109 protein-coding genes and 5 pseudogenes (2 of these 114 running past the window's edge) are annotated in these 111,575 nt (G+C 71.0%); 67 read left to right on the top strand and 47 right to left on the bottom strand.

Features of this window, described 5'->3' with window-relative positions:
* Positions 1-294 carry the start of a quinone oxidoreductase family protein gene (locus ACSHWO_RS00840; RefSeq protein WP_438309604.1) on the bottom strand. It extends 630 nt beyond the left edge of the window, so the window shows 294 of its 924 coding nt (coding positions 1-294); its start codon is at positions 292-294; its stop codon lies off the left edge, out of view.
* An 88-nt stretch (positions 295-382) separates the two neighbouring features.
* On the opposite strand from ACSHWO_RS00840, the gene ACSHWO_RS00835 reads away from it, so the two are divergent.
* The 4 genes from ACSHWO_RS00835 to ACSHWO_RS00820 all read left to right on the top strand — a co-directional run bounded on the left by ACSHWO_RS00835 (position 383) and on the right by ACSHWO_RS00820 (position 2,949).
* Positions 383-826, top strand: coding sequence for a MarR family winged helix-turn-helix transcriptional regulator (locus tag ACSHWO_RS00835; RefSeq protein ID WP_385805169.1), 444 nt, complete (start codon positions 383-385; stop codon positions 824-826).
* 982 nt (positions 827-1,808) lie between these two features.
* Positions 1,809-2,225: a phage holin family protein gene (locus ACSHWO_RS00830; protein WP_438309603.1), complete on the top strand. Its 417-nt coding sequence runs from the start codon at positions 1,809-1,811 to the stop codon at positions 2,223-2,225.
* Positions 2,222-2,686, top strand: a complete 465-nt coding sequence (locus ACSHWO_RS00825; RefSeq protein WP_385805167.1) for a DUF3618 domain-containing protein — start codon at positions 2,222-2,224, stop codon at positions 2,684-2,686. The genes ACSHWO_RS00830 and ACSHWO_RS00825 overlap by 4 nt, the downstream gene beginning before the upstream one ends.
* Complete coding sequence (locus ACSHWO_RS00820) at positions 2,683-2,949, top strand: DUF4235 domain-containing protein (RefSeq protein ID WP_438309602.1); 267 nt, start codon at positions 2,683-2,685, stop codon at positions 2,947-2,949. Before ACSHWO_RS00825 ends, ACSHWO_RS00820 begins: the two co-directional genes overlap by 4 nt.
* A 328-nt stretch (positions 2,950-3,277) precedes the next feature.
* Here ACSHWO_RS00820 and ACSHWO_RS00815 read toward each other — a convergent pair whose 3' ends face one another.
* Together ACSHWO_RS00815 and ACSHWO_RS00810 are read right to left on the bottom strand one after the other, a co-directional pair.
* Positions 3,278-4,024 (bottom strand): ZIP family metal transporter, encoded by a 747-nt coding sequence (locus ACSHWO_RS00815; RefSeq protein ID WP_438309600.1) that lies wholly within the window; start codon positions 4,022-4,024, stop codon positions 3,278-3,280.
* Between the two features lie 142 nt (positions 4,025-4,166).
* Positions 4,167-4,421 (bottom strand): annotated as a pseudogene (locus ACSHWO_RS00810) (helix-turn-helix domain-containing protein); the annotation flags it as partial.
* 486 nt (positions 4,422-4,907) lie between these two features.
* On the opposite strand from ACSHWO_RS00810, the gene ACSHWO_RS00805 reads away from it, so the two are divergent.
* Complete coding sequence (locus tag ACSHWO_RS00805) at positions 4,908-5,132, top strand: hypothetical protein (protein WP_385805164.1); 225 nt, start codon at positions 4,908-4,910, stop codon at positions 5,130-5,132.
* 83 nt (positions 5,133-5,215) lie between these two features.
* Here the strand turns inward: ACSHWO_RS00805 and ACSHWO_RS00800 are convergent, their stop codons facing one another.
* Positions 5,216-5,425, bottom strand: coding sequence for a hypothetical protein (locus ACSHWO_RS00800; RefSeq protein WP_385805163.1), 210 nt, complete (start codon positions 5,423-5,425; stop codon positions 5,216-5,218).
* Between the two features lie 189 nt (positions 5,426-5,614).
* On the opposite strand from ACSHWO_RS00800, the gene ACSHWO_RS00795 reads away from it, so the two are divergent.
* The 6 genes from ACSHWO_RS00795 (at position 5,615) to ACSHWO_RS00770 (ending at position 10,816) form a co-directional block, all read left to right on the top strand.
* Positions 5,615-5,821 carry a hypothetical protein gene (locus ACSHWO_RS00795; RefSeq protein WP_385805162.1) on the top strand — a complete coding sequence of 69 codons (207 nt, stop codon included), beginning with the start codon at positions 5,615-5,617 and terminating at the stop codon, positions 5,819-5,821.
* A 980-nt stretch (positions 5,822-6,801) separates the two neighbouring features.
* Positions 6,802-7,512, top strand: a complete 711-nt coding sequence (locus tag ACSHWO_RS00790; RefSeq protein WP_438309599.1) for a MarR family winged helix-turn-helix transcriptional regulator — start codon at positions 6,802-6,804, stop codon at positions 7,510-7,512.
* Positions 7,513-7,719: 207 nt separating this feature from the next.
* Positions 7,720-7,923 (top strand): hypothetical protein, encoded by a 204-nt coding sequence (locus ACSHWO_RS00785; RefSeq protein WP_438309598.1) that lies wholly within the window; start codon positions 7,720-7,722, stop codon positions 7,921-7,923.
* Positions 7,924-8,520: 597 nt separating this feature from the next.
* Positions 8,521-9,114 carry a TetR/AcrR family transcriptional regulator gene (locus ACSHWO_RS00780; RefSeq protein ID WP_438309596.1) on the top strand — a complete coding sequence of 198 codons (594 nt, stop codon included), beginning with the start codon at positions 8,521-8,523 and terminating at the stop codon, positions 9,112-9,114.
* Entirely contained in the window at positions 9,111-9,947 is an 837-nt protein-coding gene (locus ACSHWO_RS00775) for an alpha/beta fold hydrolase (protein ID WP_438309595.1), read from the top strand. The genes ACSHWO_RS00780 and ACSHWO_RS00775 overlap by 4 nt, the downstream gene beginning before the upstream one ends.
* A gap of 551 nt (positions 9,948-10,498) precedes the next feature.
* On the top strand, positions 10,499-10,816 hold the full coding sequence (locus ACSHWO_RS00770; RefSeq protein ID WP_438309594.1) for a hypothetical protein: 318 nt from the start codon (positions 10,499-10,501) through the stop codon (positions 10,814-10,816).
* A gap of 103 nt (positions 10,817-10,919) precedes the next feature.
* Here the strand turns inward: ACSHWO_RS00770 and ACSHWO_RS00765 are convergent, their stop codons facing one another.
* Positions 10,920-11,261, bottom strand: a complete 342-nt coding sequence (locus tag ACSHWO_RS00765; protein ID WP_438309593.1) for a darcynin family protein — start codon at positions 11,259-11,261, stop codon at positions 10,920-10,922.
* Positions 11,262-11,355: 94 nt separating this feature from the next.
* Between ACSHWO_RS00765 and ACSHWO_RS00760 the strand changes: the two genes are divergently transcribed.
* Together ACSHWO_RS00760 and ACSHWO_RS00755 are read left to right on the top strand one after the other, a co-directional pair.
* Positions 11,356-12,075, top strand: coding sequence for a TetR/AcrR family transcriptional regulator (locus ACSHWO_RS00760; RefSeq protein WP_438309592.1), 720 nt, complete (start codon positions 11,356-11,358; stop codon positions 12,073-12,075).
* Between the two features lie 398 nt (positions 12,076-12,473).
* The gene (locus tag ACSHWO_RS00755; protein ID WP_438309591.1) at positions 12,474-12,941 is read left to right on the top strand and encodes a DUF3592 domain-containing protein; all 468 of its coding nucleotides are present in this window, start codon (positions 12,474-12,476) and stop codon (positions 12,939-12,941) included.
* A 596-nt stretch (positions 12,942-13,537) separates the two neighbouring features.
* Here the strand turns inward: ACSHWO_RS00755 and ACSHWO_RS00750 are convergent.
* From ACSHWO_RS00750 to ACSHWO_RS00710, 9 genes and pseudogenes are all read right to left on the bottom strand, one after another.
* Positions 13,538-13,934 (bottom strand): annotated as a pseudogene (locus tag ACSHWO_RS00750) (dienelactone hydrolase family protein); the annotation flags it as partial.
* A 175-nt stretch (positions 13,935-14,109) separates the two neighbouring features.
* A complete protein-coding gene (araD, locus tag ACSHWO_RS00745; protein WP_385805151.1) occupies positions 14,110-14,823 on the bottom strand; it encodes an L-ribulose-5-phosphate 4-epimerase AraD in 714 nt (237 codons plus the stop codon).
* A 71-nt stretch (positions 14,824-14,894) separates the two neighbouring features.
* Entirely contained in the window at positions 14,895-16,403 is a 1,509-nt protein-coding gene (gene araA, locus ACSHWO_RS00740; protein WP_438309590.1) for an L-arabinose isomerase, read from the bottom strand.
* A 74-nt stretch (positions 16,404-16,477) separates the two neighbouring features.
* A complete protein-coding gene (gene araB, locus ACSHWO_RS00735; protein WP_438309589.1) occupies positions 16,478-18,190 on the bottom strand; it encodes a ribulokinase in 1,713 nt (570 codons plus the stop codon).
* 312 nt (positions 18,191-18,502) lie between these two features.
* Positions 18,503-19,549, bottom strand: coding sequence for a LacI family DNA-binding transcriptional regulator (locus ACSHWO_RS00730; RefSeq protein ID WP_438309588.1), 1,047 nt, complete (start codon positions 19,547-19,549; stop codon positions 18,503-18,505).
* Between the two features lie 218 nt (positions 19,550-19,767).
* Positions 19,768-20,775: a galactofuranose ABC transporter, permease protein YjfF gene (gene yjfF, locus ACSHWO_RS00725; RefSeq protein WP_438309587.1), complete on the bottom strand. Its 1,008-nt coding sequence runs from the start codon at positions 20,773-20,775 to the stop codon at positions 19,768-19,770.
* Positions 20,772-21,881, bottom strand: a complete 1,110-nt coding sequence (locus tag ACSHWO_RS00720; RefSeq protein ID WP_438309586.1) for an ABC transporter permease — start codon at positions 21,879-21,881, stop codon at positions 20,772-20,774. The genes yjfF and ACSHWO_RS00720 overlap by 4 nt, the downstream gene beginning before the upstream one ends.
* Positions 21,878-23,437 carry a sugar ABC transporter ATP-binding protein gene (locus ACSHWO_RS00715; RefSeq protein WP_438309585.1) on the bottom strand — a complete coding sequence of 520 codons (1,560 nt, stop codon included), beginning with the start codon at positions 23,435-23,437 and terminating at the stop codon, positions 21,878-21,880. The genes ACSHWO_RS00720 and ACSHWO_RS00715 overlap by 4 nt, the downstream gene beginning before the upstream one ends.
* 67 nt (positions 23,438-23,504) lie before the next feature.
* A complete protein-coding gene (locus tag ACSHWO_RS00710) occupies positions 23,505-24,506 on the bottom strand; it encodes an ABC transporter substrate-binding protein (protein WP_438309584.1) in 1,002 nt (333 codons plus the stop codon).
* Positions 24,507-25,091: 585 nt separating this feature from the next.
* On the opposite strand from ACSHWO_RS00710, the gene ACSHWO_RS00705 reads away from it, so the two are divergent.
* From ACSHWO_RS00705 to ACSHWO_RS00680, 6 genes are all read left to right on the top strand, one after another.
* Positions 25,092-26,639 (top strand): sigma-70 family RNA polymerase sigma factor, encoded by a 1,548-nt coding sequence (locus tag ACSHWO_RS00705; RefSeq protein WP_438309583.1) that lies wholly within the window; start codon positions 25,092-25,094, stop codon positions 26,637-26,639.
* A gap of 599 nt (positions 26,640-27,238) precedes the next feature.
* Entirely contained in the window at positions 27,239-29,617 is a 2,379-nt protein-coding gene (locus ACSHWO_RS00700) for a non-reducing end alpha-L-arabinofuranosidase family hydrolase (protein ID WP_438309582.1), read from the top strand.
* Positions 29,618-29,658: 41 nt separating this feature from the next.
* Positions 29,659-32,283, top strand: coding sequence for an RICIN domain-containing protein (locus tag ACSHWO_RS00695; RefSeq protein ID WP_438309581.1), 2,625 nt, complete (start codon positions 29,659-29,661; stop codon positions 32,281-32,283).
* Between the two features lie 58 nt (positions 32,284-32,341).
* Entirely contained in the window at positions 32,342-32,635 is a 294-nt protein-coding gene (locus ACSHWO_RS00690; RefSeq protein ID WP_438318832.1) for a BTAD domain-containing putative transcriptional regulator, read from the top strand.
* 27 nt (positions 32,636-32,662) lie between these two features.
* Positions 32,663-33,403, top strand: coding sequence for a macro domain-containing protein (locus ACSHWO_RS00685; protein ID WP_438318829.1), 741 nt, complete (start codon positions 32,663-32,665; stop codon positions 33,401-33,403).
* Positions 33,404-33,535: 132 nt separating this feature from the next.
* Entirely contained in the window at positions 33,536-34,117 is a 582-nt protein-coding gene (locus ACSHWO_RS00680) for a CHAT domain-containing protein (protein ID WP_438309580.1), read from the top strand.
* 20 nt (positions 34,118-34,137) lie between these two features.
* On the opposite strand, the gene ACSHWO_RS00675 is transcribed toward ACSHWO_RS00680, so the two are convergent.
* Both ACSHWO_RS00675 and ACSHWO_RS00670 read right to left on the bottom strand, forming a co-directional pair.
* Positions 34,138-34,767, bottom strand: a complete 630-nt coding sequence (locus ACSHWO_RS00675) for a hypothetical protein (protein ID WP_438309579.1) — start codon at positions 34,765-34,767, stop codon at positions 34,138-34,140.
* Positions 34,764-35,138 carry a hypothetical protein gene (locus ACSHWO_RS00670; protein WP_438309578.1) on the bottom strand — a complete coding sequence of 125 codons (375 nt, stop codon included), beginning with the start codon at positions 35,136-35,138 and terminating at the stop codon, positions 34,764-34,766. The genes ACSHWO_RS00675 and ACSHWO_RS00670 overlap by 4 nt, the downstream gene beginning before the upstream one ends.
* Before the next feature lie 379 nt (positions 35,139-35,517).
* Here ACSHWO_RS00670 and ACSHWO_RS00665 point away from each other — a divergent pair, with 379 nt between their 5' ends.
* From ACSHWO_RS00665 to ACSHWO_RS00650, 4 genes are all read left to right on the top strand, one after another.
* On the top strand, positions 35,518-35,946 hold the full coding sequence (locus ACSHWO_RS00665; RefSeq protein ID WP_438309577.1) for an Hsp20/alpha crystallin family protein: 429 nt from the start codon (positions 35,518-35,520) through the stop codon (positions 35,944-35,946).
* Positions 35,947-36,275: 329 nt separating this feature from the next.
* Positions 36,276-38,138 (top strand): molecular chaperone DnaK, encoded by a 1,863-nt coding sequence (gene dnaK, locus ACSHWO_RS00660; protein ID WP_438309576.1) that lies wholly within the window; start codon positions 36,276-36,278, stop codon positions 38,136-38,138.
* A gap of 47 nt (positions 38,139-38,185) precedes the next feature.
* Complete coding sequence (gene grpE / locus ACSHWO_RS00655; protein ID WP_438309575.1) at positions 38,186-38,755, top strand: nucleotide exchange factor GrpE; 570 nt, start codon at positions 38,186-38,188, stop codon at positions 38,753-38,755.
* 434 nt (positions 38,756-39,189) lie between these two features.
* Complete coding sequence (locus ACSHWO_RS00650) at positions 39,190-39,609, top strand: J domain-containing protein (protein WP_438309574.1); 420 nt, start codon at positions 39,190-39,192, stop codon at positions 39,607-39,609.
* Between the two features lie 624 nt (positions 39,610-40,233).
* Here the strand turns inward: ACSHWO_RS00650 and ACSHWO_RS00645 are convergent.
* Both ACSHWO_RS00645 and ACSHWO_RS00640 read right to left on the bottom strand, forming a co-directional pair.
* A complete protein-coding gene (locus tag ACSHWO_RS00645; protein ID WP_438309573.1) occupies positions 40,234-41,409 on the bottom strand; it encodes a glutathione-independent formaldehyde dehydrogenase in 1,176 nt (391 codons plus the stop codon).
* 297 nt (positions 41,410-41,706) lie between these two features.
* A complete protein-coding gene (locus ACSHWO_RS00640) occupies positions 41,707-42,756 on the bottom strand; it encodes an MFS transporter (protein ID WP_438318826.1) in 1,050 nt (349 codons plus the stop codon).
* Between the two features lie 299 nt (positions 42,757-43,055).
* Here ACSHWO_RS00640 and ACSHWO_RS00635 point away from each other — a divergent pair.
* A pseudogene (locus tag ACSHWO_RS00635) lies at positions 43,056-43,229 on the top strand (three-helix bundle dimerization domain-containing protein); the annotation flags it as partial.
* A gap of 126 nt (positions 43,230-43,355) precedes the next feature.
* Here ACSHWO_RS00635 and ACSHWO_RS00630 read toward each other — a convergent pair.
* Positions 43,356-44,336: a GlxA family transcriptional regulator gene (locus tag ACSHWO_RS00630; protein ID WP_438309572.1), complete on the bottom strand. Its 981-nt coding sequence runs from the start codon at positions 44,334-44,336 to the stop codon at positions 43,356-43,358.
* Between the two features lie 100 nt (positions 44,337-44,436).
* Here ACSHWO_RS00630 and ACSHWO_RS00625 point away from each other — a divergent pair, with 100 nt between their 5' ends.
* From ACSHWO_RS00625 to ACSHWO_RS00615, 3 genes are all read left to right on the top strand, one after another.
* Complete coding sequence (locus tag ACSHWO_RS00625; RefSeq protein WP_438309571.1) at positions 44,437-44,913, top strand: hypothetical protein; 477 nt, start codon at positions 44,437-44,439, stop codon at positions 44,911-44,913.
* A 392-nt stretch (positions 44,914-45,305) separates the two neighbouring features.
* Positions 45,306-46,427, top strand: coding sequence for a tyrosine-type recombinase/integrase (locus ACSHWO_RS00620; protein WP_438309570.1), 1,122 nt, complete (start codon positions 45,306-45,308; stop codon positions 46,425-46,427).
* Complete coding sequence (locus tag ACSHWO_RS00615; protein ID WP_179175689.1) at positions 46,424-46,762, top strand: helix-turn-helix domain-containing protein; 339 nt, start codon at positions 46,424-46,426, stop codon at positions 46,760-46,762. Before ACSHWO_RS00620 ends, ACSHWO_RS00615 begins: the two co-directional genes overlap by 4 nt.
* Positions 46,763-46,947: 185 nt before the next feature.
* Here ACSHWO_RS00615 and ACSHWO_RS00610 read toward each other — a convergent pair whose 3' ends face one another.
* Together ACSHWO_RS00610 and ACSHWO_RS00605 are read right to left on the bottom strand one after the other, a co-directional pair.
* Positions 46,948-47,421 (bottom strand): hypothetical protein, encoded by a 474-nt coding sequence (locus tag ACSHWO_RS00610; RefSeq protein WP_438309569.1) that lies wholly within the window; start codon positions 47,419-47,421, stop codon positions 46,948-46,950.
* 441 nt (positions 47,422-47,862) lie between these two features.
* The gene (locus ACSHWO_RS00605) at positions 47,863-48,429 is read right to left on the bottom strand and encodes a class I SAM-dependent methyltransferase (protein ID WP_438318823.1); all 567 of its coding nucleotides are present in this window, start codon (positions 48,427-48,429) and stop codon (positions 47,863-47,865) included.
* Positions 48,430-50,712: 2,283 nt separating this feature from the next.
* Here ACSHWO_RS00605 and ACSHWO_RS00600 point away from each other — a divergent pair.
* Complete coding sequence (locus ACSHWO_RS00600; protein ID WP_438309568.1) at positions 50,713-51,972, top strand: HEAT repeat domain-containing protein; 1,260 nt, start codon at positions 50,713-50,715, stop codon at positions 51,970-51,972.
* Between the two features lie 701 nt (positions 51,973-52,673).
* On the top strand, positions 52,674-53,888 hold the full coding sequence (locus ACSHWO_RS00595) for an IS110 family transposase (RefSeq protein ID WP_438309567.1): 1,215 nt from the start codon (positions 52,674-52,676) through the stop codon (positions 53,886-53,888).
* 223 nt (positions 53,889-54,111) lie between these two features.
* Here the strand turns inward: ACSHWO_RS00595 and ACSHWO_RS00590 are convergent, their stop codons facing one another.
* Positions 54,112-54,435 (bottom strand): hypothetical protein, encoded by a 324-nt coding sequence (locus ACSHWO_RS00590; protein ID WP_438309566.1) that lies wholly within the window; start codon positions 54,433-54,435, stop codon positions 54,112-54,114.
* 87 nt (positions 54,436-54,522) lie between these two features.
* On the opposite strand from ACSHWO_RS00590, the gene ACSHWO_RS00585 reads away from it, so the two are divergent.
* Positions 54,523-54,678, top strand: coding sequence for a hypothetical protein (locus ACSHWO_RS00585; RefSeq protein WP_438309564.1), 156 nt, complete (start codon positions 54,523-54,525; stop codon positions 54,676-54,678).
* A 134-nt stretch (positions 54,679-54,812) separates the two neighbouring features.
* Positions 54,813-55,073, top strand: a complete 261-nt coding sequence (locus ACSHWO_RS00580; protein ID WP_438309563.1) for a hypothetical protein — start codon at positions 54,813-54,815, stop codon at positions 55,071-55,073.
* Positions 55,074-55,258: 185 nt separating this feature from the next.
* Here the strand turns inward: ACSHWO_RS00580 and ACSHWO_RS00575 are convergent, their stop codons facing one another.
* Positions 55,259-56,533 (bottom strand): MFS transporter, encoded by a 1,275-nt coding sequence (locus ACSHWO_RS00575; RefSeq protein ID WP_438309562.1) that lies wholly within the window; start codon positions 56,531-56,533, stop codon positions 55,259-55,261.
* A 747-nt stretch (positions 56,534-57,280) separates the two neighbouring features.
* On the opposite strand from ACSHWO_RS00575, the gene ACSHWO_RS00570 reads away from it, so the two are divergent.
* From ACSHWO_RS00570 to ACSHWO_RS00540, 7 genes are all read left to right on the top strand, one after another.
* A complete protein-coding gene (locus ACSHWO_RS00570) occupies positions 57,281-57,622 on the top strand; it encodes an ArsR/SmtB family transcription factor (RefSeq protein ID WP_438309561.1) in 342 nt (113 codons plus the stop codon).
* A 68-nt stretch (positions 57,623-57,690) separates the two neighbouring features.
* Positions 57,691-59,352: a SulP family inorganic anion transporter gene (locus ACSHWO_RS00565; RefSeq protein WP_438318820.1), complete on the top strand. Its 1,662-nt coding sequence runs from the start codon at positions 57,691-57,693 to the stop codon at positions 59,350-59,352.
* Positions 59,349-59,771: a pyridoxamine 5'-phosphate oxidase family protein gene (locus tag ACSHWO_RS00560; RefSeq protein ID WP_438309560.1), complete on the top strand. Its 423-nt coding sequence runs from the start codon at positions 59,349-59,351 to the stop codon at positions 59,769-59,771. The genes ACSHWO_RS00565 and ACSHWO_RS00560 overlap by 4 nt, the downstream gene beginning before the upstream one ends.
* The gene (locus tag ACSHWO_RS00555) at positions 59,768-60,193 is read left to right on the top strand and encodes an ATP-binding protein (RefSeq protein ID WP_438309559.1); all 426 of its coding nucleotides are present in this window, start codon (positions 59,768-59,770) and stop codon (positions 60,191-60,193) included. The genes ACSHWO_RS00560 and ACSHWO_RS00555 overlap by 4 nt, the downstream gene beginning before the upstream one ends.
* A gap of 17 nt (positions 60,194-60,210) precedes the next feature.
* Positions 60,211-60,612: an STAS domain-containing protein gene (locus ACSHWO_RS00550; RefSeq protein WP_438309558.1), complete on the top strand. Its 402-nt coding sequence runs from the start codon at positions 60,211-60,213 to the stop codon at positions 60,610-60,612.
* A 40-nt stretch (positions 60,613-60,652) separates the two neighbouring features.
* A complete protein-coding gene (locus ACSHWO_RS00545) occupies positions 60,653-60,916 on the top strand; it encodes a PhnA domain-containing protein (protein WP_438309557.1) in 264 nt (87 codons plus the stop codon).
* Between the two features lie 180 nt (positions 60,917-61,096).
* Entirely contained in the window at positions 61,097-61,447 is a 351-nt protein-coding gene (locus tag ACSHWO_RS00540) for an ArsR/SmtB family transcription factor (RefSeq protein WP_438318817.1), read from the top strand.
* Between the two features lie 460 nt (positions 61,448-61,907).
* On the opposite strand, the gene ACSHWO_RS00535 is transcribed toward ACSHWO_RS00540, so the two are convergent.
* From ACSHWO_RS00535 to ACSHWO_RS00520, 4 genes are read right to left on the bottom strand one after another with little or no spacing between them, the layout of a single operon-like run.
* Positions 61,908-62,147 (bottom strand): transposase, encoded by a 240-nt coding sequence (locus tag ACSHWO_RS00535; protein WP_438309556.1) that lies wholly within the window; start codon positions 62,145-62,147, stop codon positions 61,908-61,910.
* Positions 62,144-62,302 carry a DUF6126 family protein gene (locus ACSHWO_RS00530; protein ID WP_438309555.1) on the bottom strand — a complete coding sequence of 53 codons (159 nt, stop codon included), beginning with the start codon at positions 62,300-62,302 and terminating at the stop codon, positions 62,144-62,146. The genes ACSHWO_RS00535 and ACSHWO_RS00530 overlap by 4 nt, the downstream gene beginning before the upstream one ends.
* Positions 62,299-62,514, bottom strand: coding sequence for a hypothetical protein (locus tag ACSHWO_RS00525; RefSeq protein WP_438309554.1), 216 nt, complete (start codon positions 62,512-62,514; stop codon positions 62,299-62,301). Before ACSHWO_RS00525 ends, ACSHWO_RS00530 begins: the two co-directional genes overlap by 4 nt.
* Positions 62,511-62,951 carry an ATP-binding protein gene (locus ACSHWO_RS00520; RefSeq protein WP_438309553.1) on the bottom strand — a complete coding sequence of 147 codons (441 nt, stop codon included), beginning with the start codon at positions 62,949-62,951 and terminating at the stop codon, positions 62,511-62,513. The genes ACSHWO_RS00525 and ACSHWO_RS00520 overlap by 4 nt, the downstream gene beginning before the upstream one ends.
* A gap of 70 nt (positions 62,952-63,021) precedes the next feature.
* Here ACSHWO_RS00520 and ACSHWO_RS00515 point away from each other — a divergent pair, with 70 nt between their 5' ends.
* The 10 genes and pseudogenes from ACSHWO_RS00515 to ACSHWO_RS00470 all read left to right on the top strand — a co-directional run bounded on the left by ACSHWO_RS00515 (position 63,022) and on the right by ACSHWO_RS00470 (position 70,690).
* A complete protein-coding gene (locus ACSHWO_RS00515; protein ID WP_438309551.1) occupies positions 63,022-63,192 on the top strand; it encodes a hypothetical protein in 171 nt (56 codons plus the stop codon).
* Positions 63,193-63,253: 61 nt separating this feature from the next.
* Positions 63,254-63,543 (top strand): annotated as a pseudogene (locus ACSHWO_RS00510) (helix-turn-helix domain-containing protein); the annotation flags it as partial.
* A complete protein-coding gene (locus tag ACSHWO_RS00505) occupies positions 63,441-64,301 on the top strand; it encodes a hydrogenase maturation protease (RefSeq protein WP_438309550.1) in 861 nt (286 codons plus the stop codon). The pseudogene ACSHWO_RS00510 and the gene ACSHWO_RS00505, both read left to right, overlap by 103 nt.
* Positions 64,302-64,404: 103 nt before the next feature.
* Positions 64,405-65,574 carry a 4Fe-4S dicluster domain-containing protein gene (locus ACSHWO_RS00500; RefSeq protein ID WP_438309549.1) on the top strand — a complete coding sequence of 390 codons (1,170 nt, stop codon included), beginning with the start codon at positions 64,405-64,407 and terminating at the stop codon, positions 65,572-65,574.
* Positions 65,571-66,053, top strand: coding sequence for a cyclic nucleotide-binding domain-containing protein (locus ACSHWO_RS00495; RefSeq protein ID WP_438309548.1), 483 nt, complete (start codon positions 65,571-65,573; stop codon positions 66,051-66,053). The genes ACSHWO_RS00500 and ACSHWO_RS00495 overlap by 4 nt, the downstream gene beginning before the upstream one ends.
* The gene (locus ACSHWO_RS00490) at positions 66,044-66,850 is read left to right on the top strand and encodes an FAD/NAD(P)-binding protein (RefSeq protein ID WP_385805109.1); all 807 of its coding nucleotides are present in this window, start codon (positions 66,044-66,046) and stop codon (positions 66,848-66,850) included. Before ACSHWO_RS00495 ends, ACSHWO_RS00490 begins: the two co-directional genes overlap by 10 nt.
* A 1-nt stretch (position 66,851) precedes the next feature.
* Positions 66,852-67,667: an oxidoreductase gene (locus ACSHWO_RS00485; RefSeq protein WP_438309547.1), complete on the top strand. Its 816-nt coding sequence runs from the start codon at positions 66,852-66,854 to the stop codon at positions 67,665-67,667.
* Positions 67,664-69,061 carry a Ni/Fe hydrogenase subunit alpha gene (locus ACSHWO_RS00480; RefSeq protein WP_438309546.1) on the top strand — a complete coding sequence of 466 codons (1,398 nt, stop codon included), beginning with the start codon at positions 67,664-67,666 and terminating at the stop codon, positions 69,059-69,061. Before ACSHWO_RS00485 ends, ACSHWO_RS00480 begins: the two co-directional genes overlap by 4 nt.
* A 451-nt stretch (positions 69,062-69,512) precedes the next feature.
* Positions 69,513-70,181: an OsmC family protein gene (locus ACSHWO_RS00475; protein ID WP_438309545.1), complete on the top strand. Its 669-nt coding sequence runs from the start codon at positions 69,513-69,515 to the stop codon at positions 70,179-70,181.
* Between the two features lie 50 nt (positions 70,182-70,231).
* Positions 70,232-70,690 (top strand): hypothetical protein, encoded by a 459-nt coding sequence (locus ACSHWO_RS00470; RefSeq protein WP_438309544.1) that lies wholly within the window; start codon positions 70,232-70,234, stop codon positions 70,688-70,690.
* Here ACSHWO_RS00470 and ACSHWO_RS00465 read toward each other — a convergent pair.
* From ACSHWO_RS00465 to ACSHWO_RS00455, 3 genes are all read right to left on the bottom strand, one after another.
* On the bottom strand, positions 70,668-71,033 hold the full coding sequence (locus ACSHWO_RS00465; RefSeq protein ID WP_438309543.1) for a universal stress protein: 366 nt from the start codon (positions 71,031-71,033) through the stop codon (positions 70,668-70,670). The two genes, ACSHWO_RS00470 and ACSHWO_RS00465, sit on opposite strands and share 23 nt — an antisense overlap.
* Before the next feature lie 838 nt (positions 71,034-71,871).
* The gene (locus tag ACSHWO_RS00460) at positions 71,872-72,525 is read right to left on the bottom strand and encodes a CBS domain-containing protein (protein ID WP_438309542.1); all 654 of its coding nucleotides are present in this window, start codon (positions 72,523-72,525) and stop codon (positions 71,872-71,874) included.
* Between the two features lie 178 nt (positions 72,526-72,703).
* On the bottom strand, positions 72,704-74,116 hold the full coding sequence (locus tag ACSHWO_RS00455; RefSeq protein WP_438309541.1) for an MBL fold metallo-hydrolase RNA specificity domain-containing protein: 1,413 nt from the start codon (positions 74,114-74,116) through the stop codon (positions 72,704-72,706).
* Between the two features lie 395 nt (positions 74,117-74,511).
* On the opposite strand from ACSHWO_RS00455, the gene ACSHWO_RS00450 reads away from it, so the two are divergent.
* The 9 genes from ACSHWO_RS00450 to ACSHWO_RS00410 all read left to right on the top strand — a co-directional run bounded on the left by ACSHWO_RS00450 (position 74,512) and on the right by ACSHWO_RS00410 (position 85,656).
* A complete protein-coding gene (locus tag ACSHWO_RS00450; protein ID WP_438309540.1) occupies positions 74,512-74,937 on the top strand; it encodes a hypothetical protein in 426 nt (141 codons plus the stop codon).
* Positions 74,937-75,695: an HAD family hydrolase gene (locus tag ACSHWO_RS00445; protein WP_438309539.1), complete on the top strand. Its 759-nt coding sequence runs from the start codon at positions 74,937-74,939 to the stop codon at positions 75,693-75,695. The genes ACSHWO_RS00450 and ACSHWO_RS00445 overlap by 1 nt, the downstream gene beginning before the upstream one ends.
* A complete protein-coding gene (locus ACSHWO_RS00440) occupies positions 75,692-78,091 on the top strand; it encodes a glycoside hydrolase family 65 protein (protein ID WP_438309538.1) in 2,400 nt (799 codons plus the stop codon). The genes ACSHWO_RS00445 and ACSHWO_RS00440 overlap by 4 nt, the downstream gene beginning before the upstream one ends.
* 83 nt (positions 78,092-78,174) lie before the next feature.
* Positions 78,175-78,624: a universal stress protein gene (locus ACSHWO_RS00435; protein WP_404235538.1), complete on the top strand. Its 450-nt coding sequence runs from the start codon at positions 78,175-78,177 to the stop codon at positions 78,622-78,624.
* A gap of 476 nt (positions 78,625-79,100) precedes the next feature.
* Positions 79,101-81,476, top strand: a complete 2,376-nt coding sequence (gene ppsA / locus ACSHWO_RS00430; protein ID WP_438309537.1) for a phosphoenolpyruvate synthase — start codon at positions 79,101-79,103, stop codon at positions 81,474-81,476.
* A gap of 107 nt (positions 81,477-81,583) precedes the next feature.
* A complete protein-coding gene (locus ACSHWO_RS00425; RefSeq protein ID WP_438309536.1) occupies positions 81,584-82,084 on the top strand; it encodes a flavodoxin domain-containing protein in 501 nt (166 codons plus the stop codon).
* Positions 82,085-82,128: 44 nt separating this feature from the next.
* Positions 82,129-82,725: an Rv1733c family protein gene (locus tag ACSHWO_RS00420; protein ID WP_438309535.1), complete on the top strand. Its 597-nt coding sequence runs from the start codon at positions 82,129-82,131 to the stop codon at positions 82,723-82,725.
* Positions 82,726-82,786: 61 nt separating this feature from the next.
* Positions 82,787-85,384 carry a cation-translocating P-type ATPase gene (locus ACSHWO_RS00415; RefSeq protein ID WP_438309534.1) on the top strand — a complete coding sequence of 866 codons (2,598 nt, stop codon included), beginning with the start codon at positions 82,787-82,789 and terminating at the stop codon, positions 85,382-85,384.
* A 20-nt stretch (positions 85,385-85,404) separates the two neighbouring features.
* Positions 85,405-85,656 carry a DUF1876 domain-containing protein gene (locus ACSHWO_RS00410; protein ID WP_438309533.1) on the top strand — a complete coding sequence of 84 codons (252 nt, stop codon included), beginning with the start codon at positions 85,405-85,407 and terminating at the stop codon, positions 85,654-85,656.
* 606 nt (positions 85,657-86,262) lie between these two features.
* Here ACSHWO_RS00410 and ACSHWO_RS00405 read toward each other — a convergent pair.
* The 5 genes from ACSHWO_RS00405 to ACSHWO_RS00385 form a co-directional block, all read right to left on the bottom strand.
* Entirely contained in the window at positions 86,263-87,144 is an 882-nt protein-coding gene (locus ACSHWO_RS00405; RefSeq protein ID WP_438309532.1) for a universal stress protein, read from the bottom strand.
* 102 nt (positions 87,145-87,246) lie between these two features.
* Positions 87,247-87,852, bottom strand: coding sequence for a CBS domain-containing protein (locus tag ACSHWO_RS00400; protein ID WP_438309531.1), 606 nt, complete (start codon positions 87,850-87,852; stop codon positions 87,247-87,249).
* Between the two features lie 13 nt (positions 87,853-87,865).
* Complete coding sequence (locus tag ACSHWO_RS00395) at positions 87,866-88,468, bottom strand: CBS domain-containing protein (protein ID WP_438309530.1); 603 nt, start codon at positions 88,466-88,468, stop codon at positions 87,866-87,868.
* An 88-nt stretch (positions 88,469-88,556) separates the two neighbouring features.
* On the bottom strand, positions 88,557-89,426 hold the full coding sequence (locus ACSHWO_RS00390) for a universal stress protein (RefSeq protein WP_438309529.1): 870 nt from the start codon (positions 89,424-89,426) through the stop codon (positions 88,557-88,559).
* A gap of 37 nt (positions 89,427-89,463) precedes the next feature.
* Positions 89,464-90,132: a CBS domain-containing protein gene (locus ACSHWO_RS00385; protein WP_438309528.1), complete on the bottom strand. Its 669-nt coding sequence runs from the start codon at positions 90,130-90,132 to the stop codon at positions 89,464-89,466.
* Between the two features lie 264 nt (positions 90,133-90,396).
* Here ACSHWO_RS00385 and ACSHWO_RS00380 point away from each other — a divergent pair, with 264 nt between their 5' ends.
* The 5 genes from ACSHWO_RS00380 to ACSHWO_RS00360 all read left to right on the top strand — a co-directional run bounded on the left by ACSHWO_RS00380 (position 90,397) and on the right by ACSHWO_RS00360 (position 96,827).
* Positions 90,397-91,305: a universal stress protein gene (locus ACSHWO_RS00380; RefSeq protein ID WP_438309527.1), complete on the top strand. Its 909-nt coding sequence runs from the start codon at positions 90,397-90,399 to the stop codon at positions 91,303-91,305.
* Complete coding sequence (locus ACSHWO_RS00375; RefSeq protein ID WP_438309526.1) at positions 91,302-92,165, top strand: universal stress protein; 864 nt, start codon at positions 91,302-91,304, stop codon at positions 92,163-92,165. Before ACSHWO_RS00380 ends, ACSHWO_RS00375 begins: the two co-directional genes overlap by 4 nt.
* A gap of 7 nt (positions 92,166-92,172) precedes the next feature.
* Entirely contained in the window at positions 92,173-94,755 is a 2,583-nt protein-coding gene (locus tag ACSHWO_RS00370; RefSeq protein WP_438309525.1) for a cation-translocating P-type ATPase, read from the top strand.
* Complete coding sequence (locus ACSHWO_RS00365) at positions 94,752-95,015, top strand: DUF1918 domain-containing protein (protein ID WP_438309524.1); 264 nt, start codon at positions 94,752-94,754, stop codon at positions 95,013-95,015. Before ACSHWO_RS00370 ends, ACSHWO_RS00365 begins: the two co-directional genes overlap by 4 nt.
* Positions 95,016-95,102: 87 nt before the next feature.
* Positions 95,103-96,827: a GAF domain-containing protein gene (locus tag ACSHWO_RS00360; protein ID WP_438309523.1), complete on the top strand. Its 1,725-nt coding sequence runs from the start codon at positions 95,103-95,105 to the stop codon at positions 96,825-96,827.
* A gap of 47 nt (positions 96,828-96,874) precedes the next feature.
* Here ACSHWO_RS00360 and ACSHWO_RS00355 read toward each other — a convergent pair whose 3' ends face one another.
* The gene (locus ACSHWO_RS00355; protein WP_438309522.1) at positions 96,875-97,339 is read right to left on the bottom strand and encodes a Crp/Fnr family transcriptional regulator; all 465 of its coding nucleotides are present in this window, start codon (positions 97,337-97,339) and stop codon (positions 96,875-96,877) included.
* Between the two features lie 179 nt (positions 97,340-97,518).
* Between ACSHWO_RS00355 and ACSHWO_RS00350 the strand changes: the two genes are divergently transcribed.
* The 3 genes from ACSHWO_RS00350 to ACSHWO_RS00340 all read left to right on the top strand — a co-directional run bounded on the left by ACSHWO_RS00350 (position 97,519) and on the right by ACSHWO_RS00340 (position 99,141).
* Positions 97,519-97,806 (top strand): SHOCT domain-containing protein, encoded by a 288-nt coding sequence (locus ACSHWO_RS00350; RefSeq protein ID WP_438309521.1) that lies wholly within the window; start codon positions 97,519-97,521, stop codon positions 97,804-97,806.
* A gap of 56 nt (positions 97,807-97,862) precedes the next feature.
* A complete protein-coding gene (locus ACSHWO_RS00345; RefSeq protein WP_438309520.1) occupies positions 97,863-98,330 on the top strand; it encodes a pyridoxamine 5'-phosphate oxidase family protein in 468 nt (155 codons plus the stop codon).
* 112 nt (positions 98,331-98,442) lie between these two features.
* A complete protein-coding gene (locus ACSHWO_RS00340) occupies positions 98,443-99,141 on the top strand; it encodes a helix-turn-helix domain-containing protein (protein WP_438309519.1) in 699 nt (232 codons plus the stop codon).
* 198 nt (positions 99,142-99,339) lie between these two features.
* On the opposite strand, the gene ACSHWO_RS00335 is transcribed toward ACSHWO_RS00340, so the two are convergent.
* Together ACSHWO_RS00335 and ACSHWO_RS00330 are read right to left on the bottom strand one after the other, a co-directional pair.
* Positions 99,340-100,554, bottom strand: coding sequence for an IS110 family transposase (locus ACSHWO_RS00335; RefSeq protein WP_438309518.1), 1,215 nt, complete (start codon positions 100,552-100,554; stop codon positions 99,340-99,342).
* Positions 100,548-101,663: pseudogene (locus ACSHWO_RS00330) on the bottom strand (nicotinate phosphoribosyltransferase); the annotation flags it as partial. The pseudogene ACSHWO_RS00330 and the gene ACSHWO_RS00335, both read right to left, overlap by 7 nt.
* A gap of 313 nt (positions 101,664-101,976) precedes the next feature.
* On the opposite strand from ACSHWO_RS00330, the gene ACSHWO_RS00325 reads away from it, so the two are divergent.
* Positions 101,977-102,435 (top strand): Hsp20/alpha crystallin family protein, encoded by a 459-nt coding sequence (locus ACSHWO_RS00325; protein WP_438309517.1) that lies wholly within the window; start codon positions 101,977-101,979, stop codon positions 102,433-102,435.
* Positions 102,432-102,935, top strand: a complete 504-nt coding sequence (locus ACSHWO_RS00320) for a flavodoxin domain-containing protein (protein WP_404235500.1) — start codon at positions 102,432-102,434, stop codon at positions 102,933-102,935. Before ACSHWO_RS00325 ends, ACSHWO_RS00320 begins: the two co-directional genes overlap by 4 nt.
* A 148-nt stretch (positions 102,936-103,083) precedes the next feature.
* Here ACSHWO_RS00320 and ACSHWO_RS00315 read toward each other — a convergent pair whose 3' ends face one another.
* From ACSHWO_RS00315 to ACSHWO_RS00275, 9 genes are all read right to left on the bottom strand, one after another.
* On the bottom strand, positions 103,084-103,575 hold the full coding sequence (locus ACSHWO_RS00315) for a CBS domain-containing protein (protein WP_438309516.1): 492 nt from the start codon (positions 103,573-103,575) through the stop codon (positions 103,084-103,086).
* Positions 103,576-103,639: 64 nt separating this feature from the next.
* Positions 103,640-104,299: a CBS domain-containing protein gene (locus ACSHWO_RS00310; protein WP_438309515.1), complete on the bottom strand. Its 660-nt coding sequence runs from the start codon at positions 104,297-104,299 to the stop codon at positions 103,640-103,642.
* Positions 104,300-104,579: 280 nt separating this feature from the next.
* Entirely contained in the window at positions 104,580-104,834 is a 255-nt protein-coding gene (locus tag ACSHWO_RS00305; protein WP_438309514.1) for an acyl carrier protein, read from the bottom strand.
* Positions 104,831-106,129, bottom strand: coding sequence for a dihydrolipoamide acetyltransferase family protein (locus ACSHWO_RS00300; RefSeq protein ID WP_438309513.1), 1,299 nt, complete (start codon positions 106,127-106,129; stop codon positions 104,831-104,833). Before ACSHWO_RS00300 ends, ACSHWO_RS00305 begins: the two co-directional genes overlap by 4 nt.
* Before the next feature lies 1 nt (position 106,130).
* Positions 106,131-107,138 (bottom strand): alpha-ketoacid dehydrogenase subunit beta, encoded by a 1,008-nt coding sequence (locus ACSHWO_RS00295; protein ID WP_438309511.1) that lies wholly within the window; start codon positions 107,136-107,138, stop codon positions 106,131-106,133.
* The gene (gene pdhA, locus ACSHWO_RS00290) at positions 107,135-108,196 is read right to left on the bottom strand and encodes a pyruvate dehydrogenase (acetyl-transferring) E1 component subunit alpha (RefSeq protein ID WP_438309510.1); all 1,062 of its coding nucleotides are present in this window, start codon (positions 108,194-108,196) and stop codon (positions 107,135-107,137) included. The genes ACSHWO_RS00295 and pdhA overlap by 4 nt, the downstream gene beginning before the upstream one ends.
* Positions 108,197-108,220: 24 nt before the next feature.
* The gene (acsA, locus tag ACSHWO_RS00285) at positions 108,221-110,011 is read right to left on the bottom strand and encodes an acetate--CoA ligase (protein ID WP_438309509.1); all 1,791 of its coding nucleotides are present in this window, start codon (positions 110,009-110,011) and stop codon (positions 108,221-108,223) included.
* Between the two features lie 545 nt (positions 110,012-110,556).
* The gene (locus ACSHWO_RS00280) at positions 110,557-111,276 is read right to left on the bottom strand and encodes a response regulator (protein WP_438309508.1); all 720 of its coding nucleotides are present in this window, start codon (positions 111,274-111,276) and stop codon (positions 110,557-110,559) included.
* Between the two features lie 138 nt (positions 111,277-111,414).
* On the bottom strand, positions 111,415-111,575 hold the 3' portion of the coding sequence (locus ACSHWO_RS00275) for a CBS domain-containing protein (RefSeq protein ID WP_438309507.1). The gene runs 484 nt beyond the window's last position; 161 of the gene's 645 nt are visible here — the last part of the coding sequence; its start codon lies beyond the right edge, outside the window; it ends in the stop codon at positions 111,415-111,417.

The raw sequence follows: 111,575 nt of genomic DNA, 5'->3' as shown, positions 1-111,575 counted from the left end.
GGCGGCGTTCAGGACCGCGAACTCGGCGTAGGCGTCGGCGAAGCACAACCCGGTGACGCGGTCTCCCACGCCGAAGGCGGTGACTCCCGCACCCACGGCGACGATCTCCCCGGCTGTCTCGCCTCCGAACGGGATCGGCTCGCTGCCCTCCCGCACTCTGCGCACCGTGGGGAGGGTCACCCCGACCGCCTCGACCCGGATCAGTACTTCCCCGGCGTCTGCCTCGGGTCGGTCGACCTCCTCGGCGAACAGTACTTCGGGCCCACCGTTGACTTCATGGCGAATGCGCAGCACAGGACCTCCCCGGTCCGAAATCGTTGGGAGTCCCAACGATAGTTCCACTGTCATGGGGAAGTCCAACGAATCTGGATAGGCTGGGCTCATGACCGCGGAACTCCAGCGCATCCAGTCCCTGCCCACGTGGCTCGTCGGCCGTGTTGCGGCCCGAGGCCGGGGCATGGTCGCCGACGCGATCGCTGCGGAGGGGTTGAAGCTCATGCACCACGCGGTACTGGCCGCCACGGCCGAGTACGGGCCCGTCACCCAGGCCGACCTGGGCCGTCGCCTGGCCGTAGACCCCAAGGACATGGTCGGCACCCTCAACCACCTCCAGAAGGAGGGCCTGCTCCTGCGCGCCCCCCACCCCTCCGACCGCCGCAAGAACGTCGTCACCGTCACCCCGGCGGGCACGGCCGTCCTCTCCCGCTGCGGAGCTCTGGCCGAGGCCGCCAATGCCGAACTGCTGGCACCCCTCACCCCGGACGAGCGGAAGCAGCTGATGACCCTGCTGACCAGGCTCCACGAGGCAGCGGAAAGTCCGGCCTGATCCCACATGACCGACCCGGACGGCTCCTGGGTGCCCCGGGTCCGGGGGGCCCAGGGGCCGCGGGCAACGCACGGCGAGGGCCGCCCGGTGGGGAACGCCGCCCTGCCCAGGGGTGCCTGCACAGGGGTGGCGGGGGAGGGGGCGCCCGAGGGCCGGAGCAGGCGGGAGCCTGGCGGTCTCGAGGACGTGGAGGTCGACGGGCTCCGGGCGCCGCCTTCGACCCCTCCGTCCCCGATCGCGACCGCGCCTCCCTTCCGGACCGGCCCCCGCAACCGTGAGGTGCCGGACGGGCGGTCAAGGGCCGATGGCGCGGGCCGCTCCCGCCAGGGCCGCCTCGGCTTCCTTCACGGTCGGACGTCGGATCTCGCCGGCTGGCAGGACGCAGGACCTCGTGAACGAGGGCGGTCGACCGGCCGGTGAAGGGAAGGTACTCGTCCCCGCCGCCGGCGCGGATCGCGGCCATCACGCGGGGCACGGTCTCAGCGGGATCCACCCGCTCGGGGTGATCACACAGCATGTCCACCAGGGGAGTGCGCAGACAGCGGGGGACCCCGGCACTGCCGGGGCGGTTGAACGGCGGCAGGATCCGCTCGCCGCCACGACCCCCACGGCGTCCGAGGCCGCGGACTCGACGACCCGGGTCTTCCACGCCTGCGACACCTGCATCTCGTCCGACGCGGGGAAGAGCGCCCCCCTCAGCACACCCTGCGCCCAGCGCCAGCGCCGCGGCCAGGCCGCGGCCGTCGGTGATCCCGCCTGCCGCGAGGACGGGTACCTCGCCCCGCCGTGTCGCCGACGTGGGGGACCAACACCATCGTGGCGGCATCCCGGCCGTGCCCGCCCGCTTCGCCGCCCTGGGCCACGATCACGTCGGCTCCGGCCCGGAGGTCACGGTAGCCGGGGGGTGAGCGGCGGGCTGCCGGGTATGCGCGCTCGGGGAGCACGATCCTGACGAGGCGAGCGGAGGAAGGTGACGCAGCAGATGAGCGCTGTTGGAAGTCGTGCCGGCCACGAAACCGACGAGCCGGTGGGGGTACTGGTCGCGCGGGCGTCGCAGCAGATCTCGGAACTGGTCCGGGAGGAGGTGCTGCTGGCCCGGGCGGAGATGACGCAGAAGGGCAAGCGCTACGGATTGGGCGGCGGCCTGTTCGGCGGCGCCGGCCTCGTCGGCATCCTGGCCGCCCAGGCCATGGTTGCGGCGTCCATCGCGGCCCTGGCGCTGGTGCTGCCGCTTTGGGCCGCGGCCCTGATCGTCGGGGCCGTGCTGGCGGTGGTGGCCACCGTGCTGGCCACGGCCGGGAAGAAGCAGGTCACCCAGGCCGGCAGTCCCTTGCCCGAGCAGACCATCGACCACGTCAAGGCCGACGTGGCCGAGATCAAGGAGAGGACACACCGATGAGCCATCAGTCCGAGGGCGACGATACGGCCCCCACCACCCACCAGCTCCGCGAGCAGGTCGAGCACACCCGTGACGAACTCGGCCAGACCGTCGAGGCGCTGGCAGCGAAGGCCGACCTGAAGGCACAGGCAAAGGACAAGGCGACGGAAATCAGGGAGCAGGCGGCTGGAGCGGCCGCCCTCGTGACCGACAGGCTTCGGGAGAAGGCGACGCAGACAGCCGAGCTGCTCAAGGACAAGGCTCCCGAGCCGGTCCTTGACACGGCAGCCCACGCCGCGGTCCAGGCCCGCGAGGGCGCACTCCACGCCCGGCGCCTGGCGGCCGCTGCTACCCCGGACGAGGTCCGTGAGATGGTGGCATCAGCCACGACCAGGGCGCGGGCCAACCGCGTCCCGCTCCTGGCTGCCGCCGCAGCGATCGGCCTCTTCCTGCTGCTGCGCCGCACCTGGAGGCGCAAGTGAAAGCATCCAAGATCACCTACAAGCCCCTCGGGATGGCGCTCGGTGCCGTCAGCGGCATGGCGGCTGGCGCGGCTTTCAAACAGGCATGGAAGATGATCGGCCACGAAGGCGATGCCCCGGACGCCACCGATGAGAACCGCACCTGGACGGAAGTCCTGGCCGCAGCAGCCCTGCAGGGCGCGATCTTCGCCGTGGTCAAGGCCGCTGTCGACCGCGGTGGGGCGGCAGCCACTCGCCGTCTGACCGGCACCTGGCCCGGCTGACCCCGGCGCATACGCCCGGCCTCCGGCTTCGGAGGCCAGCACGGCCCGGGACACGGCGGGGCCGCGCACCTTGGACCGCACACGATCACCACGGCCCGCTGTCCCCGCCTGCTCGTCCGGTGTGCTGCGTCGCGCGCCGCCCGCGACCGACACGGTGCCAGCTGTGCCGGAGCACGCTGGCGGTTCGATGTCCTGTTCCAGGGCCCCTCCTGGGACAGGACATCGACGCATGCCTCGAGCGGTGATGGATTGGTGGCCCCCCCGGGGCCGGGACGCGGCCGCCTGCCGCCGGCATTCTCGGGTTGGAGGCTGCGAAGGCCGATGTCCCTCACAGGTGGCCCATGGCGAATGCCGAGAGAAACCCGGCGACGGTGGTCAGGCCGGTCAGGAGGTGAACGCGGCTGCACGCCTCCGGGATCATCGTGTCGGCGACCATCGCAAGAATCGCCCCGCCCGCCACCGCAGTGATCACCGCCATCACCGATGAGGAGGCCCCGCCGAGCAGCGCGTAGCCGGCCAGCGCGGCCAGGCCGCTGATCACGGCGATGCCGCCCCAAAGGGTGAAGACGTACCGGCGGCTGCGCCCGGCCTCCTGCATCCCCGCGGCACTGGCCAGGCCCTCGGGGAGGTTGCTGATGAACACCGCTCCCACCGTGGCCGTTCCCAGATGCCCGCCCCCCAGGAGACTGGTGCCGATGACCACGGACTCCGGTACCCCGTCCAGCAGCGCCCCGAGCGCGATGGCATTGCCCGAACCCGGCTCCTGCGACTCGGAGGGCTGCCGCTGCCCGGAGCGCTTGCGGTGCTGGGCCCCGCGCCGCGCCAGCAGGGCGTTCGCCCCCGAGTACAGCGCGGCACCGCCGACCGCGCCGGCCACCACCGGCCCCATCCCGGAGCGCTCGTACGCCTCGGCAATCAGCTCGAACGACACCGCGGACAGCAGCACACCGCTGCCGAACGCCATCACCAGTGCGATCCACCGCGGCGGAACCCGCACAAACGAGCCGACAGCAGCGCCCACCAGCAACGCCGCCCCCGCGAACAGGCCCCACCCACCCGCAACCAGCGCACCCACCGCAAGCCCCTTCCACTCGCTGCCAACTGATGCACCGCACGTACCCGCCAAACCGCAGAACAACATGGTGAACGCGCCCGGTCCACGGACCCTTGCAGGCACGGGCATGTGTCGCAGGCCGAATCCGCACCTCGCCCAAGGCGGCCCCCGCCGCCTCGTCGCGTTCGACCGCGCGGCGGGCCGACACCTGGTGACTCCAGCCGTGCCCCCGCAGCATCTGCGAGATCCCCGACAGCGTCATGGGCTCCTGGAACCGCCGGCCGATCAGAGTTCTGATCCGGGCCAGCGTCCATGTCCGGTCCGGCCGGCCATGGGCGTCCGGGCCCTTGGCCAGTTCCTCCTCGAGCACGGCGAACAGGGGCTCGCTCAGCTTCGGCCGCGCCGCAAGGCCACGGGACCGTACCCCGTCCTGGCCGGCCGCCCGTCCGTGCTGGACATCGTCTGGCTCGGCGATTGGTCGTGGGGCGGGCTGCTGCCGTCGGGTCCGTTGCCCGGGGGCGGCGGTCCGAGCGCCGACGCCGGGGGTTCGCCGGAGGGCCCCGGGCCCGACCGGGGAGGAGGTCGGGTGCGGGGTGTCCGGGTGCCGTACGGATCCGGGCGGCAGCCCGTCGTGCGGGCGGGCCCGCCCCATGACGCCGGGGGGAAGGGGCGTCACGGGGGCGGGGCCCGCTCCGGAGGCCCACCCCCACGGCGAGGCCTCCGACACCAACGCGTCTGACCCGGCTCGTCCTCCCCAAACCCCCTTCTTTTCAGCAGTTCTGAGAGGACGTCACGTCCTGCCGCTCTCAGGGTCGCGTGTGGGGCCGCTTCATTGCTGGTCAGCGTGCGGAAGCGGGCTCCGCTCCAGATGCCGTCCCGCCCGGGACATCGCACGCTGGGATGTATGGCTGACCAGACGGAGATCGTGATCCATCCCGTGTCGCCGCGGGGCGGGCGCAAGGTCACCGTGCACGCCCTCGGCGTGGACACGGACCTCGGCAGGGCGTTCACGCCCGGGGACGTGTCGGAGTACCTGCGCCGGGCCGGCCTGGAGGACGTGGACCTGTCCGAGGAGGGGCCGATCCGGTGGGAAGGCGGCGGCCCCGAGGTGTGGTCCAGCGACATCTGACCAGCCGGGCACCGGGCACGTGGTGCTCCTGGGCGCGGCGGGCTTCCCTGCTGGCGGGTGCTGCCAGGCCGAGCCCCTTGGTGTCACCCGTGCAGGCGGCTGTTGGCGCCCTCCCCGTCCTGGGCGCTGTCGTCGTTGAACCAGTAGTCCCCGGCCGCCAGGTAGCGGGAGGAGCGGCTGTTCTCCGGGGGCGGCTCGGCGGTGACGGCCCGATTCCGGTCCTCGGCCGGGGCACCGGCAGGAAGGACGGTGGTGACCGCGGTGCGGTCCTTGCGCAGGGTGCGCTCCAGCATGTGAATCCTGCTCCTGACGCCGCGGGGACGGTGAATGCGCTCATCCTCGACACCCCGGCACCGCAACGCATCCGCACCAGCCACCGCTCACCCTTCCGCCACAACACGTAACCGAAATGATGCGGAATGTGACTCCTGGTGTCAGCGTGGCAGAGGAAGTACCACCCCACGCATCAAGGAGTCGCCATCATGGGCGGTATGCAGGACAAGCGCCAGGAACCGGGCAAGGGACGCGAGGAGCAGCAGCGCCCCCAGCGCCCGCAGCGGCCCGGTCCGGACCCGGTCCACCCCGACCCCGGCACCCCCTCCCGCGGCGGCCAGCGCCCCGAGGAGATGGGACGGCGCCGCAAGGAGGACCTGCGCCGCGACGAGCACGACCCGCGCGAGGACTTCTGACTTCAGGCGGTACCCCACGCACGCAGAGCCCGGCCAGGCGCCCGTAGTCACCCCGGCCGGGCTCTGTTCATCCCACCCGGCTCGCTGTCGTCACGCGCCAGCGGTCACAGGGTCGGAACCCGGGGAGTGCCGCGTCGTGTGCCGGCCGCGGCCCCGCCCGGCGGCCGGAGATGCCGTGACCGAGGGCCGGCGCCCGGGCGCGGACCGGATCGAGCGCGCGCCTGGAGGCGGGCTGTGATCCGGCATGGGCGCGGCGGGCGACGACGGTGCTGCGGTCCGCTCTCCGTCGGGTGTCCAAGCGCGCAGAGCTGCGTCGCTGTCGGAGCTCCGCGCCGCCTGGCAGGACTCGGCGGCCCGGGCGTACGAGCCGAGGTCGTCGCCCACCCGGCGGAGCGCGCCCGTGCCGCGGCCGGCAGCGATTTGAGCGCTGGTGCGCCCGGTCGTCGACATCGCCCTGACCGCGTCGAGACGATCGTCATGATGTACGTGATGCGCGGGCCGTTCCAGCACCAGCACCCTCACCTCCTCGCCGGGGCCCGCCGCCACCTCTCCTATGTCCAGCGTTGCCCCCACCCGCCGGGCCTGGACGAGCAGATCGTGCGGGGACCAGGCCGGGCTACGCCCCCTGACCCGCAACCCGTCCGCCGCCCAGCCGACCGCGACCCCGCGGGCATCGCGCACCGTGTGGATGTCCCGCGCACCCGCGGAGCGCTCGGCGAACCGCGTCGCGGGGATCTTCCAGGTCTGTGGGCGGTCATGCCATCGCCGACAGTCCTTTGACCAGCACAGAGAGGCCACCGGCCAGGGCCAAAGCGAAGACGAGTCGGCGTACTGCGCGTTCGCGGACTCTTGGGGCAAGGGCCCTGCCGCTGAGGGCGCCCACCACCATGGCGGCCGCCGTCACCGCCCGCACGGGGCCCCGAGGCGGGGTACGCCGTCGGCGGCCACGGAGAAGACGTTCACCGCGATGCCGTAGAACTGTGCGTTCGGCACGAATTCGTGGACCGACCATCCGCGCTGAAGGCGTACAGCGAGTACGGCGGCCCGCCGACGCCGGCGGGCAACGGGACCATGGCACCGATCCGCACGCGACGCCTACCCGCGGCGAGTCCGGCGAGGCTGATGACCCCGGCTGCGCAGTTGGCGAGGGCGAGCCCGATGGTTCCCTCTACGATCCCGGGGTCCGGGCCTCCATGGAGGCCTTCACCGGGGGCGACGCCACCTTGGCACTGGAAGCGGCCGCCGCCGTCCGCTCGGCCACGCAGGCCATCGACCGACTGCGTTCGCACGGCGCCGGCGGACGCGGCCTCAGAGCCGGGGCGCTCGACCTGCTCGCCCGCCTGCACGCGGCCTCCGAGGAAGGGCTCAGCATCGGGGAGTCGGCGCGTGCGGCCGGAGTCACGTCGCGCAACGTCACGGGGCTGGTTGACACGCTGGGGCGCGACGGCCTGGCACAGCGTGTCCAGAACCAGCGCGACCGCAGGTCGGTGGGGGTCCGGATCACCCCTGCCGGGCGGGAGTGGCTGGAGGCTTTCCGGCAACCGTCCCGGCGTGCCATGTCGGCGGTCTTCCGGGGCTTCAGCCGGGAGGAACTCGTCCAACTCAGGCACCTGTGCCTGCGCTTGGTGGCGAACGAGAACGCGATCGAGCGGTACCTGAACGACGTCCGGCCGGACGAACCGACTTCCTGAACCGACCCCTGGGGCACCGCATGACTACCAGCGCATCCGTCCGCGAGACCGTCAGGGCCTCCTCCGACGCGCGGTTCCGCGGCGACATGACCGCTGCCGCCGCTCTGACCGGTTGACGGCTTCGTCTTCCGCAGCCCCTTCATCACCTCCGACAGCCCGGCCGGCCACCTCGACGGCATCGAAGGGCTCCTGGGCATCGTCAGCGACGTGGAGCTGATCAGCGAGCTGTACGGCGAGAGCGAGGCCACCTTGGTCTACGACCTCCACACCGTCCCGGCCGTCGGCATCACCCAACGCACCGCCGAGCACTTCCGGCTCCGCGACGGCCGGATCACGGCGATCATGCTCATCTTCGACTCCGCCCCCGGGCAGGCCATCATGGCGGCCGCGGGCCCGACCGCCGACGCGTAACAGCCGGCCCCCCGGGATGGTGAGCCGGCTCGTGACCCGCAAGCATGCGCACGTCCTCCAGATGTCCGGATATGCGGCCTGCTCTACCTCGAGCCGCACGCCGCGGTGGAGCGCGCAAGCACCCCGAGCGGGTTTGTTGTCCGCCCCCTATGTGGTCGGCCCTGGATGGTGCGAGATGAGCGCGGTCGTCGACCAAGGCCTCGGCCAGAGCGTGGGTCAGAGGCGCGTACACGGGCTTCTAAGCGGGCTCCCAGCGGGTCACGGCAGCAGAGTCCGGCCATCCCACCACACACCCCTGGCATCACCCTCGGTCAGCCCTGTCGGCGGCCAGTTCCGATCCCCCGCTGGCGGCCGCTCAGCGGGGTGTGATCCGGTCGCGATCGTCGCAGTGGGTGATCAGCGTGGTGGGACCCGGACGGCAATACACGCCGAGCGCCGACGAGGTCGACTGGCCGCAGCGGGGGATGCAGATCCGGCGACGACCGAGCGCAAGGTGAGCCATCCGCAAGAGCAGTAACGGCGGGAGTGTTGAGCCTCCTTGCTATTCCTAGGGCCCCTAGGTTAAAACTAGGGACCCTAGGTCAACGAGGAGAGTGCATGGCGCGGGCAGGGCTGACGGCGCAGCGGGTGACGATCGCGGGTGCCGAGCTGGCGGACGAGGTCGGGCTCGACCAGGTGACCATGTCGCAGGTGGCGCGGCGACTGGGCGTGAGGGATGCGAGCCTCTACACCCATGTGCGCAGTCTGGAGGATCTGCGCGGACGGATCGCGCTGCTGGCGGCGGACGAGAAGACGATCCGCATCGCGGAGGCGACCTCCGGACGGGCGGGCAAGGACGCGCTGGTCGCGTTCGCCGACGCCTGGCGGGAGTACGCCCACGAGCACCCGGGCCGCTACGCGGCGACGCAGACCCGGGTCCGGATCGACCCCGATCTGGCGGCAAAGGCAGCCGGACCGCGGCGTGCGGTCGAACTGACCTACGGCATGCTGCGCGGCTACGGACTGACCGAGCCCGACCTGACCGACGCGGTCCGCTTGCTGCGCAGCACGTTCCACGGCTTCGTCGCCTTGGAGGCCGCGGGCGGGTTCGCGCACGAGCGTTCGCCGCAGCAGTCCTGGGTCCGCGCGCTCGACGCCCTCCACACCCTCCTGGAGCACTGGCCCCCGTCCCGAGAAGGAGACTTCGCATGACCGACCCGACCGTCGGCACCCTGCGCGTGAACGGCGCGACCCTGCATTACGAAGTGCGCGGCTGGGGCCCGCTCCTGCTGTTGATCCCCGGAGGGACGGGCGGAGCGGCCGCCTTCGACGGCATCGCCGACGACCTGGCCGCGGAGTACACCGTCGCGACCTACGACCCGCGCGGCATGTCAAGAAGCACGCTGGACGACCCCGAAGCAGAGCAGAGCGTGGCCGAACACGCCGACGACGCCTTGCGGATACTGGAACTGCTGTCGCCCGATGAGCCCGCCCGGGTGTTCGGGTCCAGCTCGGGCGCGATCGCCGCCCTGCACCTGCTCACCGCCCATCCCGAACGCATCGAACGCCTCGTGGCGCACGAGCCGCCGGTGGTGGAGGTCCTGCCCGACGCTCACGAACACCGCATGCTCATCGCACGCGTAAAGGCAACGTTCCAGGCAGAGGGGCTCATGTCGGCGATGGCCGTGTTCGCCGCGGGTCTGAGGAAGGACGGCGACACCTCCGAGCCGAAGGCGGAGATCAAGCTTCCGCCGCAGGCAGCGGCGAGGGTTGAGCGGACGATGACCAACCTGCCCTATTTCGTCGGGCGCATCGTGCCGAGCTTCATGGCCTACGCCCCGGACATCCACCGGCTGGAGGCACTGTCGGACCGGCTTGTGCTCGCCTGCGGCCAGGACTCACGCGGCGAGCTGCCCTACCGGCCGGCCGCTTTCCTGGCCGAGCATCTCAATACGGAACTCCTGCACTTCCCCGGCGGGCACACCGGCCTGACCACGCACCCCGCCGAGTTCGGCGAACTTCTCCGGAAGGCCTTCCGGGCCTGACTCCGAAGCTGAGCCGCCCGGGTTGGCGCCCACCGCAGATGGTCACTGAAGTCACATCCGAACTGGCCGGACGCGGGAGATGAAATTGCGGCCCGCGCCGCTGGTGACCAGGAGGTTGTCCGGGGAGAACGTCAGAACGCTGAGCGGTTGGCCGGTTACGGCAATGGCTGAGCCGGCCTTCTGGCCGGTTGCCGGGTCCCACAAGCAGACTCCGCCGGATCAGCTCGCGCCGCAGGTCCGCCGCGCTCAGCCCGCGGCAGCCGGTGAAGCGGACAAGGGCTTCGACGACCTCGTAGGGGCGTACGTCCACGGTGTCGGGGTGGGAGGTTTTGCCGTTGACGGTCCATAGCTGCCGGTCCTCGCCAGCGGCGGTGCGGCGGAAGTCGAGGGCGCGCACCGCAACGCCCACGGTGGACGCAGGCCCTGGTGGTGGGTTGAGAACCGATCCGGTACGGGTGGTGTCCTTGGGACGCGTACGACGTGGAAGTGCATGACGTCACGCATCCGGCCTCCGGCGGCGGTGTGCGCAGGGTGATGCGGCCGCCGACGGGGTGGACGGCGAAGTCGGCGACGACGTCGAAGCGCTCGCCGGGCGCGATGTCGAGAGTGTCGAGTCGCTCGGGTGCGGGCAGCAGCCGCCGTCGCTGCCGATCTACGAACCGCCCGTTCCCGCCGGCTTCGACGTCGAGCCGAAGCCGGTAGCGGCGGGCGTCGGAGCCGTTCAGCAGACGGAAGCGATAGCGGCAGCCCGAGACCTCCAGCTCGGGCCAGGGTGCGCCGTTGGCGAGCTGGACGTCGCGCTGGACACCGTGAGGACGTCGGCGTTGGCCGAGTGCCAGGCGAGCGGGTCCGGGTCACCGGTGGCGTAGAGACCGGCCAGCGGAGTCTGAGCGAGGGTGTCCAGGAGCACCAGTGTGGCGCCGGTCCGCATCAGCCGCACCGACCGACGCCCGCTGCGGACGTCGTGCCGGCTCACGCGTGAACTCCCGGGGCGAGGCGCTCGTACGTCTGGAAGCCGTCCCGGACGCCGAGGAGGACCTCTCCGAGGACGAGGTAGCCGTCGCTGATGAGCGGAGTGTCGCGCAGGGCCTCGATGAGGAAGTAGTACGCGCCCAGGTCCTCGGTCTCCAGCACGGCAAAGTCCGAGAAGCGGCCGCTGAACGCTTCGGCGTCGAAGAATCGGGCCGTGATCCGGTCCGCATGTCGGGCGAACACCGGCTCGATGTGCGCCTGGCGCATCCGGTTCCGCTCCTCGCGCGGCATTGCCAGCCAGCGCGGTGTGAGTGTGTAGGTCAGCACGATGCCGTACGTCATGAGCCCCCCAATGCCAATAGTTAACAGCGTTAACTCTTATGGAGAGCTAAAGTGATAGCTGTTAACTTTGTCAAGCGGAGGGCAGCCCACGGCCATGACGGACACCCAGGGAGCTGCCGGGGGCAGGCGTCGCCACCGCGTGCGGGAGGATGCCCTCGCCGACGCGATGCGCATCGCCCGGCGGCTGCTGATCGAAGAGGGCCCGGCCTCGGTGACCGTCCGGGCCGTCGCCCGGGAGATGGGACTGACCGCGCCGGGCCTGTACCGGTACTACGCCGGTCACCGGGAGCTGGTCCAGGCCCTGGTCTCGCACCTCTACGACGAGCTCGCCGCTGCCCTGACCGCGGCGCGTGACCTACGGCCTGTCGGCGAACCGGGTCAGCGGCTGCGGGAGGTGTGCCGTGAGCTGCGCCGGTGGGCGCTGGCCCACCCGCAGGAGTTCGCCCTGCTGTTCGCCAAACCGGTGGCGGACGCCGACACCGCGCCGGGGGCGGCCGCGCACGAGTCGAGCTGGCGTTTCGGGGGCGTCGTCCTGGAGCTGATGGTCGAGCTGTGGCGCCGCGGCGCCGTGCGCGCGCCAGCGGACCTGGACCCGGCCTGGGCGGCGCAGCTGGAGGAGGTGCGCGAGCACCTGGCGGGCGAGCCGGTGCCGCTGGAGGTGATCTACGTCTTCGTGGCCTGTTGGGCGCGGCTGTACGGGGCGGTCGCGGTGGAGGTGTTCGGACACCTCGACTTCGCCCTCACCGACCCGGGGCCGCTCTTCGAACACACCGTCGGCGAGGTCCTCACCCTGCTCGGTGGCCCGGCCGCCTGACCGGCGACCGGGCCCGGCGCGGTCTCAGCGGCGCCGCCGACCGGAGCGGGCCGCGGCCCGGCCGCCGCGTCGGCGCTGCGGCTGTCGGAGCGGGTGCGGAGGGCGGCGAGGTAGGCCATGGCCAGCAGCAGGGCGGTGGCGACGGTGGTGTGGCGGGAGGGGAGGGAGGTGCGGTGGATCCGACCGTTCCCGACCCAGCGCCGGACGTGCGAGAGCAGCGCCCACTGGTACGCGGACGTCATCGCCCGCGCGGCCTCAGCGCTCGACCGCGGCGGGGACATCGGAGCCGTCCCTCCTGCTTCCACCGGAACCGACTGGCGGCAGGAGAACGTCGCCGATACCAACGTGGTACGCCGGCGCCGTAGCCCTCGGGCCGCCGCCAAACCGAAACAGGTCTCATGTCCCCTTCCCTGGTCCTCTGGCTCTTCTCCTTGATCTTCACTGCGGCTGGTGCCGCCATCGGCACGGCGGGATACCGCGAGGTCCGGAAGAACGATCACCTGCTCCGCAAGGGCATGACAGCGCAGGGTGTGGTCACCCGCCTCGCGCCGATGCAGCTGGAGGGGCAGTCGGAGGCATCGCTCACGTTCGGGAGTACCGGGACCACGGTGTACCGACCGGTGATCGCCTGGACCACGGCAGACGACCGGTCCATGGAGACCACGTCGAACGTGGGCCGCCCCCGCGAAAAGACCCTTCGCGTCGGCTCCCGGGTCGAGGTCCGCTACGACCCGGCGGACCCCTCCCGCTGGACGCTCCCCGCCCAGGGCAGTGGCCTGTGGTGGGCCGGCGTCGCGACGGGTGCGCTTTTCGTGGTGCTGGGGCTGGGTTCCTGCGCAGGGGCCCTGTACGTGCAGGGGGTCTGAACCCCAGGGTCAGGCGTGCAGGGTCCCACCTCGCCTGGGCGGTAGCCGTTGCGGTGGTTGACGAGTTCGCCGCGGACTCGCCGCCGGGAGTCCTGCTCTGGCCGATGCGCCCCGAGCACCTCGTACGCGGACTTTCACCCAGGCTGTCCTGTTCCGTGGAGCCGAGGCCACCGAGAAGCAAGGTCAGTGAAGCGCGGAACAGCTCGAACGATGGGGTGTTGGCGCGTCAAGCGGGCCGCGGTATCCGGGGAGGTAGCGCTGGGCCGTGCCCGTCAGGGCTGCTCCCAGCGGATGCGGCGCAGCCCGAGGCCGTCCAGCAGGTACGTGGCGTCGTCCCGGTGGATCGCGTCAGTCGCAGCGATTGCCTCTAGTTCGCCCAGGAGGCGATCACGGTCACCTGCGGGCAGCTGCCTCAGCCAGTGCACGATGCGGGGGAAGTCCATGTCGAGGTTGGCGTAGTCGAGCGAGACCAGGATTTCGGCACGTGCGTTCTCGTAGGTCGCTGGCTTCGCGCTTTCCAGAGCTTCCGGTTCTCTCCATGTGCTGGACACGCGACGCACTATACGTCGCAGAGGGGGCAACCGCCGGGTGTCTCGGGTGTCGGACGTGGTGAAGCCGTGGACGGTGGTGGGGGGCAGAGCCTGCTTGAGCTCCCAGAGGGCCACTGCTGTCATGCCGCCTTCGGCATGGCCGAGGTGGACGTCTGCGGTGGTCTTGGAGAAGAGGTCGGGTCCGTCGGCGTTCACGGGGCCGCGGAACGCGGCGACGGCGCGGCCCGGGTGAGCCGCGGCGGTGTGCCTCGCGAGGAGGCCGCCGATGCAGTAGCCGGTCGCCGCGACGGCGCCGGCGCCGACTTCGGGCTGGGTGGTCGGGACGGACGCCGAAGCCGTCCGCCTCCATCAGTACCCCTGGGTGCTGCTCGCCGTGGTCGGGAACGGCGGTGAACGCGTCGGACTGACCGTCCGGGGCGGACCTCGCGTAGCAGCGCAGGATCCTCGATCGAGCAGCGGGCTCACATCGGCCCGCACGGCGCTTAGGGAACCACCGGGTCACCAAACCGTGTGCGGCGCAAAGCGCCCCGGCAGTCACCCCCCCCAACGTAAGCCACGGGAAAAGTCGTTGCCGGAACCATGAGCCCGGGGCACGTCCACCAGCGGGGACGGTTTCGTCAGACGGAGTGGGGATTGCCGTAGTAGGCGTTCGGGCCGTGCTTGCGGGTGAAGTGTCGGTCCAGGACGTGCTGCGGGGGTTCGACCGTGCCCAGGGCGATGGTGTGGAGGGCCATCTCGGCCACCGCCTCGCAGACGACGGCGTGCTCCAGGGAGGTGGTGGCGTCGGTGCCCCAGGTGAAGGGGCCGTGGTGGGCGACGAGGGCACCGGGGACTTCCTCGGCCCGGGTGTCGTCACCGCCCAGCAGGTCCACGATCACCTGGCCGGTGTTGTACTCGTAGTCCGTGGCGCACTGCTGGGGGGTGAGGGGCGCGGTGACGGGGACGGGGCCGTTGAAGGTGTCCGCGTGGGTGGTGCCGAGCACCGGTATCGGGCGCCGGGCCTGGGCGAAGGCGACGGCGTGGGTGGAGTGCGTGTGGGTCACGCCTCCGATGGAGGGGAAGGCGAGGTAGAGGCTGCGGTGCGTCTCGGTGTCGGTGGACGGGCGCAGACGGCCTTCGACGACGCTGCCGTCGGAGAGGGAGACGACGACCAGGTCCTCCTCGCTCAGTACGTCGTAGGCCACCCCCGAGGGCTTGATGACGAAGACACCGGCCTGTCGGTCCACACCGCTCACGTTGCCCCAGGTGAGGGTGGCCAGGCCGGCTCGGGGGATGCGGAGGTTGGCCTCCAGTACCTCTCGGCGCAGTTCACTGGAAACGGCGGTGCTCACGGTGGGCTCCGTCCTGGTGCGAGGGGAGGTGGTCACGGCGCCCTGCAGGGCGGGGGCGGCGGCGAAGGTGCTCACAGGCTCTGGGCCAGACGGTGGTACGCCTGGTTCCAGCGCAGCTCGCGCGTGAAGCGCCGGACGGTGGTGTCTTCGTCGATGACGGCGAGTTCGGTACGGAGCATCTCGGCGAGGTCTTCGAGCTCCTCGCCGCCGAGAGCGGTGGTCAGGACGGTGTGGTGCGGTGCTCCGGCCGTCAGCCAGGCTTCGGTGGACGTGCGCAGGTCGGGGCGGGGGTGCCAGACGGCTCGTGCGACGGGGAGCTGGGGCAGCGGCTCGGGCGGGGTGACGACGTCGACGTGGTTGGCGACGAGGCGGAACCTGTCGCCCATGTCCGCGAGACCGACGACGACGGCCGGACCGGGATCCGCGTCGAAGACGAGGCGGACCGGGTCTTCGCGCCCGCCGATGCCGAGCGGGTGGATCTCACAGGTGGGCGTGGCCGTCGTGAGGGAGGGGCAGACCTCCAGCATGTGGGCGCCGAGGACGAGCTCCTGGCCGGGCGTGAGGTCGTAGGTGTAGTCCTCCATGAACGAGGTGCCGCCGGGCAGGCCGTGGGACATCGTCTTCAGGGTGCGCAGCAGGGCGGCGGTCTTCCAGTCGCCCTCGCCGCCGAACCCGTAGCCGTCCGCCATCAGGCGCTGCACGGCGAGCCCCGGAAGCTGGCGCAGGCCGCCGAGATCTTGGAAGTTGGTGGTGAAGGCGCGGAACCCGCCCTCCGTGAGGAAGGTGCGCAGACCGGCTTCGATGCGTGCGGCGTAGCGCAGGGAGGCGTGGCGCTCGCCGCCCGGCCGCAGCTCGGGTGCGAGGGCGTAGAGGTCCTGGTACTCCTCGACGAGGGCGGCCACGGTGTCCTCGGGGGCGGCGTCGACCGCGGCGACGAGATCGTTGACGCCGTAGGTGTTGACCGAGACCCCGAACCGCAGTTGCGCCTCGACCTTGTCGCCTTCGGTGACGGCGACGTCGCGCATGTTGTCGCCGAAGCGGGCGAGTTTGAGAGTGGTCAGTTCGGAGCGGCCGCCGGCGGCGCGGGCCCATCCGGCGATGCGGTCGACGACGTCGGGGGTGGAGACGTGACCGGCCACGGTCTTGCGCGGTACACCGAGACGGGTCTGGACGAAGCCGAACTCGCGGTCGCCGTGCGCGGCCTGGTTCAGGTTCATGAAGTCCATGTCGATGGTGGACCAGGGCAGTTGGCGGTTGGCCTGGGTGTGCAGGTGCAGCAGGGGCTTGTTCAGGGCGTCGAGGCCGGCGATCCACATCTTGGCCGGGGAGAAGGTGTGCATCCAGGCGATCAGGCCGATGCAGCGGTCGTCGGCGTTGGCCTCCAGGCAGACCGCGCGGATGGCGGCAGCGTCGGTGAGGACGGGCTTCCACACGAGGCGGACGGTCATCTGGGGCCGGGAGGCGAGGACGTAAGCGATGGCGCGGGACTGGTCGGCGACCTGGGCGAGGGTGTCGTCGCCGTAGAGGGACTGGCTGCCGGTGAGGAACCAGATCTCGCGGTCGGGCCGGGCGGGCGTCATGTCGGGTGTGCTCCTCGGAGGTGCTCGGGCGGAGAGGCCGGGCCGATGGGGGCGGGTGGCGGGTGAGGCCCCGGTCAGCGGGCGGTGGCGCGGCGTGCGGTGTTGCGGATCCTGCGCAGGCGGTGCAGGAGGAGGTCCGCGCCGGTGCCGAAGTGGTCGTGCAGGGCGCGGTATTCGCTGAAGAGCGCGTCGTAGGCGTCCGCCCGTGCGGCGTCGGGGACGTAGGCGTGGCGCTGGACGCCTCCCATGGCGGAGGCGGCGGTGCGGACGTCGGCGTACGCGCCCGCGGCGACGGCGGCGTGAATGGCCGAGCCGAGCGCAGACCCCTGGTCGGAGGTGCCGAGGGAGACGGGGCGGCGGAGCACGTCGGCGTGGATCTGCATGAGCAGTGCGTTCTTCTTCAGGCCGCCGGTGACGATGAACTCCTCGACGGGGATCCCGGCGCCCTCGAAGTTCTCGACGATCATCCGGGTGCCGTAGGCGGTGGACTCGAGCAGGGCCCGGTAGACGTCCTCGGGCCGGGTGTCGAGGGTGAGGCCGGCGATGACTCCGGAGAGGTGGTGGTCGACCAGGGGGGAGCGGTTGCCGTTCATCCAGTCCAGGGCGACCAGACCGTGCGCGCCGACCGGGCAGGCCGCGGCCTTGCGGGTCAGGAGCTGGTGGAGGTCCTCGCCGGATGCCGCCGCCTCGGTGCGGTAGTGGTCCGGGACGCCCTGCCGGAGCCACCAGGCGAAGATGTCGCCGACCGCGCTCTGGCCGGCCTCGTAGCCGTAGGCACCCTGGACGATGCCGCCGTCGACGACCCCGCAGATGCCGGGGACCTCGGCGAGCGTGGCGGCGTTGAGGATGTGGCAGGTGGAGGTGCCCATGATGGCGAGCATCCGCCCGTTCTCGACGGCGCCGGCCGCGGGGGCGGCCACGTGGGCGTCGACGTTGCCCGCGGCGACGGCTATGCCCTCGGGGAGGCCGGTCCAGCGCGCGGCCCGCCCGCTCAGGGCGCCGACGCGGGAGCCCAGTGGTGCCAGCGGGTGCTCCAGGCGCGTGGCGGGGAAGTCGGCGAAGTCCGGGTGCAGCCGGGCCAGGAAGTCGGGCGAGGGGTAGGAGCCGTCCTGGTGGATGCCCTTGTAGCCGGCGGTACAGGTGTTGCGGGACTCGGTGCCGGTCAGCTGCCAGACGATCCAGTCGGCCGCCTCGATCCAGCGGGCGCAGGCGGCGTAGACGGCAGAGTCCTCCTCCAGGACCTGCAAGGCCTTTGCGTACTGCCATTCGGAGGAGATCCTGCCGCCGTACCGTGCGATCCACTTCTCGCCGCGGGCGCGGGCGCGGGCGAGGGCGTTGATGCGGTCGGCCTGCCCCTGTGCGGCGTGGTGCTTCCACAGTTTGGGCCAGGCGTGCGGGCGGTCGACCCACTGGGGGATCAGGGCGAGCGGGGTGCCGTCCTGGGTGGTCGGCAGGACCGTGCAGGCGGTGAAGTCGGTGGCGATGCCGATGACGCGGCCCGGGTCGACGCCTGCGTCGGCGACCGCTGCCGGAACGGCGGTACGCAGGACCTCGCGCCAGTCCTCCGGGTGCTGCAGGGCCCAGTCGGGGGGCAGGGGGACGCCGGTGGAGGGAAGGCGGTCCTCGATGACGGCGTGCCCGTACTCGTGGACCGACGAACCGAGTTCGGCGCCGTCCCGGACCCTGACCACGACGGCGCGCCCGGAGAGGGTGCCGAAGTCGACACCGACGGTGCAGGCCTCGGGATGGTGACGGGTTGCGGGGTCGGAAGGCGCGTGTGGGGTCACGATGCGGTCTCTCTCGTCATGAGCAGCGGTCGGAGAAGCCCTCTGATTGTTAACGCTCACAATTCTGTCGGACAAGAGCCTGGGACAGTTCTGTCGAGCATCGGGCCAGGAATGTGCCCTCTGATGTCTGCGCGCACTTACTGCCGTGGCCGGAGGGGCGTGCCGGCAGCCCGCGGCGTCCGGTGCGGCGCCGGCGCCGGCACCGACGTCGGCGGAACGGCGGTCGTGCGCCGTCGGACGCCGGACGCCGAACGGCCGGAAGGAGTCCCGCCACTGGCGGTCGGAAGGCGGTGGCGATTGCCGCCCGGTGCGTCAGTCCTCGCCTGAAGGGCGCGTGCTCGCGCGCATGATGAGCTGCGGTTCCACGAGGAGGTGCTCGGCCTTCCGGGCGCGCCCCTCGATGTGGTCGACGAGGAGTCCGATGCTCCGGCGCCCGATGGCCGCGAAGTCCTGGCGGACCGTGGTCAGGGGCGGAGGGAAGTACTCGGCTTCGGGGATGTCGTCGAAACCGGCCACGGCCACCTGTCCGGGAGTGCGGATCCCCGCCTCGCGCAGAGCCCGCAGGACACCGAGGGCCATCTGGTCGTTGGCGACGAAGACGGCGGTGACCGGTGTCGCGCCCCGACGGGCCAGGGCGAGCCCGGCGAGCTCCTGTCCCGCCCGGTATCCGGACAACGGGCTCCAGTCCCCCGTCAGTACGCGCGGAGGTCTGATGCCGCTCTCCTCCAGGACCGCGCGCCATCCGGCGGTGCGGGCCTCGCTCTCCAGCCAGTCGGCGGGACCCGCCACGTGCCAGACGGTGCCGTGCCCGGCGGCGAGGAGGTGCTCCGTGACCATGCGGGCCCCGAGCTCCTGGTCGAGGGAGACGCCGGGCAGGTCGAGCTGGTGACCGCCCTCCACGGTGACCACGGGGAAGGGTGCGTCCAGTTCGGCGAGCGCCTGTACGTGCGAGCGCTGCGGGGTGATGGCGACCACACCCTCCACGCCCCAGGACGCGAGGTGGTCGATGGCGCCCTTGAGGCCCTGCCCCTCGCCGGTGCGCAGACTGACGGTGGAGACGAGGTAGCCCTGCTCCCGGGCCGCCTCCTGCAGGCCGGTCAGGGTGCTTGCGGGTCCGTACAGGGCGGTGTTGACGGCGATGACGCCCAGCGTCCTCGTCCTGCGCGTCACCAGGGCGCGTGCGGCGGAGTTGCGGCGGTATCCCAGCCGCTCGATGGCCCGGGTGACCTGTTCGCGGGTGGCCGCGCGTACGTTGGGGTGGCCGCTCAGCACCCGGGAGACGGTCTGGTGGGAGACCCCCGCCTCGCGTGCGACGTCGGCCATCGTCGGCGGGCGGACGTCTTCCGCGGGATGCGCCACGTTCGCCTCCCTTCTCGCTGATCACGGCTGTACATCGATGCGAGAGAACCTTAGCGCCTTTCGCATCACGCCATTGTGAACGCTAACAATTCAGCTCGGCCAGGGCGTCGACGCCCTGGCCACCCCGCCGGAACGGTGCCGTCCCCAAGGGGCGAGGACACACTTCTGGGCGGGGTGAGCACCGTCCGGTACGGAAGCACGGGGGAGGAGGGGACTCGCTAAGGCGCCGGGCGGGATCCGCCGAAGAGCCGTTGGAGGAGGATGAAGACGAACAGCAGACCGCCGATGACGATGCGCGTCCACCACGAGCTGAGCGTGCCCTGGAAGCTGATGACGGTCTGGATCAGACCGAGGACCGTCACGCCCAGGGCGGTGCCGAGGACGAACCCGGACCCCCCGGTCAGCAGCGTCCCTCCGATGACCACGGCCGCGATGGCGTCGAGTTCCATGCCGACGGCGTGCAGGGCGTAGCCGGACAGCATGTAGAACGTCAGCAGCAGACCGCCGAGGGCGGAGCACAGGCCGCTCACGGCGTACACCGCGATCTTGGTGCGTCCCACGGGCAGGCCCATGAGACGGGCCGAGGACTCGTTGCCGCCGATGGCGTACACGGTGCGGCCGAAGCGGGTGTGGTGGAGGACGACGAAGGCGAGGGCCAGCACGACCAGGGCGATGACCACGGCGGGTGAGACGAACAGTCCCCCCGGCAGGAGCACCCGCGTCTGGGCGATCCGCGTGGCCGTCGGGTCGGTGAGGGAGATGGACTCGGTGCTGATCGTGTAGCAGAGGCCGCGGGCGAGGAACATGCCCGCGAGGGTGACGATGAAGGGCTGTATCTCGAAGGTGTGGATCACCCAGCCCATCAGCGCGCCGCCTCCTGCTCCCACCAGCAGGACCAGCGGCACCACCAGGGCGAGCGGCGCGCCGTTCTGTTCGACGAGCCAGGCCGTCAGCATGGTCGACAAGGCCACCATGGAGCCGACCGAGAGGTCGATTCCGCCGGTGAGGATGACGAACGTCGTGCCGGTCGCCACCACGAGCAGGAAGCCGTTGTCGATGAGGACGTTGAGCAGGACCTGCCCGGAGAAGAAGCCCTCGTAGTGCACGGAGCCGAGGGAGAACATGGCGATCAGCAGAGCGGCCGTGACCATGAGCGGCAGACGGGCGGCATGCCGCACCGGGAACCGCTGGAGCGGCCTGGTGAGGGAGCTGAGGGTGGTGCTCACGGGTGGACCTCCTGCTGGCGGACTCCTGCGTCGCCGACCGCGGGGGCCGAGGCGGCGGGGCGGTGACGGCGTGGGAGTCGCGCGCGGAACGCGGGCGACTGGACGAGACACACGACGATGACGACCAGGGCCTTGAAGACGAGGGTGGTCTCCGGCGGTACGCCGAGGGTGTAGATCGTGGTTGAGAGGGTCTGGATGATCAGCGCTCCCAGGACCGTCCCGCCGAGGGAGAAGCGGCCGCCGGTGAGGGCGGTGCCGCCGATGACCACGGCGAGGATCGCGTCCAGCTCGATCCACAGGCCGGCGTTGTTGCCGTCGGCGCTGGACACGTTGGAGCTGATCATCAGGCCGGCCACCGCGGCGCACACGGCGCTGGCGACGTAGACCGTGGCCAGAAGGCCGGCCGCCCTGACGCCCACGAGTCGGCTCGCGACCGGATTGCCGCCCACCGACTCGATGAGCATGCCGAGCGCGGTCCGCCGGACGACGAGGGAGGTGGCGGCGACGACGGCCGCGGCCAGCAGGACGGCGAAGGGGAGGGTGAGCCAGTAGCCGCCGCCGATCATCTTGTAGGTGCTGCTGGACACGCTGATGATCTGGCCGTCGGTGATCAGCTGGGCCACGCCGCGCCCGGCGACCATGAGCACGAGCGTGGCGACGATGGGCTGGACGCCGAGCCGGGCGACGAGGAAGCCGTTCAGCAGTCCGATGGCGGCGGCCACGCCGACTGCCACCGTGATCGCCGACATGACGGTGGACAAGCTGCCGGGGTTCTTCGCGTCGGCGATGTGCTCGCATGCGAGGGCGCCGGCGATGGCGACCGTGGAGCCGACCGAGAGGTCGATGCCCCGGGTGGCGATGACCAGCGTCATGCCGAGCGACACCAGGATCAGGGGGGCGCCGAACTGGAGGATGTCGATCAGGCTGCCGTACAGGTGTCCGTTCTGGACGCGGACGGCGAAGAAGTCATGGGTGAACGCGACGTTCCCGAGCAGCAGGGCGGCCAGGAAGGTGGCGGGCCAGAACAGGCGGTGCCCGGTGAGCTGCCGGGCGACGGGCGCCCGGCCCGGACGTCCCCCGGTGCTCGTGTCGTCGGATGCTGTCATGAGGTGGCTCCGGTGGCGATGGTGCCCAGGATCCGGTCGGGCGTCAGGGCCGGGTCGTTGAGGAGGGTGGCGACGAGTCGGTGGTCGCGCAGGACACCCACGCGGTGGCTCAGCCGCAGGACTTCCTCGATTTCGGTGGAGATGAAGACGACCGCAGTGCCTTCCGCGGCCAGGCGGGTGACCAGCTTCTGGATCTCCGCCTTGGCGCCGATGTCGATCCCCCGGGTGGGTTCGTCCAGGATCAGCAGCTCGGGGTCGGTGAGGAGCCACCGGGCGAGCAGGACCTTCTGCTGGTTGCCTCCGCTGAGATTGCGGACCTGGACCTCGGGGTCGGCCGGGCGGATGTCGAGAACCTCGGTCCACCGGGCGGCGATCTCGTCCTGTCGAGCCCGCGAGAGGGGCTTGGTCCAGCCGCGGGCGGCCTGAAGGGCGAGCACGATGTTCTCGCGGACCGTGAGCTCGGCGATCAGGCCCTCTTCCTTGCGGTTCTCCGAACAGAAGGCGATCCTGCGGGCGATCGCGGCCCGTGGAGACCGCAGGTGGGCGCGTTCGCCGTCGATCCGGAGCTCTCCTCCGTCGGCGTGGTCGGCTCCGAAGAGCAGCCTGGCTGCCTCGGTGCGTCCGGATCCGAGGAGTCCGGCCAGGCCGATGACCTCGCCGCGGTGGATGTCCAGGTCGTAGGGCTGGACGGCACCGGACCGGGCGAGCCCGCGGGCGCTGAGGAAGGGGGTTTCCGTAGGAACGGGGGCGGCGGTGCCGGTGCGTGAGGTCTCCGCGAGTGCGTCGAGGGTGCGGAGTTCGCCGCCCACCATGCGGTGAACGAGGGTCACGGGGGTCAGTTCGTCGATCCGGTACTCGCCTTCGAGGCGGCCGTTGCGCAGGACGGTCACCCGGTCGCACAGGTCGAAGACCTGGTCGAGGAAGTGGGTGACGAAGAGGATCGCGACGCCCCGGTCACGCAGCCGGCGCACCAGGGCGAACAGCTGGGCGACCTCGTCCCGGTCGAGGCTGGAGGTGGGCTCGTCGAGGACGAGGACCTTGGCCTTGATGTCCACGGCTCTTACGATCGCCACCAGTTGCCGGACGGCGAGGGACTGCGCGCTCAGCGGCAGGCGCACGTCGAGGTCGAGTTCCAGCTCGGTGACGAGTCGTGCCGCGCGTTCGTGGAGGGCCGTCCAGTGGATCAGGCCCAGGCGCCGGGGTTCACGGCCGATGAGGATGTTCTCGGCGACCGAGAGGTTGGGGCACAGGTTCACCTCCTGGTAGACCGTGCTGATTCCGGCGTGCTGTGCTTCCAGGGGTTCGGCGAACCACTGGAGGCTGCCGTCGACGGAGACGGTTCCCCCGTCGGGTGTGTGGACCCCGGTGAGTACTTTGATGAGGGTCGACTTGCCGGCGCCGTTCTCGCCCATCAGCGCGTGTACCTCGCCGGGGAAGAGGCGCAGGTCCACCCCGTCGAGGGCGAGGACGCCGGGGAAGGCCTTGCGGATGCCGTGGGCTTCCAGGACCGGTCGGCCGGTGCGGGTGGGCGTGCGGGGGGTGGGTGGGGCTGCCATCCGCCCTCCTCTCCTGAGGAAGGGGGCGGCGCGAGGGCCGCCCCCGGTCTGGTGCGGGCGGGGGAGGTCAGTACTGGCGTCCGGGCAGGGCCGCCGCGGCCTGGTCCTGGGTGAAGACGCCCTCCTTGACCTCGATCCGTCGCGGGACGCTCTCCCCCGCCGCCACCTTCCTGGCGAGCTCCATCAGCTGGTCGCCGAGGAGCGGGTTGCACTCGACCACCACGTTGATCTTCTTCTCCTGCATGGCGACGAAGGCGTCCTTGATGCCGTCGACGGAGATCACCTTGATGTCGGTGCCCGGCTTCTTGCCGGCCTCCTCGATGGCCTGGATGGCGCCCAGAGCCATGTCGTCGTTGTGGGCGTACAGGACGTCGATGTCCTTGTGGGACTTGAGGAAGGCCTGCATGACCTCCTTGCCCTTGGCACGTGTGAAGTCCCCGGTCTGGGAGTCGACGACCTTGAACTTGGGGTCGCCCTTGACGGCGTCGGCGAAGCCCGCCTTGCGGTCGTTGGCGGGGGCGGAGCCGGTAGTGCCCTGGAGCTCGACGACGTTGACCGGCTCGGAGGTTCCCTGGTACTCCTTCACCAGCCACTTGCCGGCCTCCTGGCCCTCCTTGACGAAGTCCGATCCGAGGAAGGTCCGGTAGAGGGAGGTGTCCTTCGAGTCGACGGCGCGGTCGGTGAGGATCACCGGGATGCCGGCGTTCTTCGCCTCCTTCAGGACGGTGTCCCAGCCGGACTCGACCACCGGCGAGAAGGCGATGACGTCCACTTTCTGCTGGATGAAGGTGCGGATCGCTTTGATCTGGTTCTCCTGCTTCTGCTGCGCGTCGGAGAACTTCAGGGTGACGCCGGCCTTCTCGGCCGCCTCGCGTACGGACTTGGTGTTGGCGGTGCGCCAGCCGCTCTCGGCTCCCACCTGGGCGAACCCGAGCACCAGCTTGCCGTCGGAGGAGCCTTTGCCGGCGCTGCTGGTGCCGCCGGTGGGTGCGGGCTCGGTGGTGCAGGCGGTCAGCACACTGCCGGCCAGGGCGGTGGCGGCGACGATGCGGAGGGCTCTGTGGGCCATGTCGTGGATCCTCTCGGGACGTGCGTCGTACCAGGCGGAGCCCCGTGGGGGCGATCGGTCCGGCGAAGGCAGCGGTGCGGAGCAGGTTGAGACGGGGCGGAGGCAGAGTGAAGCGTCGGCTCCGACGAGCGGTGGCCGACGAATGCGAGACATTGTGAGCGCTAACAGACTTGTAACTCAAGGGCTGTTGCGACCGTTACCCGTTCTTGATGAGCAGGGAGATCGGGGATGGGCGGTGTGGGAGCTCCTGAACCGGCAGGCACTGGAAGGTGGCGAAGGTTCCGGCTGCACAGGCGACTGGATCGGGGCTCCGGCCACGCGTGGTGCGGCGACCCGACGGAAGGAGGGGGTGTTGTGAGCGCTAACACCTAGGGGCCGTGCATGATCATCAATGGACGGGGTGGGAGCGGCCCATAGTATGCACCGAGAACTCTGTCCGGCTCGTCCCGCCCGTTTCTTCGGCGGCGGGGCCGCTGTAGCGGGTCCTCCCCACCGGCAGGGGCCCGGTCCTCGGCCTGAGGCGGGGGCTTTGGTCGCACACCTTTGCGGACGTTAGGGTCTGACGCCGTGATGAGGAGGGTGGGAATGGGGCTCATGGATGCGGACCACGCGGGGCTGGTCGTCGCGGCGCAGGCCGGGGATGACCGGGCGCGTGAAGAGCTGGTCGCCGCCTACCTGCCGTTGATCTACAACATCGTCCGACGAGCGCTGAGCGCACATGCCGACGTCGACGACGTCGTCCAGGAAACGCTGTTGCGTGTCGTGCGCGATCTGCCGGCCTTGCGCGCCCCCGACAGCTTCCGCTCCTGGCTGGTGTCGATCACGCTCCGCCAGATACACACCCATTGGAACCGGCAACGCGCCTTCGTCGACCGGACCGCGGTCATCGACGAGGCACTCCACATACCGGACGCCCGCCCCGAACCCGAGGACGCGACGATCCTGCGGCTGCACGTGTCGGACGAGCGCCGTCAGATCGCGGAAGCCGGCCGGTGGCTCGACCCGGACCACCGGGTGCTGCTGTCGCTGTGGTGGCAGGAGAGCGCCGGACTGCTGAGCCGTGAGGACATGGCCGCCGCGACGGGCCTCACGGTCGCCCACGTGGGAGTGCGCCTGCAACGCATGCGCGAGCAGTTGGACCTGAGCCGGACGATCGTCGCCGCGCTGGAGGCCCATCCGCGTTGCCCGCAGCTGGGCGAGACCGTCGCCGGCTGGGACGGTCTGCCTGCATCGGTGTGGCGGAAGCGGATCGCGCGGCACACCCGCGACTGCCCGGTCTGCACGGCGACGACGAGCCGGGTCCCTGCTGAGCTGTTGCTCCTCAGCCTCGCACCCCTGGCCGTCCCTGCCGGACTCATCGCCGCGCTGACCTCCAAGGGACTGCTTTCGGGTTCGGCGGCGAGCGCCGGCGGGGCCGCCATGGTCCCCGTCGCCGCCGGCATGGCGACGGGGGGAGGCAGTGTGCACGGCGCACTGACCGGCAAACTCCACGCCGTGACCGCTCATCCGCTGGCGAGCCTCGCCGCCGGCGCGGTGCTCATCACCGGGGGCGCCACCTACGCAGCCTGGCCGGAACCGGCGCCCCGGGCGCCCGGCGTCACCGCCGCTCCCGCGGTCGGCAGTCCCACGCCGATCACGTCGAGCACCCCCACGTCGGCCGGAACGCCGTCGGCGAGTCCGTCCGCCGTCGCAGGCACGGTCCCGCTGGGCGCACAATCACTGGAGTCCGTGGACGAACCCGCCCTGTACCTGACGTATGCGGGCGACTTCGCGACGCTGGGTCGGGTCTCCGCGTCCAGCAGCGCGCAGACGCGGCAGCGCGTCACGTTCACGGTGGTCCAAGGGCTGGCCGACACACGCTGCGTCACCTTCCGTGCGGCTGACGGCCGTTACCTGCGGCACCACTATCTGCGGCTGCGGCTGAGCACCGACGACGGCAGCGAACTGTTCCGGAAGGACGCCACCTTCTGTCCGCGCCCCGGGGCGGTCGCGGGGTCGGTGACCCTGCACTCCCACAACTACCCCGGAGCGGTCATCCGCCACCGCGACGGCGGCATCTGGCTCGATGGCTCCGACGGCACGCGGGCCTTCGCCGGCCAGGCCTCCTTCGTCGTCCGCAAGGCCTGGTCCTGAGAACCGTTCCTTGAGCATTCCGGTCCGGGCCGCGCAGGCACAGCCGGCGAGCCTGCACCCGGTTTCCAGCACTGCGCAGTGCACGACCCGGCAGTGAGCCGAGTGCCGCGCCGCATACGGCGTCAGCCCGCATGCATCGACGTGCGCCTCGTTGAACCGGCCTGAGAACCGAGCACGGCAACCGCCCACCCGTGCCGTCACAGACACCACTGCTGAGCAGGGCGGCCTCCCCTTTCACAGGGACGACCAGACCGCGTGGCGTGGCGTAACACTTTTTGCCTGCGAGATGCATCACGGGGCGATCGTCGGGGTGGCGCCACTTTTCTGTTACGCGGCGTCGGGTTCGGAAGCCTCCACTTCGTGGGGTGTTCTTCCCGCCGCTCACCATGCGTGCCGGCGTGGGAGGCCCCCGCTTCACCGTTGGCACATCCCCGAAGAAAGCGCCCCATGACGCGACATACCCGTGAACCCCGAGCGACCGGTACGCAGGACCGGCGCCACCTCCTGCACCGCACCCACCCCGCGGCGGACCAGGCCGTAACGGCCGATGCACGCACGATCACGGAACCCAAGGCGACCCGAGACCCCCGAGGAGCATCATGAAGGGCCTGCACCGGCGCGGTCGGCGTCGCCGGACACTGGCGATCGGACTGTCGGCCGCGGCGCTGGTGGCCGGCGTCATGACGCTCCTCCCCGGCTCTGCCGGAGCCGCAACACCCCTCGGCACGCAGGCGGCGCCCTCGGGCAGGTACTTCGGCACCGCCGTGGCCGCCGGCAGGCTCGGCGATGCGAGGTACACCGGCATCCTGGACCGGGAGTTCAACATGATCACCCCGGAGAACGAGATGAAGTGGGACGCCATCGAACCGTCCCGCGGCACCTTCACCTTCGGCCCGGCCGATCAGATCGTCGACCATGCCGCGGCACACGGCCAGCGCCTGCGCGGCCACACCGCGGTCTGGCACTCGCAGCTCCCCTCCTGGGTCAGCTCCATAGGCGACGCGAACACGCTGCGCGGCGTGATGAGCAACCACATCACCACCTTGATGACCCGCTACAAGGGCAGGATCCACTCCTGGGACGTGGTCAACGAGGCCTTCGCCGACGGCTCCACCCAGCACCGCAGCTCGGTGTTCCAGAACGTGCTGGGCAACGGCTTCATCGAGGAAGCGTTCCGCACCGCCCGGGCGGCCGACTCCTCCGCCAAGCTCTGCTACAACGATTACAACATCGAGAACTGGTCGGACGCCAAGACCCAGGGCGTCTACAGCATGGTCAGGGACTTCAAGTCACGTGGCGTGCCGATCGACTGCGTCGGCTTCCAGAGCCACTTCGGCACCGGCGGCCCCCCGTCCAGCTTCCAGACCACCTTGTCGAACTTCGCCGCCCTGGGTGTCGACGTCCAGATCACCGAGCTGGACATTGCCCAGGCCTCGCCCACCCACTACGGCAACACGGTCAAGGCCTGCCTGTCCGTGGCCCGGTGCACCGGCATCACGGTATGGGGCATCCGTGACAGCGACTCCTGGCGCAGAGGCGAAAACCCCCTGCTGTTCGACAACAACGGCAACCCCAAGGCCGCCTACACCGCCGTCGTGAACGCCCTCAAGACCGCCCCCGCCACCACCGGCGGGACCAGTACGGGGGCGATCAAGGGCGTCGCCTCCGGCCGCTGTATCGACATCGACAATTCCACCACCGTCAACGGCACCCAGGCGCAGCTGTGGGACTGCCACGGACGAGCCAACCAGCGCTGGACCCACACCTCCGGCAAGCAGCTGGTGATCTACGGCAACAAGTGCCTGGACGCCAGGGCCAAGGGCACAAGCAACGGCACCGCGGTGGTCATCGAGGACTGCAACGGCGGCGCCAGCCAGCAGTGGAACATCAACACCAACGGCACGATCGCCGGAGTCCAGTCCGGGCTGTGCCTCGACGCCGTCGGCGCCGCGACCGCCAACCGCACCAAGATCCAGCTGCACTCCTGCTGGTCCGGCGGCAACCAGAAGTGGACCGGCCTGTCCGGGACGTCGACCCCGACGACGCCCGCGCCGACGGGCGGCACGTGTGCTCTTCCGTCGACGTACCGGTGGACGTCGACGGGCGCGCTGGCGCAGCCGGCGAACGGGTGGGCCTCGCTGAAGGACTTCACCCACGTGACGTACAACGGCAAGCACCTGGTCTACGGGTCGAACTTCTCGGGATCCTCGTACGGCTCGATGATGTTCGGTCCCTTCACGAACTGGTCGGACATGGCGTCGGCCGGCCAGACCGGGATGGGCCAGGCCGCGGTGGCCCCCACGCTGTTCTACTTCGCGCCCAAGAAGATCTGGGTGCTGGCGTACCAGTGGGGTCCGTGGCCGTTCGTCTACCGCACGTCGAGCGACCCGACCAACCCCAACGGCTGGTCCGCACCGCAGCCGCTGTTCACCGGAAGCATCCCCCGCACCGATTCCCCGACCGGCCCGATCGACCAGACCCTGATCGCCGACGACCAGAACATGTACCTGTTCTTCGCCGGTGACAACGGCAAGATCTACCGGGCGAGCATGCCGATCGGAAACTTCCCGGGCAACTTCGGCTCCTCGTACACGACGGTCATGAGCGACACCCCCGAGAACCTGTTCGAGGCGCCGCAGGTCTACAAGGTTCAGGGCCAGAACCAGTACCTCATGATCGTCGAGGCGAGGGGCGCGAACCAGGCGCGCTACTTCCGCTCGTTCACGGCCTCCAGCCTGAGCGGTTCGTGGACCCCGCAGGCCGGCAACGAGAGCAACCCCTTCGCGGGCAAGGCGAACAGCGGTGCCACCTGGACCAACGACATCAGCCACGGTGACCTGGTCCGCGACAACCCCGATCAGACCATGACCATCGACCCCTGCAACCTGCGGTTCCTCTACCAGGGCAAGTCCCCGGCAGCGGGCGGCCCCTACGACCGACTGCCGTACCGGCCGGGCCTCCTCACCCTGCAGCGCTGACCTGCCCGATCCACAGTGATACGCAAGGAGAACAACTCCCCATGAACAACCCCACGAACGGCGGGCGCCGCGGGCGTCACCGCCGTCGCTGGACCGGGACCGGACTGCTGCTCGGTGCGCCCGCCGTCGTCGTGCCGTATCTCCTGTTCGTGCAGGACGACTCGCAGGCCGCGACGGTCGACGGCAACGCCTACTACCGGCTGGTCTCCGTACGCAGCGGCAAGGCGCTGGACGTCAACGCCTTCTCCACCGCCGACGGCACCCGCATCCAGCAGTGGACCGACCAGAACACCGCCAACCAGCAGTGGAAGCTGCGACCCACCGGGGACGGCTACTACGAGCTGGTGAACCGCAACAGCGGCAAAGTACTGGGCATGGCGGGCGATTCGACCGCCCAGGCGGCCGCCGCCGAGCAGCAGACCGACAGCTCCTCCACCTCCCAGGAATGGCGGATCGACGACGTGAGCGGTTCGGACGCCGTCGTCCTCACCTCCCGTAGAAGCGGCCAGGTCCTGGACGTCTCCGGAGGCTCCACGGCCGACGGCGCGGCGGTCATCCAGTACCGCGGCCATGGCGGAAGCAACCAGCAGTGGAAGCTGGTGAGGACGGCCGAGACCCAGGCGCCCGGATCCGGACCGTACACATGGCGGAACGCCCAGGTGGTGGGCGGCGGTTACGTCACCGGGCTGGTGTTCAACCCGCGGGAGAAGGGCCTGCTGTACGCGCGTACCGACATGGGCGGCGCCTACCGCTGGGACACCGGGGCCGAGCAGTGGATCCCGCTGACCGACTGGCTCGGCGAGAAGGACTGGAACCTGCTGGGCGTCGACGCGCTGGCCACCGACCCCGTCGACCCCGACCGGCTCTACCTCGCGACCGGTACCTACACCAACGAGTGGGCCGGCAACGGCGCGATCCTGCGCTCCAAGGACCGCGGCCGCACCTTCCAGCGCACCGACCTGCCCTTCAAGCTGGGCGGCAACGAGGACGGCCGCGGGGCGGGCGAACGGCTGGCGATCAACCCCGCGGACAACGGCACCCTCCTGCTGGGCACGCGCAAGAACGGCCTGTGGCGCAGCACCGACCACGGCGCGACATGGAGCCAGGTCTCCTCGTTCCCCGTCAAGGACGGTGCGAGCAGCGGTGGCGGCATCTCCTTCGTGACGTACGGCCCGGCAGGCAGCAACACGGTCTACGTCGGCGTCGCCGACAAGTCCACCTCCCTGTACCGCTCCACCGACGGCGGCAGCACCTGGCAGGCGGTCCCCGGGCAACCCACGGGCCAGTTCCCGCAGCACGGCGTGGTCTCCGGTGACGGCTCGCTGTACCTGACGTACACCAACGCCCTCGGCCCCAACGGCGTGACGGCGGGATCGGTCTGGAAGTACGCACCGGCCGGCGGAACGTGGAAGAACGTCTCCCCGTCCCAGGGCGGCTACGGGTTCTCCGGCCTGGCCGTCGACCCGCGCCAGCCGTCCACGGTGATGGTCACCACCCTCGACCGCTGGTGGCCCGAGGACGAGATCTACCGCACCACCGACGGCGGCACGACCTGGAAGGCACTGGCGGACAAGTCGGTGCGGAACGCCTCCGGCGCTCCCTACGTCGGCACCCACACCGGGCACTGGATGACCGCCCTGGCCATCGACCCCTTCGACTCCGGGCACGTGCTGTACGGCACCGGCAACGGCATCTGGCGCAGCAAGGACGCCAACGCCACCGACAGCGGCGGCACCAGCCACTGGACCGCCGGGGCGCGGGGCCTCGAGGAGACCGCACTGATGGACGCGATCGCCCCGCCCGGCGGTGCCGCTGTCGTCACCGCCATGGGCGACCAAGGCGGTTTCCGCCACGACGACCTGAACAAGGTCCCGGCCGGGCGGCTGAGCAATCCGGTGATGACCAACAGCACGGACATCGACTTCGCCCAGTCCGTGCCCTCGATGATGGTCCGCGTCGGCCGCGGCGGCGCGCAGGACGGCGCCTACTCCACCGACGGCGGCATCAGCTGGAACGGCTTCAAGGCCGAGCCGGTGGCCGGTGCCCAGGACGGCCGCGTCGCGCTCGCGGCCGACGGCTCGACCATCGTCTGGACCCAGGCCGGCCAGGCTCCGTACCGGTCGACCGACAAGGGAGCGAGCTGGTCGAAGGTCAGCGGCCTGGGCACCGACGCCGTCGTCGTCGCCGACCGCTCCTCGGCCGGCACCTTCTACTCCCTGTTCCGCGGCACGCTGTACGCCAGCACCGACGGTGGGGCGACCTTCACCGCCCGGGCGGCCGGCCTGCCCTCCGGCCGGCTCATGGCCGTCCCCGGTATCGCCGGAGACCTGTGGATCGCCGACGGCGGCCGGGGGCTGCTGCACTCCACCGACGGGGGCCGCACCTTCACCCCGCTCACCACGGTGAAGTCGGCCTCTGCCCTCGGCTTCGGCAAGGCCGCACCCGGTGCCTCCTACCAGGCCCTGTACCTGATCGGCACCGTCAAGGACGTCACCGGCGTCTTCCGCTCCACCGACAGGGGCGCCACCTGGGCCCGCGTCAACGACGACGCCCACCAGTGGGGCAGCATCGGCGGCGTCGGCGTCATCACCGGCGACCCCGACGTCTTCGGCCGCGTGTACGTCGGCACCAACGGCCGCGGCCTGCAGTACGGCGACCCGTCCTGACCCCGACCCTCGGGCGGGGCCGCAGGCACAACGGCCTGCGGCCCCGCCAGGCCGGGACCTGGCCGTCGCCCGTCACTGCCTCTGCGACAGTTTTCGGCGCTTCCGCGCAGAGACAAACGGGTACCGTGGCCGAGGCGCCCGTACGGCCGCAGCCGAGGTGCGACGAGACGAGGCTCTGGAGCTGTGGCGCGGCCGACCGCTGGGGGAGGTGGCCGACACCGAGTTCGCCCAGCCCCTGATCCGGCGGCTGACCGCGATGTACGAGTCCGCCTGTGCGGAGCTGGTACGGGCCCACACCGATGCGGACCGGCCCGAGCTGGCGCTTTCCGTTGCCGAACGGCTCGCCGCGTAGCGGCCGTACGACGACGCCGCGCTCGAACTGCTCCAGGGGCTGTGGTCACGGCTGCGGGAACGGCACGGCGCGGAGCTGCTGCGCCACGAGTTCCACTCGGCGCGCGCGACCCTGGTCGTCAAGCGCGGGGATCTGTTCTCCGAGAACGACGCCAGCCTCGTCGCCGGGTTCGGCGACACCTTCGACACCGCGACCGAGAACGACCTGGTCATCAGTCGTGACAGTGTGCAGGGGCAGTTGCTGCACCGTGTCTTCGGCGGAGACCGGGCCCTGCTGGACCGGCAACTGAGGCGGGGTCTTCGGACGGTCGAACCCACCGGGCGGGAGAGCGTCCGCGACCAGCCCCGGGGCAAGCGGCTGCGCTACCTGGTCGGGACCGTGGTGCCGGTGTCGCTGGCGGAGCAGCCGGGGCGACGCGTCTTCGCGGTCGCCTACAGCAGGCAGGGCCTCGACCTGGTCGCCCGGTCCACCCCGGAGGAGCTGCGTTTCTCCCTCGGCCGGTTCTGGGAGTCGGTCGCCCGGCACGGACTGCTGAGACCCGTCGCGATACCGCTGGTGGGGGCCGGCCTGGCCCGGGTCACGGCGCTGGAGGGGCACGAGGTGATCGGCATGATCGCCGAGACCTTCCTGCACGCCTGCCGGGATCGGCCCGTCACCCCGGAGCTGCGCATCGTCGTCCGGCCGGAGGACCTGCGCAGGATCCAGCTGCCGGAGGTGGCCCGGTTGGTGGAGGGCCTGGACACCGGGGGGCGGGGACGGGGGCGGTGAGGCGGTGATACTCGATCAGCAGTTCGTCGCGCACCTGTATCCGCCGGCCGACGGACCGCACGCCGGGGCGGCCACCGGGCCGTCACGGAGGTCTGGCGTGGCTGCGCCTCCCTGCTCCGGCTCACCGAACCGGTGCCGGGGACCGGCTGGCTGCCGGTGCTGTCGAAGTCGCTGTCGGAGACGCGGCGCCTGGCCGAGCTGTTCCCCGGCGCCCTCCACACCAGCCTGAGTGAGGACACGGCGACGGGACCGCAGGTGCTGGCGGAGCTGAACCAGCACCCGTACGTGCATTTCACCTGCCACGGCCGGCAGGAACTCGACGACCCCGTGCAGGGCGGACTCGTCCTCCACGACGGGCTGCTGAGCGTGGCCCGGCTCATCGAGGGGGCCCGGCCCGGCCGGCTCGCCATGTTGGCGGCTTGCCAGACGGCCACCGGGGGACTGGTCAACGCGGACGAGGCGATCTCCCTGGCCTCCGCTCTGCGGTTCGGCGGCTGGCAGGACGTGGTCGGCTCCCTGTGGGCGGCCAGGGACGATGCCATAGCGCTGGTCTCTGAGGCCGTCTTCGAGGCGGTCGCCGCCCTCCCCGACGGGGACGGGCCCGCCGGGGACACGGTGGCGCGGGCCCTGCACGCAGCGGTCCGCCTACAGCGGGACCAGGCCGCGGGCGACCTGGCCTCGGCGTGGGCGCCCTTCGTGCACCTGGGCCGCTGACCAGCGCGTGGAGGCGGGGTTCAGCGCTGCGGGCAGGCGTTCACCGCCTTGACGCCGAGCACCCGGTCGAGCGGGATCCGTAGCTCCGCCGACCGGGTCCGCACCGTGAGGGCGCCGTCCCCGACCTGGCGGACGGTGCCGCAGGCCGTCAGGTCCGGGGTGAGGACCTCGACCTGCGGTGCGGCCCGCTCCGGCCCGTACCAGGTGACCCCGACGGCCGCGAGCAGCAGTGCGGCGTGCACCACCACCAGTGCGCTGCCCCGGCGCAGGTCCCGGGCGGCGGAGACGGCCAGCTGGTGCGCGTGCGCCAGCCGGTCGGGCAGCTGGGAGGCCGGCACCACCTGGGGCATGCCGTGCGCTGCGCGCAGCACCAGCCAGGCCGCGCCCGCCCCGGCGACGGCGGACAGCGCCAGCAGGACCCCCGCGGTCCAGCCGGCGGCGGGCGCCAACTGGGTCACGTCGGACCGCCCCTTGACCAGCCCGAAGCTGACCAGTCCGGCCATCAGCCCGGCGAGCCCGCCCCGCCAGGCCAGCGCGGCGGCGCGGATCCGCTCCAGCTCGGCGCCGCCCGGCAGCTCCTCCCTGTACTCGGCCCGATGCAGGTCGTGGGGGGTCGCGGGCGGCCCCGGCCGGAGCTCGGGGGCGTTCACGGCCGGTCCTGCGGGGGGAGGACCCGGAGGTTCCAGTACGCGCCGCAGCCGCGGCGGCCCTCAGGACGACCCGGGTGCGGGAGTCGGCAGTTGCAGCGCACCGTGTCGTACGGGCGGAGGGCGTCGCGGCCGGTGAGTCGGAGCCGGATCCGCCAGGTCCGGCGGCGCCGGGGCCCGGCCCGGCGCAGGACATCGCTGACGAGCGGGACGGAGAGCGCCGCCCGGCCGCGCGGGCAGGGCCCGTTGAGCAGGGTGAAGCCCTTGGAGGGGCGCTGCACGCTGAACGTCCGCGCCGCCGCGGCGGCGTGGACGTCGTCGGTCGTCTCCGCGTACGCCAGCGCGTCCAGGTGGTCCGTGTGGTCCGTGCCCATCGCAGCCTCCTCTTCGCCGGTGGTGCCGCCCGCCGCCGGTCGCCGGCGGACGCCGATCAGGAGACGCGGTGGGGTGCTGCCCGGGGAAGCCTGCGGCCGCTTCCAGGGTGCTTCCGGAATGCTTCCGGATCCGCCGGAGGTCAGTAGTCCCCCGTCTCGTCCGCCGGGAGGCGCCCCACTTCGGCCAGCCGGAACCCTGGGGCGACCCGGACTCGGTCACCGTCGCGAACACCGACCGCTACGGAACAGCGACGGCGCGGGGGTGGGACGCTGCACCGCGGCACTGCCTTGAGTCGGGTCTTGTCAACTTTATTGCGGCGCGCTATATAGGTGGTGTTGCCATGTGCATCTGTGACGAGAGCGAGAGGAGTGAAGGAAGATGCTCATGCGGACCGATCCTTTCCGTGAACTGGACCGGCTGACGCAGCAGGTTCTGGGAACCACGGCCCGGCCGGCGGCCATGCCCATGGATGCCTTCCGCGAGGGCGATGCCTTCATCGTCGAGCTGGACCTGCCCGGAGTCGCCCCCGAGTCCATCGACCTGGACGTCGAACAGGACGTCGTGAACGTCCGGGGGGAGCGGCGGACCACCGCCTCCGGGGACGACAGCGACGTGCTGATCGCGGAACGCCCCTCCGGCAGCTTCAGCCGCCAGCTGTTCCTCGGCGAGACGCTGGACACCGACCGGATCGAGGCCTCCTACGAGGCCAGTGTGCTGCGGCTGAGCATTCCGGTCGCAGAGCAGGCGAAGCCCCGGAAGATCGAGATCAGGGCCGCAGACGGCTCACGCAAGGAGATCAACGCCTGACGGACGCCCGGCAGGACCGGTGGGCGACCGGCCTTCCCCCGGCGCCCACCGTCCGCGGATCCGCAGCTGCCGGAGTCAGCCGGGACGAAAGCGAGGTTGCGGGCATGGCAGAAAGACCGCCTCTGACGGCCGCGATCCGACAGCGCGCCGACGGGCACCTCGAGGCCGCCGTCTCGGGAGAGATCGACATCGAGGCACCGCTCTGAGGTGAGCGTCACGTCACCCCTGGTGCGGCACCTCATGCGGCGGACCGGTACAGCGGCGGCCCTGCTCGGGCCGCCCCGCGAAGACAGCAGCCGAAAAGTTCATGGATCTGAGAGGAGCGGATGATGGCACGCGCAGTCGGGATCGACCTGGGCACGACCAACTCCGTCGTCGCAGTCCTGGAGGGCGGCGAGCCCACGGTCATCACCAACACCGAAGGAAACAGGACCACGCCTTCCGTGGTGGCCTTCGGCAAGGGCGGAGAGGTCCTGGTCGGAGAGATCGCCAAGCGGCAGGCGGTGACGAACGTGGACCGCACCGCGCGGTCCGTCAAGCGCCACATCGGCGAGGCGGACTGGCGTTTCCCGGATGCCGCCGACATCGACGGCAAGCGGTACACGGCGCAGGAGATCTCGGCACGCGTCCTGCAGAAGCTGAAGCGTGACGCGGAGGCGTATCTCGGTGAGGACGTCACGGACGCCGTGATCACCGTTCCGGCGTACTTCAACGACTCCCAGCGCACCGCGACGAAGGAAGCCGGCGAGATCGCGGGCCTGAACGTGTTGCGGATCATCAACGAGCCGACGTCTGCGGCGCTGGCGTACGGACTGGACAGGGAGAACGACCAGACGATCCTCGTCTTCGACCTCGGTGGCGGCACCTTCGACGTGTCGCTCCTGGAGATCGGCGAGGGGCTCGTGGAGGTCAAGTCCACCAACGGCGACACCCACCTGGGCGGCGACGACTGGGACCAGAAGATCGTCGACCACCTCGTGAAGCAGTTCCAGAACAACTACGGCGTCGACCTTTCCAGGGACAAGATGGCGCTCCAGCGTCTGCGCGAGGCCGCGGAGAAGGCGAAGATCGAGCTTTCCGCCGCTACCGAGACCAACATCAACCTGCCCTACATCTCCGCATCCGCAGAGGGCCCCCTGCACCTGGAGGAGAAGCTCACACGCTCGCAGTTCGAGCAGCTGACCGCCGACCTGCTGGAGCGCTGCAAGGCACCGTTCCACAACGCGGTGAAGGACGCGAAGATCAAGGTCTCGGACATCGATCACGTCATCCTGGTCGGCGGGTCCACCCGCATGCCGGCGGTGACGGAGCTGGTCAGGGAGCTGACCGGCAAGGATCCGCACAAGGGTGTCAACCCGGACGAGGTCGTCGCCGTCGGCGCCACCCTCCAGGCCGGTGTCCTCAAGGGTGAGGTCAAGGACGTCCTGCTCCTCGACGTGACCCCGCTGTCCCTCGGCATCGAGACCAAGGGCGGCATCATGACCAAGCTCATCGAGCGCAACACCACGATCCCGACCAAGCGCTCGGAGATCTTCACGACGGCCGAGGACAACCAGCCGTCCGTGCAGATCCAGGTCTACCAGGGCGAGCGCGAGATCGCGGCGTACAACAAGAAGCTCGGCATGTTCGAGCTGACGGGCCTGCCGCCGGCCCCGCGCGGCGTCCCGCAGATCGAGGTCTCCTTCGACATCGACGCCAACGGCATCATGCACGTGACCGCGAAGGACCTCGGCACGGGCAAGGAGCAGAAGATGGCCGTCACCGGCGGCTCGTCCCTGCCTCGCCAGGACATCGACCGCATGATCCGCGAGGCCGAGCAACATGCCGAGGAAGACCGCCGCCGCAAAGAGGAGGCCGAGACACGCAACAGCGCCGAACAGCTCGTCTACCAGACGGAGAAGCTGCTCCGCGACAACGAGGCCAAGATCCCGGCCGACCTCAAGAAGGAGACCGAATCCGCGCTCGCCGACCTCAAGGAGAAGCTCAAGGGCCAGGACACGGCAGCCATCCGCACGGCGACGGAGCGCGCCGGCAACATCGCGCAGAAGATCGGTACCGCCCTCTACGACACCCAGGGCGCCGCAGCAGGCTCTGGCGGATCGCCTTCCGGCGCGGGGGCGTCCGGCACGGATGAGGACGTCGTCGACGCGGAGATCGTCGACGACGAGAGCCCGAAGGGAGAGGCCCGATGAATCCACCGAAGTCTCCCAACGGACCGCGAAAGCAGCCGGCCCCCCTCGTGATCAGGGACAAACGACGCATCGACCCCGTCACCCTCGAACTCAGGGCGGGCGACCAGCCTCCTCAGCACACCGAGACCAGCGGCGGTGAGTTCGGAAGGCCCGGCGGCGCCCCTGCCGCCGGGGCCACCGCCGTGCACGACCGGCTCGCCGAACGGACCGCCGACCTGCAGCGCCTCAAAGCGGAGTACGACAACTACCGCAAGCGGGTGCAGCGTGACCGCCTCGCGATACGGGAAATCGCTGTCGCCAACGTCCTGGCAGGGCTGCTGCCCGTCCTGGACGCCATCGACCAGGCCCGCGAGCACAGCAACGTCGGCCCCGGCCTGCTGGCGGTCGCCGATGTACTGGAGACGCAGCTCGCGACGCTGGGCCTTCAGGAAGTCGGAAACCCGGGAGAACCCTTCGACCCCACACGCCACGAAGCGGTCTCCTACCAGCAGTCCGACAAGGTCGACCGGCCAACATGCACCACCGTGCACCGGCCCGGCTACACCGTCGGACACCATCTGCTGCGCCCGGCCCAGGTCACGGTGAGCGAACCGCCCGACCAGGAAGAAACCGGCTGAGCATGACACCCAGCGGCGGGGAGGATGGGCAATCCGACCCCTCCGGCACCCGCCCTACACCCCCCGCCGCCGACGGCTGCTGCGAGGGAACGCGAGGCCCGCTCACGGAGCTGGTCCGGGCTTCCGAGTTGCTCCGGCTGGCCAGAAAGGCGGCCAATCCGTCGGCGGCCGCACAACAGGCACGAGGCGCCGACAGGCGATGTACGGGGAAGGCATGCCGTCGCGGGGGAAGCACTCCCGGATACCGCCCTCATCATGACTGTACTGCTGGACGTATTAGTTGATACTCCAGTCCTGCCGTGCCCATCGGCCGTACGTGTAGTCCACTCGTCGGCCTCGATATACCCGCACCGGAGCCTTGACAATATCCCTTGGAGGTTCTGAGACGGTGGCAAAGACGGGGTCGCTTTCGGCTATTTCCGGAGGTGAGAGAAATGAGCGGTTCGCGGCCGTCGCGCGACCACTACACCGTCCTCGGACTCCGGGCCGAGGCGTCGCCGGAGCAGATCACCAGCGCCTACCGCGCGCTGATCCGCGCCCTGCACCCTGACGCCCGCCCAAGCGGGCCGCAGGCAGGCGCGGAACTCGCCGAAGTCATCGACGCCTACAAGACCCTGCACGATCCGCTGCTGCGGTCCGCCTACGACGCCCAACGCGACCAGAAGCGGCCCGTCGGCCACCCGGTACGGATACCCGTACGAGTGAGGTCCGCGGGAGGCCCCGCAGTACAACCGGTTCGACCACCCGCGGCGCATCCTCGTACGACCGCATACCAGGCCGCCTCACCGCCGTACGAAGACCCGTTCGACCGACTCATAGCCTGGATGCTTTACGGCATACAGTTCCCGCAATAACCGGTAACGCTTTGTGTGGTCGCTGCCGGAATTCAGGGGCGTCGACGCACTCCGCGCCGGCCTGAAGAAGCAACACAACGACCGTCCGGCAATCCCCAACACCAGACCCGTTCACCAACCGTGAATCCGCCGTCAACGCCGCCAACAGCTGACCCGCCCGTCAGTACGGCGGCTCCTTTCAGCGAGCAAAAAACGGTCGGCTCATTCGTCGTGTCCGTCACGGCAGCGTCCCGCGACGGTGCGACTCGCCACCCGGACCGGCGCATTGTGGTGGGGCAGCCCCATCAGTCCACCACCTGTGCCGGGGTCGCACGTGGCGGCCCAGGCCCGGCACGGGCTCCCGACCGGGTTTGCTCTCCGCCGCCGTGGCGTTCGAACCCGGACCCCGGCCGGGTGGCCCGGGTGCGCGGCGAGACCGACAACCAGCCAGGGCGGGGCGCGCCCCTGGGGGTGAAGGTCGCCGACGGTCTGTGGGCCAGGGGGCCACTGGGGCGACCACCCGGTCACCTGCGCTGCCGCCGGGGCAAGTCAGCTCCAGCAACGGCTGGCGGACCAGCGCCGAAACCGGGGCCGGCCGCCGGTCGCGCCCGCCCGGTGCTGGAGCGGCTGAAGCCCCTGGTCTCCTTACGGCTTGTGGCCGTTGCCGTGGCCGTCTGGATGCAGCACCACCTTCGTCCAGCCCTCGTCACGGGCGTCGAAGTGCTCGTAGGCGGTGGGGGCCTCGTCCAGGCTGAGCTCGTGGGAGACGATGAAGCTCGGCGTCGCCTTCTCGCCGGCGATCAGGTCCCGCAGCGCCCGGTTGTACCTCTTCACGGGCGCCTGGCCGGTCCCCATGTGCTGGCCCTTGAACCACATCATCCCGAAGTCGAGCGGCACCTTGCCCTGTGCCTCCAGCTCGCCCTGGGCCTCTTCGCCGCCGGGGTCCTGGGGCAGGAAGACGCCCACCACGCCGATGTCGCCCGTGAACCTGACCGAGTCGATCAGGCCGTTGAGCGTGAGGCTGGCGTCCTCCTGTCCCTCGTGGTCGTGCGCCTGGTAGCCGACGCACTCACACCCGTTGTCGGCGCCCAGACCGAGGGTGGCTTCCTTGACGACCTCCGCCGGGTCCTGCTCGGCGGTGTTGATCGGGATGGCCCCGATCTCCTCAGCCTTGAGCAGTCGGTCGGGCTGGTGGTCGGCCACCCAGATGCGGCCGGCGCCTTTGAGCACGGCGGAGTAGGCCGCCATCAGCCCGACGGGCCCGGCCCCGAAGATGATCGTCTGGTCGCCTGGCTTGACGTGGGCCATCTCGGTGGCGTGATAGCCGGTGGGGAAGATGTCGGCGAGCATCACGTAATCCGTTTGCCGCTCGGCGGCGTCCTCGCCCAGGCGCAGTGCGTTGAAGTCGCCGTAGGGCACGCGCAGCAGCTCTGCCTGGCCGCCCTGGTAGGGGCCCATGTCGGCGAAGCCGTAGGCAGCTCCGGCGAGGGCCGGTTCCGGCTGCATGGTCAGGCAGTAGTTGGTCAGACCCTGCTCGCACTGCTTGCAGAAGCCGCAGGCGATGTTGAAGGGCAGGACCACATAGTCGCCGACCTGGACCTTGCGGACGGCCGAGCCGACTTCCACGACCTGGCCCATGTTCTCGTGTCCCAGGGTGCGGCCGGACTCGAACGAGGTGCGGCCCTCGTACATGTGCAGGTCCGAACCGCAGATGTTGGTGGTGGTGATCTTGACGAGGATGTCACAGGGATGTTCGATCTTCGCGTCCGGTACGTTCTTCACCACGACCGTTCGCGGTCCTTCATATACGGCTGCTTTCATGATGCTTCCCTCGGTGCCGCGGCACGACCGCGGCGCGACGGTGGGAGAGGCGACACGCAGGGCCTCAACCCCGGAGTTTGCTGAGGACGGGGTCCGTGGCCCCGGCACGCCTCGCGGGCCGTTCACCCGAATCAGATGGACGGTGGAGCCGCCACCGGCCCGCCAGGCGCAGCTTCGGCGCTCCGGTGGCCTGCTGAGCGTGTCCCCGTCGTGTCCGGCACGAAACAGTCATCTGCCGAACGATCAGCGGATTCCCTGACCTGCATCAGCCGTCCACAACCTCCCTGGACAGAACAACTAGGTCTCCTCAAGGCGGGCGTTTGGTACCTCGTCGCAGCGCGGGAGGGCGCCGCCAGGACACACCGGGTCTCGTCGATCCTCCGCGCTCGCCCCGGAGGAGCTGCGCCATGCGGTGCCAGCGGCGGCCGCGGCCGTGCCCGGCCCGTACTGTGGGGCAGGCGCGTGCCACCGGCCTGAGGCCGGTGTCCTCAGCAGCAGTCCGGCGGATACGGTGGCCACCAGCGAAACGGCGGCGAGTACCGCGAAGCCGTAGCGGGTGCTGCTGTGGTCGGTGACCGTTGCCACCAGGAACATCGCCCCGATCGTGGCGGCCAGTCCGCCGCCGTTCGCGAGTCCGAAGACCCTGCCCACCGTGGCCTCGTCAGCCGAGGCCATCAACATGGTGCGGGAGGCGATCCTGGCCTGCCCGAACACGAAGGCCCCCAGCGGCACGCCGATGAGGTAGCCGGCGATCCCGAACTCGCTCTGCAGCACCAGGCCCACAGCACAGAGCAGGAACCCGGCGACGGCGATGCGAAGGTCCGGATGGCGCCTGGCCACGATCCGGTAGGCGCCTGTGGCGGCCAGGAAGCCGAGACACCCCAGGGCATCCACTATGCCGAACGTACCCGCCTCCAGGTGGAGTTCACCGATGACGGCGGTGGGCAGCAGCGCGTTGAACACCGTGATGACTACGCTGCCCTGCGCGTAGAGCAGGATGAGACGCCAGAACCCCAGCGGCCGCCCGGCAGCTGCCGCCGCCGGTGTCGGCAGCGCGGTGCCGGGGGCTGTCGCCGGCCGACCCGGGCCCTGCCCGGTTGCCACGACGCAGAGCGCCGACACGACGAAGGTCCCGGCGTTGAACACCAGCAGCGGAACGGCACCCAGCGACTGGACGCTCAGGCCGCCCACCGTCGCCGACAGCAGCATGCCCGCCTGCGTCCCCATCTCATGCCGGGCGTTGAACCGCCCCAGGCGATCGGCCGGGATCCGCTCCTTGATCAGCGCGGCGCTGACGGGGACGAACAGCGCACCGACGACGGCCAGCGCGAAATTGGCGGTGTAGATCCCCCACTGACACCATCTGTCAGTAGAGTTCGAGTGGCGCCCGACCAGGCGGTGGAGGGGCCGTCAGACGATCGGGATCGCCGCCGCGCCCTCGGTACCGGCGACCGATTGGCTGGCGGAACTCCCCACGACGGCTCTCGGAGCGATCCACATCCGCGTCCGTTCCGCCGTGCCTACGTCCCTTCCCGCCCCTGCTACCACGTGGATGGAAGAGGTGCCACCGATTGACGGAAGATCGACTTCCGCGTGTGGTTCTGCCAGGGCACCAGTGGGGGAGAGCCGGGTCACGCGACGGAAGGATGGTTTCCATGCCGGAGGCATCCGAGGACGTAGCCACCCGTGCCGCCGTGACAGACCGGTTGCGCAAGGTGCTCCCCGCTCTCGGGTCCGACGTCGTCCGGACCACGGTCGACGTCCCTTGTGGCGCGCTCCGGTACGCCCGGGTGCGCACCTGTCTGCCGATCCTGGTGGAACGCCGTGCGCACGCCTCCGTGCTGCGGGAGATGACGACCGGCGCAGCGGCCGCGACGGCGAGCCGGGCCATTGAGTACGGGGTTACGTGCCCCGCGTCCGGCCGGCTTGGATGCGGCGAACCCTCCTCAGGTGGGCCCGGCGGTGGCTGCGCGGTGTGCGGAACGGTAGCGGCCTGGGGAGATTCCGTATCTGGCGGTGAAGGCCTGCCGGAGCGTCTCGGCGGACCCGAAGCCGCACCGTGCGGCCACGCTGGACAGCGGGAGCGTCGTCGAGGTCAGCAGGTGGGCTGCGGCCTCGGTTCTGGCGCGTCGGACGTACCGGCCGGGGGGTAGCCCCAGGTGTTCAACGAACAGGCGGTTCAGGTGACGCGGGGCCACGCCAGCGAGCATGGACAGGGCCCCGGCCGACAAGTCGTGGTTCGGGTGCTCAGCGATGTGCTCCGCCAGTCGGCGGATGACGTCGTCGCGGGGCGGAGGGGCGGCGGTGAACAGGCTCACCTGCGCCTGGTTTCCCGGGCGTTGCAGATAGACGACCAGGTCGCGGGCAACTTGGCGAGCCAGTTCGCAACCGTGGTCCTCCTCGATGAGGGCAAGGGTCAAATCGATCGCGCTGGTGATTCCCGCCGCCGTGTAGATGTTCCCGTCCTTGATGTAGAGGGGGTCTGGATCCACGGTGACGGCGGGATGGCTCGCCGCGAGCCGGGCTGCGAACCGCCAGTGCGTGGTGGTGCGGCGACCGTCGAGGAGGCCCGCGGCGGCGAGGACGGCGGCCCCTGTGCACAGCGAGGCCACCCGGCGGCTCTCCCGTGCCAGCCGACGCACGTGTCCCACCAGCCGCACGTCCTGCGCGGCACGTTCGAAGCCGATGCCACCCGAGACGAAAAGAGTGTCCAGGGGCCCCGTCACCCGTTCCAGCGATTCCTGGCTGAGCAAGAGGATCCCGGAACCACAGTCGATCGGATCGCCGGCCGGTCCGACCAGCCGGACGTGGTACCGATGGGTCAGGTCCCCGATCCGGTTCGCCATCTGCAGCGCGGTCGTGACGCACGCGATATCCAGCAACTCAGCCGCTTCGTACCCGATCACCAGCATGAGCCGTTCCCCCATGAGGTCTGACCCTATGCCGGACGGACTTACATCCCAAGGTTCGTGACAGGAAGAGGGCGCGAGAGTCCACGACCGGACTGGCGGCCGCGACGGTTGGTGCATGACTCTTCCCCGCGGCTCCCGCGCAGGCAGCACGACCGACGTCCCGCACGACCGCAAGGCCAGTAGGGTTCGCGTTCTCCTGACCCGGTGTGCACGCCGCTGGCCCACCTGGCTCGCCGTGGCCCTCGTCGTCATCACCTTTGCCGACGGTACCGCGCCGTTCGAACTGCTCGCGGCCCTCCTCGTCGTCATGCCGCTGTGCTACCTGGCCTTCGGGGCCAGACGCCGGGAGCTCGGCACACAGCGCGCCCTGGCGGTCCAGCTGGCTGGCCTCGTGGTCTTCACGGCCGTGGGGCTCTTGGCGCTCGGGGTGGGCCCGCCGGGCGCTGGCTACGTCGTAGCGGTCGGGTGGTTCGCCCACGGCGTGTGGGACGTGGTGCACCACCGCACAGGCAAGGTCGTGCCGCGGGCCTGGTCGGAGTGGTGTGGTGTCGTGGACATCCTCGGGGCGGCGGCGATCGTGCTGCTGACCTAGACGAGCAAGTGTGAAGCCTTGGGCAGTGGTCGTATGCGATCAGTGATCGGGTGACGGGTGTTCGTTGGCGCGGTTCCTGCTGTCGACGCCCTGTCAGCCGCGCACCAGGGCCGATGGCGGCTTAGCGCACGATCTGACATGGATGTTCCAAGTGCCGCCAATTGCATCGGATGCGAACTGGCGACGGTATGTGCATCGCGGCCGGGTGACGTGGGGCTGATGCCGCTGATCAGCGGTATCAGGCGTCTGGGTGCCCAGTGACCGTAGCGGTTGGCGAGGGGTGGCGGCGAGCGACTGTCACCCGTTGGGATGGATGGCCTGCGGTTTCAGCTCCGACTCGCGCCCGATGCGGTTTTCTCGCATCAAATGCGAGTGACGGAGAGTGGTAGCCGGTGAGGTTCAATACGGCGCCGGGGGCGGCAAAGCTGCACCTGGCGGATGGGGTCGCCCTGCTGCGACCGGAAGAGCAGGTGTTCACCGCGATGTTGGGCGGCTTCGCCAACCAGCAGCTCGCGCGGAATCTGGCCCGGACGACGGTGGAGGGCCGGGAGAACACGGTCAAGGCGTTCGCCGCCTACGTGAACACTTACCCCTGGCAGTGGACGCCGGCGATGGTCGACGAGTGGCTCGGTGACCTGCGCTCACTGCGGGACCTGAAGCGCTCGACGATCCGCTCGTACTCCGAGGCGGTTCGAGCGTTCTGCCACTTCCTCACCGACCCGCTCTACGAGTGGACGGCGACCTGCGAAGAGCGGTTCGGCACCCATCCGGTGCAGGTAGTGCATGAGTGGAACACCGCGGTGCACGTCCAGGACAACGAGGCGGACGCCAAGAAGCGCGCCTTCACCAAGGCCGAGCTGCACGCGTTCTCCGCGCACTGCGACGATGAGGTCGCCCGCATCCGGGCCTTCGGCCGCAAGGGCTGGCTGCCCGCCTTCCGCGACGCGACCCTGTTCAAGACCGCCTACGCATACGGACTGCGGCGCAACGAGACGCGGATGCTCGACGCCGCCGACTTCGGCCGCAACCCGCACGGAGGCGAGTTCGGCGAGTATGGACGGTGCCAGGTCCGGTTCGGCAAGGCCAAGAAGGGCTCGCCGCCCAAACGCCGCGGGGTGCTGACCGTTTGGGACTGGGCCCCGGACGTCCTGGACGAGTGGTTCACCGAGGTCCGCCCGCTGTTCGGCACCGACAACAACCCGGCGGCCTGGCCCTCCGAACGCGGTATGCGGATCGGATGCCAGCGGCTCAACTCCCGCTTCATCGCCTACCGCAAGACCCTGGGCCTGAACGACGGACTCGACTTCCACTCCTTCCGCAGGTCCTACGTCACCCACCTGATCGAGGACGGCTGGGACCCGCGCTTCGTCCAGGAACAGGTCGGCCACGAGCACGCCAGCACCACCTCGCTCTACACCTGCGTGTCCTCGGACTTCCGCACCCGCACCCTGCGGCGGCATCTGGACTCCGCAATCGCCGCGGCCCTCCAGACCCAGACCGGGAGGCAAGCATGAAACGCAAGGTCGGCTACACCTGGCGGCTGCGCGAGGTCATGGCCCAGCACCAGATCTTCACAGCCACCGAACTGATCCCGCTGCTGCGCGAACGCGGCATCGACCTGTCCGCCTCCCAGGTCCACCGTCTGGTCTCCGGCACCCCCGAACGCCTGTCGTTGCAGGTCATGGCCGCGCTCTGCGACATCCTGTCCTGCACCCCGGCCGACCTGGTGGCCACCACCGCCGAGAACGCCGGTGTCCGCAAGACCGCCACCGGCGACCTGCCCGCACCGCCTGTCGACAACATCGCGAAGCTGCGGCCACGCCCGGCCCGTATCCTGCCCGACGCATGAGCCCCGCCTACAAGACACCCGAAGAGCGTGATCGCTGGCACAAACGGACCTGTGCCCGCTGCGAACGGCACGGCTGGTTCGCCGCCCGCTGGCCCGACGGTCACGTCTGCCGCACCTGCCACGACAAGGCCCTGCGCGTCCGTGGTCAGTGTCCAGCCTGCGGCGACGAGCGTGTCCTGCCCGGACTACGGCCCGACGACGGGGCTCTGATCTGCCCGGACTGCGCGGGCTTCATGATGTCCTACCGCTGCTCCCGTTGCGAGCGGGAGGGCAAGCTGCACGGCGGCCGGCTCTGCACCCGCTGCACCCTCACCGACAGACTTGGTGAACTCCTCGACGACGGCACCGGCCGCATCCGGCCCGCGCTCCTCCCACTCGCCGAGTCGCTCCTCAACGCAGACAACCCGGTATCCATCCTGAACGGGCTCCACATGCGCAAGGGCAAGATCAGCGCCCCTGACGACCTGCTGCGGCGTCTGGGCCGGGGCGAGATCGAGCTGACCCACGAGGCGTTTCACACTCTCCAGCCCTGGCGGGCCGCCGCCCACCTGCGCGAACTCCTCATGGCCTGCGGTGTCCTCCCCGCCGTCGACAAGCGGCTCTGCCTGTTCGAGAGCTGGCTGGTCGGCCACCTCGCCGTTACCACCGAGCCCGAACATGCCCAGATCATCCGCCGGTTCGCGACCTGGAACGTCCTGCCGAAACTCCGGACTGCCGCCGGCCGCAGACCTCTCATACCGGGCAGCCAGACATACGCCACGGGCCAGGTCAAACACGCGACAGCCTTCCTGAACTGGCTCAGAGCTCACGATCTGACCCTCACCACATGCCGTCGGGCCGACACCAGCTCAACAGCCTCGGCATTCCCACAACCGCCGCCCGGACCGCAGCGATCCGCCAGCAAGTCCTGGGGATGCCCGCCCCGGTCGTCGCGGACGCTCTCGGCTACCACAACAAGACCACCACTCGCCTGCTCAACGAGACCGGCGGAACGTGGAGCCGATACGCCGCTGGAGATCACACACGATCACCAGCAGGCTGGGCTCCACGGGGACCTGGCGACAGTTGAATGCGCGAGCACATCAGTAGATGGCCATGCTCTAGCGGAGGCGGGCGAGCAAGTGGGCGTCGAGGAATCCCCGCTCAGAGGCCGGGTCGTGGAGCAGCCGGGCGAACGGGACGAGCCCGGCCAGGGCCAGCAGCTCGGCGAACCGGTCCGCCGGCCAGCTATAGGCGGGCGTCACCTTGTGGTCGAAGCGGACCGGCTCGGGCCCGTCGGTCGCGAAGAACGAGGCCAGGAGCAGGCCCCCTGGTGCCAGGACACGTGCCTGCTCGGCGAGCAGCGCGGGTAGTTCCCCAGGAGGGGTGTGGATCATTGAGTAATGGGCCAGCACGCCCCCGAGCGCGCCGTCCTCGACTGGCAGGGCCTCCATCCGCGCCTCGTCGAACTGCAGCGCCGGATGGACCCGCCGGGCGTGGTCGACCATGGCTGGGGAGAGGTCAAGCCCGAAGGCGTCCAGGCCCAGGTCATGCAGCATTGCCGTCAGATGTCCGGGCCCGCAGCCGACATCGGCTGCCCGCAGGTTCCCCGTCCCCCGCACCAGCTCGGCAAAGATGCCGATCATGTTTCGCGAGAACGGCTGCGTCTCCAGCCGATCAGCGAACATCGACGCATACAGCTCGACGACCCCGTCGTAGGCCGCCCTGGTCTCGTCCTGGTGCTCCACGCGAAGGAAGTTAACACCCGTCGTCCGCAGCCGTCCTCCCGCCCCGTACCGAATCCCGCACCTTCGCGGCGGACGCTCTCGGCTACCACGACAAGACCACCACCCGGCTCCGCAACGAGGCCGGTGCGACCTGGAGCCGATACGCCACTGGCGACCACAATCGGTCACCAGATGGCTGGGTTCCTCGGGGAACCGGCGACAGTTGATTGCGAGAGCCCACCAGTATCAACCCTCGTGTTTCCCTTTGGTTCCGGAGAACCCGAGGGGCTCCGCGGGAACCCAAAGCCCATCGCTGGGATTCCCGGGACCGTGTCGGTGGGTTCGGGTGAACCGCCGCTACGCGTATCTGTTTCACCACCCCTACCGCAGTCCCGGGGCCACGGCCTCCACCTCCAGGCCTTCCGACATGGCTCACTTCCGGGGAACACCGGAACGGTCATGATCTAAGGATGGCAAAGCTCGGAGGCCGCAGGCGCCGGCATTGGCGGGTGTTGCTGGGGACGGTGGGCGTTCTAGCGGTGGCGGCAAGCGCGCTGATCGAGGGGCGGGAGGAGGGGGACCCGGTCCCAGTGCGCCTCTCGCCGGCCGAGTGGGACACCACCGTTCCCCTCCTGGAGTGGTTCGTCTCCCGCCTCATGGCTCCCCTACGACCACCCGGCCAAGATGGTCGAGGAACTCGCCCGCCAGCGCCTCGTGCTGCCGGTGCTGGACGGCTTGGACGAGATGGACCCCACCGCGCCCGGCGGAGCCCCCTCCCCCGACGCCCCGCGTGCCCGGGCGGCCTTGGAGGCGCTCAACACCTACCAGAACGGCCGCGCGGCCGGTCCGGTGATCTTGACCTGCCGCACCCGCCACTCCGAGGCGCTGGGCCGCCGGGTGCGGCTGCACGACGCCGCGCGTATCGACATTGACCCCGCCACCCCTCCTACCGCCCGCGCCTGCCTGCGGCAGCGCGCCCCCGACCCCGGGCGCTGGAGGCGCTGGAGGGTGACCCGACTGGCGCGCTGGCCACGACCTTGTCCACGCCGTGGCGGCTGTGCCTGGCCGCCACCGTCTACGCCCGCGACGGGGACCCCGCCGACCTGCCGTGCCACGCCACCCCAGCCGGCCTTGACGAATACCTGCTGGCCCGCTTCGTCTCCGCTGCCACCGCCCTCCACGCGCGCGCCGGCCTTATCCCGTGGGTGATGTCCGCCGCTGGCTGTCCTGCCTCGCGGCCCATCTGGACACCGCGTGTCATGTTCTGCCGCTGATCGTCATGGGCGTTGGGTTGGCCGTCATGGCTGGCTGCCATGCGGCACGGGCCCTGGCCACACGCCAACGCGGTTCAGCAGGTGCTCAGGAACTCGTGGGATGTCGCACATCCGCCAACGGCCCCTGCCTCACCGCACGGCATTCGACCCACCGAAACGGTATGAGCTGATAAGGATTCGTGCGCGGAGAACGATGTCCGTACTCTTGGCCGGAGCGGGGGTGCGCGCATTCCCGTAGGTTGCGGAGCCGTGGCAGAGCGGTCCAATGCGATCGCCGTGGGCGAGGTCCCGCCCACGGCGACTGACGGGGACGGGGCGGACCTGCCCCCAGCTGTCTCGCGGGTTCAAATCCCGTCGGCACTGCAGCCGAACACGAATGAAGTGGGGCGCGGACCGCTGTCCGCGCCCCACTTCCTCCGTCACGGCACCTTGGAGAGCGCCTTGCTCCGGTCGTGCTGGGGGCCGTGCAACTCCCGGCGGCACGGGAGCTCCGTCACATCCTCCCGCCCCGCAGGCCCCGGGCAGGGGCCACGCCCCTGCCCCGCTCCGCGAGGTGGCCATGGCCGCAGGCCGGCGAGGGCCTTCAACGTGATCAGCGACTCTACGGCCGCCAGGCCGTCGAGCCGGCGGACGAGTTCGGCGAGGAGCCCGGTGAGCTGCTCGGGAAGTTGGACGGCCGAGTCCGGGATCACCGACAGGTGCGCGTCGTAGTCCGCGATCGGCCCGACAGGTTCAGGCCGCCTCGTGGAGAGGCTCGTCGTGGGGAGGGCGGTTCGAGCATGCACTCGGCCACGCCCCGCCAGCCGCACGAGCAGCTGCCCCGCAGGACCGCCGATGCCGGCGCTGAACCGCTTCAGGGCCGAATTGAAGGTGCTCAGGTGCTGATCCTGAGTTCGGCACGGGCACGCGCAGGCGGGATGGATGGGCAGACCTAGACTGAGCTGCGGGAACACGGCGGGGGAGCGGAGTCATGGATTTGAGTGGGCGTGCGAGCGATTCGGCGGAACCTCCTCTGATCGCCGCGGTTCGTGCGGGGGACATGCTCCTGGTGAAGCGGCTTTTGGAAGAGGACGGGGACTACGACGAGCGGGCAACGGCGTTCGGTGTGGCTGTCCAGGCGTTCCACGGGGGCATCGCTGACCTGCTGCTCATGGGTGGGGCCGATGCCAGCCGGTGCGCGCCGGAGGAGCTGCTGTCCCTGCGCGAGGCAGTTGATTCGGGTTCGCCCGCGCTGGTCGGGGCCCTTCTGGATCACCGCATCCGGGACAGGTACCCGGCGTCCGAGCTGCTGGAGATGCGGGATCTCGCGCGAAGCTGGCACGAGGCGGGGACCGAAGCCGAACTGCGGCGCCGCGCCGGCTCCCAGGAGGAGCTTGTCCGTACCAGGGTCCAGGACGATGAGTACTACACAGTTGGCGAACTCACTATCGGCGCAATGACCGTGCGGGACGGGCACGGGGCGATCCTCACAGACCTGGAGGAATTGCTCGGTATCCGTGCCTCGTGCGAGGAGCTCATCGCACGCGCTCTGGACCGTGACCAGGACCACACGGTGTGGGGACGGGCCGCGATCGTGCTGGCTCACCGACGTGAGCGGGAGACCTGGGCGGCCGCCGAGACCTTGCGTGCTGATGCGGACCCGTCTCGCCGGTTGTTCGGTGCCGAGCTGATACGGCTGATCGAGCTCTTCGCTGACAGCCACGAGGAAGAGTTCTGCGTCCTCGCCGTGGACGCCCTCACCGACTGGTCGGCCGTGGAGACGGACACCGCTGTCCTCGCAACGGTGCTGTACGGACTTGATTCGTACGCCGGACCGCGTGCCGAAGCGGCCCTCCTGGCGCACGTCGGCCACCACGACGGTGGCGTCCGCCAGGCGGTGGCCGCCGGGCTCGGTACGCGCTTGGACTCCACCTACCTGTCCGGCGAGGCTCGTGAGGCACTCCTGACGCTGATGACCGACCCTGATACAGACGTACGGATCACGGCCTGCCGCAAAGCCGGCGAGGTCAGAAACGGTGATCCCGCGCTGACGGACGCCATGGCGGCCCTCCTTGACCACCCGGAGCGCCGGGTTCAGCTTGTGGCCGTGTACGGTCTCGCACTCCACGACGACGAGCGGTGCGTGGAAGGGGCAGACCGTCTGGGCCAACCGCGGCCCGGCTTCCGCGACGAGGAAATGGCCTGCCTCGACGTGGCGTGGCGGTATCGATGGCGCCGCGACGACAACTGACGTCAGCGTTGCGAGCCTGGGGGTCAATCCGTGATCAAGTGCACCTGGCTGGGTTCCATGGGCAGCTCGTACGCGGTGATGCAGTCGTTGATGAGTGTGCCCACGTGCGCCCCGCAGGCGCACTGGCGGTTCATGCCTGCCTGGCCGTGAAGACCGCAGCATCCGCTGCAGTGCCTGGGACAGTCAGTGTCTTCCCGAAGGCCGCGGGCGTCGTCGGGGGGCAGAACCACTGAGTTGCGAGTGCCAGCGGACACCAAGAACCCGTCGACATCGTCCGGGTCCCCGAGACAGGAGCCGCCGGTGAAGACCGGGCGGGGCTCGGCACTGGGCAGAAGCGGTGCACCCCACGGCTCGGGTTCCAGAGCGAGGAAGCCCAGTGGCATGGTCGCGGTGGCACGACGTGATCCGTCGGCTTGGAGGTAGCCCTGGTCCCCCCCCCCGTTATGTTTTTCGCGGTCCTGCAATGGGGCCGCTGGCCTCCGGGCCCGGTATGACTGTGTCCCCTCTGTCGAACGGATGACCTGGGGGGTGGTGTCGCCGGGCCCGGCAGGTGCCGTCGGAGACGCTGATGAGAGACCCGGCCACCGTCCGGTCCGGCGCAATGCCGGGCAGATACGTGGGCGGCAGGTCTGCATAACGTGGATGCGCGAGCACGGTGCCACCGCCGAGGCCGGCACGGTCAACACCTGCGGAAGGTTGCGATGTTAGACACCGAAGGCATAGGCGTCTTCCTCGGGATGGACGTCGGCAAGACCGCCCACCACGGCCACGGGCTCACCCCGGCCGGGAAGAAGGTCTTCGACAAGCCGATGCCCAACAGCGAACCGAAGCTGCGGGCCGTCTTCGACAAGCTCAAAGCCAAGTTCGGCAGCGTCCTGGTGATCGTGGACCAGCCCGCCTCGATCGGGGCTCTCCCGCTGACCGTCGCCCGCGACGCCGGCTGCGAGGTCGCCTATCTGCCCGGACTGGCGATGCGGCGGATCGCCGACCTGTATCCGGGGGAGGCGAAGACCGACGCGAAGGACGCGGCGGTGATCGCGGACGCGGCCCGCACCATGCCCCACACCCTGCGTTCACTGGAGCTGACCGACGAGATCACCGCCGAGCTGACCGTCCTGACCGGCTTCGACCAGGACCTCGCCGCCGAGGCCACCCGCACCAGCAACCGGATACGCGGCCTGCTCACCCAGTTCCACCCGTCGCTGGAGCGCGTGCTCGGACCGCGACTGGACCACCCCGCCGTCACCTGGCTCCTGGAGCGCTACGGATCCCCGGCCGCACTGCGCAAGGCCGGCCGCCGCAGACTCGTCGAGGTAATCCGGCCCAAGGCCCCGCGCATGGCCGACAGGCTGATCGACGACATCTTCAACGCCCTCGACGAACAGACCGTCGTCGTCCCCGGCACGGGCACCCTCGACGTGGTCATCCCCTCGCTGGCCCGCGCGCTCGCCGCGGTCCACGAACAGCGCCGAGCCCTGGAAACCCAGATCAACACCCTGCTGGAGGCCCACCCTCTTCACCCGGTCCTGACCTCGATGCCCGGAGTCGGAGTCAGGACCGCCGCCGTCCTGCTGGTCACCGTCGGCGACGGGACCGGCTTCCCCACCGCCAGCCACCTCGCCTCCTACGCCGGCCTCGCCCCCACCACCAGGTCGTCAGGGACCTCGATCCACGGCGAACACGCACCCAGAGGCGGAAACCGGCAGCTCAAACGCGCCATGTTCCTCTCCGCCTTCGCCTGCATGAACGCCGACCCCGCCTCACGCACCTACTACGACCGGCAACGAGCACGCGGCAAAACCCACACCCAAGCCCTCCTCCGACTCGCCCGCCAACGCATCAGCGTCCTCTTCGCCATGCTCCGCGACGGCACCTTCTACGAATCCCGACCCCCCACCGTCACCCTCGCCGCATAACCACCCCAAACAACCCAAACCCGGCACCGCACCCTTGACGAAGGACATAGAGACACCCCCCCCGGACGCGCGGGAACCTCGGGCAGCTCAGTCAGCGGTCCGGCCGCCTCGGGCCGTACGGGCGCTCCGTCACCGCTCCGGGCTGCGGCGCCTGAGCCTGCGTACCACCTCAGCCGAGGTCAGCCCCCGCAGGCGGTCCAGCTCTGTGCCGGCGGCCGTGAGGTCAGCGCGTGCGTCGGGCGACTCGGTCAGCTTGCCGAGCTCGCCGATCCGCCGGGTGGAAGGAGTCCTCGGGGGTGCCGACCCAGGGTCCCGTCTCGAGGGTGAAGCCGTAGGTCTTGTGCAGCGTCGGGGACGCGATGTGGCGGCTGTACGCGTAGTCGCTCTGCGTACCGGTGGTCCCGTACAACCCGAAACCGGTCTGCGGGGTGTAGACACGCCCGCGCACGGCCGTGATCGCGTCGACGACGCGCTGTGCGACCGTCTGGAAACGACGCAGGTCCCTCGGCGTCATGTACTCCTGGTAGTCCGGTACACCGATCGGCATGCAGGTGGCACTGGGCAGACCCGTGAACTGCTGCGTCGGGTCGACGGTCTGGGTGGGTGCGTGGCCCCATGGACGAGGCTCTCAAGGATGACCTTGACCTCTTCGGCCTTCCACGTACGGCCGCCGTACACCACGTCGCTGCCGTTCACGCGTGCCTCCGACGAGCTGGACGACGGCATCGAATCGCAGGGTGGTGCCAGGGTCGGCGTCCGGCGGCCGTGGCCGTGGTCGTTCATGCTGTGAGGATCGCTCGTTCATCGGCTGTCCTCCGCTGGAGTTTCCCCGAGCGACAGGACTCTCCTCCCAGCCTGAAGGCTCGTCCGGGCGCTTGGCAAACGCAGACCGGTCCGTGAGCAGGCCGCCGCCGGCGCCGCGCCGTGACGGCCGCCGGGGGCGCCCACGCCCCGTCCGCGCGCGACGGCATCAGCGCCCAGGAGCCCGCGGAAGACCTGCGCGAGCGTCACCACGAGGACCGCCGCCAGGACGGTGTTTTGAGATCCCTGGACCCGGACGGCGAGAGGGCGTGCTCGTCGTGCGAGGCCGCCGCAGTCGTCACCGAGGAAGCCGGTCCCCAGATCCACCTGGCGATGCGCGACCGAGGAAGAGACGGCGTGGGATCCGCCCGCCCCGCGGTCTGACGTTGCGTCTGAACTCAACGTCGGACTGCCCTCGACACACCCGCCCAGCAGCCAGCGCGAGGCGATGCCCGCCTTCTACGGCGCGGGCGTCGACCGGAGCGATGAGCAGCAAGTCGTAGGTGTGCTCGACGACTTCGAGGCTCTGCCCCGAGAGGAGGAGGTGGATGACGAGCGGCACCCCGCGGCTATGCGTGTGCCTCGTCGGGTTCTCCGCTGGGTTGCGCAGCGACAGCTTCCTGTCGAGCTCGGGTTCGTGTGCCCCAGCGTTCAACCGATGGGCCGGCGGCGCCCACAGCGGCGAAGAACACGCCGAGGAGCAGCCAGCCGGCCGTGCCCAGTCCGAGCACGGCGGTGGTGAGGACGGCGGGGGCGAGCGCCTGGCCTGCGCTGAAGCTGAGCCCGAGAAGTCCTTGGTACTGGCCTTGGGCATGGTCCGGTGCCAGGCCGAAACCAAGGGCGAAGCCGGCCGAGGACTCCCATATCTCCCCGAGGCTGTGGACGAAGATCGCTGCGACCACGAGGCCGGCGGCCGCCCACACGGGAGCGTGCGCACTCAGGGCCATCATCGGACAGCTGAGGAGGAAGAGCAGCCCTGCCGTGCGGAACCCTCTGCCGCCGTCGCGAGGGGTTTCGATGCGGGATCCGATTCTGGTCTGCAACAGGACGCAGACTCCGGAATTGATCGCGGATACCGCGGCCACGGTCCAACGCGGTGCGTCGGTGTGCTCCGAGATCCAGATCGGCAGGAGCAGGGACACCGTCGGGTATTGCAGCCCCATCGCACCGTAGAGCGCTGTGAAGGTCACGAACGGACGGTCGGTGACAGCGATCCAGCGGCGCTGCTGCGACGGTGACGCCACCGCCTTGTAGTTGGGGAGCAGGAACAGCAGGAGGGCACACAGTGCGAAGCTGGCCGCATTTCCGAGGACCAGAACGCCGTAGGCGGTACGAGTATTCGCTGCAACCGCACATCCGGCGCCCACGGTTCCCAGGACGACGCCCAAATTGACGTATGCACGGAGCTTCGCCCTGAACAGCGCTGGGCGGTCAGTACCGACCCGGACCACGAGGGCTCCCCAGGCTGCGCCACCAGCGGCTGCGGCTAGCTGGTCAACGGTGGCGATGACCGTGAGGGCAGCCCAGCTCTCGACGAACACGAGAGCGGACATCGCCCCTGCTTGAACGGTCAAGGCGAGAATCATGATCGTGCGCGGCCCACGTCGATCGGCCAGGTGGCCTCCTGGTATCCCCGCGAGCAGGCCGATCAGGCCGGCGACGGTGAGGGCGGCACCGACCTGCACCGCCGGTAGGTCCACGACCAACGTGAAGTAGAGCGCCGACACCGTGTTGAAGAGCCCGTTGCCGACTCGGTTCACGAAACTGGCCAGGATCAGTACACGCTCTGACCTGTGGTCCCCCGCTATGTGGGCCATTCGGCCGGGCGATGTTCCCTTGATCATGAGCGCAGGCTAACAGCGGTCGCACACACCGCCACTGGTGCGAAGTTCGGCCCGGACGTGGGGACCGGGAGGCGAGGTGACGAGCGGCAGCCCGCCAGCTAGAGCGGGCAAATCCCTGAGCGCGATGAGTACGAAAACCGACCGACCTGAGTACGGCCGCGCACGCGAACCGGATTCCGAGTTGCCTGGTCGTCCCCCTGCACGAGACCGCCCCTACCGTCGACGACTTCCCCTTTGGGCCGGTGACGTCGCCGGTGTCGGTATCGACCAACTCACTCGTTGTGTCGAACACGAACCGGAACGCGGTCGTCGGCTTCGCCGCGGCCCGCGCCACCCCGGTAGTGCTTCGTCGGGTTCTGCAGGGCATCGAGGACCTGGTAGACCGCCAAGCGGGAGGCGCAGCGCCCCGCGTGCCGGCGGTGCGGGCAGAAGTTCACCGACCGACGCTGGGAGGAGACCACCGCGCGCGGCGGCGCCTGGACGGCAGGGGACCTGACCGTGTGCCGCACCTGCCACGCCGACGACGTTGCCCGCGAGGAAGCCGCCCGCCTCCAGTCCGCCGTGCCGCCCCCGGAGGACGAACAGGGGCCGGGTAGCCCCGGCCTCGAGTGCGGCGCGCTGCTCCGGGTCGACGGGTACGTCATGAATTGCAAATATCTGCAATTGCATAGATGATGTAACCGTTGTGTCCACAGGTAGCCGCGGGCACAACGCCTGACGTTTCCTGGAGCAGAAGGGTGCGAAACGGTGGCGGTCCCCCTGTATCAGGCGAAGGCCGATTTCTTTCGCATGCTGGGGCATCCGGTGCGGATACGGGTGCTGGAGCTGCTCCAGAGCGGGCCGCTGCCGGTGCGTGGGCTGCTGGCGGCGATCGAGGTCGAGCCGTCGGCGTTGTCGCAGCAGCTGGCAGCTCTGCGCCGGTCCGGGATCGTCGTCTCGACCCGGGACGGCTCGACGGTCGTGTACGAGCTGGCCGGAAGGGAGGCGACGGCGCTGCTGCTCGCCGCGCGCAAGATCCTGACGGAGGTGCTGGCGGGGCGGACTGAGCTGCTGGCGGAGCTGCGCGAGTCGGGGGTCCAGGCCCCGTGAACCCGTTTCTGATCCAGGCGGCACGCCGGGTGCGGGCCTTGTTGCCTACCCGGACCGATTTCGCGGTGATGGGCCGTGCTCCGCGCCGTGACCTGCTGGCGGGGCTGACGGTCGCGATCGTCGCCCTGCCGCTGGCACTCGGCTTCGGTGTTTCTTCGGGGCTCGGTGCGCAGTCGGGTCTTGCCACCGCGGTCGCAGCAGGCGCTCTGGCGGCCCTGTTGGGCGGGTCCAATCTTCAGGTGTCGGGACCGACCGGGGCGATGACGGTGGTGCTGGTGCCGATCGTGGCGCAGTACGGGCCGGGCGGTGTGCTCACGGTCGGGTTGATGGCCGGTGTGCTGCTGGTCGGCTTGGCCCTGCTGCGGGCCGGCCGGTACATGAGCTATGTGCCGGTACCGGTGGTGGAGGGCTTCACCCTTGGTATCGCCTGCGTCATCGGCCTCCAGCAGATCCCGAGCGCGTTGGGAGTGGACAAGCCCGAGGGGGAGAACGTCCTGCTGGTCGCCTGGCGGGCTCTGACGGGGTTCGTGGCGTCCCCGAACTGGACCGCGGTCGGGCTTTCTGCCGGTGTGGCGGCGGTGATGCTGCTGGGTGCCCGCTGGCGGCCGACGGTTCCGTTCTCGATTGTCGCGGTGATCGCCGCTACCGTGCTGGTCCAGGTATTCGACCTGCCGGGTGCGGCGCCGATCGGTGACCTGCCGTCCGGTCTGCCCGCGCCGTCCCTGGCGTTCCTCGACGTCACGGCGGTCGGGTCGCTGCTGGCTCCGGCGGTGGCGGTCACGGCGCTGGCGGCGCTGGAGTCTTTGCTGTCGGCGACGGTCGCGGACGGGATGACGGTCGGGCAGAGGCATGATCCGGACAAGGAGCTGTTCGGGCAGGGCATCGCCAACCTGGCGGCCCCGCTGTTCGGCGGCGTCCCGGCGACCGCGGCGATAGCCCGGACGGCGGTCAATGTCCGCATGGGAGCGTCTTCGCGGCTGGCAGCGCTGACGCATGCCGCGGTGCTCGCGGTGATCGTGTTCGCCGCTGCCCCACTGGTTGCGAAGATCCCGCTCGCCGCGCTTGCCGGCGTGCTGCTGGCGACCGCCGTACGGATGGTCGAGGTCGGTTCCTTGCGGGCGGTGGCCAAGGCCACCCGTTCCGACGCGGTGGTGCTCGTCCTGACCGCCGTGGCCACGCTTGTGCTCGACCTCGTCTACGCGGTGATCATCGGCCTTGCCGTCGCGGGTGCGCTGGCCCTGCGGGCGGTGGCCGTCCAGGCCCGGATGGACCAGGTCGACTTCCGTCCCGATCTGCCCGGCGAGCACAGTGACGAGGAGCACGCCCTCCTGACCGAGCACATCGTCGCCTACCGCATCGACGGACCGGTCTTCTTCGCCGGCGCCCACCGCTTCCTGCTGGAGCTGTCCGAGGTCGCCGACGTGCGGGTGGTGATCCTGCGCATGTCGCGGGTCACCACGATGGACGCGACCGGCGCCCTGGTGCTGAAGGACGCGGTGCAGAAGCTCAATCGGCGCGGGATCGCGGTCATGGCCTCCGGCATCCGCACGGGACAGCGCCAGGCCCTGGAATCCGTTGGCGCGCTGGCCCTGCTCCAGAGCGAGGGCCGCGCGTACGCGACCACCCCCGAAGCGATCGCCGGGGCCCGCACGTACCTGGAACGGGCCGGGCTTCTGTCGCACCCGCACAGCCCGCACCACTTGCACCGGACCCGAAAGGCGCCGCGATGACCGTCCCCGCCGACCGCTCGATGTTCGAAGTCTCCGGCACCGAGGCCCTGTGGCTGCTGGAAGGCTCCGGCCAGGGCCGCTTGGTCTACACCCAGCGCGAGCAGGCCGTCGTACGCCCGGCCACACACGTGATGGAGTACGGCCGCCTGACGGTCCGGGCACCTGTCCAGGCTGCGGCGGTCACCGGCAGGCCGGTGCTGACCTACCACGTGGACGAGATCCACAGCGCGGCGCGTACCGGCTGGACAGTGACCGCCCACGGCCCGGCCGCCCTCATCACCGACCCTGACGAGGCGGCCCACTACCGGCGCACGTTGGCCGGCTGGGCCCTCGGGCCGCACGACACCGTGCTGCGCTTGCACCCGCAGTCCGTGTCCGGGTTTCGCCTGGCCCGCACCCCTGAGGGAGTGGGCCGGTGAGCGTCCAGACGGAGGCGCTGCCCTACCGGCACGTGCTGACGCTGCCTGCGGCCGGTGCGGCCGTGCGCCTGGCCCGGCAGACCACGGAAGACGTGCTGATCGACTGTGGCGTGGACCCTGGGCATCCGAGCGTCGGACCGGCGCTGCTGATCGTGGCGGAGCTGGTCACCAACGCCGTCCGCCATGCCGCGGACCACTCGCCGACGGTCACCGTCACCTACGCCCACGGCCGGGGCGCCTTCGCATTCGCAGTCCACGACCGTCACCCCTACCAGCCCGCCCTCTACGGATCGATTTCCGCAGCTCCCGGCGGCGGGCTGGCCACCGTGGTCGGGATGACTATGGAGCTGGGCGGCACTGCTGTCGTGCGCCCGGATGCGGACGGGTGCGGCAAGAGCATCTGGATCACCCTGCCCCTGTGAAAGCCGAGGAAGCGAGCATGACGATCGAGTGGCAGTACGCCGCCCACGAACACCTGGGGGTTCTGTCCCTGGCCGGATACCTGGGCGCGGAGTCGACCGGACGGTTCACCGGAGCCGTCGGCTGGGCCCTGGCCCGCGGCACCGGCCCGGTGGTCCTGGACCTGACCCGGCTGCTGGGCTGGTCGGCCGACGGCCAGTCGGCCGTCGCCCAGGCCGCCCGCCTGCTCGCCGAGCACGGCCGCAGCCTGGAACTCGCCGCGATTCCCGCCGACGGCTCCCTCGTCCCCGACGCGACCTGCCCCGACATCCCCGTCCACGCCGACCTGCCCGCGGCGCTGGCTGCCCACCGGCCGGTCGAGCGGGTCGGCAAGCACTGGCGCACCGGCAACTGGCCGACCGCCGCGGCCACCCTGCACTGACCCCGGCCCTCACAGCACTACCGGCACGGAGGACGGCACCGTGAGCGACATCATCGTCAAGGACTCCAACGGCACCCCGCTCGTGGACGGAGACTCGGGCACCCTGATCAAGGACCTCAAGGTCGAGGGCACCTCCGAGTCCCCCAAGCGCGGCACCCTGGTCAAGAAACATCCGCGTTACCTCCCGGCCCGGCGAGATCGAGTGCAACGCCAAGAAGGTCAGGGGACTCGTCCTCAAGACCCAGTTCCTCAGGAAGGCCTGACCGCCCGCCCGCACGCCGGCCGGATGCCGGACTGCCCGTAGCACTGGCCGATCGCCCCGATCGAGCCAGGCGGGTGTCCACCAGTTGCAGGAATCTGCAATTGTGGAGGTCACAGCATGTCGGCAGGGACCCCTATCCCGGGGCCCGCACGAGGAGTTTGGGTGGATGAGGTGCCACGCACACACAAGAGCACGGTCAAGGACGGCAGCGGGAATGCGCAGGTGAGCACCCCGCTCTACCAGCTCAAGGCCGAGTTCTTCAAAACGCTCGGCCACCCGGCCCGTATCCGCGTTCTGGAACTCCTCAGCGAGCGCGAGCACGCGGTGGCGGAACTGCTGCCCGAGGTCGGCATCGAGGCCGCCTCCCTGTCCCAGCAGCTCGCGGTGCTCCGCAAGGCCAACCTCGTCGCCACCCGCCGCGAAGGCTCCAACGTGTACTACCGGCTCACCAGCCCCGACGTCGCCGAGCTCCTCCGCGTGGCCCGCGGCATCCTCTCCGGTGTCCTTGAAGGCCAGGCCGAACTCCTGGCCGACCTGCGCGCCAGTCGGTCCCAGGAGCCGGCGCGCCCCTGAACGGCGGCCGTCTCCCGTGGCCCGGGTTCACCCGGCGCTTCTGACACCGGGTGACGGCCGCTTTCCCTGCTTCGCGGCGTCGGGCCGGACCCGGTCACGGCCCGTCGGCTGTCAGGCGGTGCCCTGAGACCACGGGGTGGCTCACGAGTGAGGCGACACCGGTGACCACCACGCTCCACCCGGCATGGGTGAGGGAACTGACCCTGTGCCGAGCTTGTTCCGTCGTGACGGACACCGTCGGTGTGGTGGTCGAGGCCTCACCGGGCCGGCCGGCCGGGCGGTGGGTGCGGCAGGCGGCTCGCAGGGCATCGGCAACCAGATCGGTTCGCAGATGTTCGGCGGTGGCCAGCCGGCGACACGGCGGGAGGCAATGTCGATGACGGTGGCCAGGTGGAGCCAGCCCTCGTCGGTGGCGATGTAGGTGATGTCATCGCACCAGGGGGTGTCGACCGGAGCCGGGTCAGGACGGAACTCGCGAAGCACCAGGTCGGGGCGGGTGGCCGCGTGCGGGTCGGGGATCGTGGTGCGGTGCCGGCGTCTGCGGTGCCGCACCGCCCCCGGCCGGTCGCATGAGCCGGGCCACTTCGCGACGACCGCATCCGGCGCCATCGCGGTGAGAAACGGCGTGAACGCGTGGGGCCCCGTACGTTCCGAGGGACTGCTCGTGCGCGGCGGCGGTCTTCTCCGTCAGCTCGGTCACCTGTGGGCGTGCTGGCCCAGGTAGAACAGCAGGTACACGAATCCGGCGAACACGTGCGTGCCGAAGATGTAGAAGAACGCACGTAGGGCGACCCCCTTCTCCTTCCACTGCTCCTGATCCGGCGCGGCGGCCTCCCTACGTCGGCTGTCCGTCACGATTCCTGTCCTTCGCTCGTCCCGGCCGCACTCTGCTGCTCGCCGCGGGGCGATGCGCAGGGCCGGATGAGGACCCGCGCGCCGTCGCGGCCGGCCTGCTCGATGACGCCCGCCACATCGCCGGCCGCCACCTGGCAGGTCACAGGGCCCCTTGACGCGCCCAGATAGGTGATTTCGTACACGGGGTCCTCCATCTCGTCGGATTCGGTCATGGGGTGCCGGTCGGCAGGATGAAGCGGACCACGACGCTCTTCCCGCGCCCGTTGGCGGCGGGCTCGACGCGGACGTCGCCGCCGTACTCACGCGCGAGGTCGGCCACCGTGTGCAGCCCCTGCCCGGAGGGGTGACCCGCCAGTGCCAAAGGTCGCGGATCCAGATCCCCCACACCGACCACGAGAAGGTGATCGTTCATGGCGAGGGTGATCTCGGCGTCCGGGGAGTTCCGGGCGTGCCGGACGGCGTTGGCGACCAGCTCGCTGACCACCAACAGCACGGCCCCGCCCAGCGACGAACCCGCCGTCACGCCGAGCAGCCCCAGCGACCGCTCAGCCCGCTCCCTGGCGGTGCGTACCGAGGCCGGCACCAGCGGAACGGTCCACACATGACGACGCGCCTGCGCCGCCTGCTGCCCGCCCGGATGGCGCCCCATCACCGGGTCGTCGGCTGAGAAGGCCGCATCGCCGCTGTCACCGTCCGTCCGCCTCGTCAGCCCTGACGCCGTGGTCGCGGGCCAGACGCAGCGCGTCCTCCAGCTCTTCGGAGGCCTGCGCCACCTCGAAGGCGTCATCGTCGGCCTGCGCAGCCGCCAGTCGAGCCCGCGCTACACGGACCCGATCCAGCACAGCTTTCTCGAACCCGGCCACACCGCGACCCCCGTCCATTCTTGCTAGAAGTAATAAATTGCATAACTCTGCAAGTCTAGCGTGGAAGGGGGCGTCGCGGCCCGCCCGGATCAAGTGGGGCAGCGGTCGCCGTGAGTCGGTTCGGATTCAGGCGGCCGAGTTGTTCGCGCATAGAGTCAAGCCGCGGGAGGTTGCTCAGCGGCTGAGGGTGAGCCGGAAGTCGGCGTATCGGTGGCGTCAGGTGTGGCGAAACGGCGGGTCTGCGGCTCTGGCCTCGGGGGACCGAGTGCATCGCGATGTCGGTTGTCGCCGTACTGCCTGGAGAAGCTGGCGGGGTTCTTGGAGGAGGGGCCGGCCGTGCGCACCTCGACTCCCTGTCCGACCTGGCGGCGGAGACGCCGATCCGCGCGCCGGGCCCCGCGATCCGGGGTGCGGACCACCGGCCCCGGGCCGATCATCAATCCGTGGCTTCTCCGCCACACAGGGAAAGCCTGCTGACCGGCACGCGGGCACAGTGGTCCCACGCGGGCGCGAGGCGTTGCCACCGTGGGGCGGATCGTCGAAGACCGAAGCGGGGATCAGTGAATGGGTTCAGCGGCACGGCGGTCATTGGGATCGGCAACGAATTCCGCCGGGACGACGGGGTCGGACGGGCTGTCGTCACATTGCTGAGGCAGCGGGCGGTGCAGCGGCCGCTGCCCCCCGGCACCGTGGTCGCGCACTGCGACGGGGATCCCGGGCGGTTGCTCGACCTCTGGGAGAAGGCGGGGCTCACGATCGTCGTCGATGCCTGCTTCCCTCCGTCGGCGCAGCCGGGGCGGACGCATCGGTGGGATGCCGCAGCGGGGGGAGCCCCGAGTCCGGCCGGCCCGGGGAGGCACAGTACGCACGGGCTGGGGCTGGCCGAGGCCCTGAAGCTCGGCGACGCTCTCGGCCGCGGTCCCGGCCGTCTGGTCGTGTACGCGGTCGAAGGTACGGACCGCTCGGTGGGCGTGGGCATCACCCCGGCGGTGGCGGCCGTGGTACCGCGTCTGGTCCGGCGGATCGAGGCGGACATCGCACGGCACGACGCGTCTTCGCGCCGAGCCCGCTCCAGGACGGAGCCGCCAGGTGTGACTCGCCGGACGGCGTTCGCGGCACGGAGGCCGCCCGCCTGACACCCTGTCCGTGAGCAGGTGCACCCCGGACGGCGTCGGCGCGGTGGATCGTGTCCGAAGTGCGCTTCCCCGGGGCCGTGGTGCGCGGAGGAGAGGGCAGAGGATGAGCGATCCCGAAGACACCGGACGGGCCTTCGGCGGCGGGATCGAGGCGGTACTCGACCGCAGCGGTTTGGATGCGCTCGTGCAGGCCCTGAAACGCCGCGGCCGTACGGTGATCGGCCCGATCGTGCGGGACGGAGCGATCGTCCTCGACGAGCTGGACTCCGCCGCCGAGTTGCCGTACGGGTGGGGGGTGGAGCTGGAGGCGGGGCGGTACCGGGTCCGCCGGCGCGACGACGGAGCCGCCTTCGCGCACAGTGCGGGGCCCCAGTCGTGGAAGTCGTTCCTGCACCCCGAGCGGGTTCGCCAGTGGTCCGCGGACCGCGGGCCCGGCGGCGAGCTGACCGTGCGCGAGGAGAGGCCTGAGCCCGTCTCGTACGCTTTCCTCGGCGTGCGGCCGTGCGATCTGCGCGCCATCCGGATCCTGGACCGGGTGATGTCCGGTGGCCGGTACCGGGATCCCGCCTACCTTTCCCGGCGTACGGGAGCCCTCCTGATCGCGGTCGAGTGCACCGAGCCGGGCGCCACCTGCTTCTGCGTCTCGATGGGCACCGGACCGGCCGTGGACGCCGGCTACGACCTCGCCCTCACCGAAGTGCTGGACGACGGCGGCCACCGCTTCCTGTGCCGGAGCGGGACCGGGGAAGGAGCTGCGATCCTCGCGGAAGTCCCCCGCCGCGTCGCCGACGACGCCACCCGAACCGCCGCGGCCCATGGCGTGCACGAGGCTGCCGAGCGCATGGGCAGGTCCATGCCTCCGGTGGACCTGCGCGCGCTGATGCGGGACACGCTGGAGGCGGACCGCTGGGACGACGTCACGGCTCGGTGTCTGAGCTGCGGCAACTGCACCATGGTCTGCCCGACCTGCTTCTGCACCACCACCGAGGACGTGACCGACCTGACCGGCGACCACGCCGAGCGGTGGCGCCGCTGGGACTCCTGCTACGACCTGGACTTCTCGCTGCTGCACGGCGGCCCGGTCCGGGCGACCCCCCGCAGCCGCTACCGCCAGTGGCTCACCCACAAGCTGGGCACCTGGCACGACCAGTTCGACAGCTCCGGCTGCGTCGGCTGCGGCCGCTGCATCGTCTGGTGCCCCACCGGCATCGACCTCACCGAGGAGGCCCACGCCCTGCACCAGGAGGCCGTGCAGAGGGAGAACACGCCATGACCCCGGCTCCGGACGGGCCCGGCGGCGAGGGACTGCTCGCCGGCCTGCCCGCGGAGGAGCGGGAGAGGCTGACGGCCCTGGCCCGCGAGGTCGTCCTGCCGGGCGCCACACGGGTGTTCGAGGAAGGCGGGGAGGCGGACCGCTTCTGGATCATCCGCTCGGGCACGGTCGCACTCGACGTCCAGGTGCCGGGCCGGGGCCGTGCGGTCGTCGAGACCATCGGTGCGGGCGGACTGCTCGGATGGTCGTGGCTGTGCCCACCACGCCAGTGGCATCTCGGTGCCGAGACCCGGGAATCCGTCCACGCCTGGGAGTTCGACGCCGCCGCGGTACGCGCACTGTGCACCGAACGGCCCGCGTTCGGTCTGGCACTCGTCACGCTGGTCGCCGCGACGATCGGGGAACGGCTCAGGGCCACACGCACCCGACTGCTCGACCTGTACGGACCGCAGGAGAGCGGGCCCACGCCATGGCCCTGACACCGCTTCCCTACCGTGTGGTGGACCGGCAGGAGGAGACACACGACACGGTCACGCTCGCGCTGGAGCCGGTCGGCGAGCACCTCCCCACCTTCGCGCCGGGCCGGTTCGCGATGCTGTACGCGTTCGGTGCGGGCGAGATCCCCGTCTCCGTGTCGCGACTCCTCGACGGGCGGGGACTGGCGCACACGGTCCGGGCCGTCGGTGCCGTCTCACGCGCGCTGTGTGAGCTGCGGCCCGGCTCACAGGTAGGGGTCCGGGGCCCGTTCGGCACCGGATGGGACACGGCCGCGGCGCGCGGCAGAGATGTCCTGGTCATCGCCGGCGGCATCGGCCTCGCCCCGCTGCGCCCCCTCATCCACGCCGTACTGGCCGAGCCGGACGCGTACGGGCGGCTCAACGTCCTCGTCGGCGCCAGGACCCCCCGTGATCTGCTGTACCCGGACGAGTTCCCCACGTGGCGCCGGCCGTTCGCGGTGGCCACCGTGGACCGGCCGTCCGGCGACTGGACCGGCAGGGTAGGAGTCGTCACCGCGCTGATCGGAGAGGCCTGGTTCACCCCGGCGGACACGACCGCCTTCGTCTGCGGCCCCGAGGTCATGATCCGCGCGGCCGCGCGGGCCCTGGCCCACCGGGGCGTGCACCCCGCCCGCATCCAGGTCTCCCTCGAACGCAACATGCGCTGCGCCACGGGGCACTGCGGTCACTGCCAGCTCGGCCCCCTGCTGCTCTGCCGCGACGGCCCGGTCGTCGGCTACGACCAGGCCGCATCCCTGCTCACCGTCCGGGAGCTGTGAGATGAACACCCCCGCCCCACCCCGGCAGTCCGCCCGTCCCCGACTGGGCGTCTTCAAGTTCGCCTCGTGCGACGGCTGCCAGCTCACGTTCCTCGACTGCGAGGACGAACTGCTCGGCATCGCCGCCGAACTGGAGATCGCCCATTTCGCAGAAGCGTCCAGTGACGCCGCGCCGGGCCCGTACGACCTCGCGCTCGTCGAAGGATCGGTCAGCACCCCCGAACACCTGGACCGCATCCGGCGCATCCGCGCCGACTCCCGCCACCTCGTCACCATCGGCGCCTGTGCCACCGCCGGAGGCGTCCAGGCACTGCGCAACTACGCCCGCGTCGATGAGTACCTGGCAACCGTCTACGCCCGCCCCGACTACATCGCGACGCTCGCCACCTCCACACCCATCTCCGCCCACGTCCCCGTCGACTTCGAGCTCCGAGGCTGCCCCATCGACCGCGGCCAGCTCCTGGAAGTCATCACCGCCTTCCTCTCGGGACGCAAACCAGGCATCCCGAACCACAGCGTCTGCTTCGCCTGCAAACGGCGCGGCAACGTCTGCGTCACCGTCGCCCACGGCACACCCTGCCTCGGCCCCGTCACCCACGCCGGCTGCGGGGCCCTGTGCCCGACATACGGACGCGGCTGCTACGGCTGCTTCGGTCCGGCCGCAACCACGAACCTGCCCGCGCTCGTCCCGCTGCTGCACCGCGACGGGATGAGCGAGGAGGACGTCGGCAGGTTCCTGCACACCTTCAACGTGACGGCGTTCGCCGCCGTGGAGGAGCAAGGGCCCGGCGTGACGGACGCGAAAGGAACCGGATGAACGAGCCCACGCCCCGCTCCCAGGTCCTGCGGATCCCCGCCCTGACCCGCGTCGAGGGCGAGACCGCGCTCCACCTGCGCATCCATGACGGCACCGTGACCGAGACGCGCCTGGCGATCTACGAGGCCCCGCGGTTCTTCGAGGCCTTCCTCCGCGGCAGAGCGCATACCGAGCCCCCCGATCTCACCTCACGCATCTGCGGGATCTGCCCCGTCGCCTACCAGATGAGCGCCTGCCGGGCGGTCGAGGACGCGTGCGGTGTCACCGTCGACGGACAACTGAACGCCCTGCGCCGCCTGCTGTACTGCGGTGAATGGATCGAGAGCCAGACCCTGCACATCCACCTGCTGCACGCACCCGACTTCCTCGGCCACGACGACGTGATCGGGCTGTCCCGCACGCACCGGGACCACGTCGAACGCGGACTGCGCCTGAAGCAGATCGGCAACGCGGTGGTCGAACTGCTCGGGGGCCGGGCGATCCACCCCGTCAACGTCCGCCTCGGCGGTTTCCACCGCACCCCGACCCGCAACGAACTCCGGCCCCTGGCGGAGCGCCTGCGCACGGCCCTGGACGACGCGTGGGACACGGTCCGCTGGGTGGCCGGATTCGACTTCCCCGACGCCGAGTGCGACGCCGACTTCTTCGCCCTCGCCGAAGCCGGCACCTACGCCATCGAGTCCGGCATCCCCGCCGTGCTCCCGTACGACGCGCCGCTCGCGCCGCTCTCCTTCCCCCTCCGGGACTTCTCCCGGCACATCACCGAGACGCAGGTGCCGTACTCCACGGCCCTGCACTCCCGGCTGGACGGCCGCAGGCATCTCACCGGCTCGCTCGCCCGCTGGGCCATCAGTGGCCACCTGCTCTCCGCCACAGCCCTGGAAGCGGCCCGGGAGGCCGGACTGGGCGAGCCACCAGGTCTCCCGCGCGCAACCGGCACCGGGAACGGCACCGTGTGCAGGAACCCCTACCGCAGCATCCTCGTACGGGCGGTGGAGGTCCTGTACGCCGTCGAGGAGGCACTGCGCATCATCGACGCGTACGAGCCGCCGCCCCGCCCGTACGTGGAGGTTCCGGCCCGGGTCGGAACCGGACACGGGGCCACGGAAGCACCACGGGGCCTGCTGTACCACCGCTACACGCTCGGCGACGGCGGTCGCATCACCGATGCCCGCATCGTGCCGCCGACCGCGCAGAACCAGGGCGCCATCGAGGAGGACCTGCGCCGGAACGTCCAGGCCGGACTCGACCGCGGAGAGGCGTCCGAGGCAGAGCTCACCCACCTGTGCGAGCGGGCCGTCCGCAACCACGACCCGTGCATCTCCTGCTCGGCCCACTTCCTGGAACTGGACATCGAGCACATCCGTGGCTCCGACCCGTCCCCCAGGAGGTGAGAATCGCCTGCCTGCCTGCCTGCTTGCCCGGCCAAGCCCCAGGCCCTGGTCCGCGGCGTACACCTCGGCGCCGGCCCAAGTGCGCCCCGGCCGCCCCAGCACCCGCCGCCGGTAAGCCCGGCCGGCCGTGGACTGCCTGTACGCGGCGACGGGCCACGCCGTAAAGGGCCTGGTGGGCCCTTTCGGGCCCGAGCGACCCATTGCCGGGATCCCAGCCGGCGATCCACAGTGGGCAGCAGCCACGGGATGACCTGAGGGCGCGAAAGGAAAACGCGGCGTACCCCATCATGCACACGGGTGCCATGGCGTGCGGGAGGACGAGACGGCCAAACGCAAGGACCCACACCGCATGAAGGCGGGGCGGCCGGCCCGGGGCAGGCCTGCCCCTCCCTGCGCTGACCTCGACCGCGCGCGGGTTCTGCGCACGATGGACCAGTACCGTGTCCGATGCGTGCCCGAGATCGCCGACCACCGTCTCATCGTTGGAGTGATCGGCGGGGCGGACCCGGCATGGAACCTGCCCGAGGAACGGGTCGGGCATTTCTTCGAGTCGGTTCACGCGGCCCTGCGAACCGTCTCGAACGGCCTGCGGCGTTGGCACGCCGGGTGTCCTGCGAACGGAGGTGGGGTCATGACGGACACGGGGTCTGAGAAGACCGCCGGGCGGCGGGCCGAGGACGTGCACCACTTCGAAGCCATCCACGTCGGAGGCGACGCTTACGCCGTCGATGTCCGCGGCCACCGATTCCTGGTCGACCAGCCCGTGGAAGCAGGTGGGACGGACCGCGCCCCGACGCCCACCGAGTTGTTCGCCGCGTCACTGGCCACGTGCGTGGCGTTCTACGCCGGACGCTATCTGCACCGCCACGACCTGCCGCGGAAGGGGCTGCGTGTGCGTACGGAGTTCACCATGGCTGCCGACCGACCAGCCCGTGTCGCCGTCGTGCGCCTCGTGATCGTGCCGCCGCCCGAACTGCCCGAGCAGCGCCGCAGCGGCCTTCTGGCCGTCGCCTCCCACTGCACCGTCCACAACACGCTGCACCAACCGCCGGAGATCCGTATCGAGCTGGCGACGGCGTCGACGCCTCGCGCCCCCCTGAAACGGGGAGGCCAAACCTGACCGCCGGATATTGCCGTGCGACTCGAACGGGAGTTCCATATCCTGCCCGGATGGTGGAGAACTCCACGAGGCTGATGCTGGTACGCGCGGGATTCGAGCGGGTCTATGTGGAGCACGACTGGTACGACGGCCCCAGGAAGGGGATTGCCGATGTCCAGGGGACACCGCACTACTTCAGGGCCGTCCATGACTACTGGCATCCCGACGATCCCCACGACGACGAGTACTTTGTGTGGCCCATTGATGAAGCGTCGCTTTCCCTGGAGCGTGAACTGTCGGCGGTAACTGCCGACTGGCATAGGCGCGTCGCCGAAAGCACCGGGACGACGGGCTTTCCTGGCGATGGTGGGGTCGACAGGCGCTACGAGGAGCTGCAGGCGCTTCTCGGGCCCCGGCGGAAGGCACCCGACGGCGCGCTGCGGGTGGTGGCCGAGTGGGAGGCCTACGCAGAAGACCGACACGAAGTGGAGGCGCCCGCTTACATGGTCAGATGGCGTCAGGACCGTTGAGACCGGTGGCCCTGGAGACACGACGTCGCCGCCGCGTTCCGCCGACTCGCTGCCCTGCCCTGCCCCGCCCGGCCGGCTGACCGGCGACCCCCGTCCCGACCGGGGCGGAGCTGTGGTGGATCATCCCGTGCGCAACGTGGCCGATGTGCGGGCCGAGTGGCGCCTTCCGGGCACGTCGGCCGACGACCAGCATTGCGGCGCCCTGAGCGGCCTCCACCAGCCGGGCCCCGGGGGAAGCGGTGACCACCTCATGGGTGACGCTGACCCCGCTGTAGGTCCCCTGCCAGGGACGCAGCAGGTCTTTCGGGGTTTCGGTGACGCGGCGGGCCAGATCGATGCCCACGACGACCTCACCTTCCGAGGTCTGCCCCGGGCCGTACGCGGGCGCTCGTACAAGGACGCCGGGTGCCGTGCCGACGACGGCCAGCGACACCGAGCCGACCAGGAACCCGCTGATGCCACCTGTCCCCGGGAGCCGAGCACCGTCAGCTCCGCCTCGTCCGCCGCCCGGCCCAGTCCCTCCGCGGCGCGGCCCCGGACACAGCGCGTGCTCACCTCCAGGGCGGGTTGGTCCCGGCGAGCCCGCTCGGCTGCGTCGCGGAGCAGTGCTTCGGATTGGTGGTTCGATGCCGCGGTGGTCCGGTGGTCCCGGGGGGATCCGTCCAGTGCTCCTCATGGAGAAGGAGCAGCGGCACATCACGGAGCACCGCTTCCCGTGCGGCCCGCGCCACCGCCGCGGGACTTTCGGGTGAGCTGTCCACGCCCACTGTCACCAAGGCCGTCATGACACGCCTCCTTGTGGTGCCTGCACGTGCGCAGGTGGTCTGTCCGTCCAGCTTGCTTGCGGCGCCCGCCCGACCGACAGGACCGACAGGGGTGGACCGGGACCCAGGGGCCCCATCCGTGACTGCAGCACAGCACCGGGGTGCGCCGGCGAACCGCGGAGCGGCGCAGCGCGCCGCCAGGCCGTTCGCTTGTGTGGGGGTGCACCACCCGGTCCGCGCGCGGTGATGTTCGGCCCATGTATACCGCTGTGGCGGTGGCGAACGCTCCGTTGTTCCGACCGGGGCTTCGGCACTTCGGGACCGCGCCGGTGGTCCAGCAGAGGCGGGGAGGTGGCGCCCGCCCGGGAGCCGCTGCGGTCCGCCCGGTCAGCCGGTATGGCGGGTGGGCCTGGAGGTTCATTCCGTGTTGGGTGCCTGGAGCCGACAGCGGACGTCGACGATGCCCTCGACGGAGTGGGTGAGGCGCTCTGCCAGGGGGATCAGGTCCCGGTCCTTCACCTGACCGGTCAGGGTGGCGATTCCTTGGGACACGGTGACCTTGACGGCTGCGTGGGAGAGCGGGAACAAGCGTGTGACGACGCTCTGGCGGATTTCGGCGGTCAGGTCCTCGTCGGTGCGGAGGAAGACCTTGAGGAGGTCGGCGCGGCTGACGATGCCCTTGAGCGTGCCGTCTGCGTCGACGACGGGCAGCCGCTTGACGTGCCGGTCGGCCATGAGCCGGGCGGCCTGGGGGAGGGTGGCGTCAGGGCGGATGGTGATCGCGGGGGTGGTCATGAGGTCCTCGGCGCGGGTGGAGCCGGCCTTGGCGGTGTCGCCGAGGCGGCGCATCTGCTCGATCAGGCCGGGGCGGTGCTCGTGGAACTCCTCCTTGGGCAGGAGGTCCGCTTCGGACACCACGCCGACGACGCGGCCTTCGCCTTCGATGACGGGGAGGGCGGTCACCTTCCACCGCTCGATCGCGGCGGCGATGTCCTTGAAACCGGTCGACGGGGTGACGGCGATGACCCTGGTGGTCATGACGTCGGCGACCGTGTACGGGGTGGAGGTCATGGCGGGGTCCTCAGCGTGCGTGGGCGAGTTGGGGTCTCGCGTGTTCCGGAGCCATCGCTTCCAGGACGGTGGGCGTGTTCCTCAAGGTCTGCCTCCAACCTTTCGCCCTTACTCTGAGCCGGCACCGGCCGGGTTGGGAGTGCCGCGCGGGGCACACCGCCGGACCGTCCGTCCCGTCTCAGCGGATGAGTACGGCTTCGCCGGACCGGGGTACGACGGCCGTCCAGCCGAGCTCGTCCTCGATACGGTCCCGGAGCGTCTCGGCGGCGGTCTCCTCGCCGTGGACGAGGTAGGTGGTGTGCGGTGCCGGCGCGGCGCGCAGCCAGTCGATGATCTGGCCGGCGTCGGCGTGCGCCGAGAAGTGCGGGACGTCGGCGACCTCGGCGCGTACGGGGACGTACTCGCCGAACATCTTCAGCGTGCGGGCCCCGTCCACCAGGTCCCGGGAGCGGGTCCCCTCGGCGGCGAAGCCGACGATGACGACGGCGTTGCGGGGGTCGGGCAGGACCCGGTGGAGGTGGTGCAGGACGCGGCCGCCGGTGGCCATTCCGGCGGAGGAGACGATCACCGCCGGGCCGGTGGTGTGGTTGATGTCGATCGACTCCTGGACGGTGCGGGCGGCGAGGAAGGGCTCCGGGCTGATCGCGGCCTCCCCCTGGGCGATGGTCTCGGGGCGTAGCTCGGGGGAGCGGGCCCGTACGGCGTCGCGGTAGACGTCGAGGGCGGCCAGGGCCATAGGGCTGTCGACGTAGACGGGCACGTGGCGGGGCAGGGTGCCGTCGCCGCGCAGGGCGGCGAGTTCGTGGAGGACGACCTCAGTGCGGTCGATCGCGAAGGCCGGGATGACCACGGTCCCGCCACGTGCGAGTGCGCGGGTGATCACGGCGGCGAACGCGCGTTGCGCGCTGTCGTGGTCGTGTCGGCGGTTGCCGTACGTGGACTCCACGAGCAGGACGTCCGTCCCGGAGAAGGGCTCGGGTGGCAGGAGCAGCGGGTGGCCGGGACGGCCGAGGTCGCCGCTGACGGCGAGGGTGTGGCCGTCCTCCAGGATCACGTGCGCCCAGGCGGAGCCGAGGATGTGGCCGCCGTGGTGCAGGGTCAGCCGGGTGCCGGCCATGATCTCGACCTCGCTGCCGACCGGGACCGGGTCGAAGAACTTCACCGTCCGGTCGACGTCGTCGTCGTCGTAGAGCGGCTTGGCCGGCCGGTGCTTGGACCAGCCGTGCCGGTTGGCGTGCTCGGCGGCCTCCATCTGCAGGCGGGCGCTGTCGCGGAGCACGATCTCGGCGAGGCGGGCGGTGGCGGCGCCGGCCAGGACGGGGCCGCGGAAGCCGTGCCGGACCAGGCGCGGCAGGTAGCCGCAGTGGTCGAGGTGGGCGTGGGTGAGGACGACGGCGTGGATGTCGGTGGCGTCGCAGGGCAGCTTGGCCCAGTTGCGGCGGCGCAGGTCCGCGACACCCTGGAAGAGCCCGCAGTCGAGGAGGATCCGGGCGTGGTCGCTCTCGACGAGGAACTTGCTGCCGGTGACCGTCCGCACACCGCCGAGGAAGGACAGCAGAGCCGGACGGGCGGAACCACGGGACGGCAACATGGCGGCAGCCCTCCTTTCGGAACGGATGCCGATCTCAACCATCGCATCCGACTCCGGCTGGGTGAGGGGCCCGACCGGCCCCTGATCGGTCCCGACCGGCCCAAGCGCGGCAGAGAGATGGAGGGACAGCCTGGCGTCGACGCTTTTGTAGAGCAGAGGGAAGGCCGCGCTATGAAGGGAGCGGTTCCTCTACGGGCCGGAACGGACCGGCTGGCAGCAGGTGCCGGAAGACCCCGTCAAAGGCGACGTGCCCGACTTCACCCCGGGCCGGAACCCTGGGCACGACGCGGTCCTGCTCGCGGGCGTCTTCTCGACCTCGCACGAGGTAGACGTCCTCGATGGCAGTACACCCCGGCGAGACGGTTCGCCGTGCCACCCCAGGAGCAGTGATCGCCATGACGAGCACCCCGCGAACCCCACATCGGCCGTCCGGCGGGACGGGCGGACGCACCGACCTCGGCCGCCGCCTGGCGGCCCGCCGCGAGGCCCTCGGCCTGAGCGGCGCGGAACTGGGCCGGCAGTGCGGAGCGGGCCGAGGTCTGCTGGGCACGCACGGCGTCGGTCGAATCGCCGTCTTCACTGCCGTGACCGCCCGAGCCGCGGGAACCGAGGCCGCCTTCGAGATCGACCAGACCGACGACGTGACCTCCGAAGGCCGGAGCGTCCTGGCCGTCGGCGCGCTCGTAGCCGTCACCGACGCCGCCGAACTCCGGCACCTGGGCGCCGCAGCCCGGTCCCAGCCGTGGGTCGGCGGCGAGCGCACCCACTGGATGAGGCTCACTCCCGTCCGGCTCACCGGCCGCCGTGTGGTGCACGGCTGATGGACGTCGTCCGCGCGGTCGTCTCCGACCCGGACGGGGTGCTCCTGGCCGCGGCGGCCCGCCACGCGGCCGCCTGGAAGGAGACCTTCGACGGGTGCCTCGCCGCATGGCAGCACCCGGACACAGATGAACCGCCGCGCGCGTTCGGCGCCGTCCGCGACTACCGGGAGCTGCTGGACGGCCGGTCCCGGCTCGACGGCGTACGGGCCTTCCTCGCGGCCCGCAGCATCGACCTCCCAGCCGGAGTCCCGGGGGACCCGCCGGGCTGCGGCACCGTGCACGCGGTCGCCGCCCGCAAGGAGCAGATCTTCTCCGCGATGGTGCCGACAGAAGGCGCGGAGGTGTTTGAAGACGTCCGGCCCGCGCTCCTGCGCCTCCGGGAGACGCCGATCGCCCGCGCGGCCGCCTCGGCCTCGCGGCCCGCCCGCGCCCTCCTCCCGTCCGCAGACCTCACCGGCTTCTTCACCGCCCTGGTCGACGGCGACGAGGCGGCCGCGCTGGCCCTCCCCGGCGAACCTGCCCCCGCCCCTTCCCAGGAGGCGACCGACCGGCTCGGTGCCGGTCCTGAGTACACCGCAGCGGGGGAGGACGCGCTCGTCGGCGTCGAGGCGGGCCGCCGGGGCGGCTTCCGCCTGGTCGTGGGGATCGGCTGCGACGGCGACCCGTCCACGGCGGACGCCCTGCGCGCGCACGGCGCCGGCCTCGTCCTCCCCGATCTGAGCGGGCTGCCGGCCCTCCTCGGGGACGGCCGGCCGTGAACACCTCCTGGCACTGGGAGTACCAGCGCTACGACCCCGGGACCGAGCGGTTGGTCGAATCCCTGTGCACCCTAGGCAACGGCCGCTTCGCCACCCGCGGATCGGCCCCCGAGAGCACCGCCGACGCCGTCCACTACCCGGCCACCTACCTGGCGGGCTGCTACGACCGCCTCACCTCCACCGTCGCCGGACGCACGGTCGCCAACGAGGACATGGTCCGGCTGCCGGACTGGACCGCCCTGCGCTACCGCTGCCTGCCCGACGGCGCACCGCCCGGCGACTGGCTCACCCCGGACCACCCGACCCTGCGCCACCACCGCGTCTCGCTGGACCTGCGCGCCGGAACGCTCACCCGCCACATGCTCTTCCACGACGCCGAAGGCCGCCGCCTCGGCGTCACCCACACCCGCCTCGTCCACATGGGCGACCCGCACCTGGCCGCGCAGCGCACCGTTCTCCGTGCATACGGCTGGAGCGGCCGGATCGAGGTGGCCGCCGTGCTCGACGGGAACGTCACCAACGCGGGTGTGGCACGCTACCGCGCCCTGGACGGACGGCACCTCGTCGAGCACCGGGCCGGCGTCGAGGCGGCCGGCACGGCCTGGCTGTCCTTCCGTACCTCTGCCTCCGACGTACGGATCGGGCTTGCCGTACGGACCTCCGTGCGGCCCCTGGCGGCCGTGGACGGGGCGTGCACGGCCACCGCCGCCACGCAGACGTCCGTCCTGCCGGTCAGGCGAGGGCGGCCGGCCGTGGTGGTGAAGACGGCCGCCCTGTTCACCTCGCTCGACCGTCCCCTCGCCGATCCCGTACGGCGCGGCATCGAGTACGCCGGGCACGCCCCGGACTTCCCGTCCCTGCTGGCGTCCCACCGGGCGGCCTGGCGACGGATCTGGGACGAAGGAGAGTTGAGAGTTGAGGGTGAGACCGGCGGGATCCTGCGCCTGCACGCCTTCCACGTGCTGCAGACCCTCTCCCCGCACACCGCCGAGCTCGACGCCGGCGTTCCCGCCCGGGGGCTGCACGGGGAGGCGTACCGCGGCCACGTCTTCTGGGACGAGCTGTTCGTCCTGCCCCACCTCGCCCTGCACTTCCCCGAGACCGCACGCGCGCTGCTGATGTACCGGCACCGGCGGCTGCCCGCGGCCCGGGAAGCGGCCCGCCGGGCCGGCGCCCCGGGGGCGATGTTCCCCTGGCAGAGCGGCGGTTCCGGTGCCGAGGAGACACAACGGCTGCACCTCAACCCCCGCTCCGGCCGCTGGCTGCCCGACCACTCGCACCTCCAGCGCCACGTCGGTTCGGCCGTCGCCTGGAACGTGTGGCAGTACGGGCTCGCCACCGGCGACACCGGGTTCATGCACGGACCCGGCGCCGAACTCCTCCTGGACATCGCCCACTTCTGGGCCGGCGCCGCGACCTGGGACGCCGCCCTCGGCCGCTACCGCATCCGCGGGGTCGTCGGCCCGGACGAGTACCACGACGCCTACCCGGACGCCGCCGCCCCCGGCATCGACGACAACGCGTACACCAACGTCACCGCGGCCTGGGTGCTCGCCCGCGCCCTCGACCTGTACGCCGAACTCCCCGCCAGCCGACGCACAGAGCTCCTCGCCCGGCTCGGCCTTGCCGCGGAGGACCTCCGGGGCTGGGAGGAACTGTCGCACCGCGTGTACGTGCCCTTCCACCGCGATGTGATCAGCCAGTTCCAGGGCTACGGCGACCTCGCCGAGCTCGACTGGGCCGCGTACCGCGCCCGCTACCACGACATCCGGCGCCTGGACCGCATCCTGGAGGCCGAGGGCGACACCCCCAACCGCTACCAGGCCTCCAAACAGGCCGACACCCTCATGCTCGGCTACCTCTTCCGCCCCGCGGAGCTCGCCCGGCTGTTCAGTCGGCTCGGCTACGCCCTCGACGACGCGCTGTGGGCGCGGACGGTGGCGTACTACCTGCGGCGGACCTGCCACGGCTCGACCCTCAGCAGCCTCGTCCACGGCTGGGTCCTCGCCCGGCAGCAGGGCCCCGAAGCGTGGCGGTACTGCCGGGAAGCCCTGCTCGGCGACATCACCGACATCCAGGGCGGCACCACCGGCGAGGGCATCCACCTGGGCGCCATGGCCGGCACCCTCGACCTCGTCGAACGCGGCGTCACCGGGCTCGAACCCGGCACCGACGGCCTGCACATCGACCCCGTACCCCTCTCCGGGATCCCCGGCTCCGCCTTCTCCCTCGCGTACCTCGGGCACCGGGACATCCGCATCCGGTTCCGGCCGGGCAGGCTGGGCGTCCGCGTCCCGCCGTCGCTCCTCGGCCCCGTGCCCCTGGTCCTGCCCGGCGGGAGGCACGAGCAGGTCGCCGCGGGCCGGGAACGGTGGTTCCGCCTGCCCGGAGGCTGAGACGGCCGTGTACGACCCCTCGTATGGCGGCGCGTACGCGCCTCGTACACGCTGGAGGGAGGGGGCCGGAAGGGGTGAAGGGCATGGACACGCAGAACGGGACTCCACGGATCGTGGTGGGCCTCGACGGATCGCCCTCCTCCCAGGCCGCGCTGCGCTGGGCCGTGCGGTACGCCGGCCTCGTCGGCGGGAACGTCGTGGCGGTTACGGCGTGGGAGGTACCGGGCAGCGCGTCGTGGTCGGCTCCTGCGGTGGACGCCACGTTCGACGAGGAGGAGGCCGAGCGGCTCCTGGTCGAGGAGGTCCGCACCGTACTCGGCGAGGACGGCGCCTCCTTGGTCCACGAGCGCCTGGTGCACGGCCATCCGGCCGAGGTCCTGGTGGCCGAGGCCGAAGGGGCCGACGTGCTGGTCGTGGGCAGCCGTGGCCGCGGCGGCTTCCGCCGGGCCCTGCTCGGTTCGGTGAGCCAGCAGGCGGCACTCCACGCCCCGTGCCCGGTGACCATCGTCCGTCAGGACGTGCCCGTCGAGTAGACCTCCGCCGTGGGGCGCGGGCTCGATGCCCCGGCCTCCGTCGTGCACGGCTCCCGGGGATCGGCTTTGGACCCGCGCCTTCAACGTCCGGTGGCCGTGCCGGGCAGTGCGGCCACCTACCGTGAGCCGGTGCTTCCTCCTGCCTCGGACACGAGAGAGGACAGGCGCAGGACAGCCGTATGGGTCCACCGCCCGGTACCGTGCCGACGGGCCGACCGGCCCTGACCACGAGCGGACCACCCGGCCCTGGGTGCCTGGGCCCCTCGGCACTGTGGACCGGGCATCCGCGGCGTGATCCTGGAACCTGGACCCCGAACCGGCGTCGCTTCCCCAAGAGGATGGCCGCGATGCGGCGCACGCGGATCCGGTCCCGGCCGAAGCAGCCCCGCAGACCCGCACCGCTGGACCGGCGCACGCCGTCCGGCCGCACCCCGCCGTACTGAGCCCCCGCCGCGACGCAGCCACCGGAGGACGTCATGGAACACACGCGACGCGTCATACCGTTCACCCGGCTCGGCCTCGGCGACGTCGGCCGCGTCGGCGGGAAGAACGCCTCGCTGGGCGAGCTGACCGTCCGGCTCGCCTCTGCCGGCGTGGTCGTGCCGCCCGGCTTCGCCACGACCGCCGAGGCCTACGGCGAACTGCTCGACGGACACGAGCTGCGCACCCGCATCCGGCAGCAGCTCGACCGGTTCCACGACGGCGTGGCGCTCGAGGAGGTGGGAGCGGGCATCCGCTCGCTGGTCATGGCCGAGCCGCTGCCCGGGGCGCTGAGGGACGAGATCGCCGCCGCGTACGAGGATCTCGGGCGCGCGCTGGAAAGGCCGGACCCGGAGGTAGCCGTACGCAGTAGCGCCACCGCCGAGGACCTGCCGGAGGCCAGCTTCGCCGGCCAGCAGGAGACGTACCTGAACGTGCGCGGCGCCGAGGCTCTGCTTGCGGCCGTGCACCGCTGCTACGCCTCCCTCTACACCGACCGGGCCATCGACTACCGCGAGCGGATGGGCTTCGACCATCTGCGGGTCGCGCTGTCCGTCGGTGTCCAGGTGATGGTCCGCTCGGACCTCGCCGGCGCCGGGGTGATCTTCACCCTCGACCCGGAGACCGGATTCCCGGAGGTTGTGGTGGTCAGCGCGGCCTGGGGGCTCGGCGAGACCGTCGTCAGCGGGCAGACCGACCCGGACGAGTACACCGTCTTCAAGCCCGGTCTCAAGGACCCTGCCCTGAACCCCGTCATCGACGTGCGCGTCGGGGCCAAGCGTTGCAAGGCCGTCTACGCTGCACGCGGACTGACCGATACCGTCGACACCACCGACGAGGAGCAGGCCCGACGAGTCCTGACCGACGCCGAGGTGTGCCGGCTCGCCCAGTGGGCCGTTGCCGTCGAGGAGCACTACGGCTGCCCGATGGACCTTGAATGGGCCAAGGACGGGATCACCGGCGACCTGGCGGTCGTCCAGGCCCGCCCGGAGACCGTACAGTCCCGCCGACGTGCGACCACCCTGCGCCGCTGCCGCCTCACCGGCATGCCCGGCGAGGCCCTCACGGAAGGCATCGCGGTGGGCGAGGCCATCGGCGCCGGCCCCGTGCGCAGCCTTCGGACCCCCGTGGACCTGGACCGCTTCCCCGAGGGAGCTGTGCTCGTGACCCCGGTCACGGACCCCGACTGGGAACCGATCATGAAGCGGGCCGCGGCCATCGTCACCGACCACGGGGGTCGCACCTCGCACGCCGCGATCGTCAGCCGGGAACTCGGCGTTCCTGCCGTCGTCGGTACCGGGAACGCCACCGACGTCCTGGGCGAGGGTGCCCCCGTGACCGTCTCGTGCACGGAAGGCAGCCGCGGCAAGGTGTACGCGGGCCTGGTGCCGTACGAGGAGACCGAAACGGACCTCGCCGCGCTGCCCGCCACGCGGACCCGGGTCATGCTCAACCTCGCCGACCCGTCAGCGGCCTTCCGCTGGTGGCGGCTGCCCGCCGACGGGGTGGGCCTGGCCCGCCTGGAGTTCATCGTCGCCCACCAGGTCAAGGTCCACCCCATGGCCCTGCTGCACCCGGAGCGCCTGGACCCCGCCGAGCGCTGCGCCGTCGATCAGCTCACCCAGGGACACCTCGACCGCAGCCGCTATTTCACCGACCGCCTGGCGTACGGCATCGCCCGGATCGCGGCCTCCCGGTGGCCCGCACCGGTCATCGTCCGCACCAGCGACTTCAAGACCAACGAGTACGCCAAGCTGCTCGGCGGCCGGCCCTTCGAGCCGGTGGAGCCGAACCCGATGATCGGGTGGCGGGGCGCCAGCCGCTACTACAGCGACGGCTACCGCGAGGGCTTCGCCCTCGAATGCCGGGCCCTGCGTCGCGTCCGCGACGGGATGGGCCTGACCAACGTCATCGTCATGATCCCCTTCTGCCGCACCCTCGAAGAAGCCGACAAGGTCCTCGCCGTCATGGCCGAGGAGGGCCTGCGCCGCGGAGAGAACGGGCTCAAGGTCTACGTGATGGCCGAGATCCCCGCCAACATCGTTCTCGCGGAGGACTTCGCCGAGCGATTCGACGGCTTCTCGATCGGCAGTAACGACCTCACCCAGCTCACTCTCGGTGTCGACCGCGACTCCGAAGTCCTCGCCCACGTCTTCGACGAGAACGACCCGGCAGTCACCCGCCTCATCAGCACCCTCGTCCCGCGGGCCCAGGCCGCGGGTCGGCCTGTGGGCCTGTGCGGTCAGCGCCCCAGCGACGATCCTGCCTTCGCAGCGTTCCTCGTCCACGTCGGGATCGACTCCATATCCGTGGCCCCGGACAGCTTCGCTGCCGTCAAGCAGCACGTGGCGGCGGCCGAGGATCGCAGGTAGAGGGAGGGCCGAACGGCCCCCGCCGGGAACCGTCCGACCCAAGCGGAGTCGCCGCTCGCCGCGTGACAGTGGCAACAGGCCGCACGGTGGAGACAAGGAGGCCCGACATGACCACCAAGAGAGTCCTGGTCGCCTACGGGACCAAGCACGGCGCCACGGCCGGCATCGCGGAGCAGATCGGTAGCGCGCTTCGCGAGGACGGGCTGGAGGCCGTCGTACTGCCCGCGGACGGGATCCACGACGTCCGTGACTACGACGCCGTCGTCCTCGGCGGCTCCCTCTACGCAGGCCGTTGGAGCGGCAAGGCCAAGCGCTGCGCCGAACGCAATGCCGATTCCCTCCGGAAGCGCCCGGTGTGGCTGTTCAGCAGCGGCCCCCTCGACCGCTCGGCCGAGGAGCGCGAGATCCCCCCGACTCCCGCCGTCGCCCGGCAGATGCAACTCATCGGTGCACGGGAGCACAAGACCTTCGGTGGCAGTGTCACGGCCCGTACCCCCGGACTCCTCGTCCGCTCGATGCTCCACCAGGGCAAGGGCGGGGACTACCGCAACCCCGAACGTATCCAGACCTGGGCACACCACATCAGCGACGAGCTCAGCGCCGTCTGAACGGGGCGGCCCGGCTCGGTACGTGTGCAGCGCGGAGGCGTGCCATGGACGACCGGACGACGGGACCGGGGGCCAACCCGCTTCGACGCAAAGCCGACCGGGCCCGCACCGCTCTGCACGCCGCCTTCGCCGTGGCCTGCCTGATCGCCGTCGTGTGCGGTGCCGTCGTCGGGTGGGCTGCCTGGACTGACGGCAGACACACCGCCGAGACGGTCGCCCGCCACCGGCACGTCGTCATGGCCGTCACGGTCGGCGGGACCACCTACCGGGCCGGCGGCCGGCCGAGTGACAGAACCACCACCGTTGCCGCCGCCACCTGGCACTATCCCCCCGACCGCGCGCACAGGGAAACCGTCTCCGTCCCGCCGGGAACGCGGCAGGGGGACACCGTCCGTGTATGGGTCGACGACCGCGGCAACGCTGTCGCCGCGCCACCGGACACGGCCGAGCTCGCACTGGAGGCGTTCGTCTTCGGTACGGCAGCGTTCACGGGAACCCTGCTCGTGTCAGGTGTCCTCGCAGCCTTCGGGCTCCGGATCGTCGACGCTCGCTGCGCCCGGGCCTGGGAATCCGAGTGGAAGGACGTCGAACCCCTCTGGACAGGCCGTATGCGGCCCGATCAGGGAGCGGACGATGGCTGACGGTGCCGTGGGCCCGAGGCACGCGCCGGACATCGTGCCGGATCCGCTTGAGCCCCTTCCCTTGCTCCGCCGTGAGCTGCACACGGGCCCCCTGGGGCTGTCGAGCCGGGAGGCAGCGCGCCGACTGACGGTCTACGGGCCGAACGAGGTGCGCCGCTCAGCGCAGCCGAGCATCCTGCGAGAGCTCCTGCGGCAGCTGGTTCATCCCTTGGCCCTGCTGCTGTGGGCAGCGGCCGCCCTCGCCTTCTTCGCGGCCATTGACGTCCTGGGCTGGGCGATCGTCGCGGTCGTCCTCGTCAACGCCGGGTTTGCGCTCGTCCAGGAACGGCAGGCCGAGAAGGCCGTCGAGACCCTGGCCCGCTACCTTCCCACACGGGCCGAGGTGATCCGCGACGGGCAGCCACAGCACGTCCCCGCCCGTGATCTGGTCCCCGGTGACCTCATCGTCCTCGGGGAAGGCGACCGGATCCCCGCGGACGCCCGCCTCACCGGCGGAGGCATCGAAGCCGACCTGTCCATGCTGACCGGCGAGTCCACGCCGGTCGAGCGCCTACCCGGGCCCGGCCTGCAAGCACTCCCCGTGCTACAGGAGCCGAACCTCGTCTTCAGCGGCACCAGCGCCACGGAAGGGCAGGCGCAGGCGATCGTCTTCGCCACCGGAGACCACACCGAGCTCGGCCGGATCGCCGCCCTCAGCCAGCGCACCCGTCGCGAGCCGAGCCCGTTGGAGAGACAGGTCAAGAGGGTGGCCTGGCTCATCGCCGCGGTGGCCGTCGCCATGAGCGCCGTCTTCCTCGTGACCGGCGTGGCGGTTGGCCTCCCGGTGACCGACTCGCTGATGTTCGCGATCGGCCTGCTCGTCGCCAACGTGCCCGAGGGGCTGCTGCCCACCATCACCCTCGCCCTGGCCGTCGGCGTCCGGGTGCTGGCCCGGCAGGGCGCGGTGATCAAGCGGTTGAGCGCGGTGGAGACCCTGGGCTCCACGAACGTCATCTGCACGGACAAGACCGGGACCCTCACACAGAACGAGATGCGACTGCACGACTTCTGGACGCCTGGGCACCTCACGGAGTCCGGGCCCTGGAGCGCCGAGCTCATCCGTGCAGCGGCCCTGTGCACGACGGTCACGCGCGAGGCCGACGGCCGGCTGCACGGCGACCCGACCGAGACCGCACTGGTCGACGGAGCCGCACAGCAAGCAGTTCCGCTGGATCTGGCCGACCGGGACGCCCGCCGACGGGCCTGCTTCCGCTTCGACCCGCGCCTGCGCCGGATGTCGGTGGTCCATGCGCTGGAGGACGGCCGCCTCCGTGTCATCGCCAAGGGCGCCCCGGAAGCCGTCCTGTCACTGCTGGCCGGCGGGGAGCCGGCCCGGCAGGCACAGGACGCCGCCCAGGCCCTGGCCGCCGACGGCATGCGGGTACTCGCCGTCGCCGTGCGGGACCTGCCGGCCGGTGCCGACGGCCCGGCGCGGCGCCAGGAGGCCGAGCGGGACCTGCACCTGCTCGGGCTGGTCGGCCTCTACGATCCGCCGCGCCCGGAAGTCGCGGCCGCGGTCGGGCGGTGTCACGAGGCCGGCCTGACCGTGCACATCGTCACCGGCGACAGCGGCGCCACGGCCGCCGCGATCGCCCGCGCCGTCGGCATCGGCGTGCCGAAGCTGCATGTGATCGCCCAGTCCGAGACGGTCGACGACCACCGGCTCGACGATCTCCTCCGCGAGGGCGACACCGAGGTCGTCTTCGCGCGTTCCTCGCCCGAGACGAAGCTGAAGGTGGCCGACGCCCTGAGGAGCCACGGACAGATCGTCGCCATGACGGGCGACGGGGTGAACGACGCCCCGGCCCTGCACCGCGCCCACATCGGCGTCGCCATGGGGCGATCGGGCACGGACGTGGCCCGCGAGGCATCGACCATGGTCCTGACGGACGACAACTTCGCCACCATCGTCACGGCGATCGAATCCGGACGCCGGGTCTACGACAACGTCCGCAAGTTCATCGTCTACATCTTCGCCCACCTCACCCCCGAAGTCGTTCCCTTCCTCGTGTTCGCCCTCTCCGGCGGGGCCGTTCCACTGCCGCTGACCGTGCTCCAGATCCTCGCCATCGACCTCGGCACCGAGACGCTCCCCGCCCTCGCCCTCGGCCGCGAGCGCGCAGAACCGGGGATCATGAACCGGCCGCCGCGCCCCAGCACCCAAGGCGTGATCAACAAGGACATGCTGATCCGCAGCTGGGGCTGGCTCGGCACCGTCTCCGCAGCCCTCGTCATGACGGCCTTCTTCTACGTTCTCTGGCGCGCGGGATGGCACCCCGGCGACCCGGTCGACCCCGGCACCCCGCTCCACCACGCCTACCTCACCGCGACCACCGCCACCTTCGCCGGCATCGTCACCTGCCAGGTCGGGACAGCCTTCGCCGCCCGCACCGACCACGCGGCCCTGCACGACATCGGCCTCTTCACCAACCCCCTGCTGCTCGCCGGCATCGCCTTCGAACTCGCCTTCACCGCGGCGCTCGTCTACACGCCCCTGCTCCAGCACCTCTTCGGCACCGCGGCCCTCCCCCTGGACGTCGTCCTCCTCATCGCGGCGTTCCCGCCGCTGGTGTGGGGAACCGACGAACTCCGCCGCTGGGCACGCCGCCACCGCTCATGAACCCACAACGGAGGAACGCCATGTCGCACACCAGCGAGTGGAAGACACGCGTCTACCTGTTCGAAGAAGACCGCACGACCAAGGTCCGCGTCGAGCTGGACACCGGCACCACGAAGCTCACCGGCCACGGCACCGCGCACTGCAACCCCACGGACACGGACGTGCCCGAGATCGGTGACGAGCTCGCCGCAGCCCGAGCCATGGAAGACCTCGGCTCGCAGCTGAAGCGTCTCGCCTATGGTGACATGGAGGCCGCTGACACCCGTCCGTGAGTGGGTAGGCCCTCAGCCGCCGGGGCAGACTGGATGCCCGGTGATCGTGCGGCCGTGTTGCGGAGCCGGGAGTCACCGACCTCCAGGACCTCCGCCACCGGCCGGCGGGGCGTCGTGGGTCCCTCGGGACCGCAGCCGAGGCGGATCACGGTCCGGGTGTCCCCGGAGGCGCCGGGCAAGACCAGCTGCGGCCTTTTCTCGAACACGGCCCAGCCGCGGTCCGGCATGGGCCGGGAGCGGCCGAAGTCGCGTACGGGGAAGGTCTGCCGGAACTGCGCGGGCCGAAGGCCGTGGCGGCAATGCCGTCACTGGGCGGGGCGGTCGCGTCCTGCACCGGCGTGGTCCAGGCCGCGGTCTCCACCTGGGCCAGCGTATCGACGGCCTCCCGGTGTTCCGCATCCCGCACCCGGAACCGCCTGCTGGCAGCCCTCCAGGCGTGCCGCGGCCCGCAGACCGTCCAACAGCGCCTGCGGTACCGGCTCGTCGCTGAACGGATAGCGGCTGGTTGTGCGTGGACGGAGCGGTGACGGCGTCGCCGACGACGCGGACGTCGACATCGGACTCCAAGTGTGGTGCGTTCACGGGACTGCGTCTGCCTGTGCGTCCTCAGTCGTGGGCCACGATGGCTACCGGGGAGGTGGCGTGGTGCATGACCGCGTGGGTGAGGGGGCCGATGTGGGTGCCGAGTGCCGAGCGGCGGATGCGCCGGCCAACGACGACGAGCGCCGCACCGGACGCCGCTTCCAGGATCTGTACGGCGGGCTGCCCGATGACGGCGCGTGAGTCGATCACGAGTCGGGGATACTTCCGTTCCCAGGAACTCAGCAGTTCCCGGAGCGTGGCTTCCAGCCTGTCGGCGATCTCCTCCTCAATGCCGGGATCGAGAGTGGGAGCGTAGGCGAGCATGGGCGGCGGGGACCAGCCGTGGACGACGACGAGGGGGCAGGACCGCCGGTGGGCTTCCTCGCAGGCGAAGGCGAACAACCGGTCGCAATTGCTCCGGAGGTCCACTCCGACCACCACCGGCCCATCGCCGCCCGCCGGCCCTGGCGAGCCGTACGTGCTCTCGGCCGCCGGGCGTACGAGGACGACGGGCGTCTCGGTCCTGGGGATGGTGTCCGAGCCGGTGGAGCCGACGAAGAACCCTGCGATCGGGCCGAGCCGGCGTGAGCCGAGGACCAGGAGGTCCGCGTCCGCGGCGGCGGACGCGAGGCCGTCGGCCGTCGCGAGGCCGTCGATCCGGCGGGTGCTGATGGCCAGCGCGGGGTGCTCGCGCGCCAGTCGCTGTCGGGCGCGGGCCAGGAGGCCCTCGGTCCAACTCCGGCGGGATTCGGGCAGGGGTGCGGCGAAGGGCGCGTACAGCGGCCAGTCCTCGACGTGGACGAGGTCCACGTCGGCGCCGCGCAGTTCGGCTTCCTCGGCCGCCCAGTCGGCACAGGCGCGGTCCGCCTCCGATCCGTCCAGGCCTGCCGTGATTCGGTTCGCCATGATGGTCCTCCTCGGGTCGGATACCCGGCTGCTCTCAGGCTCTGCCGTGTGCGAATGCCCGGGTGGGCCCGGTCGGCCCGACCTGAGACTGTTCGCTCCTTTTCAGATACGGTCGGCGCCGGCGGCCGGGACACAGGTCAGCCGGTTGTCGACGTCCACGACTCCGTCGACGCTCTGGCAGAGCCGGACGACCACGGGCAGCACTTCGGGCCGGGGCACCGTGCCGCTGAGCGTCACCAGCCCGTCGTCCACGTCGACGGTGATCGAAGAAGGGGCGATGCGCAGGGTGCGGGCCAGGACGTCCTCCACGATTTCCTCCTGGATGGCGCGGTCGCGTCGGAGGAACAGCCGGATCAGGTCGCTACGGCTGAGCACCCCGATCACTCGACCGTCCGTGTCGACGACCGGCAGGCGTTTGACCCCGTGCCGCTGCATCACCCGGGCCGCGCGAACCACACTCCACTCGGGGCGGCCGGTCACGGCCGGGCTCGTCATGAGGTCCGCGGCGGTCGGGGTACTGCCGGCAGTGCGCCGACGGAGCAGGTCGGCTTCCGACACGACGCCTACCGGGCGCCCGGTCTCGTCCACGACGGGCACGGCGGTGATGTCGAACTCCCGCAGGAGCCGGGCGACCTCCTTGAACGCCGTGCCGGAGCGGACCGTGACGGCAGTGGGCGTCATCAGGTCTGCGACGCTGCGGTGCCTCATGGCGGTCTTCCCCTCAGGCTGCTGCCGGAACCGTGAAGTCGGCCTTGACGTCCACGACGCCCGGCACGGTGCCGGCGGCGCGGACCACGACGTCTTCGAGCGTGGGATCCGGCAGGGATCCGTACAGGTAGACGATGCCGCTGGAGACGTGCACGTGGACTTCGGCGGAGCCGTGCGGCATCAGTTGGTACATGATCAACTCGCGGATCTCGGTGCCGATGTCCGCGTCCGGACGCAGGTACACCTTCAACAGGTCGCCGCGGCTGACGACACCGACCAAGCGGCCGTCGCCGTCGACCACGGGCAGGCGCTTGAGGTGGCACCGCGCCATCAGGCGTGCCGCGGCACTGATGGTGGCGTCCTTCCTCACCGTCACGGCCGGGCGGGTCATCAGCTGCCCCGCGGTGGTCGCGCGGTCCGGGTCGGTGTCCTGTTCCCCGAGCAGCAGGTCGGCTTCGGAGACAACGCCGGCCACCTGTCCGTCCTCGGACAGGACGGGGAGGGCACTGACGTTCCACATCCGCATCGTCTCCACGATGTCCTTGAACGCGGTGCTGCGGTCGACGGAGATCGCGGCGTGTGTCATGACGTCATCGACCGTGCGCAGGTGTTTCATGGCCTTGCCTCCGTGAGGGAACTCCTGGTGTCCGGGGACTGTCGGGCCGGTCGGGTTCGGACGGCGCGGAACCGTACTGCGGGCCGATTCAGTCATGGGCGATGACGGCGACGGGTGCCGACGCGTGGTGCAGCACTGCGTGGGCCACTGGGCCCACGTGCGCGCCGAGAGGTGAGCGGCGCAGGCGGCGCCCCACCACGACCAGTCCCGCACCCTGGGAGGCAGAGACGATGCGCTCCGCCGCGGATCCCCTGAATACGCTCTGGGTGACGTCCACGCCCGGAAACTTGTGCCGCCAGGGCAGCAGCAAGTCGTCGACCATGTGCGAGACGCTCTGACCGATCTCCCGTTCGTTGTCCGGGTCGAAGAGGGGGACGTAGGAGTAGGCGGGGGGCATTTTCCAGCCGTGTACGGCCCGCAGCGGGCAGCCGCGCCGGGTCGCCTCCTCGAAGACGAAGGCGAGTACCCGGTCACAGGCCTCGTGGATGTCGACACCGACGACGATCTCGGTGCCGGAACCGGTGCCCGGTCCGTCCGGGTCGTCGGCCATGCGGACGAGGACGACCGGGGTGTCGGTGGCGACCACGGTGGACAGCGCCACCGAGCCGATGAGGAAACCGACCAGACCGCCCAGGCCGCGTGAGCCCAGGACCAGCAGCGCGGCGTCTGCGGCCTCGGCGGCGAGGGCAGCCGCCGGCCGTGCCGTCGGGCAGCGGGTCGTGATCTCCAGGCGCGGATGGCGCCGGTGCAGTTCCTGCGCCGTCTCGGTCAGGGCGTGGTCCGCCCACCGGTCCACATCCTGTTTGCCCAGGCCGGGAAGTACCGGGTCCAGGGGCCAGTCGACGGCGTGGACGAGCCGCAGCGGCACCTGCCGCAGGACGGCTTCCCGCGCGGCCCAGCGCGCCGCCGCCCGGCTCTCCGCGGAGCCGTCGACCCCGACTGTCACGTGGTTCTTCATACTGACGGGTTCCTCCAAGCGGGCGGTGGACCGGGCGTCACCACGGCATCGCGTGGCGGCTGTGCCCGGCATGCGTGCTCGCCGTGTCGTCGGAGCGGGCGGTGACACGCGAGGCGACGGCCACGACTCCGTCGAGCCGTTCGACGAGGCCGAGCAGTACGGGCAGCTGACTCTGGTGTCGCACCCTGCCGTCCAGGGTGACGATGCCGTCCACGACGTGCACCTCGACCTCGTCGGCCGATACACCCGCGACGTCTCTGAGGACGTCGTCGACGCGTCGGCGTATCTCGGCGTCCGGGCGCAGGAACAAGCGGAGCAGGTCCCGGCGGGTGACGATGCCGACGAGCCGGTCCTCCACGTCCACGACGGGCAGCCGTTCGATGCCGCGGCGGGTCATCAGCCTGGCGGCGTCAGCCGCTGTCTCTTCGGCACGGACGGTCACCGCAGGTGCGGACATGATGTCGCCGGCCGCCGGAGGCTTCACCGGAGCACCGCCGCCCAGCGGATCGGGACTGGGGAGCCGGGCCCCACCGGCCAGCAGGTCGGTCTGCGAGACGACACCCACGACGTGGTCCCCGTCGTTCAGGACGGGGACCCCGGAGATGTCGTACTGGGCGAGGAGCTTTGCGACGTCCTTGATCGCGGTGTCCGGGGCCACGGAGACGACCTCGTCGGTCATCAGGTCCGCCACCTTGATGTGCTTCATGAGGCCCTCCTGCTGTGCCGGGTCACGCGAGGCCGATGCCCTGTGTTGCTGTGCCACTCACCCTCCGCCTGAGCAGAGGGGGAATCGAGGGCCGAACGGTCCCGTCCGGGGACCGGAAGGACCCAGGCCCAGGGCGGCACGGGCGCCGAGCCGGACCGATGGGGACCTTTGGGCCCGGTGGCGGTCCCGTGCGGCCCTCTTCCCACGGCACCGCGGGTGTCAGCGTGGGTGGTGTCCCCATCGGCCTCTGGGTTGGGAGCAACCGTGGAAAGCACCATCCGCACCCCGGACACCAGCTCGGTCACCGTCGGCGTGGACGGCTCGGAGCCGGCTCGGCGCGCCGCCCTGTGGGCCGCCGCGGAGGCCGCACGCCGCAGCCGCCCCCTGCACATCGTCTACGGTGCCGACACCGACGGCAGGGCCCTGTACGCGTCGGCGGAGACCATCGAAAAGGTCCGTGCCGAGGGCCGGGAACTCCTGGACGACACAGCGGAGGCCGTGGCTGCCGAGTACCCCGGTCTGCTCGTGACGACCGAGTTCAGCCGCACGGACGCCGTCTCCACCCTGCACCGGGCCGGCGGACTGCACGGCACGATCGTCGTGGGCCACCGCGGCATGGGCGGCTTCAACTCGCTCATGCTCGGTTCCGTCGGTCTCAAAGCGGCCGCCGGCGCCAGGACCCCGGTCGTCGTGGTCCGCGGGATCGGCGAGACGGAGGAGCGGGGCGCCGTCCTCGCGGCCGTCCGCGACGCGGACGACCTCGTGTGCGCCCGGTACGCCGCTCAGGAGGCCGAGCTGCGCAAGGCGTCCCTGCGACTGCTGCACGTGTGGAACCTCTTCCAGTCCGTCGGCAATGGGGTGACCATGCTCGACGAGGCCGACGAGATCGCCGAGGCCCACGCCGCAGCCCTGGAAGCCGTCACGAACGCGATCCTCGACGAGTTCCCCGACCTGACCGTCGACAGCGACGCGCAGAAGAGCACCTCCGTGGCCGGAGTGCTCGTCGAGGCGTCCCGCCGTGCCGACCTGCTCGTCATGGGCGGCCGCAGGGCCCCCACCCTGCTCGGGCTCGGCCGAAACCTGGGCAGAGCCACGCACAGTGTGCTCCACCACGCAGACTGCCCCGTGCTCCTCATCCCCCGCGAGGGCACCGACTCCGGGAGCCGGGCATGACCGGCCACCGGGCAGATGCGCGTGACGTCCTCGTGGGCATCGACCCGGTCCGGGAGTGGCACCTTTCCCTGGCGTGGGCCGCCGACGAGGCGTACCGGCGCCGCCTCCCGTTGCGCTTGGTGCTCGCCGTGCCACCCTCGCAGGACATCCACCACGACGACGCCGCTGTAGGGCAGATCGCCTTGCGGCGAGCAGGGGCCGAAAGGCTGGGGCAGGCCCGTGACTGGGTTTACGAACGCCATCCCGAGCTGGCCGTAGCCGGCGACCTGCTCGGTGGCTTCCCCGCCCCCGTCATCACCGAGGCGGCCCGGCAGGCCCGCATGGCCGTGCTCGGTTCCCGGCACCTCGGCCGGGTCGCGGAGGTGTTTGGTGCCGGATCGCTCGTGGTACCGGTGACCGCACAGGCCCCCTGCCCGGTCGTCGTCGTGGGCGACGCCGAGCACACCACCCAGCAGCCGCCGTACATCGTCGCCGGCATCGACGGCAGTGCCGCCTCGGCCGCCGTGCTCGGGTTCGCCCTGGACGAGGCCGATCTGCGCGGCGCGGCCGTGCGGGCCGTCTCGGTGTGGCAGCCGCCGGTGTTCCTGCTGCACGACGAGGAAGTCGCCCTGCAGGCTCAGCGAGCCCTGCTGGCCGAGGCCACCGCCGGGCTCTCGGAGAGGTATCCGGACGTGCGTCTCACCCATGAGGTACTCGTCGGCCACCCGGTGGAGGAGCTGGCCCGGGCGGCCGAGCACGCTCTGGCCGTCGTCGTGGGTCGTCGCGGCCGAGGCGGCTACACCGGCATGCGACTCGGATCCGTCGTGCACGGTCTGCTGCACCGTGCGCACTGCCCGGTGATCACCATCCCGACGGAATGAGACCGACATGACCAGCCGCGTGACCGACATACCGGCCGCTCGCGCCCAGGACCGTCCGGGGCTGACGCAGGCCGAAGCCGAACACCGGCTGGTCCGCTACGGCCGGAACGAGGTGCCACCACCGCGGCCGACGCCCCTGTACCGCCGCGTGCTGGCACAGCTGCGCGACCCGCTGATCATGGTGCTGATCGGTGCCGCACTGCTGACCATCGCGATCGGGGACCACCCGGACGCCGTGGTCATCGGCCTGGTGATCGTCGTCAACACCACCGTGGGGGTCGCCCAGGAGGTCAGGGCGGACCGCGCCGTTGCCGCACTCTCCGCTCTCTCCGCCCCCCACGCCCGGGTGCTGCGCGACGGAGCCGCGCACGAGGTCGCCGCCGCACTCGTGGTGCCCGGGGACACCCTGCTGCTGGGTGAGGGCGACATCGTCGCCGCGGACGCCGACCTGAGCGAGGCATCCGCGCTCCTGATGGACGAATCGATGCTCACCGGTGAATCCGAGGCCGTCGACAAGGCTCCGGGCGGGACGGTGAGTGCCGGCACCGTCGTCGTCCGTGGTCGGGGCTCCGCCACCGCCACGGCCACCGGATCGGCGAGTGCCCTCGGCCGGATCGCCGCCCTGCTCGACGGAGGCCACGAGCCGACCCCGCTCCAGCGCCGGCTTGCCTCCCTCGGGCGCATCCTGGCTGCCGTCACCATCGCCCTGTGCGTGCTGTTCTTCGCTCTGGGCCTGCTGCGCGGTCTCGCGCCGAGCACGATGGCCGTCACCGCCATCAGCCTGGCCGTCGCCGCGGTGCCCGAGTCCCTGCCGGCCGTGGTCACCCTCGCTCTTGCCCTCGGGGCCCGCCGGATGGCGGCCCGGGGCGCGCTCGTCCGCCGCCTGCCCGCCGTCGAGACCCTGGGCTCGGTGAGCGTGCTGGCCACGGACAAAACCGGCACGCTCACCGAGGGCCGCATGGTCGTCCAGCACCTGTGGACGCCCTCCGGCGGCGCCGACGTCTCCGGCAGCGGCTACGAGCCGCAGGGGGAGCTCACTCGCGCAGGGCACTCCTTGACGCCCGAACAGCTCCGCCCGGTGCGGGAGCTGCTCACCACGGCGGCCCTGTGCAACGACGCGAGCCTCAAGCCTCCCGGGCCCGGCTCGCACAACTGGACGGCCGTGGGCGATCCCATGGAGGCAGCACTGCTGGCAGCCGCTGCCAAAGCCGGCTGCCCGGACCCGGCCGAGCTGCACCAGGCCTGCCCCCGGATCGCGGAAGCTCCCTTCGACAGCCTCCGCAAACGCATGACCACGCTGCACCACCTGCCCGACGGAAACGTGCTGGTCTGCCTCAAGGGAGCCCCCGAGGCCGTCCTCACCCCCCGGGTACTGGCCGAGCCGCCTGAACTGCTGGACCAGGCCCGCGAGCAGGCTGCCGCGCTGGCCGCCCACGGGTTCCGCGTCCTGGCCGTCGCAGGCATCGAGCGGCTCCAGTGGGACCTGCCGGCCGCCGAGGCCGAGCAGGGACTGCGCCTGCTCGGCCTGACAGCCGTCAGCGACCCGCCGAAAGCCGCTGCCGCCGCGACCCTGACGGCCTGCCGGGAAGCGGGCATCACCCCGGTCCTGATCACCGGCGACCACCCGGCCACAGCACGTGCCATCGCCGAACGCACCGGCCTCGTCCAGGACGGGGCGGGCGGCGAGGTCCTCACCGGACCCGAGCTGGCCGCCGCCCCGGACACCGACCTGACCGGCGTACGGGTCTTCGCCCGTACCGACCCGCAGCAGAAACTGGACATCGTCCACGCCTGGCGGGCCCGCGGCGCCGTCACCGCCATGACCGGCGACGGCGTCAACGACGGCCCCGCCCTCCGCCAGGCCGACATCGGCGTCGCCATGGGCGCCCGCGGTACCGAGGTGGCCCGACAGGCCGCCGACCTCGTCCTCACCGACGACCGGCTCGGCACCGTGGTCACGGCCGTCGAGGAAGGACGCCGGGTGTACGACAACATCCGTCGCTTCCTCGTCTACGCCATGGCCGGCGGAGCGGCCGAGATCCTGGTGATGCTGATCGGCCCGCTGCTCGGCCTGCCCCTGCCGCTCCGCGCGGGGCAGATCCTGTGGATCAACCTCCTCACCCATGGCCTGACGGGTGTGGCCATGGGCGCGGAGCCCGTCTCACCGGAGGCCATGCGCCGCCCGCCCCGGCCGCCCGGCCAGCACATCCTCGCCGCCGGAGTGTGGCAGCGCCTCCTCGTCCTGGCATCGGCCGTGACGGCGGTCAGCCTGGCCGCCGGCGTCGCCGCCCGTGCCATGTACCTGCCCTGGCAGAGCGTGCTCTTCCTGGCCCTGCTCGGCGCCCAGCTGGGTGTGGCCCTGGGCCTGCGGGCCCGCCTGCTGACCCGGGCGAACCTCTTCCTCCCGGCCTCCGTGGCCGGATCCGCCGTGCTGGCGATGGCCGCCCTGCACGTGCCAGTCCTGCAGTCGCTCCTGGAGACCGAGCCCGTCGGCTGGAGCGGTGTCTGGCTCGCTTCGGCCGCAGCCCTCGCAGCTTTCGTCGCCGCCCGGCTCCTACGGGGCGCATTCCGTAGAAAGGCTCGATCATGAACATGTACGCACCGGGACACGGACCCGGGATCCACGCCGAGGTGGGCGACCAGATCGTCGTGGGCGGCCCCACCGTCGGCAAGCCGGGCCGGGACGGGGAGGTCGTGGCCCTGCACCACCAGGACGGCACACCGCCGTACGACGTGCGCTGGTCCGACACCGGCCGTACCACCGTGTTCTTCCCGGGCCCCGACGCCCACGTCCGGCATCTGCACGAAGGGGCGGCACGCCGCGCCGCGAGCAGCCGATCGGATCAGTAGCTCCCGGCTGAACGGGAAGCCCCCTCCGGCCGGAGCTACGGTGGACACGTGGCCTCTCACCGTCGCTGTCGGCCGGAGGTGGGACATATGAGCGGTCGGCCTACCGGGAGCGGCGTGCCACGGCTGCGGCTGGACGAGCTGCTCGACGAGCTCCAGGTACGCATCGACGAGATCAGGGGGACCCGGGACCGGCTGGACGGCCTCCTCGAATCCGTCATGTCGATCGGCCGGGAACTGGATCTGCCCCAGGTCCTGCGCAGGATCGTCGAGGCCGCAGTGGTCCTCGTGGACGCCGAGTACGGCGCGCTCGGTGTGATCGGCGACGACGAAACACTCGCCGAGTTCCTGCCCGTCGGCATCAGCGACGGACTCCGCGCGCAGATCGGCGACCTGCCCTCCGGCCACGGCATCCTCGGCGAGCTGATCCGCCACCCGGAGCCCCTGCGGCTGTCCGAGATCTCGGAGCACCCCGCCTCCTACGGCTTCCCCGCCCACCACCCGGCGATGCACTCCTTCCTCGGCGTCCCCGTCCGGGTCCGTGACGCCGTCTTCGGCAACCTCTACCTGACCGGGAAGCGAGGCGGCGCAGACTTCGACGAGGAGGACGAGGCGCTCCTGTCCACCCTCGCCATCGCCGCCGGCATCGCCATCGAGAACGCTCGTCTCTTCGAGGAGGTGCGCCTGCGGGAGCGCTGGATGGAGGCCAACTCCGAGCTCACCAGCGCCCTGCTGTCCGGAGTCCCCGAGGACGAGGTCCTCGAAGGCATGCTGGACCGGGCCAAGGACATGACCAGTGCCGACACGGGCGTGCTCTACCTCCTCGGACCCGCCGGCGAGCTGCGCGGCTCCCTCGCGTTGGGAGAGGGAGCGGAAGCGCACCGCGGGATCGTCCTGCCCAGTACCCAGGGCACCCTGGCCGAAGCCGCCCTCGCCGAAGACGGTCTGATCACGGTCAAGGACATGGAGGCCGAAGGCCACATCACCGTGCAGCCGGAACGCTGGAAGGGTTTCGGCCCGGCCGTGGCCGTCACCGTCGGCACGAAGGAGAAGCTCAGCGGCGTCCTGATCCTGGCCAGGCGCCGAGGCCGCGCGGTGTTCGCCACGGCGGAGGTCGCCGCCCTCCCCGGGTTCGCCGGTCAGGCGGCCCTGGCCCTGGAACTGGCCGACCGCCGCCGCGACGCCGAACAGGTGAGCATGCTGGAGGACCACGAGCGCATCGCCCGCGACCTCCACGACCTCGCCATCCAGCGCCTGTTCGCCACCGGCATGACCCTCCAGAGCGCCCAGCGGTTCGTGGAACACCCGGAGGCGTCCGAACGGCTCACCCGGGCGGTCGACGACCTCGACGCCACCATCAAGATCATCCGCTCGACCATCTTCGGGCTGCGCGAGCACGCGGCCCCCGCCACAGGCTCGAAGCTGCGCGCCCGCGCCATCCGGACCCTGGACGAGGCCTCCGCCGCACTCGGCTTCGCCCCCGCGCTGCGGATGGAAGGGCTGATCGACACCGACGTACCGCCGGCCGTGGCCGACGAGGTCCTCGCCGTACTGGGCGAGGCCCTCACCAATGTCGCCCGGCATGCCGAAGCCACCCGCGTGGAGGCCGCCATCGTCGCGGCGGACGGCCTACTGACCGTCACGGTCACGGACGACGGCATCGGCATGGCCGAAAGCGGCCGGCGCAGCGGCCTGCGCAACCTCACCGAGCGCGCCGTGAAACTCGGAGGCCGGATGGAGGTCGCTGCACGGGGCGAGGGGACGCGCGGCACCCGTTTGGAGTGGGAGGTGCCCCTCACCCCATCGGGCCTGTGACCGACCGGCACCGCTCCCCGCGAGGCCGGGTACCGGTCACGCCGGCCTCACACAGAGCTGCCGCTGCCGTAGGGGGCGTACAGATCGAGCAGGCGGATCCGGGTGGCTTGCAGGCGGTGGGCGAGCACCTGTCCGACCCAGTGGCCGACGGCTGAGCCGAAGACGGGATCGGCGTCCATCAGCGTCCGGACGCGTGCCGCGTCGAATTCGTAGGCGCGCACGGGGGTCATCGCCTCGGCGCCCAGACGCCAGGTGTTCGGCTTGAACAGCCAGGAACACCCGACCAGCTCGCCGGCGCCGAGGCTCTCGATGACCGCGGCGCGCCGACCGGGCACGTGGACGTTGAGGGTCACGGTGCCGGACCGGACGATCCAGAACCGGTCGGCGCGGCCACCTTCGCGGAAGAGACGGGTCCCCTCGGCGAAGTTCACCTCTCGGGCCATCTCCATCAAGCGCGTGCGGCAGTCGGCGGGCAGTGCCGTGGCGAATCGGATGGGTGACGTGGTGCTCATGAACGGCCTCCTGGTTCGAGTCCGTCTCCAGTGTTCGCGCGCGGACACGTTCCCGGCTTGGGCCCTGTGGCCCCCATCCCGGTCCCGAACGGCCTATGCCCGGATCCGTGCGGAGCGAGACGCTGGGAGGCAGACGGCCCGTCCACGGCCGCCGACCCCGTCGACCCGGCAGGTGCGAGATGTACTGGAACGGCCATGGCACGGGTGCCTGGGGATGGTTCACGATGTCACTCACCACGCTGATCGTTTGGGCTCTCATCGTCGCGGTGGCAGTGCTTCTGGTCCGCGCCTTCAAGCGCGACGGCGCGGACGGACGGGCAGCCACCCAAGATTCCGGACGTGGCAAGGGGGCCGAGGGCCTGCTTGCCGAGCGGTTCGCCCGAGGCGAGATCGACGACGAGGAGTACGAGCGACGGCTCGCGGTGCTGCGCAGCCATGCCTCCGGCCCCACGTTCCCGAGAGATTGAAATGCCCACCCGCGGGCCGAGTCCAGACGGCTCGCCTGCCGACCGGAGGGGCGACGATGACGGACAGCCAACCGTTCGGCACGACCCACGCGCCGTCCAGGTCCTCGGCCGAAGTGCCGGGGCGACGGGTGGAAGAGCTGGCCGCCGAGGAAGCGCTGGAGCTGCTCGGCAGCGTAGGACTGGGGCGCATCGTCTTCACCCGGCACGCGCTGCCCGCCGTACGCCCGGTCAATCACCTTCTCGACGCCGGAGACATCATCATCCGCCCCCACGACGGATCGACGCTCGCAGCTCTGGTGGAAGCACAGGAAGGGACAGGCGTGGTCGTCGCGTACGAGGCCGACACCATCGATCCCGAAACCCGTGTCGGCTGGGGCGTGGTGGCCACCGGCTACGCCACGGCCGTCACCGACCCGATCGAGCTGGAGCGCTACGCGCACCTCCTCCTGCCCTGGGTCGAAGGCGCGTTCTCCGGTCCCATCCGGATCACGCCCGGCCTGGTCACCGGCTTCCGACTGTATTGAGGCGGCCCGTGGGAAGCGGCCCGGCGGTACCGGAGACAGGGGAACGGAGCGTGTCCTCGCCCGAGCGAAGCACGATGCGGCGGCCGAGCCGCTGAAGGAGCGACGAAACGTCATGATCACCATCAGTGGACCCGGGCACCCTCCACCCCGCGAGCCCGATGGCCGGACCACGGCAGGTCGGACCGACCTGGGGCGTCGGCTTGCCGCCCGTCGAACCGCGGCCGGCATGAGCCGTGAGGAGCTGGGAGAGCACTGCGGTGTCGACGCGCACTACATCGCCTGCCTGGAGGACCACGTCGCCCTCCCGGCGATCGGGACGCTCGTACGTCTCGCCGATGCGCTCGGTACCACCGTCGACGCCCTGGTCGGCGCGGGCTCCGGTCGCGGTCCTTGGCCGCCCCCCAAGGCTCCGGACGTTCAGCCGGTCACCCTGGACGAGGAGGAGTGCCGACGGCTGCTCGGGGTTCGGGGCATCGGTCGGGTGGCCGTCTTCACCCCCGAGGGTCCCGCCATCCACCCCGTGAACTACCTGGTCGCTGCCGGAGACGTCACCTTCCGTACCGCAGCCGACACCGTGCTGGCACGGGCCGCGGGCAGGGAGGCCGCCTTCGAGGTGGAGCGGATCGACGAGGTGGCGGCCAGGGCGTGGAGCGTGCTCGCCGTGGGGGTGCTCGAGGAAGCGACCGACCCGGCCCGGCTGGAGCGCCTGGCCGACGCGGCCCACTCCACGCCCTGGGCGGGCGGTAGCCGTACCCACTGGATGAAACTGACCCCGGTCCGCCTCACGGGCCGCCGGGTGGCGTGCCGCTGACCTCCCGGACCGGCACGTGCCGGCCTCGGTCAGTGATGCTGTCGGAACGTGGGGCCCCGTAATCCGCGAGCAGATCTCTACGCACCTTACCCGTGAGCCGGGACAGCGGCTTCGAGGTCGTCGTAGCCGGGGGCCGGGGGGGGTGTCTCTATGTCCTTCGCCAAGGGTGCGGTGCCGGGTTTGGGTTGTTTGGGGTGGTTATGCGGCGAGGGTGACGGTGGGGGGTCGGGATTCGTAGAAGGTGCCGTCGCGGAGCATGGCGAAGAGGACGCTGATGCGTTGGCGGGCGAGTCGGAGGAGGGCTTGGGTGTGGGTTTTGCCGCGTGCTCGATGCCGGTCGTAGTAGGTGCGTGAGGCGGGGTCGGCGTTCATGCAGGCGAAGGCGGAGAGGAACATGGCGCGTTTGAGCTGCCGGTTTCCGCCTCTGGGTGCGTGTTCGCCGTGGATCGAGGTCCCTGACGACCTGGTGGTGGGGGCGAGGCCGGCGTAGGAGGCGAGGTGGCTGGCGGTGGGGAAGCCGGTCCCGTCGCCGACGGTGACCAGCAGGACGGCGGCGGTCCTGACTCCGACTCCGGGCATCGAGGTCAGGACCGGGTGAAGAGGGTGGGCCTCCAGCAGGGTGTTGATCTGGGTTTCCAGGGCTCGGCGCTGTTCGTGGACCGCGGCGAGCGCGCGGGCCAGCGAGGGGATGACCACGTCGAGGGTGCCCGTGCCGGGGACGACGACGGTCTGTTCGTCGAGGGCGTTGAAGATGTCGTCGATCAGCCTGTCGGCCATGCGCGGGGCCTTGGGCCGGATTACCTCGACGAGTCTGCGGCGGCCGGCCTTGCGCAGTGCGGCCGGGGATCCGTAGCGCTCCAGGAGCCAGGTGACGGCGGGGTGGTCCAGTCGCGGTCCGAGCACGCGCTCCAGCGACGGGTGGAACTGGGTGAGCAGGCCGCGTATCCGGTTGCTGGTGCGGGTGGCCTCGGCGGCGAGGTCCTGGTCGAAGCCGGTCAGGACGGTCAGCTCGGCGGTGATCTCGTCGGTCAGCTCCAGTGAACGCAGGGTGTGGGGCATGGTGCGGGCCGCGTCCGCGATCACCGCCGCGTCCTTCGCGTCGGTCTTCGCCTCCCCCGGATACAGGTCGGCGATCCGCCGCATCGCCAGTCCGGGCAGATAGGCGACCTCGCAGCCGGCGTCGCGGGCGACGGTCAGCGGGAGAGCCCCGATCGAGGCGGGCTGGTCCACGATCACCAGGACGCTGCCGAACTTGGCTTTGAGCTTGTCGAAGACGGCCCGCAGCTTCGGTTCGCTGTTGGGCATCGGCTTGTCGAAGACCTTCTTCCCGGCCGGGGTGAGCCCGTGGCCGTGGTGGGCGGTCTTGCCGACGTCCATCCCGAGGAAGACGCCTATGCCTTCGGTGTCTAACATCGCAACCTTCCGCAGGTGTTGACCGTGCCGGCCTCGGCGGTGGCACCGTGCTCGCGCATCCACGTTATGCAGACCTGCCGCCCACGTATCTGCCCGGCATTGCGCCGGACCGGACGGTGGCCGGGTCTCTCATCAGCGTCTCCGACGGCACCTGCCGGGCCCGGCGACACCACCCCCCAGGTCATCCGTTCGACAGAGGGGACACAGTCATACCGGGCCCGGAGGCCAGCGGCCCCATTGCAGGACCGCGAAAAACATAACGGGGGGGCTCGGATGCGCATGGCCTCCTGCGGTAGGGCGTCGAGGTCGGCCTCGAAGCGGAGCGTGCGGCGGGCGCGCCTCGTCCTGGAGGGCGATCACGTCTGCCCGCCCGGGCCACCGGTACACCTGCTTGGGCGCCGGGGCGGCGGCCTTCGCCGAGGACAGCTTCATCACAGGCCGCCCGTCGTAGGCGACCAGCTTGTACGCAGCGTCCAGGTACGGTGCGTCCGCGGCGACACCCACGCGGGTGCCCGCCGCGAAGACATCGATGGGAGCCCCGGAGCGGATGAGGTCGTCGATCGCGTACTCGTCCAGACCGCCGCTGGCGATGATCCTCACGTCCGGCAGGCCTGCGGCGTCCAGCCGGGCACGGGAGCGGCGCGCCAGCTCTCCGAGGTCACCGCTGTCGAGGCGGATCGCGCAGCCCGGACCACGCCGTTGCCCGGCCAGGACCCGGGCAGAGGTCGTCACGCCCCGGTCGGTGTCGTAGGTGTCGACGAGCAGGGTGATCGGGCCGGGATGTGGGCGCGAAGGCCCGGAACGCCTTCTCCTCGGAGGGGAAGGATTCGATGTACGAGTGCGCCATGGTGCCGGAGGCGGGCAGGCCCAGCCTGACTTGCGGCGTCGACGGTGCTGGTTCCGGCGAACCCGACGGGCCCCGCGAGCCGGGCGGCCTGGAAACCGGTCTGCGGCCCGTGGCTGCGACGCAACGAGAAGTCGACCACCGGCCGCCCGCGGGCGGCCAGGACACAGCGTGCCGCCTTGGAGGCGACGGCCGTCTGGTGGCAGAGCCGGCTGAGCAGGTACGTCTCGACGGGCTGGGCCTGGGGGAGGGGCGCTGTCACCTCCCAGGTACGCCATCCGCCATCGTGACCTCGTACAGGTCTGTTGCGGTCGCATCCGACATGCCTCCAGCGTGCCCCGCGCAGGCGGAGAACGCGCTGGGCAACCCGGGGGACGGGGTGGGGGCCGGGCGACTCCTGCCCCCGTCGGCGTGGCACGCCCATGGCCGATGCTCGTACACCGCCTGAGCCGGGGCCGAACGGCCCCTGTCGCTGCCCCGACAGGCCCAAGCGGGCCCGGTGGCGGCGGAACGACAGTGGAAACGGAAGCCCTTACGAAGGTGCCGATCGCACGGCGCCGGAAATCCAGGAGCACCCCATGTCAGGCACGCAGATGGAGCGGAGGCGCAGCCTCTTCCCCGACCTCACGGACTGGTTCGGAGCCGACTTCCCGCGCTTCCCGATGTGGCGGCCGGCCCTCAACGCCCACCCGATCCCGATCGAGGTGACCAGCGACGAAGGCACGTACACGCTCCGCGCCGAACTGCCGGGGATGGACCCCGAGAAGGACATCGAGATCACGGTCGACGCGGACACCCTCACCGTGAGCGCCGAGCACACCGAGAGCGCGGAGGAGAAGGACCACTCCGAGTTCCGCTACGGATTCTTCCGCCGCAGCGTCCGCCTGCCCGGCCGGATCCCCACCGAGGGAGTCGAAGCAGCGTACGAGGACGGCATCCTCACGGTCCGCGTACCGATGGAACCCGAACCCCCTGCAGGCCGCCGCAGCATCCCCGTCAAGCGCCCCCAGGACACGGAGACGGGGGAGACGTCATGACGGCCAAGAGGGTCTTGGTCGCCTACGGGAGCAAGCACGGCGCAACCGCCGGGATCGCGGCGGAAATCGGCAGGACCCTCCGTGAGGACGGCTTGGACGCCGTGGTGCTCCCGGCGGACGACGTGGACGACGTCCGCGGCTTCGACGCCGTCGTCCTCGGCGGATCCCTGTACGCCGGCCACTGGAGCGGCAAGGCCCTGCACTGCGCGGAACGCAACGAGCACTACCTCAAGCACCGCCCGGTCTGGCTGTTCAGCAGCGGCCCGATCGACAGCTCCGCGGAGCAGCACGAGATCCCGCCGGTGCCGGCCGTGGCCCGGCAGATGGAACGACTCGGCGCACGCGAACACGTCACCTTCGGGGGCAGCATCACCGCGAGCACACCGGGGCTCATCGCCAAGGCGATGAGCCGGCACGGCAAGGGCGGCGACTTCCGCAACCCGGAGCGGATCCAGACCTGGGCCCACCACATCAGCAGCGAACTCGCCGCTGCCGCCTGAACGGCCGACCCAGTGGCCGAGCCGAGCCGAGCCGACGGAAGGCGGCTCGGTCGCATGGCGACGTCTGCTTCTCCAGCGGTCCATGTATGTGCCGCCGGGCCGCGGTCCGCGTATGTGCCGCCGGGCCGCGGTCCGCGAACTCGCGAACTCAGGATCCGCGAGAAGCAGGCGGGCTCGATCCGTCCACTCGTGCGTGCGGGCCGATTTCGTCCTGCGGGCCCGGAGGCTCTTCGAGGACGCTCCAGGCGACCGGGCCGAGCAGATCCGCCACTCTCCGGAAGACGTCCATCAGCAGGTCGTCCACCGTGAGCATGCCCACGACACGCTGTCCGTCCATCACGGGCAGACGCCGGACGCCGCTGTTGCGGAAGGTGCGGTACGCGGCGTGGATGTCGTCGGCCAGGTCGACGGTCACGGCCGGGGTGGTCATGACCTCCCCGATCGGAGCGCCGCGGTCGAGCCCTACGGCCACTGCGCGCACCGTGATGTCACGGTCGGTGACGATGCCGCGCAAAGCCTCTCCCTCCGTCACGACCAGGCAGCCGACGCCGTGCACGTCCATGTGGCGGGCGGCCTCACCGATGGTCATCGTGGTGGTGACGGACACGGCGGGTGCAGACATGGATGCGGATAGGTTCATCGTCCAGCTCCTTCCCAGTAGCCCGGCGCATTTGGTGGCGGCCGTCGTTCGTGACCTGACCGGTTCAGCGGCCCGTGCCGGTGTCGTCCGCTTCCCACGCGAGGTGCTCCGTGACCCGGACGACGCCGTCGACGGTTCGGCAGAGCCGCTCGATCACGGGTACGAGGCTCTTGAAACGCACCGCGCCGTGCAGGGTGACCTGTCCGTCCACCACCTCGACGGACACTGCGGCGGGGTCGAGGTGCAGGGTGCGGTCGAGGACCTCCCCGGTGATCTCGCGGCGGATGGCCTCGTCGTCGCGCAGGAAGATCCGCAGCAGGTCACCACGGGTGACGATGCCCACGAGGACGTCGGCGTCGTCGACGACCAGCAGCCGCTTGACCTGCTGGCTCTCCATCAGCCGAGCCGCCTCTGCCACGGTCCAGTCCGGCCGTGCGCAGACGGCCGGGGCCGACATGAGCTCCTCCGCGGTCGTGCTGTCGGCCTTGTCGCGCTCCCACGGTCCGGGGTGCGGCAGTGAGCGGAACCAGTCCCCTTGGTCGGCGGACTTCGGCAGCAGATCGCCCTCGGAGACCACGCCGAGCGGGTGGCCGCCGGTGTCGGTGACCGCCACCGCGGACACCTTGTGCTCGCCGAGCGTGCGCACGATGTCCTTGAACGTGGCGTGCCGGGGGACCGTGACGACCTCGCAGGTCATCAGTTCGCCCACCTCTCTGTGCCTCACGGTGTGCTCCTTCCCGTTGCTGTGGCAGGGCGTCGTGGTGAGACCGGCCGTTGCGCGCGGAGCCGGGCGTCCCTGGGCTCGGTCACCGGCGGAACGGCCATCAGCTGCCCTGCGGTCACGGCGTGCGACTCGTCGTTCACGGTGCGCAGGTGCTTCATGGTTCCTCCTGCCGCTGGGTACCGTGCTCTCCCAGCCTGGCTGCACTCGTCCAGGCGGAGTAGGGCCGACCGGGACCCGAGTGGGCGCTGACCGGCCCGGCCCGCGCCGTCTACGACGGGTCTCATGGTGTGCCCCCGGTGTGCGCGGCGACGTAGCCCGCGCATCCGTCAAGGGTGGTGAGAGAGGGGTAGTCCCGTTCCGGCAGGGTGAGCCCCGTCCGTCCGCTGAGCACCTCGACGAAGGTGAGGAAGTCCAGGGAGTCCATGTCCAGGCGCTCCCGAAACTTTTCGTCGGGTGAAACGGCGGAGAGGTCGGCGCCGGGGACGACCTCCTCGATCACGGCTTTGATCGTTTCGAGGGCTTCGTCGCGGGTCACAGATCCTCCGGATGCTGGAGCAGGCGGTCGAGCGCGGTGAGGAAGCGGGCGCCGGTGGCGCCGTCGCTGGCCCGGTGGTCGGCGGACAGTGTCGCGGTGACGGTCGGGTGGACGGCGAGCATGCCGTCGACCGCGACGGGTCGGTCGGTGATCCGGCCGAGGCCGACCATCGCCACCTGGGGCGGATAGATCACGCCGAAGACCGACTCGACTCCCTGATCGCCGAGATTGGTCACGGTGAGCGTCGGGTCCGCCGTCTCCGAGGCCCGCAGCCTGCCGTGCCTGGCCCGGGAGACGAGGTCCTTCAAGCTGGCCATCAACTCCGGTAGGGGCATGCGGTCGGCATCGGCCAGGGCCGGGGCCACCAGTCCGCCTCCGCGCAGCGATACGGCCGTACCGAGGCGGACACCGGTCGCGGGCACGAAGCGGCCGTCCGCCCAGTGACCGTTCAGTTCAGGTACCTCACACGCGGCCAGTGCCACTGCCTTCAGCATCAACGCGATCGGGACGAAACGTTCCGGGACCGGTCGTGTGCTGTTCTGCTGCCGCATCCAGCCGAGGGCCTCGGCGAGGTCGATGGTCGTGGACAGGTAGTAGTGCGGGATCTCCCGCTTGGCGCGGGACATCAGCCGGGCGATGGCCGTGCGATCGTCGGGAGACGGCGTCGCCCGGGTGGCGCGCGCGGCGGGTGGGGGAGGCGGCCCGATTGCAGCAGCCTGTTCGGCCAAGACGGTGGAACCGGTTGCGCTGCTTCTGGTTCCGGCCGCGGCACGGACGTCGTCGGCCTTGACCGCGCCCCGGCTGCCGGTGCCCTTCACGGTCGTGAGGTCGACGCCCAGTGACTCGGCGAGGCGTCGCGCGAGCGGTGACGCCGCGATCCGTCCCGTCGCCGGACGCGCTGCCCGGGACACGTCCGCCCGGGTGATCCGGCCGCCCCTGCCGGTGCCGTGCACGCCTTGGAGGTTCACTCCTTCGTCGGCTGCCTGGTGCCGGACGAGGGGGGTGGCCAGTGCGGCCTCGGCGGGAACAGGTCCGGGCGTGACGGGAGGCGGTCCCGGCGCGGCGGGGGTGATGACGGCCAGGGGCGTTCCGACGGGGACCGTCGTGCCCGGTTCGACCAGCAACTCGGTGACCGTTCCCGACGCGAAGCACTCCACCTCGATCGTCGACTTGGCGGTCTCCACGACGGCGACGACGTCGCCCCGTGCGACCTCGGCCCCCTCCGCGACCAGCCACTCGACGAGGGTGCCCTCGTCCATGTCGGCTCCGAGGGACGGCATGGTGAACTCGCCCACGTCAGGCCACCGCCTGCTGGACCGCTGCCACGATGGAAGCGGGCTGGGGCAGAGCGGCCTCCTCCAGCTGCCGTGCGTAGGGGATCGGCACCTCCTGGCTGCACAGGCGCTGGACCGGGGCGTCGAGTTCGTAGAAGGACCGCTCCATGATGCGGGCGGCGATCTCCGCGGAGAGACTCCCGCTGCGCCACCCCTCGTCCACGATCACGACCCGGTGGGTGCGGGCGACGGACTCCAGCACCGTCGCGTCGTCCAGGGGCCGCAGGGACCGCAGGTCCACCACCTCCGCGCTGATGCCGTCCCCCGCCAGGGCTTCGGCGGCGGCCATGGCCTTGGGCAGTGACCCGCCGTACGTGACCACGGAGACATCCGTGCCCGGACGGCGTACCGCCGCGGAGTCCAGGCCGACGGAATCGATCGTGGCGTCCAGATCCCCCTCCTCGTTGTAGAGGCTCCCGTGCTCGAAGAGCACGACGGGGTCGGGGTCGTCGAGGGCCGCGGCCAGCATGTGACGGGCGTCGTCCAGGGTCGCGGGGGCGAGCACCCGGATGCCCGGGATGTGGGCGTACCAGCCCTCCAGGCTGTGGGAGTGCTGGGCGGCGAGCTGGCGCCCGGCCCCGGTGGTCATCCGGATCACGACGGGCACGTTAAGCTGCCCGCCGGACATGTGCAGCAGGGTGGCCGCGTTGTTCATGATCTGGTCGAGGGCCAGCAGGCTGAAGTTGACGGTCATGATCTCGACGACCGGCCGCAGGCCGCCCAGCGCGGCACCGATGCCGGCCCCGACGAATGCGGATTCCGACAGGGGGGTGTCGCGGATCCGGTCGGGTCCGAACTCCTCCAGCAGACCGAGGCTCACACCGAAGCAGCCGCCGTACCGGCCCACGTCCTCACCCATGAGGAAGACCCGGGGATCCCGGCGCAGGGCCTCGCGCAACCCTTCCCGCAGGGCCTCCCGATACGTCGTACGGGCGGTCGCCGCGCTCCCGGCGGACTGACGCGCGTTCATCTCGTGCTCCCGGTCGTGCTCGTCACGAACCGCAGCAGGTCCGCGACCGGTTCGTACGGGGCGGCTTCGGCGGAGCGCACGGACGCGTCGATCTCGGCTGTCACGTCCTCCTCCAGCCGCTTCCTCGCCGGGTCGTCCAAGGCGCCCTCGGCACGCATCCGCTCCTCCAAGCCGGCCAAGGGGTCACGTGTCTTCCACTGCGCTATCTCCTCCTTGCTCCGGTAGCGGTCCGGGTCGTACATCGAGTGCGCCCGGAAGCGGTACGTCCGTGCTTCGAGGAAGTGCGGGCCGCCACCCGCCCGGACGGAGTCGGCCGCCCGCCGCGCAGCCGCCTCGACGGCCAGCACGTCCATGCCGTCGACCGTCCAGGCGGGCATACCGTACGACGCGGCGCGCATCGCGAGGTTCGTTTGCGCGTGTTCCCGCGCCAGACTGGTCCCCATGGCGTACAGGTTGTTCTCGCAGACCAGCAGCAGGGGCAGCTGCCACAGCGCGGCGAGGTTGGCCGTCTCGTGGAACTCGCCCTCAGCGTAGGCGCCGTCGCCGAAGAAACAGCACGTCACCCGTTCGGCGCCGCGCATCCGGTCGGCGAGTGCCAGGCCGGCGGCCAGCGGCAGTCCCCCGGCCACGATGGCGTTGCCGCCGTAGAACCGCCGTCCCGCGTCGAACAGGTGCATGGACCCGCCGCGCCCGCGGCTGCACCCGGTGGCCCTGCCGAACATCTCGGCCATCACGGCCTCGGCCGGCACGCCCCGGGCCAAGGCGTGGCCGTGCTCGCGGTACGTGGACACCACGGCGTCCTCCTCGCGCAGAGCCTGCCCGACGCCCACGGCGACCGCCTCCTCGCCGATGTACAGGTGGACGAAGCCGCGGATCTTCGCCGCGCTGTACAGCTCGACGCAGCGCTCCTCGAACCGCCGGATCAGCAGCATCTGCCGCAGCACCTCCAGCTCGTGGTCACGGCTGCCGGGACGCGGCTCGCCCACCTGCTGCTCCGGCGGCCGGCGCCGACCTCCCGCACCCTTCGGGCCGGGGGCTCGCTTGGTGGTCGTGCTCATGGTCGTGCCTTCCTCACACGCTGCTCAGACGGGACCCTCCAGGGTCGACAGGTCACCCTCGGGCAGTCCGAGTTCACGGGCCCGCAGCAGGCGGCGCATCACCTTGCCGCTGCGGGTTCTCGGGAGGTTCTGGTCGAACTCGATCTCCCGCGGGGCCACCGCGGGCCCGAGCCGCTTCCGGGCGAAGGCCAGCAGTTCGCGCTTCAGCCCGGCTTCCGGTTCGTACCCGGGGCGCAGCGAGACGAACGCCTTGACCACGGCTCCAACGACCGGCTCCGGGCGTCCGATCACGCCCGCCTCCGCCACGGCCGGATGCTCCATCAGAGCGCTCTCCACCTCGAAGGGCCCGATGAGGTGCCCGGCGGATTTGATCACGTCGTCCGCCCGCCCGACGAACCAGAACCATCCGTCCTCGTCCCGTTTCGCCAGATCGCCGGTGAGGTACCAGCCGTCGGCGAAGCAGGCGTCGTAGCGCGCCCGTTCGTTCAGATAGCCGCGGAACATCGACGGCCACCCCGGCCGGAGCGCCAGCTCACCCTCCACACCCGGCTGGGTGACCGGCCGTACGTGCCCGTCGGTGACCGCCGCACGTCCGTCGTGACCGCGTTCGAGGACCGCCGCGTCCACGCCGGGCAGCGGACGCCCCATGGATCCGGGACGGATGTCGCTGGACGCGTAGTTGGCGATCATGATGGCGCCCGTCTCCGTCTGCCACCAGTTGTCGTGCACCGGCAGGCCCAGGACCTCCTGCCCCCACACCACGGCCTCCGGGTTGAGCGGCTCGCCGACGCTGGCGATGAAACGGAGAGCAGACAGGTCGTACGGTCCGGGAAGCCCGCTGCCGCTGCCCCGCGGAGTGGCGCGCATGAGCATGCGGATCGCCGTGGGCGCCGTGTACCAGACCGCGACTCGCTGGGTGTCGAGGATCCGGTACCAGCGGTGCACATCGAACTCGCCCTCGTCCACCACCAGCGTGGCCCCGTGCGCGAGAGGGGCGATGATCCCGTAGGAGGTGCCCGTCACCCAGCCGGGGTCGGCCGTGCACCAGTACACGTCCCGAGGGCCGAGGTCCAGGGCGAAGGCAGCCGTGGCGTGGTGCGCCACGACCGCTTCGTGCACGTGCACCGCGCCCTTCGGCGTGCCGGTCGTCCCACTGGTGAAGTGGAGCAGGGCCATGTCCTCCGCGTCGGTCGGCGGCACCTCGAACACCGGCGGGGCCTCAGCCATGAGGTGGTCGAGTACGAGCGTGCGCGGAGGCGGGTCGGTGACGGGGCCGACGAGCAGCACGTGGGCCAAGCCGGGCAGCAGGTGCCGGATCTCCTCGACCTTGCGCCGGTACAGGGCCTCGGTCGTGACCAGGACCCGGGCGTCGCCCAGGGCCAGCCGCTGGCGCACCGGCTCCGGGCCGAACGCCGAGAACAACGGGCACAGCACCCGTCGGGCACGGAGGGTGCCCAGCACCGCGGCGTACAGCTCCCGGCGCCGGCCCAGCAGGGTGAAGACCCGCTCCTGCGGGCCTGCTCCCAAGCCGTCGAGGACGTTCGCGAACCGTGAGGCGTCGGCGGCGAGCTCTGCGTAGCTGACGTGTGTCACGGAGTCGTCGGCGGCCACGCACCGCAGGGCCTCCCAGTCCCCGTGACCGGCTTCGATGTGCCGGTCGACGGCTTCGAAGCCCATGTTCAGGCCGCCGCCCGGCAGGCCGCTCAGCCACGACCGGGCCTCGTCCCAGGTGAACGTCGCACAGGTGTGCTCGTAGTCCGGGAGCCTCCATGCCTCATCAGGGCGGCGCTGTTTCGTGATGATCGAGTAGGTCATGACGGGCTCCTCGTCCATCACGGGGCATTCCCGGATGGTGGTCCAGAACCACCATCCGTCGGACCCGGTACGTCGGGGGAGGGCCGAACGGTCCTGGGCGGGGACCGCTCGGTCCACCCGCGCGCCGGCCTGAGCCGGGCAGTTCCTTGCAGACTGCCGTCGATGGCTTCGGCGCCACCGTGTGATCCGGGCCCACCTCGCGGGCACGGGCTGAGAAGGGCGTCAGCATTCCGGACATCGAGCAGGAGCTGGCCGACGTGCAGCGCGAGCACCGGCAGCAGACCTGCGGCGAGCATCCCGGAATGTACGTCGAGGAGCCGTCAGCCGCGTCCGTCCACGCCGCTGTGGTGTTCCAGGCGGCCGCGCCCGTGAGTTCCTGGAGCTGGGCGCCGGGCACGGCCGTGACGCTCTGTACTTCACCCGCGAGGGCTTCTCCGTGCTGGCCACCGACTTCAGTCCGGTGGGGCTGGAGCAGCGGCCTACCGCGCAGGCTGTGGCGCAGCGCCCAGACCGTGCCGCAGCAGTGAGCACCGGCCAAGCGTCACTCACCGTGACTGAGTGTTCCGGCTCGGGGTCTCGCGCCCGTCTCCCTGCTCGTGGACCTGCGCGGCGATGACCGCTGCCTGGACCCGGCGTTCGACGCCCAGTTTGCCCAGCAGCCGGGAGATGTGGTTCTTGACCGTCTTCTCCGAAAGATAGAGCTGCTTGGCGATCTGGCGGTTGGTGAGGCCGTCGCCGATCAGTTCCAGTACCGCCCGCTCCCGCTCGGACAGGGCGGCCAGCCGGGTGTCCGCGGGCTCCTTGGCGACTTCCGGGTCGCGCAGGGAGTGCATGAGACGGGCGGTCGTGGCCGGGTCGAGCATGGACTGGCCGGTGGCGACCATCCGTACGGCGGAGACGAGGTCGGACCCGTTGATCTGTTTGAGGACGTATCCGGCGGCCCCTGCCATGATGGCGTCCAGTAGGGCGTCCTCGTCGTCGAACGACGTCAGCATCAGGCAGGCCAGCCCCGGCAACCGCGAGCGCAGGTCCCGGCAGACGGTGATGCCGTCGCCGTCCGGCAGCCGTACGTCGAGCACGGCGACATCCGGGCGCAGCGCCGGCCCGCGCGCCAGCGCCTGCTCCGCGGTGCCCGCCTCGCCCACGACGGTGATGTCCGCCTCGGCATCAAGGAGGTCACGCAGTCCCCGCCGGACCACCTCGTGGTCGTCGAGAAGGAACACCTTGATCGGCACCTCGGCGGAGGGGCCTGGTACATCGGACATTTCGCCGCCTGATCCGGACCACACTAGGGATGCTTCCACCCGAATTGTCCCAAGTTGCGGCCGATGCGCATCCGCGGACAGGAAGACCTGTCCGCGGATGCGCATCGGCCGTCACGATCGGGCAGAGCCCGCGTCGGCCTATGTAGTGGTCGAGACCGCCCCGTCGAGATCCATCCGGACGTCGACAACCCCCTCGACGGCGCGGATGGCGCGAGCCAGGAGGGGGACCAGCGCCCGGTCACGCAGCGGCCCCTGCACGGTGACGACACCCTCCACTACGGAGAAGTCCAGGGCTACAC

Origin of the sequence: Streptomyces pallidus (ex Mingjun et al. 2026) (assembly GCF_051550185.1) — a bacterium.
Taxonomy (GTDB): Bacteria; Actinomycetota; Actinomycetes; order Streptomycetales; family Streptomycetaceae; genus Streptomyces.
Note: the sequence above shows the minus strand (reverse complement) of the source record. Positions and strands in the feature narration are given on the sequence as shown.

Excerpts from the sequence above, each read along its gene's own strand:
- ACSHWO_RS00835 (WP_385805169.1), top strand. The coding sequence starts at position 383 with ATGACCGCGGAACTCCAGCGCATCCAGTCCCTGCCCACGTGGCTCGTC.
- ACSHWO_RS00830 (WP_438309603.1), top strand. The coding sequence starts at position 1,809 with ATGAGCGCTGTTGGAAGTCGTGCCGGCCACGAAACCGACGAGCCGGTG.
- ACSHWO_RS00825 (WP_385805167.1), top strand. The coding sequence starts at position 2,222 with ATGAGCCATCAGTCCGAGGGCGACGATACGGCCCCCACCACCCACCAG.
- ACSHWO_RS00805 (WP_385805164.1), top strand. The coding sequence starts at position 4,908 with ATGGCTGACCAGACGGAGATCGTGATCCATCCCGTGTCGCCGCGGGGC.
- ACSHWO_RS00800 (WP_385805163.1), bottom strand. The coding sequence starts at position 5,425 with ATGCTGGAGCGCACCCTGCGCAAGGACCGCACCGCGGTCACCACCGTC.
- ACSHWO_RS00795 (WP_385805162.1), top strand. The coding sequence starts at position 5,615 with ATGGGCGGTATGCAGGACAAGCGCCAGGAACCGGGCAAGGGACGCGAG.
- ACSHWO_RS00780 (WP_438309596.1), top strand. The coding sequence starts at position 8,521 with ATGGCGCGGGCAGGGCTGACGGCGCAGCGGGTGACGATCGCGGGTGCC.
- ACSHWO_RS00775 (WP_438309595.1), top strand. The coding sequence starts at position 9,111 with ATGACCGACCCGACCGTCGGCACCCTGCGCGTGAACGGCGCGACCCTG.
- ACSHWO_RS00765 (WP_438309593.1), bottom strand. The coding sequence starts at position 11,261 with ATGACGTACGGCATCGTGCTGACCTACACACTCACACCGCGCTGGCTG.
- ACSHWO_RS00760 (WP_438309592.1), top strand. The coding sequence starts at position 11,356 with ATGACGGACACCCAGGGAGCTGCCGGGGGCAGGCGTCGCCACCGCGTG.
- ACSHWO_RS00755 (WP_438309591.1), top strand. The coding sequence starts at position 12,474 with ATGTCCCCTTCCCTGGTCCTCTGGCTCTTCTCCTTGATCTTCACTGCG.
- araA (WP_438309590.1), bottom strand. The coding sequence starts at position 16,403 with ATGACGCCCGCCCGGCCCGACCGCGAGATCTGGTTCCTCACCGGCAGC.
- ACSHWO_RS00720 (WP_438309586.1), bottom strand. The coding sequence starts at position 21,881 with ATGACAGCATCCGACGACACGAGCACCGGGGGACGTCCGGGCCGGGCG.
- ACSHWO_RS00715 (WP_438309585.1), bottom strand. The coding sequence starts at position 23,437 with ATGGCAGCCCCACCCACCCCCCGCACGCCCACCCGCACCGGCCGACCG.
- ACSHWO_RS00710 (WP_438309584.1), bottom strand. The coding sequence starts at position 24,506 with ATGGCCCACAGAGCCCTCCGCATCGTCGCCGCCACCGCCCTGGCCGGC.
- ACSHWO_RS00705 (WP_438309583.1), top strand. The coding sequence starts at position 25,092 with ATGGGGCTCATGGATGCGGACCACGCGGGGCTGGTCGTCGCGGCGCAG.
- ACSHWO_RS00700 (WP_438309582.1), top strand. The coding sequence starts at position 27,239 with ATGAAGGGCCTGCACCGGCGCGGTCGGCGTCGCCGGACACTGGCGATC.
- ACSHWO_RS00695 (WP_438309581.1), top strand. The coding sequence starts at position 29,659 with ATGAACAACCCCACGAACGGCGGGCGCCGCGGGCGTCACCGCCGTCGC.
- ACSHWO_RS00670 (WP_438309578.1), bottom strand. The coding sequence starts at position 35,138 with ATGGGCACGGACCACACGGACCACCTGGACGCGCTGGCGTACGCGGAG.
- ACSHWO_RS00665 (WP_438309577.1), top strand. The coding sequence starts at position 35,518 with ATGCTCATGCGGACCGATCCTTTCCGTGAACTGGACCGGCTGACGCAG.
- dnaK (WP_438309576.1), top strand. The coding sequence starts at position 36,276 with ATGGCACGCGCAGTCGGGATCGACCTGGGCACGACCAACTCCGTCGTC.
- ACSHWO_RS00650 (WP_438309574.1), top strand. The coding sequence starts at position 39,190 with ATGAGCGGTTCGCGGCCGTCGCGCGACCACTACACCGTCCTCGGACTC.
- ACSHWO_RS00645 (WP_438309573.1), bottom strand. The coding sequence starts at position 41,409 with ATGAAAGCAGCCGTATATGAAGGACCGCGAACGGTCGTGGTGAAGAAC.
- ACSHWO_RS00630 (WP_438309572.1), bottom strand. The coding sequence starts at position 44,336 with ATGGGGGAACGGCTCATGCTGGTGATCGGGTACGAAGCGGCTGAGTTG.
- ACSHWO_RS00625 (WP_438309571.1), top strand. The coding sequence starts at position 44,437 with ATGACTCTTCCCCGCGGCTCCCGCGCAGGCAGCACGACCGACGTCCCG.
- ACSHWO_RS00615 (WP_179175689.1), top strand. The coding sequence starts at position 46,424 with ATGAAACGCAAGGTCGGCTACACCTGGCGGCTGCGCGAGGTCATGGCC.
- ACSHWO_RS00610 (WP_438309569.1), bottom strand. The coding sequence starts at position 47,421 with ATGTTCGGGCTCGGTGGTAACGGCGAGGTGGCCGACCAGCCAGCTCTC.
- ACSHWO_RS00605 (WP_438318823.1), bottom strand. The coding sequence starts at position 48,429 with ATGTTCGCTGATCGGCTGGAGACGCAGCCGTTCTCGCGAAACATGATC.
- ACSHWO_RS00600 (WP_438309568.1), top strand. The coding sequence starts at position 50,713 with ATGGATTTGAGTGGGCGTGCGAGCGATTCGGCGGAACCTCCTCTGATC.
- ACSHWO_RS00595 (WP_438309567.1), top strand. The coding sequence starts at position 52,674 with ATGTTAGACACCGAAGGCATAGGCGTCTTCCTCGGGATGGACGTCGGC.
- ACSHWO_RS00590 (WP_438309566.1), bottom strand. The coding sequence starts at position 54,435 with ATGCCGATCGGTGTACCGGACTACCAGGAGTACATGACGCCGAGGGAC.
- ACSHWO_RS00585 (WP_438309564.1), top strand. The coding sequence starts at position 54,523 with ATGACCTTGACCTCTTCGGCCTTCCACGTACGGCCGCCGTACACCACG.
- ACSHWO_RS00575 (WP_438309562.1), bottom strand. The coding sequence starts at position 56,533 with ATGATCAAGGGAACATCGCCCGGCCGAATGGCCCACATAGCGGGGGAC.
- ACSHWO_RS00565 (WP_438318820.1), top strand. The coding sequence starts at position 57,691 with ATGGGCCGTGCTCCGCGCCGTGACCTGCTGGCGGGGCTGACGGTCGCG.
- ACSHWO_RS00560 (WP_438309560.1), top strand. The coding sequence starts at position 59,349 with ATGACCGTCCCCGCCGACCGCTCGATGTTCGAAGTCTCCGGCACCGAG.
- ACSHWO_RS00550 (WP_438309558.1), top strand. The coding sequence starts at position 60,211 with ATGACGATCGAGTGGCAGTACGCCGCCCACGAACACCTGGGGGTTCTG.
- ACSHWO_RS00525 (WP_438309554.1), bottom strand. The coding sequence starts at position 62,514 with ATGACCGAATCCGACGAGATGGAGGACCCCGTGTACGAAATCACCTAT.
- ACSHWO_RS00520 (WP_438309553.1), bottom strand. The coding sequence starts at position 62,951 with ATGGGGCGCCATCCGGGCGGGCAGCAGGCGGCGCAGGCGCGTCGTCAT.
- ACSHWO_RS00505 (WP_438309550.1), top strand. The coding sequence starts at position 63,441 with ATGTCGGTTGTCGCCGTACTGCCTGGAGAAGCTGGCGGGGTTCTTGGA.
- ACSHWO_RS00500 (WP_438309549.1), top strand. The coding sequence starts at position 64,405 with ATGAGCGATCCCGAAGACACCGGACGGGCCTTCGGCGGCGGGATCGAG.
- ACSHWO_RS00495 (WP_438309548.1), top strand. The coding sequence starts at position 65,571 with ATGACCCCGGCTCCGGACGGGCCCGGCGGCGAGGGACTGCTCGCCGGC.
- ACSHWO_RS00490 (WP_385805109.1), top strand. The coding sequence starts at position 66,044 with ATGGCCCTGACACCGCTTCCCTACCGTGTGGTGGACCGGCAGGAGGAG.
- ACSHWO_RS00485 (WP_438309547.1), top strand. The coding sequence starts at position 66,852 with ATGAACACCCCCGCCCCACCCCGGCAGTCCGCCCGTCCCCGACTGGGC.
- ACSHWO_RS00480 (WP_438309546.1), top strand. The coding sequence starts at position 67,664 with ATGAACGAGCCCACGCCCCGCTCCCAGGTCCTGCGGATCCCCGCCCTG.
- ACSHWO_RS00470 (WP_438309544.1), top strand. The coding sequence starts at position 70,232 with ATGGTGGAGAACTCCACGAGGCTGATGCTGGTACGCGCGGGATTCGAG.
- ACSHWO_RS00460 (WP_438309542.1), bottom strand. The coding sequence starts at position 72,525 with ATGACCTCCACCCCGTACACGGTCGCCGACGTCATGACCACCAGGGTC.
- ACSHWO_RS00455 (WP_438309541.1), bottom strand. The coding sequence starts at position 74,116 with ATGTTGCCGTCCCGTGGTTCCGCCCGTCCGGCTCTGCTGTCCTTCCTC.
- ACSHWO_RS00450 (WP_438309540.1), top strand. The coding sequence starts at position 74,512 with ATGACGAGCACCCCGCGAACCCCACATCGGCCGTCCGGCGGGACGGGC.
- ACSHWO_RS00445 (WP_438309539.1), top strand. The coding sequence starts at position 74,937 with ATGGACGTCGTCCGCGCGGTCGTCTCCGACCCGGACGGGGTGCTCCTG.
- ACSHWO_RS00435 (WP_404235538.1), top strand. The coding sequence starts at position 78,175 with ATGGACACGCAGAACGGGACTCCACGGATCGTGGTGGGCCTCGACGGA.
- ppsA (WP_438309537.1), top strand. The coding sequence starts at position 79,101 with ATGGAACACACGCGACGCGTCATACCGTTCACCCGGCTCGGCCTCGGC.
- ACSHWO_RS00425 (WP_438309536.1), top strand. The coding sequence starts at position 81,584 with ATGACCACCAAGAGAGTCCTGGTCGCCTACGGGACCAAGCACGGCGCC.
- ACSHWO_RS00420 (WP_438309535.1), top strand. The coding sequence starts at position 82,129 with ATGGACGACCGGACGACGGGACCGGGGGCCAACCCGCTTCGACGCAAA.
- ACSHWO_RS00410 (WP_438309533.1), top strand. The coding sequence starts at position 85,405 with ATGTCGCACACCAGCGAGTGGAAGACACGCGTCTACCTGTTCGAAGAA.
- ACSHWO_RS00405 (WP_438309532.1), bottom strand. The coding sequence starts at position 87,144 with ATGGCGAACCGAATCACGGCAGGCCTGGACGGATCGGAGGCGGACCGC.
- ACSHWO_RS00400 (WP_438309531.1), bottom strand. The coding sequence starts at position 87,852 with ATGAGGCACCGCAGCGTCGCAGACCTGATGACGCCCACTGCCGTCACG.
- ACSHWO_RS00395 (WP_438309530.1), bottom strand. The coding sequence starts at position 88,468 with ATGAAACACCTGCGCACGGTCGATGACGTCATGACACACGCCGCGATC.
- ACSHWO_RS00390 (WP_438309529.1), bottom strand. The coding sequence starts at position 89,426 with ATGAAGAACCACGTGACAGTCGGGGTCGACGGCTCCGCGGAGAGCCGG.
- ACSHWO_RS00385 (WP_438309528.1), bottom strand. The coding sequence starts at position 90,132 with ATGAAGCACATCAAGGTGGCGGACCTGATGACCGACGAGGTCGTCTCC.
- ACSHWO_RS00375 (WP_438309526.1), top strand. The coding sequence starts at position 91,302 with ATGACCGGCCACCGGGCAGATGCGCGTGACGTCCTCGTGGGCATCGAC.
- ACSHWO_RS00370 (WP_438309525.1), top strand. The coding sequence starts at position 92,173 with ATGACCAGCCGCGTGACCGACATACCGGCCGCTCGCGCCCAGGACCGT.
- ACSHWO_RS00365 (WP_438309524.1), top strand. The coding sequence starts at position 94,752 with ATGAACATGTACGCACCGGGACACGGACCCGGGATCCACGCCGAGGTG.
- ACSHWO_RS00360 (WP_438309523.1), top strand. The coding sequence starts at position 95,103 with ATGAGCGGTCGGCCTACCGGGAGCGGCGTGCCACGGCTGCGGCTGGAC.
- ACSHWO_RS00355 (WP_438309522.1), bottom strand. The coding sequence starts at position 97,339 with ATGAGCACCACGTCACCCATCCGATTCGCCACGGCACTGCCCGCCGAC.
- ACSHWO_RS00350 (WP_438309521.1), top strand. The coding sequence starts at position 97,519 with ATGTACTGGAACGGCCATGGCACGGGTGCCTGGGGATGGTTCACGATG.
- ACSHWO_RS00345 (WP_438309520.1), top strand. The coding sequence starts at position 97,863 with ATGACGGACAGCCAACCGTTCGGCACGACCCACGCGCCGTCCAGGTCC.
- ACSHWO_RS00340 (WP_438309519.1), top strand. The coding sequence starts at position 98,443 with ATGATCACCATCAGTGGACCCGGGCACCCTCCACCCCGCGAGCCCGAT.
- ACSHWO_RS00335 (WP_438309518.1), bottom strand. The coding sequence starts at position 100,554 with ATGTTAGACACCGAAGGCATAGGCGTCTTCCTCGGGATGGACGTCGGC.
- ACSHWO_RS00325 (WP_438309517.1), top strand. The coding sequence starts at position 101,977 with ATGTCAGGCACGCAGATGGAGCGGAGGCGCAGCCTCTTCCCCGACCTC.
- ACSHWO_RS00320 (WP_404235500.1), top strand. The coding sequence starts at position 102,432 with ATGACGGCCAAGAGGGTCTTGGTCGCCTACGGGAGCAAGCACGGCGCA.
- ACSHWO_RS00315 (WP_438309516.1), bottom strand. The coding sequence starts at position 103,575 with ATGAACCTATCCGCATCCATGTCTGCACCCGCCGTGTCCGTCACCACC.
- ACSHWO_RS00295 (WP_438309511.1), bottom strand. The coding sequence starts at position 107,138 with ATGAACGCGCGTCAGTCCGCCGGGAGCGCGGCGACCGCCCGTACGACG.
- pdhA (WP_438309510.1), bottom strand. The coding sequence starts at position 108,196 with ATGAGCACGACCACCAAGCGAGCCCCCGGCCCGAAGGGTGCGGGAGGT.
- acsA (WP_438309509.1), bottom strand. The coding sequence starts at position 110,011 with ATGACCTACTCGATCATCACGAAACAGCGCCGCCCTGATGAGGCATGG.
- ACSHWO_RS00280 (WP_438309508.1), bottom strand. The coding sequence starts at position 111,276 with ATGTCCGATGTACCAGGCCCCTCCGCCGAGGTGCCGATCAAGGTGTTC.